This is a genomic window from Vibrio sp. C8 (assembly GCF_054051265.1).
In genome coordinates this window covers 1-115343 of the sequence record NZ_JBPAOE010000044.1, presented here as the reverse complement: position 1 = coordinate 115343, position 115343 = coordinate 1, and the positions used below count along the sequence as shown (strand labels likewise).

96 protein-coding genes, 1 tRNA gene, 3 rRNA genes, 1 other RNA gene and 1 pseudogene (1 of these 102 running past the window's edge) are annotated in these 115343 nt (G+C 44.3%); 41 read left to right on the top strand and 61 right to left on the bottom strand.

Translation table 11 applies throughout. The annotated features are described in order from the left end of the window. From ACRQQK_RS16045 to ACRQQK_RS16030, 4 genes are all read right to left on the bottom strand, one after another. A protein-coding gene (locus ACRQQK_RS16045; protein WP_457513017.1) for a Fe(3+) ABC transporter substrate-binding protein crosses the window boundary here: on the bottom strand, positions 1-412 show its start. It extends 602 nt beyond the left edge of the window; only the first 412 of its 1014 coding nucleotides appear in the window; it begins with the start codon at positions 410-412; its stop codon lies beyond the left edge, outside the window. Positions 413-554: 142 nt separating this feature from the next. Then, positions 555-1784 (bottom strand): ammonium transporter, encoded by a 1230-nt coding sequence (locus tag ACRQQK_RS16040; RefSeq protein ID WP_457513015.1) that lies wholly within the window; start codon positions 1782-1784, stop codon positions 555-557. Positions 1785-1809: 25 nt separating this feature from the next. Further along, complete coding sequence (locus ACRQQK_RS16035) at positions 1810-2148, bottom strand: P-II family nitrogen regulator (RefSeq protein WP_102954171.1); 339 nt, start codon at positions 2146-2148, stop codon at positions 1810-1812. Between the two features lie 215 nt (positions 2149-2363). Continuing rightward, positions 2364-2735 carry a YacL family protein gene (locus ACRQQK_RS16030; RefSeq protein WP_188234374.1) on the bottom strand — a complete coding sequence of 124 codons (372 nt, stop codon included), beginning with the start codon at positions 2733-2735 and terminating at the stop codon, positions 2364-2366. A 69-nt stretch (positions 2736-2804) separates the two neighbouring features. Here ACRQQK_RS16030 and ACRQQK_RS16025 point away from each other — a divergent pair. Both ACRQQK_RS16025 and ACRQQK_RS16020 read left to right on the top strand, forming a co-directional pair. Beyond that, positions 2805-2942 (top strand): annotated as a pseudogene (locus tag ACRQQK_RS16025) (sugar diacid recognition domain-containing protein); the annotation flags it as partial. 69 nt (positions 2943-3011) lie between these two features. Continuing rightward, positions 3012-4142, top strand: coding sequence for a glycerate kinase (locus ACRQQK_RS16020; RefSeq protein ID WP_457513013.1), 1131 nt, complete (start codon positions 3012-3014; stop codon positions 4140-4142). A 165-nt stretch (positions 4143-4307) separates the two neighbouring features. Here the strand turns inward: ACRQQK_RS16020 and acnB are convergent, their stop codons facing one another. The 4 genes from acnB to hrpB all read right to left on the bottom strand — a co-directional run bounded on the left by acnB (position 4308) and on the right by hrpB (position 14357). Continuing rightward, positions 4308-6905, bottom strand: coding sequence for a bifunctional aconitate hydratase 2/2-methylisocitrate dehydratase (acnB, locus tag ACRQQK_RS16015; RefSeq protein ID WP_457513011.1), 2598 nt, complete (start codon positions 6903-6905; stop codon positions 4308-4310). 244 nt (positions 6906-7149) lie between these two features. After that, on the bottom strand, positions 7150-9375 hold the full coding sequence (locus tag ACRQQK_RS16010; protein ID WP_457513212.1) for a patatin-like phospholipase family protein: 2226 nt from the start codon (positions 9373-9375) through the stop codon (positions 7150-7152). Positions 9376-9516: 141 nt separating this feature from the next. Further along, entirely contained in the window at positions 9517-11877 is a 2361-nt protein-coding gene (gene mrcB, locus ACRQQK_RS16005; RefSeq protein WP_457513009.1) for a penicillin-binding protein 1B, read from the bottom strand. Then, a complete protein-coding gene (gene hrpB, locus ACRQQK_RS16000; protein ID WP_457513007.1) occupies positions 11874-14357 on the bottom strand; it encodes an ATP-dependent helicase HrpB in 2484 nt (827 codons plus the stop codon). Before hrpB ends, mrcB begins: the two co-directional genes overlap by 4 nt. Before the next feature lie 74 nt (positions 14358-14431). On the opposite strand from hrpB, the gene sfsA reads away from it, so the two are divergent. The 7 genes from sfsA to panC all read left to right on the top strand — a co-directional run bounded on the left by sfsA (position 14432) and on the right by panC (position 20431). Beyond that, a complete protein-coding gene (sfsA, locus tag ACRQQK_RS15995; protein ID WP_457513005.1) occupies positions 14432-15187 on the top strand; it encodes a DNA/RNA nuclease SfsA in 756 nt (251 codons plus the stop codon). A 125-nt stretch (positions 15188-15312) separates the two neighbouring features. Then, positions 15313-15759, top strand: coding sequence for an RNA polymerase-binding protein DksA (gene dksA / locus ACRQQK_RS15990; RefSeq protein ID WP_042484487.1), 447 nt, complete (start codon positions 15313-15315; stop codon positions 15757-15759). A 143-nt stretch (positions 15760-15902) separates the two neighbouring features. After that, on the top strand, positions 15903-16793 hold the full coding sequence (gene gluQRS, locus ACRQQK_RS15985) for a tRNA glutamyl-Q(34) synthetase GluQRS (RefSeq protein ID WP_457513003.1): 891 nt from the start codon (positions 15903-15905) through the stop codon (positions 16791-16793). Between the two features lie 89 nt (positions 16794-16882). Next, on the top strand, positions 16883-18244 hold the full coding sequence (gene pcnB, locus ACRQQK_RS15980; RefSeq protein ID WP_102963307.1) for a polynucleotide adenylyltransferase PcnB: 1362 nt from the start codon (positions 16883-16885) through the stop codon (positions 18242-18244). Then, the gene (folK, locus tag ACRQQK_RS15975; protein ID WP_102963217.1) at positions 18241-18723 is read left to right on the top strand and encodes a 2-amino-4-hydroxy-6-hydroxymethyldihydropteridine diphosphokinase; all 483 of its coding nucleotides are present in this window, start codon (positions 18241-18243) and stop codon (positions 18721-18723) included. Before pcnB ends, folK begins: the two co-directional genes overlap by 4 nt. Positions 18724-18759: 36 nt before the next feature. Continuing rightward, complete coding sequence (gene panB / locus ACRQQK_RS15970) at positions 18760-19554, top strand: 3-methyl-2-oxobutanoate hydroxymethyltransferase (RefSeq protein ID WP_102963216.1); 795 nt, start codon at positions 18760-18762, stop codon at positions 19552-19554. A gap of 10 nt (positions 19555-19564) precedes the next feature. After that, entirely contained in the window at positions 19565-20431 is an 867-nt protein-coding gene (gene panC, locus ACRQQK_RS15965; RefSeq protein ID WP_457513000.1) for a pantoate--beta-alanine ligase, read from the top strand. A 114-nt stretch (positions 20432-20545) separates the two neighbouring features. Here the strand turns inward: panC and ACRQQK_RS15960 are convergent, their stop codons facing one another. Both ACRQQK_RS15960 and ACRQQK_RS15955 read right to left on the bottom strand, forming a co-directional pair. Continuing rightward, on the bottom strand, positions 20546-21316 hold the full coding sequence (locus tag ACRQQK_RS15960) for an ABC transporter permease (RefSeq protein ID WP_457512998.1): 771 nt from the start codon (positions 21314-21316) through the stop codon (positions 20546-20548). Positions 21317-21325: 9 nt separating this feature from the next. Beyond that, positions 21326-22237: an ABC transporter ATP-binding protein gene (locus tag ACRQQK_RS15955; RefSeq protein WP_457512996.1), complete on the bottom strand. Its 912-nt coding sequence runs from the start codon at positions 22235-22237 to the stop codon at positions 21326-21328. 283 nt (positions 22238-22520) lie between these two features. Here ACRQQK_RS15955 and can point away from each other — a divergent pair, with 283 nt between their 5' ends. Further along, positions 22521-23189, top strand: a complete 669-nt coding sequence (gene can, locus ACRQQK_RS15950) for a carbonate dehydratase (protein ID WP_457512995.1) — start codon at positions 22521-22523, stop codon at positions 23187-23189. Between the two features lie 71 nt (positions 23190-23260). On the opposite strand, the gene hpt is transcribed toward can, so the two are convergent. Next, positions 23261-23791 carry a hypoxanthine phosphoribosyltransferase gene (hpt, locus tag ACRQQK_RS15945; protein WP_457512993.1) on the bottom strand — a complete coding sequence of 177 codons (531 nt, stop codon included), beginning with the start codon at positions 23789-23791 and terminating at the stop codon, positions 23261-23263. Positions 23792-24101: 310 nt separating this feature from the next. Between hpt and ACRQQK_RS15940 the strand changes: the two genes are divergently transcribed. Next, a complete protein-coding gene (locus tag ACRQQK_RS15940) occupies positions 24102-24710 on the top strand; it encodes a LuxR/HapR/OpaR family quorum-sensing transcriptional regulator (RefSeq protein ID WP_457512991.1) in 609 nt (202 codons plus the stop codon). Between the two features lie 81 nt (positions 24711-24791). Here the strand turns inward: ACRQQK_RS15940 and lpdA are convergent, their stop codons facing one another. The 7 genes from lpdA to xerD all read right to left on the bottom strand — a co-directional run bounded on the left by lpdA (position 24792) and on the right by xerD (position 35721). Continuing rightward, positions 24792-26216, bottom strand: a complete 1425-nt coding sequence (gene lpdA / locus ACRQQK_RS15935; RefSeq protein WP_457512989.1) for a dihydrolipoyl dehydrogenase — start codon at positions 26214-26216, stop codon at positions 24792-24794. Between the two features lie 251 nt (positions 26217-26467). Further along, entirely contained in the window at positions 26468-28348 is a 1881-nt protein-coding gene (gene aceF, locus ACRQQK_RS15930) for a pyruvate dehydrogenase complex dihydrolipoyllysine-residue acetyltransferase (protein WP_457512988.1), read from the bottom strand. Between the two features lie 19 nt (positions 28349-28367). Further along, positions 28368-31028 carry a pyruvate dehydrogenase (acetyl-transferring), homodimeric type gene (gene aceE / locus ACRQQK_RS15925; RefSeq protein ID WP_457512986.1) on the bottom strand — a complete coding sequence of 887 codons (2661 nt, stop codon included), beginning with the start codon at positions 31026-31028 and terminating at the stop codon, positions 28368-28370. 52 nt (positions 31029-31080) lie between these two features. Next, positions 31081-31851 carry a pyruvate dehydrogenase complex transcriptional repressor PdhR gene (gene pdhR / locus ACRQQK_RS15920; RefSeq protein ID WP_457512984.1) on the bottom strand — a complete coding sequence of 257 codons (771 nt, stop codon included), beginning with the start codon at positions 31849-31851 and terminating at the stop codon, positions 31081-31083. 392 nt (positions 31852-32243) lie between these two features. Next, the gene (gene recJ / locus ACRQQK_RS15915; RefSeq protein WP_457513210.1) at positions 32244-33983 is read right to left on the bottom strand and encodes a single-stranded-DNA-specific exonuclease RecJ; all 1740 of its coding nucleotides are present in this window, start codon (positions 33981-33983) and stop codon (positions 32244-32246) included. A 65-nt stretch (positions 33984-34048) separates the two neighbouring features. Further along, the gene (dsbC, locus tag ACRQQK_RS15910; protein ID WP_457512982.1) at positions 34049-34801 is read right to left on the bottom strand and encodes a bifunctional protein-disulfide isomerase/oxidoreductase DsbC; all 753 of its coding nucleotides are present in this window, start codon (positions 34799-34801) and stop codon (positions 34049-34051) included. An 11-nt stretch (positions 34802-34812) separates the two neighbouring features. Further along, the gene (xerD, locus tag ACRQQK_RS15905; RefSeq protein WP_457512980.1) at positions 34813-35721 is read right to left on the bottom strand and encodes a site-specific tyrosine recombinase XerD; all 909 of its coding nucleotides are present in this window, start codon (positions 35719-35721) and stop codon (positions 34813-34815) included. A gap of 180 nt (positions 35722-35901) precedes the next feature. On the opposite strand from xerD, the gene fldB reads away from it, so the two are divergent. Beyond that, complete coding sequence (gene fldB / locus ACRQQK_RS15900) at positions 35902-36420, top strand: flavodoxin FldB (RefSeq protein ID WP_457512978.1); 519 nt, start codon at positions 35902-35904, stop codon at positions 36418-36420. 2 nt (positions 36421-36422) lie between these two features. Here fldB and ampD read toward each other — a convergent pair whose 3' ends face one another. Then, positions 36423-36965: a 1,6-anhydro-N-acetylmuramyl-L-alanine amidase AmpD gene (ampD, locus tag ACRQQK_RS15895; protein ID WP_457512976.1), complete on the bottom strand. Its 543-nt coding sequence runs from the start codon at positions 36963-36965 to the stop codon at positions 36423-36425. Between the two features lie 257 nt (positions 36966-37222). Here ampD and nadC point away from each other — a divergent pair, with 257 nt between their 5' ends. The 8 genes from nadC (at position 37223) to yacG (ending at position 44349) form a co-directional block, all read left to right on the top strand. Continuing rightward, positions 37223-38110 (top strand): carboxylating nicotinate-nucleotide diphosphorylase, encoded by an 888-nt coding sequence (gene nadC / locus ACRQQK_RS15890; RefSeq protein WP_457512974.1) that lies wholly within the window; start codon positions 37223-37225, stop codon positions 38108-38110. Between the two features lie 255 nt (positions 38111-38365). Beyond that, positions 38366-38818: a pilin gene (locus ACRQQK_RS15885; protein ID WP_457512972.1), complete on the top strand. Its 453-nt coding sequence runs from the start codon at positions 38366-38368 to the stop codon at positions 38816-38818. A 15-nt stretch (positions 38819-38833) separates the two neighbouring features. Beyond that, positions 38834-40522, top strand: a complete 1689-nt coding sequence (gene pilB, locus ACRQQK_RS15880; protein WP_457512970.1) for a type IV-A pilus assembly ATPase PilB — start codon at positions 38834-38836, stop codon at positions 40520-40522. Positions 40523-40540: 18 nt separating this feature from the next. Next, positions 40541-41767: a type II secretion system F family protein gene (locus ACRQQK_RS15875; protein ID WP_457512968.1), complete on the top strand. Its 1227-nt coding sequence runs from the start codon at positions 40541-40543 to the stop codon at positions 41765-41767. Between the two features lie 79 nt (positions 41768-41846). Next, positions 41847-42716, top strand: a complete 870-nt coding sequence (locus ACRQQK_RS15870; protein WP_457512966.1) for a prepilin peptidase — start codon at positions 41847-41849, stop codon at positions 42714-42716. A 3-nt stretch (positions 42717-42719) separates the two neighbouring features. Next, entirely contained in the window at positions 42720-43328 is a 609-nt protein-coding gene (gene coaE / locus ACRQQK_RS15865; RefSeq protein ID WP_457512964.1) for a dephospho-CoA kinase, read from the top strand. Positions 43329-43359: 31 nt separating this feature from the next. Further along, positions 43360-44100, top strand: coding sequence for a cell division protein ZapD (zapD, locus tag ACRQQK_RS15860; protein WP_457512962.1), 741 nt, complete (start codon positions 43360-43362; stop codon positions 44098-44100). A 45-nt stretch (positions 44101-44145) separates the two neighbouring features. Further along, the gene (gene yacG / locus ACRQQK_RS15855) at positions 44146-44349 is read left to right on the top strand and encodes a DNA gyrase inhibitor YacG (protein WP_167410414.1); all 204 of its coding nucleotides are present in this window, start codon (positions 44146-44148) and stop codon (positions 44347-44349) included. 74 nt (positions 44350-44423) lie between these two features. Here the strand turns inward: yacG and parC are convergent, their stop codons facing one another. From parC to nudF, 6 genes are all read right to left on the bottom strand, one after another. Then, positions 44424-46703 carry a DNA topoisomerase IV subunit A gene (gene parC / locus ACRQQK_RS15850; protein ID WP_457512959.1) on the bottom strand — a complete coding sequence of 760 codons (2280 nt, stop codon included), beginning with the start codon at positions 46701-46703 and terminating at the stop codon, positions 44424-44426. Positions 46704-46706: 3 nt separating this feature from the next. Then, positions 46707-48587, bottom strand: a complete 1881-nt coding sequence (parE, locus tag ACRQQK_RS15845; RefSeq protein ID WP_457512957.1) for a DNA topoisomerase IV subunit B — start codon at positions 48585-48587, stop codon at positions 46707-46709. 211 nt (positions 48588-48798) lie between these two features. Then, a complete protein-coding gene (gene yqiA, locus ACRQQK_RS15840) occupies positions 48799-49386 on the bottom strand; it encodes an esterase YqiA (protein WP_457512955.1) in 588 nt (195 codons plus the stop codon). A gap of 1 nt (position 49387) precedes the next feature. Then, positions 49388-50209 carry a 3',5'-cyclic-AMP phosphodiesterase gene (gene cpdA, locus ACRQQK_RS15835; protein WP_457512953.1) on the bottom strand — a complete coding sequence of 274 codons (822 nt, stop codon included), beginning with the start codon at positions 50207-50209 and terminating at the stop codon, positions 49388-49390. Positions 50210-50227: 18 nt separating this feature from the next. Beyond that, the gene (locus ACRQQK_RS15830) at positions 50228-50677 is read right to left on the bottom strand and encodes a DUF1249 family protein (RefSeq protein ID WP_042484558.1); all 450 of its coding nucleotides are present in this window, start codon (positions 50675-50677) and stop codon (positions 50228-50230) included. After that, entirely contained in the window at positions 50665-51294 is a 630-nt protein-coding gene (gene nudF, locus ACRQQK_RS15825; RefSeq protein WP_457512951.1) for an ADP-ribose diphosphatase, read from the bottom strand. Before nudF ends, ACRQQK_RS15830 begins: the two co-directional genes overlap by 13 nt. 252 nt (positions 51295-51546) lie before the next feature. On the opposite strand from nudF, the gene tolC reads away from it, so the two are divergent. Then, positions 51547-52881: an outer membrane channel protein TolC gene (gene tolC / locus ACRQQK_RS15820; protein WP_457512949.1), complete on the top strand. Its 1335-nt coding sequence runs from the start codon at positions 51547-51549 to the stop codon at positions 52879-52881. 80 nt (positions 52882-52961) lie between these two features. On the opposite strand, the gene hldE is transcribed toward tolC, so the two are convergent. The 3 genes from hldE to ACRQQK_RS15805 form a co-directional block, all read right to left on the bottom strand. Continuing rightward, complete coding sequence (gene hldE / locus ACRQQK_RS15815; protein WP_457512947.1) at positions 52962-54392, bottom strand: bifunctional D-glycero-beta-D-manno-heptose-7-phosphate kinase/D-glycero-beta-D-manno-heptose 1-phosphate adenylyltransferase HldE; 1431 nt, start codon at positions 54390-54392, stop codon at positions 52962-52964. A gap of 84 nt (positions 54393-54476) precedes the next feature. Then, positions 54477-57323, bottom strand: a complete 2847-nt coding sequence (glnE, locus tag ACRQQK_RS15810) for a bifunctional [glutamate--ammonia ligase]-adenylyl-L-tyrosine phosphorylase/[glutamate--ammonia-ligase] adenylyltransferase (RefSeq protein ID WP_457512945.1) — start codon at positions 57321-57323, stop codon at positions 54477-54479. A gap of 148 nt (positions 57324-57471) precedes the next feature. Continuing rightward, positions 57472-58728, bottom strand: coding sequence for a methyl-accepting chemotaxis protein (locus ACRQQK_RS15805; RefSeq protein WP_457512943.1), 1257 nt, complete (start codon positions 58726-58728; stop codon positions 57472-57474). 98 nt (positions 58729-58826) lie between these two features. Between ACRQQK_RS15805 and ACRQQK_RS15800 the strand changes: the two genes are divergently transcribed. Continuing rightward, on the top strand, positions 58827-59603 hold the full coding sequence (locus ACRQQK_RS15800; RefSeq protein WP_457512941.1) for a potassium channel family protein: 777 nt from the start codon (positions 58827-58829) through the stop codon (positions 59601-59603). A gap of 55 nt (positions 59604-59658) precedes the next feature. Here the strand turns inward: ACRQQK_RS15800 and ACRQQK_RS15795 are convergent, their stop codons facing one another. After that, a complete protein-coding gene (locus ACRQQK_RS15795) occupies positions 59659-61176 on the bottom strand; it encodes a CYTH and CHAD domain-containing protein (RefSeq protein WP_457513208.1) in 1518 nt (505 codons plus the stop codon). Positions 61177-61381: 205 nt separating this feature from the next. Between ACRQQK_RS15795 and ACRQQK_RS15790 the strand changes: the two genes are divergently transcribed. From ACRQQK_RS15790 to ACRQQK_RS15780, 3 genes are all read left to right on the top strand, one after another. Next, a complete protein-coding gene (locus ACRQQK_RS15790) occupies positions 61382-62062 on the top strand; it encodes a TIGR00153 family protein (RefSeq protein ID WP_457512939.1) in 681 nt (226 codons plus the stop codon). A 136-nt stretch (positions 62063-62198) separates the two neighbouring features. Next, positions 62199-63458 (top strand): inorganic phosphate transporter, encoded by a 1260-nt coding sequence (locus ACRQQK_RS15785; protein WP_457512937.1) that lies wholly within the window; start codon positions 62199-62201, stop codon positions 63456-63458. Positions 63459-63614: 156 nt separating this feature from the next. Then, the gene (locus ACRQQK_RS15780; protein WP_457512935.1) at positions 63615-64223 is read left to right on the top strand and encodes a TIGR04211 family SH3 domain-containing protein; all 609 of its coding nucleotides are present in this window, start codon (positions 63615-63617) and stop codon (positions 64221-64223) included. 81 nt (positions 64224-64304) lie between these two features. Here the strand turns inward: ACRQQK_RS15780 and ACRQQK_RS15775 are convergent, their stop codons facing one another. Together ACRQQK_RS15775 and ACRQQK_RS15770 are read right to left on the bottom strand one after the other, a co-directional pair. Next, the gene (locus ACRQQK_RS15775) at positions 64305-65090 is read right to left on the bottom strand and encodes a general secretion pathway protein GspB (protein ID WP_457512933.1); all 786 of its coding nucleotides are present in this window, start codon (positions 65088-65090) and stop codon (positions 64305-64307) included. Next, entirely contained in the window at positions 65090-66715 is a 1626-nt protein-coding gene (locus ACRQQK_RS15770) for an ExeA family protein (RefSeq protein WP_457512931.1), read from the bottom strand. Before ACRQQK_RS15770 ends, ACRQQK_RS15775 begins: the two co-directional genes overlap by 1 nt. A gap of 88 nt (positions 66716-66803) precedes the next feature. On the opposite strand from ACRQQK_RS15770, the gene ACRQQK_RS15765 reads away from it, so the two are divergent. Beyond that, positions 66804-68030: a multifunctional CCA addition/repair protein gene (locus tag ACRQQK_RS15765; protein WP_457512928.1), complete on the top strand. Its 1227-nt coding sequence runs from the start codon at positions 66804-66806 to the stop codon at positions 68028-68030. An 809-nt stretch (positions 68031-68839) separates the two neighbouring features. On the opposite strand, the gene eno is transcribed toward ACRQQK_RS15765, so the two are convergent. The 5 genes from eno to rlmD form a co-directional block, all read right to left on the bottom strand. Beyond that, the gene (eno, locus tag ACRQQK_RS15760) at positions 68840-70141 is read right to left on the bottom strand and encodes a phosphopyruvate hydratase (RefSeq protein WP_457512926.1); all 1302 of its coding nucleotides are present in this window, start codon (positions 70139-70141) and stop codon (positions 68840-68842) included. Positions 70142-70221: 80 nt separating this feature from the next. Continuing rightward, a complete protein-coding gene (locus ACRQQK_RS15755; protein ID WP_457512924.1) occupies positions 70222-71862 on the bottom strand; it encodes a CTP synthase in 1641 nt (546 codons plus the stop codon). Between the two features lie 204 nt (positions 71863-72066). After that, positions 72067-72870, bottom strand: coding sequence for a nucleoside triphosphate pyrophosphohydrolase (gene mazG / locus ACRQQK_RS15750; protein ID WP_457512922.1), 804 nt, complete (start codon positions 72868-72870; stop codon positions 72067-72069). A 104-nt stretch (positions 72871-72974) separates the two neighbouring features. Continuing rightward, entirely contained in the window at positions 72975-75197 is a 2223-nt protein-coding gene (gene relA, locus ACRQQK_RS15745) for a GTP diphosphokinase (protein ID WP_457512920.1), read from the bottom strand. Positions 75198-75308: 111 nt separating this feature from the next. Next, positions 75309-76628, bottom strand: a complete 1320-nt coding sequence (rlmD, locus tag ACRQQK_RS15740; RefSeq protein WP_457512918.1) for a 23S rRNA (uracil(1939)-C(5))-methyltransferase RlmD — start codon at positions 76626-76628, stop codon at positions 75309-75311. A gap of 162 nt (positions 76629-76790) precedes the next feature. On the opposite strand from rlmD, the gene barA reads away from it, so the two are divergent. Continuing rightward, complete coding sequence (gene barA, locus ACRQQK_RS15735) at positions 76791-79577, top strand: two-component sensor histidine kinase BarA (RefSeq protein WP_457512916.1); 2787 nt, start codon at positions 76791-76793, stop codon at positions 79575-79577. A 98-nt stretch (positions 79578-79675) separates the two neighbouring features. On the opposite strand, the gene acpS is transcribed toward barA, so the two are convergent. From acpS to rpoE, 11 genes are all read right to left on the bottom strand, one after another. Next, on the bottom strand, positions 79676-80053 hold the full coding sequence (gene acpS, locus ACRQQK_RS15730) for a holo-ACP synthase (RefSeq protein ID WP_457512914.1): 378 nt from the start codon (positions 80051-80053) through the stop codon (positions 79676-79678). Between the two features lie 5 nt (positions 80054-80058). Next, positions 80059-80790, bottom strand: coding sequence for a pyridoxine 5'-phosphate synthase (gene pdxJ, locus ACRQQK_RS15725; protein WP_457512912.1), 732 nt, complete (start codon positions 80788-80790; stop codon positions 80059-80061). 17 nt (positions 80791-80807) lie between these two features. Then, complete coding sequence (gene recO, locus ACRQQK_RS15720) at positions 80808-81539, bottom strand: DNA repair protein RecO (protein WP_042484621.1); 732 nt, start codon at positions 81537-81539, stop codon at positions 80808-80810. A gap of 79 nt (positions 81540-81618) precedes the next feature. Continuing rightward, positions 81619-82596, bottom strand: coding sequence for a GTPase Era (gene era, locus ACRQQK_RS15715; RefSeq protein WP_457512910.1), 978 nt, complete (start codon positions 82594-82596; stop codon positions 81619-81621). Then, positions 82589-83266, bottom strand: a complete 678-nt coding sequence (gene rnc / locus ACRQQK_RS15710; protein ID WP_457512907.1) for a ribonuclease III — start codon at positions 83264-83266, stop codon at positions 82589-82591. Before rnc ends, era begins: the two co-directional genes overlap by 8 nt. 37 nt (positions 83267-83303) lie before the next feature. Further along, positions 83304-84203, bottom strand: a complete 900-nt coding sequence (lepB, locus tag ACRQQK_RS15705) for a signal peptidase I (protein ID WP_457512905.1) — start codon at positions 84201-84203, stop codon at positions 83304-83306. A gap of 94 nt (positions 84204-84297) precedes the next feature. Further along, positions 84298-86091 (bottom strand): translation elongation factor 4, encoded by a 1794-nt coding sequence (gene lepA / locus ACRQQK_RS15700; protein ID WP_457512903.1) that lies wholly within the window; start codon positions 86089-86091, stop codon positions 84298-84300. 114 nt (positions 86092-86205) lie between these two features. Beyond that, positions 86206-86676 carry a SoxR reducing system RseC family protein gene (locus tag ACRQQK_RS15695; protein WP_457512901.1) on the bottom strand — a complete coding sequence of 157 codons (471 nt, stop codon included), beginning with the start codon at positions 86674-86676 and terminating at the stop codon, positions 86206-86208. Beyond that, positions 86673-87638, bottom strand: a complete 966-nt coding sequence (gene rseB, locus ACRQQK_RS15690) for a sigma-E factor regulatory protein RseB (protein ID WP_457512899.1) — start codon at positions 87636-87638, stop codon at positions 86673-86675. The genes ACRQQK_RS15695 and rseB overlap by 4 nt, the downstream gene beginning before the upstream one ends. Beyond that, positions 87635-88252 (bottom strand): RseA family anti-sigma factor, encoded by a 618-nt coding sequence (locus tag ACRQQK_RS15685; RefSeq protein ID WP_457512897.1) that lies wholly within the window; start codon positions 88250-88252, stop codon positions 87635-87637. The genes rseB and ACRQQK_RS15685 overlap by 4 nt, the downstream gene beginning before the upstream one ends. A gap of 48 nt (positions 88253-88300) precedes the next feature. Beyond that, positions 88301-88873, bottom strand: coding sequence for an RNA polymerase sigma factor RpoE (gene rpoE, locus ACRQQK_RS15680; RefSeq protein ID WP_042484645.1), 573 nt, complete (start codon positions 88871-88873; stop codon positions 88301-88303). A 425-nt stretch (positions 88874-89298) separates the two neighbouring features. On the opposite strand from rpoE, the gene nadB reads away from it, so the two are divergent. Then, positions 89299-90912 (top strand): L-aspartate oxidase, encoded by a 1614-nt coding sequence (gene nadB, locus ACRQQK_RS15675; RefSeq protein ID WP_457512895.1) that lies wholly within the window; start codon positions 89299-89301, stop codon positions 90910-90912. Positions 90913-91324: 412 nt separating this feature from the next. Here nadB and ACRQQK_RS15670 read toward each other — a convergent pair whose 3' ends face one another. Further along, the gene (locus ACRQQK_RS15670) at positions 91325-91585 is read right to left on the bottom strand and encodes an FAD assembly factor SdhE (protein WP_457512894.1); all 261 of its coding nucleotides are present in this window, start codon (positions 91583-91585) and stop codon (positions 91325-91327) included. 165 nt (positions 91586-91750) lie between these two features. On the opposite strand from ACRQQK_RS15670, the gene ygfZ reads away from it, so the two are divergent. The 3 genes from ygfZ to ACRQQK_RS15655 all read left to right on the top strand — a co-directional run bounded on the left by ygfZ (position 91751) and on the right by ACRQQK_RS15655 (position 93991). Next, positions 91751-92725 carry a tRNA-modifying protein YgfZ gene (gene ygfZ, locus ACRQQK_RS15665; protein ID WP_457512892.1) on the top strand — a complete coding sequence of 325 codons (975 nt, stop codon included), beginning with the start codon at positions 91751-91753 and terminating at the stop codon, positions 92723-92725. Then, positions 92715-93197 carry an aminoacyl-tRNA deacylase gene (locus ACRQQK_RS15660; protein ID WP_457512890.1) on the top strand — a complete coding sequence of 161 codons (483 nt, stop codon included), beginning with the start codon at positions 92715-92717 and terminating at the stop codon, positions 93195-93197. The genes ygfZ and ACRQQK_RS15660 overlap by 11 nt, the downstream gene beginning before the upstream one ends. Before the next feature lie 587 nt (positions 93198-93784). Then, positions 93785-93991, top strand: a complete 207-nt coding sequence (locus tag ACRQQK_RS15655; RefSeq protein ID WP_042484665.1) for a DUF1107 domain-containing protein — start codon at positions 93785-93787, stop codon at positions 93989-93991. Positions 93992-94078: 87 nt separating this feature from the next. Here the strand turns inward: ACRQQK_RS15655 and ACRQQK_RS15650 are convergent, their stop codons facing one another. Genes ACRQQK_RS15650 through ACRQQK_RS15640 form a run of 3 tightly spaced genes read right to left on the bottom strand, consistent with a single transcriptional unit; the run spans position 94079 to position 97091 of the window. After that, entirely contained in the window at positions 94079-95308 is a 1230-nt protein-coding gene (locus ACRQQK_RS15650) for an FAD-dependent 2-octaprenylphenol hydroxylase (RefSeq protein ID WP_457512888.1), read from the bottom strand. A gap of 11 nt (positions 95309-95319) precedes the next feature. Then, positions 95320-96459, bottom strand: a complete 1140-nt coding sequence (gene ubiH / locus ACRQQK_RS15645; protein WP_457513206.1) for a 2-octaprenyl-6-methoxyphenyl hydroxylase — start codon at positions 96457-96459, stop codon at positions 95320-95322. 56 nt (positions 96460-96515) lie between these two features. Continuing rightward, the gene (locus tag ACRQQK_RS15640) at positions 96516-97091 is read right to left on the bottom strand and encodes a YecA/YgfB family protein (protein WP_457512886.1); all 576 of its coding nucleotides are present in this window, start codon (positions 97089-97091) and stop codon (positions 96516-96518) included. Positions 97092-97332: 241 nt separating this feature from the next. Here ACRQQK_RS15640 and zapA point away from each other — a divergent pair, with 241 nt between their 5' ends. The 5 genes from zapA (at position 97333) to serA (ending at position 100754) form a co-directional block, all read left to right on the top strand. Further along, positions 97333-97641 carry a cell division protein ZapA gene (gene zapA, locus ACRQQK_RS15635; protein ID WP_042484675.1) on the top strand — a complete coding sequence of 103 codons (309 nt, stop codon included), beginning with the start codon at positions 97333-97335 and terminating at the stop codon, positions 97639-97641. Positions 97642-97660: 19 nt separating this feature from the next. Beyond that, a non-coding RNA gene (gene ssrS, locus ACRQQK_RS15630) (6S RNA) lies at positions 97661-97844 on the top strand. 2 nt (positions 97845-97846) lie between these two features. Then, a complete protein-coding gene (locus tag ACRQQK_RS15625; protein WP_457512884.1) occupies positions 97847-98431 on the top strand; it encodes a 5-formyltetrahydrofolate cyclo-ligase in 585 nt (194 codons plus the stop codon). A gap of 186 nt (positions 98432-98617) precedes the next feature. Further along, entirely contained in the window at positions 98618-99274 is a 657-nt protein-coding gene (gene rpiA / locus ACRQQK_RS15620) for a ribose-5-phosphate isomerase RpiA (protein ID WP_457512882.1), read from the top strand. A 250-nt stretch (positions 99275-99524) separates the two neighbouring features. Further along, on the top strand, positions 99525-100754 hold the full coding sequence (serA, locus tag ACRQQK_RS15615; RefSeq protein WP_457512880.1) for a phosphoglycerate dehydrogenase: 1230 nt from the start codon (positions 99525-99527) through the stop codon (positions 100752-100754). 103 nt (positions 100755-100857) lie between these two features. Here serA and ilvN read toward each other — a convergent pair whose 3' ends face one another. The 6 genes from ilvN to ACRQQK_RS15585 form a co-directional block, all read right to left on the bottom strand. Further along, the gene (ilvN, locus tag ACRQQK_RS15610; RefSeq protein WP_102964613.1) at positions 100858-101352 is read right to left on the bottom strand and encodes an acetolactate synthase small subunit; all 495 of its coding nucleotides are present in this window, start codon (positions 101350-101352) and stop codon (positions 100858-100860) included. A gap of 1 nt (position 101353) precedes the next feature. After that, positions 101354-103075 carry an acetolactate synthase 3 large subunit gene (locus ACRQQK_RS15605; protein ID WP_457512878.1) on the bottom strand — a complete coding sequence of 574 codons (1722 nt, stop codon included), beginning with the start codon at positions 103073-103075 and terminating at the stop codon, positions 101354-101356. A gap of 428 nt (positions 103076-103503) precedes the next feature. Beyond that, complete coding sequence (locus ACRQQK_RS15600; protein WP_457512876.1) at positions 103504-105306, bottom strand: AMP-dependent synthetase/ligase; 1803 nt, start codon at positions 105304-105306, stop codon at positions 103504-103506. Positions 105307-105503: 197 nt separating this feature from the next. Beyond that, on the bottom strand, positions 105504-106463 hold the full coding sequence (gene leuO, locus ACRQQK_RS15595) for a transcriptional regulator LeuO (RefSeq protein WP_457512874.1): 960 nt from the start codon (positions 106461-106463) through the stop codon (positions 105504-105506). 340 nt (positions 106464-106803) lie between these two features. Further along, positions 106804-107853 carry an MJ1255/VC2487 family glycosyltransferase gene (locus ACRQQK_RS15590; protein WP_457512872.1) on the bottom strand — a complete coding sequence of 350 codons (1050 nt, stop codon included), beginning with the start codon at positions 107851-107853 and terminating at the stop codon, positions 106804-106806. After that, positions 107850-108383, bottom strand: coding sequence for a phosphatase PAP2 family protein (locus ACRQQK_RS15585; RefSeq protein ID WP_457512870.1), 534 nt, complete (start codon positions 108381-108383; stop codon positions 107850-107852). Before ACRQQK_RS15585 ends, ACRQQK_RS15590 begins: the two co-directional genes overlap by 4 nt. Before the next feature lie 497 nt (positions 108384-108880). Between ACRQQK_RS15585 and leuA the strand changes: the two genes are divergently transcribed. From leuA to ACRQQK_RS15560, 5 genes are all read left to right on the top strand, one after another. Then, on the top strand, positions 108881-110434 hold the full coding sequence (gene leuA, locus ACRQQK_RS15580) for a 2-isopropylmalate synthase (protein ID WP_457512868.1): 1554 nt from the start codon (positions 108881-108883) through the stop codon (positions 110432-110434). 75 nt (positions 110435-110509) lie between these two features. Further along, complete coding sequence (gene leuB / locus ACRQQK_RS15575) at positions 110510-111601, top strand: 3-isopropylmalate dehydrogenase (protein ID WP_457512866.1); 1092 nt, start codon at positions 110510-110512, stop codon at positions 111599-111601. Positions 111602-111680: 79 nt separating this feature from the next. Beyond that, the gene (gene leuC, locus ACRQQK_RS15570) at positions 111681-113078 is read left to right on the top strand and encodes a 3-isopropylmalate dehydratase large subunit (protein WP_457512864.1); all 1398 of its coding nucleotides are present in this window, start codon (positions 111681-111683) and stop codon (positions 113076-113078) included. A 17-nt stretch (positions 113079-113095) separates the two neighbouring features. Next, complete coding sequence (leuD, locus tag ACRQQK_RS15565; RefSeq protein WP_457512862.1) at positions 113096-113698, top strand: 3-isopropylmalate dehydratase small subunit; 603 nt, start codon at positions 113096-113098, stop codon at positions 113696-113698. A gap of 106 nt (positions 113699-113804) precedes the next feature. Continuing rightward, on the top strand, positions 113805-114587 hold the full coding sequence (locus tag ACRQQK_RS15560; protein WP_457512860.1) for a DUF547 domain-containing protein: 783 nt from the start codon (positions 113805-113807) through the stop codon (positions 114585-114587). A gap of 62 nt (positions 114588-114649) precedes the next feature. Here the strand turns inward: ACRQQK_RS15560 and rrf (ACRQQK_RS15555) are convergent. The 4 genes from rrf (ACRQQK_RS15555) to ACRQQK_RS15540 form a co-directional block, all read right to left on the bottom strand. Continuing rightward, positions 114650-114765 (bottom strand): 5S ribosomal RNA (rrf, locus tag ACRQQK_RS15555). Between the two features lie 34 nt (positions 114766-114799). Then, positions 114800-114875, bottom strand: a tRNA-Thr gene (locus ACRQQK_RS15550). Between the two features lie 61 nt (positions 114876-114936). Further along, positions 114937-115052 (bottom strand): 5S ribosomal RNA (gene rrf, locus ACRQQK_RS15545). A 93-nt stretch (positions 115053-115145) separates the two neighbouring features. After that, positions 115146-115343 (bottom strand): 23S ribosomal RNA (locus ACRQQK_RS15540); the annotation flags it as partial.

Sequence of the window (115343 nt, the reverse complement as noted above, 5' to 3'; positions counted from 1 at the left end):
CACCCAATTTGCCAACGCGATCACGTGACGAGTAAACACTACGAGTACGGATAGTTAACGCAAACCACTCTTCGTTACTATCACGGTATTGAGCAGGAATATTTTCATCAATCACTGAACTGTTAACTGGCTGAGTTAACTTCTTATCTGACAGTTCAAATAGACGGCTAAATTCAGAAGTCAGTACGATATCAGCAGGACTGTATTCACCTTCTTGCGCCAACTTCTCAGCAATACCTTCTTTTGCAAACTTCACGTTTACCTTAATACCGGTCTCTTTGGTGAACTCATTAAACATTGGTTCAATAAGGAAAGGCTGGCGGTAAGAGTAAACATTCACTTCCTCAGCTGCCATTACAGAAGGGGCTAAAGTGCTTAATGCTAGTGCAGAAAGGGTAAGCATCTTTTTCATCGTTCAAACCTAATATGTAGTGATAATGATAACGTTTTTTATTTACATAAATTATATTGACCATTTTTGCCGAAAACAATCGTAAAAAATAAAAAAACCTGCCACATGAGCAGGTTTTTTTCGACGAAGTTCTAAATATTAATTATTTAATGACTGAGAACTCTGGGTAAGCTTCAACACCACAGTCATGCATATCCATGCCTTCTAGTTCTTCTTCTTCAGAAACTCGGATACCCATTGTTGCTTTTAGGATACTCCAAACCACTAGGCTTGCTACGAACACCCAACCGAAGATAACGACTGCACCTAGAAGCTGAGAACCAAATGATGCATCTGAGTTGCTTAGTGGAACAACCATTAGGCCGAAGAAACCACACACACCGTGCACAGAGATAGCACCCACTGGATCATCGATTTTCAGTTTATCTAGAGCAATGATACTGAACACTACGATTGCGCCAGCAACCACACCGATTGCCACAGAGTATAGTGGTGATGGTGACAGTGGATCAGCAGTGATGGCAACTAGACCAGCTAACGCACCGTTGAGAACCATTGTTAGGTCAGCTTTGCCCCACGTTGTTTTACACACTAGTAGTGCTGCAATTGCACCCGCTGCTGCTGCTGCGTTAGTGTTTAGGAAGATTTTACCAACCGCTGTTGCGTTCTCGAAATCAGAAACCATCAACTGAGAACCGCCGTTGAAACCAAACCAACCGAACCACAGGATAAGTGTACCTAGAGTCGCAAGTGGCATGTTTGAACCTGGAATTGGGTAAACTTCACCATTCTTACCGTATTTACCTTTACGAGCACCTAGTAGGATAACGCCAGCTAGAGCTGCTGCTGCACCTGCCATGTGTACGATACCTGAACCTGCAAAGTCACTAAAACCAGCTTCAGATAGGAAGCCACCGCCCCAAGTCCAGTAACCTTCCATTGGGTAGATAAATGCTGTTAGAACGATAGAGAAAATTAGGAATGCCCATAACTTCATACGTTCAGCAACAGCACCTGATACTACAGACATTGAAGTTGCTACGAATACTACTTGGAAGAAGAAATCTGACTCTAGAGAGTGGTCAGCGCCTTCAGCTTGAGAACCGATTAGTGTACCGAATGATGGTAACCAACCCGCTTCAGCGTTATCTACGTACATGATGTTGTAACCAACGATTAAGTACATAGTGCACGCGATAGCATAAAGCACAAAGTTTTTGGTCAGAATTTCAGTGGTGTTTTTTGAACGAACCAGACCCGCTTCCAGCATTGCAAAACCTGCAGCCATCCACATTACTAGTGCGCCTGAAATTAAGAAGAAGAAAGTATCCAGTGCGTAGCGTAACTCCGCTACAGTTACTGACAGTTCCATAATAGTTGTCTCCAATCCCTGATTCTTAAAGTGCTTCTACGTCCATTTCGCCAGTGCGAATACGAACAGCTTGACTTAAGTCATAAACAAATATTTTTCCGTCACCAATTTTGCCTGTATGAGCAGCTTTGATGATTGCTTCAACAACACGATCTACGTTGTCTGCTTGTGTAGCGATTTCGATTTTTACCTTAGGTAGGAAATCCACTTGGTATTCCGCACCACGGTAAAGCTCTGTGTGACCTTTCTGACGACCGAAGCCTTTTACTTCTGATACTGTCATCCCTTCGATGCCAACATCAGCCAAAGCTTCGCGTACATCGTCAAGTTTGAATGGTTTGATGATTGCGTTTATGAGTTTCATCGCGTCCTCTCTGAAGCTGTAGTCCATTAACTCTTAATCCCATTCTAGTAATCCAAGGTACGTGCCAACTTTTCAACTTATTGATATATATAGAATTAGAGTGATATCAGTCCAAAAAAAAGAAAGGGCTGCACAAATATTGTGCAACCCTTTCCCAAAAATAATGCGCTTAAGCCATTCTTCACCACTTAAGTGCATACGATAAAAGTCAGTCATTAATAGTTTTGAATGAACTCACTCCACTGTCTCATCATTGATTCAAAATCTTCCAAACCACATTCTGCGGTGCTTTCACTATCGTAAAGCTCAAATTCGCTTTCAAACTCAATATCATGGCTGTAACCAAGCGCGTTATCTTGCACAGTCACTTCACTCCCCAACACCGAAAGTGAGATCTCTTTTCCTGCCAATTTCCACTCTTTTGCTGGACTTTGGTGCACTTGGTCGAGTAACGAAAACACTTGCTCAATCTTTGTGCGATCTTTACCAATCTCTTCCTGCAGCCAACGAGCTACTATCTGGTGCTCCATGTTGCAGCTAACGTAATACTCACCCATTAAGGTGTTTTTCGTAAATTCAAATTCCATGGGTTTCTCTATTAATAGCGAGATCAGGTACTATTATCGGCAAATTCGCATTCTAACGCCATTCTCAGCATGAAACTAAACGAAACTATCGCTCGCCAAATCGTTGAACGCACCATGAAAATCATTCCTTATTCCGTCAATGTTATGGATGAACAAGGAAGAATCATTGGTTCAGGAGAAACCAAGGCACTACATCTGCAGCAACATTGATTCAAGGTGTTACAGCCATGGCACTGGTTTACCTATTAAGCCTGATTTTACTGTAAGAGAGAGTTCATGAAGATAGTTATTGCACCTGATTCTTTTAAAGAAAGTTTGTCCGCAATGGAAGTGGCGACTGTTATTGAACAAGGATTTAAACAAGTCTTTCCTCACGCAGACTACGTCAAAGTACCGATGGCAGACGGTGGCGAAGGCACGGTGCAATCCTTGGTGGATGCAACGGGTGGCCGCATTATCGCTTGCCAAGTAACCGATCCACTGGGGCAACCTGTTGAAGGTTTTTATGGACTATTGGGTGACGGTGATACTGCCGTCATCGAAATGGCTGCGGCTTCCGGTTTACATTTGGTTCCTCAAGCAAGCCGAAATCCACTGTTCACAACCTCATACGGTACAGGTGAGTTGATTCTGGCTGCTTTGAATCACAACGTAAAACGCATCATTGTTGGGCTCGGTGGCAGCGCCACTAACGATGCTGGTCTAGGCATGTTACAAGCTTTAGGAGTTAAGTGTTTGGATGCGCAGGGTTTAGCTTTGCCAGCTGGTGGTTCTTCGCTAAACAAGCTTGCCACTATTGACCTTTCAACCTTGGATACTCGTCTTCAACAAGTTGAATTACTGGTTGCTTGCGATGTGGATAATCCACTATGTGGTGATCATGGTGCTTCTGCCGTATTCGGCCCGCAAAAAGGAGCTACGTCAGAGATGGTGAAAACTCTTGATCAGGCTTTAAAGCACTTTGCTGACGTGGTTAAAAAAGATCTTAATAAAGATATTTTGCATCTTTCTGGTGGCGGAGCTGCCGGTGGAATGGGCGCCACTTTAGTTGGAGTGTTGAACGCGGAGCTACAACCGGGCGTTGATATCGTTATTGAAGCGATAAAGCTTGATAGCTTGGTACAAGATGCCGATCTAGTGATCACAGGTGAAGGGCGCATCGATAGTCAGACCATACATGGGAAAACACCTATTGGTGTTGCACGTACAGCCAAACGTTATGGTAGAAAAGTCATCGCGATTGCAGGATGTTTTACACCTGACTATGGTGTGGTTCATGATCATGGTTTGGACGCAGTCTTCGCGATTGTTAACCGCTCTGTTGATCTTGATACTGCATTACAGGAGGCTGAACTTAACCTGCTGCAAACGTCAAGCAACATAGCTAGGTTGATCAAGCTCGCTTAACAATAGTAAGATTTCTCCAACAGCTAAAAAGCCACTTATTCAAGTGGCTTTTTTTACACATCGATAGGTGACCAACTTTATCACTACCATCTGCTTTGAACTGATAATAAAAAACCGCTGATTTTCATCAGCGGTTTTTAACTATTAAAGCTTCACTAACTCAGCTTATGCTGGCTCTTGGAAAATCACAGTGTCAGCTTTCTTGGTATATTCCGCCATGCGGTGGAAGTTTAGGTAACGGTATGTATCCGCAGCAGTTGCGTTAATTTGCTCTGCATATTGTAGGTACTCTTCTTTAGTCGGAATACGACCTATAATTGCACCAACAGCCGCAAGTTCTGCTGAAGATAGATATACGTTTGCACCAGTACCCAGACGGTTCGGGAAGTTACGTGTTGACGTAGACATCACCGTTGATTTGTCCGCTACGCGAGCTTGGTTACCCATACATAGTGAACATCCCGGAGTTTCAATACGAACCCCAGCACGACCAAAGATACCGTAGTAACCTTCTTCAGTTAGTTGATCGCGGTCCATCTTAGTTGGCGGAGCAACCCATAGACGCGTTTCTAGCTGACCATTGAACTTCTCTAGCAGTTTACCTGCCGCACGGAAGTGACCAATGTTTGTCATACATGAACCAATGAACACTTCATCAATTTGAGTGCCTTGAACGTCAGATAGAAGACGAGCATCATCAGGATCGTTTGGCGCACAAAGGATTGGTTCTTTGATGTCAGCAAGATCGATTTCGATTACGTGAGCGTACTCAGCATCTTTATCTGCACTCATTAGCTCTGGGTTCGCTACCCACTCTTGCATCGCTTTAATACGACGTTCAATGGTACGAACATCACCGTAACCTTCAGCGATCATCCACTTAAGCATAGTGATGTTTGAGTTTAGATATTCTTCGATTGAAGCTTGAGACAGTTTCACTGTACAACCTGCTGCAGAACGTTCTGCAGAAGCATCTGAAAGTTCGAATGCCTGCTCAACCGTTAGGTGCTCAACACCTTCGATTTCTAGTACGCGACCAGAGAATTCATTGATCTTACCTGCTTTCTCTACAGTCAGTAGACCTTGCTTGATACCGTAGTAAGGGATCGCATGTACTAAGTCACGTAGTGTGATACCCGGCTGCATTTCGCCTTTGAAACGAACCAAGATAGATTCAGGCATATCAAGAGGCATAACACCCGTGGCTGCTGCAAACGCAACCAGACCAGAACCCGCAGGGAAAGAAATACCTAATGGGAAACGAGTATGTGAGTCACCACCCGTACCAACGGTATCTGGAAGCAACATACGGTTTAGCCATGAGTGGATAACGCCATCACCCGGACGTAGCGATACACCACCACGGTTCATGATGAAATCAGGCAGTGTGTGGTGAGTATTAACATCGACAGGTTTTGGATACGCTGAAGTGTGACAGAATGACTGCATCACTAAGTCAGCAGAGAAGCCTAGACACGCAAGGTCTTTCAACTCGTCACGAGTCATAGGGCCCGTAGTATCTTGAGAACCAACCGTTGTCATTTTCGGCTCACAGTAAGTTCCTGGGCGGATACCTTCTACGCCACACGCTTTACCGACCATTTTTTGAGCTAACGTAAATCCTTTACCGCTGTCAGCAACAGGAACTGGACGACGGAACACATCAGATGCACTCAAACCTAGAGATTGACGAGCTTTATCTGTTAAACCACGACCAACGATCAATGGGATACGACCGCCAGCACGCACTTCATCAATCAGTACGTCAGTTTTTAGTTTGAAGGTAGCCAGTACTTCACCGGTTTCATGGTTGCATACTTTGCCTTCGAATGGATAAACGTCAATTACGTCACCCATGTTCATTTTCGATACATCAACTTCGATTGGTAACGCGCCTGCATCTTCCATAGTGTTAAAGAAGATTGGAGCAATCTTGCCACCCAGAACATAACCGCCAGCGCGTTTGTTTGGAACGAATGGAATGTCGTCACCCATGAACCAAAGCACAGAGTTAGTCGCTGATTTACGAGATGAACCCGTACCTACAACATCACCAACATACACTAGCTGATGACCTTTCTCTTTAAGCGCTTCGATTTGCTTAATTGGACCAATACTGCCTGGTTGATCAGGATTAATGCCGTCACGTTCGTTTTTCAGCATCGCTAGAGCGTGTACAGGGATATCAGGACGAGACCATGCATCTGGAGCTGGTGACAAATCATCCGTGTTTGTCTCACCTGTCACTTTAAATACAGTCAGAGTGATTTTTTCTTGTAGCGCAGGTTTAGATAGGAACCATTCTGCGTCAGCCCAAGATTGAAGGACTTGTTTTGCGAATTCATTACCTGCTTTTGCTTTCTCTTCTACATCATAGAAAGCATCAAACATAAGCAGAGTATGAGATAGAGCTTCAGCAGCAATAGGCGCTAGTTCAGCGTCATCAAGAAGTGAAACCAGTGGCTCGATGTTGTAGCCACCTTGCATTGTGCCTAGTAGTTTTGCAGCTTTTGCACGACTGACTAGAGGAGAGGTTACATCCCCTTTCACGATAGCCGTTAGGAAACCTGCTTTAACATAAGCAGCTTCATCAACGCCTGGTGGAATACGGTTTTCAAGCAGATCAAGGATGAATTCTTCTTCACCTTGAAGGGGATTCTTTAACAGTTCAACAAGTCCAGCAACTTGCTCTGCATCTAGGGGTTTAGGTACAACTCCTTCAGCGGCACGCTCTTCGACGTGTTTACGGTAGGCTTCAAGCACGACTTTTTTCCTCTCATTGCGGTTCACCTAATAATTATAAAAATGTAAGTGAACATCCTTGGAAACTTGGCTCTCCGTTGCCCTTGTTTTCATTCAAATTTGACTGAGAAACAGCGCCCTAGAGGCCAAACTGTGGGCGACAGAATAGCAAATTTAACGATAAATTAAAATCTCATCATTTTGACCAACATAGCAACTTAAGACTAAAGTTTGACGATTCTCACTACGAAACTTTATCTCAGCATTACTTAAATGTTGTTCCCAGAATCAAATATAAAGAATCGAAATTATTCTCTGTACGTCCATAACCGAACATAATTGGTCCTATTGGTGAATCAACACCTGCAAACACAGACGCCGCACCATACAAAGGAGCCGTATGTAGACGTAAATCGGGGTCAGACCAAACGCCTCCGTACTCAATCGACGCCCCAAGATATACCGGTGACGTGAAGAGTCCGAAATCGTTGTCAAACCAGCGATAACGATAAATCAGGCTAGTAAACGCTTTATTTTGTCCAATCAGACTATTACGCGGTATACCTGACAAATTCAAAAATCCACCGATGGTTTTAGGATCAATCGGTGTGGAAGAGTTCTTACTTTTTACAATTCCGTATTCTGCATTTCCGACCAAAGTATGGCGTTTATAGCTCTCTGCCGCGACGAATTTAGACGACATTTCATACACAGTATCTTCGCCATCGTCTTCCACTACAGACGAATTGGAATAGGAATCATCATGAGAAATGAGAAATTCCAAGTCAAAATAGATACCTTGAGTCGGCAAACTGAAACTGTCTAAGGTGTCGACCCGATAACTGGTAAATAGACCTTGGCGTTTAAAAGAGACATCACCGATATCAGGTAAATTTGAGAGTTCCGCACTGCCATCTGTGTAACGAATACCAATTTTGGCTTCATTCCACAATGCAGTCTGATAGCCAACCGCAGCTTCTGCTACCCATTCCTGATAAGAGATAGGTACATAATTTTTGCTTGCTTCTAGATCGGTATTATCAAATCCACTCACCGGAACATTTCGTTTGTCGTTTGTATAACGACCAGACAAAGTGGTAAATGCTTTTTGAGTTGAGAATAAAGGCGAATAGAATTCTGCTTCGAGGAGCTTATCTGTCCCCCCATCCACATTGATCAATACACCTGCACCACTAGAGTTCAGATCAGTAAAGTTAGTCGAGATACCAATCGAGTATTGGCTATCAGTGGTAAAGTCGTCTTCTAAGAAAAAGCGGAAATTGGCATAGTTTGGCCCCCACGATTTTTCTCTCACATCGATGACTAACTCTTCATCACCCTCATTTTCTTGATATTTGTAACTGACCAGTTCAAATCTATCTAATGCATAAAGATTTTCGACGCGCGCTTCAATTTCTTCGGTCGTCAACGATTTACCTTCTTCAAGATCCAAAAGGTTTTGCAGTAACAGATCGCTGTAATGAGTATTGTTGTGAAGAATGACTTTGTCGACAACAACCTCATCACCATGTTTCAGTTCACGCCTGCGCTCTTCTTTTTCATCAATGTATTTCTGGTAATCCGCACTGCTCAGTGACAAATGAGATAACGCCTGATGATTTTCCATTGCTGCCTGATAGCCCTTCTCAAAAGCATCTGGCATACGCTCGAATTCAGTGGTCTCCATCTGCCCCACTTGAGGCTTTAGAAAAACATCGTCATCCGTCAACATATCGGCTTGGTCTTGAGTACTGCGGCGAACAAGATAGTTTGACAGTTGATCAGCCATGGTTAAGAAGTTGGTAAAGTCTTCCTGAGCTTTGTAATCGGTACTGATATCTACCGCAATGACAATGTCCGCGCCCATTTCTCTGGCAACATCAACAGGCATGTTATTGGTGACACCACCGTCCACCAGCAGATGTCCATCAACTTCATACGGAGGTAACGCGCCGGGAACAGACATGCTCGCCATCATGGCGTCAACCAGATAGCCTTTATCGAGCACCACAGGTTGAAGTTCAACAATATCCGTTGCGACCGCGCGATAAGGAATGGCAAGCTGATTGAAAGATTCAAACGGAGATAGGTTGCCAGTGGTCACACGCAGAATACGTAACATATTCTGGCCTTGAACCACGCCTTTAGGAGCGCGCACTTCCCACCAGTGGATACCTAAATCCGTTGTCAGTTGATAACGGTCTTCGTACTCTTTATCGCGCACAAGACGTTGACTACGACTTACGCGATCGCGATAACCACTGTTCCAGTCAACGCTATAAATCAGGCTTTCTATTTCAGAGGCGCTCATACCCGTGGCATACAAACCACCAACATAAGCCCCCATGCTAGTGCCAGTCACGATATCGACAGGAATGTGCATTTCTTGCAGCGCCTTTAGCACACCGATATGTGCCGCACCTTTAGCACCGCCGCCTGCGAGTACCAATGCAATTTTAGGGCGTTTGGGTTGGGGCTGCTCTATTTGAATAGACTTCGTTTGTGGATCCGCTGCGTTAGCGAAAACGCTAAACGGAGCCACCACATTCGCCAAGCAGATAAAACAGAGTAACTTATAAGTCACACTACGCCCTCAATCCCTTAAAATTCAAATTACTATAAACGTCGGTCTCTACCACTGGAAGAGTTTTTTTATCCATTCCACAGGGCGATTCTCACACTGCTTTTTCCAGTCGCCATTAGGATCCCAAACCGGTAGTTTAAAGTCGTTGCCACAGTCCAGAGCCAGAGCTCCACTGCTCTTGTTCGAAAAGCCCATCGTCGTCACGCCCTTCGGCCATGGCAGAACCAGTTTCTCTGGAATCCGATAATGCAGATATTGAGCATACACACGCAGGGCACCACTAGAGCCAGTTAAAGCGGTTGGCTTGTTGTCATCTCGTCCGAGCCAGATTGTCGTAACTTCTCGACCATCAACGCCCACGAACCAGCTATCTCGGCTGTCATTACTGGTCCCCGTTTTTCCAGCAAGCGCCGCCCAAGCAAACTGGTTTTGTAGATAACGCCCTGTTCCTTCTAACACCCCACGTTTCATGGCGTATGTGGTGAGCCAAGCCGCTTGTTGATCGACAGCTTGATACACTTTAGGAATCGACTGGTATAGAACATTGCCTTCTAAATCCAATACCGAACGTAGCGCAGACATCGGTGCTCTTTTGCCAGAGTTGGTTAACGTCTGATACATCTGTGCCACCTGATAAGGTGAGAGCGAGAATGAACCAAGTAACATTGAAGGCACAGGGCGAATTTCACTTTTATCTACCCCCAGTTGCTGCAAGGTATCTGAAACCTTATCGATACCCAGAGACATCCCCAATTGCACCGTTGGCACGTTCAAAGATTTAGCCAAAGCCATATACAAAGGCACATCACCTCGGTATTGGCGGTCAAAGTTTCTTGGACTCCAAACGCTGCCTTCACTGCCTTTTAATGAGATTGGTTTATCCACTAAGGTGGTCGCTAAGTTGTATTTTTCAGGCTGAGCCAATGCGGTGAGATAAACCGCTGGTTTCACTAAAGAGCCAATCGGTCTTCGCGCATTTAGTGCACGGTTAAATCCATCATAGCCCGCTCGTTTACCACCCACCATAGCGCGAATTTCACCACTATGACGGTCAACTGCAATCGCTGCGGCTTCCAAATCTTTGCCTGCTGTTTTTTCTAACTCTGGAACTTTATTGGCGATCGCTTGTTCCAGTTTGGCTTGCGATACAGGGTCAAGAGAAGTGAAAACACGCAATCCTGAATCTGATTTAAAATTACGTCCCAGTTTTTCATTCAGCTCTATAGAAAGCTGCTGGAAATAAGCTGGCTGACGGCTCGCAATGCGCGCCACTTTTTGCACATCCAACGGACGAGTCACCGCTTGCTCATACTGTTTAGCGGTTAGGATGTCTTGATCCATCATCAGACGCAGAACTAAGTCTCGACGCTCTTTTGCTCTTTCTGGATAGCGCATAGGGTTGTAGTAGGAAGGTCCTTTGACCATGCCCACCAGCATTGCTAGTTGATCAATGCGCAGCTCTTGTAACGGCTGACCAAAATAAAGGCGAGACGCCAGACCAAAACCATGCACACCTTCTTTACCATTCTGACCTAAATAAACTTCGTTCAGATACGCTTCAAGAATGCGGTCTTTGCTGTAACGGTAATCAATGATCAACGCCATATACGCTTCACGTAGCTTACGCCACAAGGTTCTGTCACTGGATAAGAAGATATTTTTGGCTAACTGCTGAGTCAGAGTACTGCCACCTTGTACTGTGCGACCCGCTTTGAGGTTCACTACCATAGCGCGCGCAATTGCCAGTGGAGAGACTCCATCGTGTTGATAGAAGTGTCGGTCTTCGGTGATCAACAGTGCATCAATCATTACTTCTGGGAACTGCTCGCGACGTAAAAACAGTCGTTGTTCTTGAACATTTTTCTCAAGCATTCCAAGCATCTTTGGCTCTAAGCGCAGATAGCCAAGATCGCCCTTTTGCTCCAATGACTGGATACGCTGTACACCATTTTCATCGAAGTTGATCATAACGTGGCGATCTGGTTCTGGGCCGTCAGAAAACTCAAACGGACGACGAATCATCTCAATACGTGTTGAAGACGCTGAATACTCGCCTGCATATCTTGGGTTAGCGACTTTTCTGTAGTTCAGTACATCCAGCTCATTACGAAGCTCTTTAATACTTAAGTTGTCTCCGGGTGCAATTTCCAGAATTCTGGCATAAACAACCGTAGGCAAATCAAATAGCTGCCCTTCGAAGCGGTGCTTAATCACACTGTCGAGATAAATACCGGCAAAGATCAGTAAAGCGATGACGGAAACACCTACTTTCCAACCAATCCCCCACAACCGCTTTAACCAAGACTTAGGGCGGTTCGGTTTGTTTGACTGAGTGCGAGATCTTGAAGACGGTTTAACCGCTGTTTTTCTTTTACTTTCCGATTTCGGGTTACTGCGTTTATTTGTCATGAATTCAATTGTCGTTTTGTTTTAGTAGTTGCAACGTGATTTGCAGGATCGTCTGGCCAAACATGTTTCGGGTATCGGCCTTTCATCTCTTTTTGCACTTCTTTATATGCACCAGCCCAAAAGCCTGCGAGATCGCGCGTCACCTGTAATGGTCTTTGCGCTGGTGACAGAAGTTCCATCACGATCGCTTGACGCCCTTTGGCAATAACGGGTGACGTTTTTTCGCCAAATACTTCCTGCATTCGAACCGATAACACCGGCTCTTTGCCACATTGATAACGTATTCTCTTATGTGTTCCGGTTGGTAATACATGGTCAACCGGCAACCATTCATCTATCTGCTGATTGAGCGGCCACCCCAGCCGAGCATTAAGTGCTTCAATAAGAGGTACTTTCTGCAAAGCTTTCACTGAGGTAATGCCAATCAAGTAAGGCTCTAACCACTCTCTTAGCTCGCTTAATAAGCTCGCGTCATCCATCGCAGGCCACTCTTCATCATTGAGCCATTCAATGCCACAGCGCACTCGTTCCAACCACTGTACGGTTTGTTCGCTCCAGTTTAAAACCGAAAGACCTTTACGCTCGACATAATTAAGCAAGGCTTGCGTCATTTTTTGTTTATCAGGTTCAGGTAAGAATCGACGTCGAATAACGACTTCACCCAAACAGCAACGTTCTTCGGCGACAAGCCGCCCGGCTTTTTCATCCCAATCCACCTGTTCACTGGTGGCAAACAAAAAACCAAATTGAGATTCCAACGCTTCTATATCCAGATCCAGTGCGCAAAAGATCCGGCTGGACTGGCTTATTTGGTTTGATGAACCCAGCGAACGCATAAGCTCAAGGGCGACCACATAATCACTTCCCGCCAGAGGTTGTGACTCATCGATAAAAGCACCATGCCCGTTTGCCAGCAAAAACTGACCATATCCCTGACCTCGCTTCTGAGCAATACGGTCTGGAAAAGCTAAACAGGCAACCAGAGGCAACAATGAACTCTTTACCTGACTAAGAGAAAAAACCACATCCAGCTTATTGGCTAAGGTGTTCGCTCTTTGCGTCATTTGTTTAGATTTAGGATGATTTCCCTGTTGCCAGCGATGCAAACTGTGTTGCAAATCGAGTATCTGTCTTTCAGGCTCTTCAAGCAGCGCGGCTAATGCTATTGCGCTATTGAAAAGTGTGGAATTCTCGTTTTCCACTTTTAGCAACATGGCTGCAATTCGGGGTTCAACACCCAAGCGATGCGCCTCTTTACCCATTGCTGTTAACTGATTTTGCTTATCCATCAGCCCTAAAGATTGCAACAGTGATGAAGCCTGATTCATCGCCGAAGCCGGCGGTAAATCTAACCATTGCAGCTCATTGGCGTTTTTGACACCCCATTGAGCCAGTTCCAGCATCAGCGGTGCAAGGTCACTTTGCAGAATTTCCGGCGCTGAAACTTTCGGCTGCTGATTAAACTGAGCTTCACTGTATAAACGGACGCAAATACCTGCTTCTAAACGACCAGCACGACCAGCGCGCTGCTCGGCGGACGATTGGGCAATCCTAACCTGTTCTAAGCGGGTGATTCCGGTTTTCAAATCAAAACGCGCCACGCGTTCCAAACCAGAATCCACCACCATGCGAATGCCTTCAATGGTCAGTGATGTCTCTGCAATATTGGTAGCCAGAACCACTTTACGCTTTCCTTGCGGCGCAGCTGAGATCGCCTTTTGTTGCTCAGCAAAACTCATCTGCCCGTAAATCGGGCACACATCAACTTCACTTGGAAGATCACCGAGCTGATCCGCTAATGCGGTGATGCTTGCAGCACCCGGTAAAAAAGCGAGTAGAGAACCTTGTTCGTTCAACATTAAGGTTCTGATTTGTTTTGCCATTGCAGGAACCAAAGGCTCGTTAACACCTATGGGCTGATAACGAACATCAATCGGATAACCTCGACCTTGTGACTCAACATATTCCGCTAAAGGCAATAACTGTTGCAGTGCAGCTTGATCTAATGTCGCAGACATCACGATGATTTTAAGATCGTCACGAAGTACCGATTGCACTTCTAAACTCAGCGCCAAAGCCGTATCAGCGTGAATGCTCCGCTCGTGGAATTCATCAAAGATCAATGCGCCGATGCCATCCAACTCAGGATCGTTTTGAATCATGCGCGTCATAATGCCTTCAGTCACCACTTCCAAGCGGGTATCACTACTGACTTTTGTTTCTCCTCTCACCCGATAACCCACAGTTTTCCCGACTGATTCACCCAGTTGCTGAGACAGGTAACGAGCAATGTTTCTCGTTGCCAATCGTCTGGGTTCAAGCATAATAATTTTCCCATCAACTAAACCCGATTTCAGTAACGCGAGCGGGAAATAGGTCGACTTACCCGCACCGGGAGCCGCTTTTAAAATCAGTTGGGGAGAATGCTCAACACCTGCAAGCAAATCAGGTATTACTGCGAGAATCGGCAGCTGTGACAAGAGAATGTCCTTATGTTTAAATATCCCAAATTAACAACCAAAGCATTGTACATAAAAACAGTACAGGGATCTCGATGCAATTTATACCAGCGCTTGAACGCGCCACATTAATTAAACGCTACAAACGATTTCTGGCAGATGTTGAGTTAAAAGATGGAAAGCAAATCACTATTCATTGTGCCAATACCGGTGCGATGACGGGGTGTGCTGAACCGGGAAACCAAGTTTGGTATTCAACCTCCGACAATCTTAAGCGCAAGTATCCTAATAGCTGGGAACTAACAGAAACAGCGCAAGGCCATCGAATTTGCATCAATACTGCGCGAGCAAACCAACTTGCGGTTGAAGCAATCCAAAACGGCACAATTACAGAACTGCAAGGTTATGAGCAGTTACGCACAGAAGTTAAGTATGGTACTGAAAATAGTCGCATTGATATCTTGCTCTGTAGCGAATCTAAACCAAACTGTTATGTAGAAGTGAAAAGCGTGACTCTTTTAGATGAGCGCAATATCGAGACTGGAGAAGAGAATCAACGTATAGGACAAGGCTATTTCCCCGATGCAGTCACCACTCGTGGGCAAAAACACTTAAGAGAACTGTCAGAAATGGCCCAAAGTGGGAGCAGAGCCATACTTTTGTTCACGGTTTTACATTCAGGGATTGAAAAAGTCTCTCCAGCTCGCCATATAGACGCGAACTATTCACAATTGTTAACAATGGCACAAGAAGCAGGCGTGGAAGTACTGTGCTACAAAGCAGAACTTTCAGACAATGAAATACAACTGGTATCGGCAATCGAATTTTCCCATCAATCGTCAAAAAATTGATGAAACCTCCACATTGACGATAACTTTGTAAAACAGTGTTTGCCTCAGTTACTTCTTTTTGCTATAGATACCCGCCTTAAATTGACTGCGATAGCAGTTGACTAGGTGTTAGTAGGAGATGCTGTATGCCAGAATCCAAAAAGAAAACGCTAGGCATCCTAGCCATTGCAGGTGTTGAGCCATACCAAGAAAAAGCCGGTGAAGAGTACATGTCACCTGAGCAAGTGGCTCATTTTACGAAAATTTTACAAGCTTGGCGCAACCAGCTCAGGGAAGAAGTTGATCGCACTGTTCACCATATGCAGGACGAAGCGGCAAACTTTCCAGACCCTGTTGACCGTGCTTCTCAAGAAGAAGAGTTTAGCCTAGAACTTCGCAATCGTGACCGTGAACGTCGTTTGATTAAGAAGATCGAAAAGACACTGGACAAGCTAAAAGAAGATGACTTCGGCTTCTGTGAGTCTTGTGGTGTTGAAATCGGCATTCGTCGCTTGGAAGCTCGCCCTACTGCTGATCTTTGTATCGACTGTAAAACGCTTGCAGAAATCAAAGAAAAACAGATGATGGGTTAACCCCAACAGATGTCACGAAGGGAGCAATTGCTCCCTTTTTGTTTTGCTGTTTTTTCACAAATGTCAGTAAAGATAGCTAATAACTGCATAAAGTTTGATACTTACACTTCTTCTATCCATCTTGTTAAGTAAATATAGGCATTATGAGTTACGTTGGTCGTTTCGCCCCTTCTCCTTCTGGGCCATTACATTTTGGTTCATTGGTCGCCGCTTTAGGCAGTTACTTCCAAGCCAAATCGCAACTTGGTCAATGGTTAGTAAGAATTGAAGACCTCGATCCACCAAGAGAAATGCCCGGCGCTGCCAGCCTTATATTAAAGGCATTAGAAGCATATGGATTAGAGTGGGATGGAGAGGTTGTTTATCAGAGCCAGCGACACCATTTATATCAACAGCAAATCGATCATTGGCTCGCATCTGGCCAAGCTTACTTTTGCCAATGCACGCGTAAACAAATTAAAGCAGCGGGTGACTTCTATCTTGGGACATGCCGAGATAAAGGATTAACAAACCGCTCTGAATGCTCAGTGCGACTACGGATGGATCATCCGGTCTCGTCATTCATCGACCTGAAACACGGCGAGATGACAATACCTGAAGCACTAAGCAGAGAAGATTTCATTATTAAGCGTCGAGATGGTTTGTACGCTTATAACTTAGCAGTAGTGATTGATGACATTGACCAAGGTGTCACAGAGGTTGTACGAGGCGCAGATCTGATTGAGCCAACAGGCCGTCAAATCAGCTTGTATAAAACGCTCAACCAAGCACCGGTAAGCTATCTGCATTTGCCGCTTGCAATGGACATCAACGGCAATAAGTTATCTAAACAAAACCATGCAACAGCGATTGATCCTAACACCCCTAAGCCAACGCTAATAAAAGCGATGCAGTTTTTAGGGTTTAACTTCCCCAAGGAAATCGCAGGTGGTCAAATTGATGAGATCATCGATTGGGGAACAAAGAATTGGCATATTGAGCAGCTTCCACAGCAGATCGAGATCACACCAAGATTCTCAAATGACGCCTTGTAAGCTATTATTAGCCGCAAATCCAGCCAGTTTGGGTTGTAATCGAATAGATGAACAACACAAAAGGCAACACCAATCATTGTAAAAAATACATGAATAACAACGACTTAAAAGAAAGCGAACATCACATATATCCAAGCTTAGCTTTGAATATCGTCACGCGCCAAGAACACAACATTTCGCGTAAGCAGATTAGCGATAACGCGTTAAAGGTGTTGTATCGTCTTCAGGGTGCGGGTTTTGACGCCTACCTAGTCGGTGGTGGTGTTCGAGATTTATTACTCGAAGAAATACCAAAAGATTTCGATATCGCAACCAACGCGACACCAGAAGAAATTCGTCAGTTGTTCCGCAACTGTCGTTTGATTGGTCGCCGTTTCCGCCTTGCACATATCATGTTTGGACGCGACATCATTGAAGTAGCGACGTTCCGTGGGCACCATCAGGAACCAAACAAACAGCTGGCTGCCCAGTCAGAAGCTGGCATGCTGCTGCGCGATAACGTCTACGGCACCATTGATGAAGATGCAGAGCGCCGTGACTTCACTATCAACGCTATGTACTACAACATCGCAGATTACTCTATCCACGACTACGCAGGTGGTATGGAAGATCTTGAAGACAGACTTGTTCGTCTTATCGGTGATCCGGAAACTCGTTACCGCGAAGATCCTGTACGTATGCTTCGCGCGGTTCGTTTTGCAGTAAAACTGGATTTCGATATCGAAGAAGATACCGCTGCGCCAATTGAAGATTTAGCGCCACTATTGCGCGATGTTCCTGCAGCTCGTCTCTATGAAGAGATGCTGAAAATGCTGCAATCAGGGCACGGTTTGGAAACGTACCACCTGATGCGCGAGTACAACCTGTTCCAACAAGTGTTCCCGACCATAGCGCGTCATTTCACCGAGGATTACTCATCACAGGCAGAGCACATGCTCGACTTAGTGCTTGATTCAACGGATCTGCGCATTGAAGAAGGTAAGCGTATCAATCCTGCCTTTATGTTTGCTGCAATTTTTTGGTATCCGATGGTTAAACTTGCTGAAGAGATGATGGAAACGCATAACTTCAATTATTACGATGCCATCATGGAAGCGAGCAACAAGATTCTCGATGAAGTGGTTAAATCGATTGCGATTCCTCGCCGTCACACCGCTACTATGCGCGAAATTTGGCAGCTACAGTTACGCCTACCTCGTCGTAACGGTAAACGTGCTTTCCGTTTGATGGAACTGAATAAATTCCGTGCTGGTTTCGATTTCCTAGAAATGCGCGGTGAAGTAGAAGACGGTGAAGTGAAGCAACTGGCAGACTGGTGGCAAACTTTCCAAACTGCGGGTCGTACTATGCGACAAGCAATGGTGGCCGATCTAGACAGCGTAGCTAAACCTTCTGGTACTCGTCGCCGTCGTCCATCGACACGCAAGAAAAAGAGCAAACCAGCATCATGACAATAGCGTATATCGCAGTAGGCAGTAATCTCAGCGACCCTGTGACTCAAGCCAACAATGCTATTGAAGCACTAACCAAGTTACCGAAGTCGCGTTTTATCGCGGCTTCATCACTGTACAGCAGCACACCTATGGGTCCACAAAATCAACCCGATTACATCAATGCTGTGGTGGCAGTTGAGACAGAATTAACACCTCTTGAGCTGCTTAATTGCACTCAGGCGATTGAACAGGAACAAGGGAGAGTCCGTAAAGATGAGCGTTGGGGACCAAGAACTCTCGACCTCGACATCGTGCTTTATGGCAATGAGAACATCGATTCTGAGCGATTAACCGTACCCCACTACGGCATGCGTGTCAGAGAATTTGTCCTTTATCCACTTGCAGAAATCGCACCTGAGCTGCAACTTCCTGATGGCACTTCGCTGCAAGAGTTACTTAAATCTGTTCCGCTCAATGGGCTGAGTATTTGGCAATAGCCAAGCTCTGACCAATTGACTTAGTAAGGACATACAATGAAAAAAATAACGATCAACGACCTAATGAAGTGGAAAAAAGAAGGTCGAAAATTTGCGACTTCTACTGCCTATGACGCAAGCTTCGCGCAACTATTTGAAAACCAAGAGATGCCTGTTCTTTTAGTAGGCGATTCACTGGGTATGGTTCTGCAAGGTGAGAGTGACACTCTACCTGTCAGCGTTGACGATATCGCTTACCACACGCGTTGTGTGCGTAAAGGTAGCCCTAACTGCTTGCTAATGGCGGACATGCCGTTCATGAGTTACGCAACGCCTGAACAAGCATGTGAAAATGCAGCAAAAATCATGCGCGCTGGCGCGAACATGGTGAAAATCGAAGGCGGTGACTGGTTAGTCGATACCGTTAAAATGCTTACTGAACGTGCTGTACCGGTTTGTGCACACCTAGGTTTGACGCCTCAATCAGTGAACATCTTTGGTGGTTACAAAGTTCAAGGCCGTGACCAAGAACAAGCAGACCGTATGGTGAAAGACGCTATTGCACTGCAAGAAGCTGGCGCACAAATCGTTCTTCTTGAATGCGTACCTGCTGGATTGGCAGAGCGCATTACTCAAATTTTGGATGTACCAGTTATCGGTATTGGTGCCGGTAACAGCACTGATGGCCAAATACTTGTGATGCACGATATGTTCGGAATTTCAGCCAATTACATGCCAAAATTCTCAAAGAATTTCCTTGCTGAAACAGGCGACATGCATAAAGCTGTTGCAGCTTACATTGCTGACGTAGAAGCCGGACGCTTCCCTGATGAAGCACATACTATTGCCTAAGGAGTAGTTCATGCAGACATATGCTGATATCTCAGCTCTTCGCGAGCAGATCCAACAGTATAAGCGTGATGGTCGAAAAGTGGCGTTTGTTCCAACTATGGGTAACTTACACGAAGGTCACCTGACTCTCGTGCGTAAAGCTCGCGAACTAGCAGATGTTGTTATCGTAAGTATTTTTGTTAACCCAATGCAGTTTGAACGCGCGGATGACCTCAATAGTTACCCTCGTACACTGGAAGATGACTACAACAAACTGACCAGTGAAAACGTAGAAATCGTATTCACACCGACCCCAGAAATCATGTACCCACATGGCCTTGATAAGCAGACTTCGGTTGAAGTCCCTGGGTTATCAACCATGCTTGAGGGCGCTTCGCGTCCGGGTCACTTCCGTGGCGTTGCAACAGTGGTAACAAAGTTATTTAACATCGTTAAACCTGATGTTGCCTGCTTTGGCGAAAAAGATTTCCAACAACTAGCTGTGATTCGCCAAATGGTTGCAGACCTATGCATGGATATCGAGATTGTCGGTGTGCCTACTGTGCGTGAGATGGATGGCCTTGCGATGAGTTCTCGCAACAACTTGCTATCACTAAACGAGCGTCAACGTGCACCAGTGCTTGCCCGTACTATGCACTGGATCAGCAGCGCTTTGCGTGGTGGTCGTCGTGATTACGATACTATCGTTGTCGATGCTCAAGACCAGTTGCGTGCGGCAGGACTAGAACCGGATCAAATCTTTATCCGTGATTCCCGCACTTTGCTACCCGCTTCTGAAGAAACCAAGCAAGTCGTGATTCTGATGTCTGCATTCTTGGGTAAAGTCAGACTGATCGACAATAAAGTTGTCGATTTCGTATCAGAACAACAAAGCTAAGCTGATATTTAAATTCCATAATACTTTGGTTTAAAAAGAAAAAGGTCAACTTACGTTGACCTTTTTTATTGAGCTAAAATGAGCATCTAAATAAGTTATTGCGAAGATAAATGATTAGCTGCGCAGCCCTTTACCTTTAGTGACCAAGTAGTGAGCGACGCAGTAAAGCGCAACGACAAACACACTGAGTACGCTAAAAGAAGTGACTATATCCACATCTGACACACCCAAGAAGCCATAGCGGAATGCGTTCACCATATAAAAAATTGGGTTAACCTTTGACACACCTTGCCAGAACTCTGGCAACAAGCTGATCGAATAAAATACACCGCCTAAATAGGTCAACGGCGTAAGAACGAAGGTCGGAACAATAGAAATATCGTCAAAGGTTTTGGCAAACACAGCATTGATTAAGCCGCCCAATGCAAAAACAACAGAGGTCATAAATACGGTCAGGAAGATCACACCCCAGTGTTCCACATTCAAATGTACAAAGAATAAAGATACAAAGGTTACCAGCGAACCAACCAACAAACCACGAGTGACACCGCCCATGACATAACCCGCAATGATGACGAAGTTAGGCACCGGCGCCACGAGCAACTCTTCAATATTCTTCTGCATCTTGGCACTAAAAAATGAAGATGCTACGTTTGAATAGGAGTTGGTAATCACTGACATCATAATCAAACCAGGAATGATGTACTCCATGTAGCTAAAGCCGTTCATCTGACCGATGCGAGAACCAATCAAGTTACCAAAAATGATGAAATAGAGGCACATGGTAATCACTGGTGGAACTAGGGTTTGCACCCAAATTCGTGTAAAGCGAGTGACTTCTTTACTTAACAAGCTAACAAAAGCTGTCCAATAAATTTGATACATAGTGGTTCCTTAACTCTGTTCGCGAACAATTCGAACAAACAGCTCTTCTAAACGGTTAGCTTTATTACGCATCGACAATACTCTTACACCTTGTTCTGTAAGCTGACTAAAGATGTGGTTTAGCCCTTCTGTCTTTTCGATTTCAATTTCCAGCGAACCGTCTTTCAGGGTTTGCGAAATGACACCATCAAGCTCTATTAGCTGGCTTTCGTTTTCGATATCCAACACAAAAGTTTCGACATGAAGCTTAGATAACAAGCCTTTCATGGTGGTATTTTCGATAACTTCACCACGGTTGATAATACCGATGTTACGGCACAGCATTTCTGCTTCTTCCAGATAGTGAGTCGTCAGGATAATCGTAATACCCTGAGCATTTATCTTCTTCAGAAACTCCCACATAGAGCGACGTAACTCGATATCAACCCCAGCCGTCGGTTCATCAAGAATCAGCAGTTGTGGCTCGTGCATTAGTGCACGAGCAATCATCAGACGACGCTTCATACCACCAGACAGGTTGCGAGCACGCTCTTTGCGCTTCTCCCACAAATCTAGCTGGGTGAGATACTTCTCTGCTCTCTCTTTGGCTAACGCTTTTGAAACACCGTAATAACCCGCTTGTTGAATGACAATCTGCTCTACCGTTTCAAACTGGTTGAAGTTAAATTCCTGAGGGACAAGACCCAGATGTTGTTTCGCTTCTTCAAGGTGAGTATCAATGTCATAACCAAACACCTTCACCTTACCCGATGTTTTATTAACCAGCGAAGAAATGATACCGATAGTCGTCGATTTACCAGCACCGTTAGGCCCAAGCAAGGCGTAAAAATCGCCCTTTTTGACAGACACACTGATACCTTTCAGCGCTTCAAAACCACCAGCGTAAGTTTTACGCAGTTGATCTATTTCTAATGCGTACATAATGGAGCTCTTTTTTTTGAGATACCGTATATGTGCCGATTTTAACGGCAGTTTTCAACCCCAAGCATTAAATAGTTTTTATAAACCTTAAACCACACTGCGTTTAAATAGCCTTACTAACTGGGTGTTGTTAGCCAATAGAATTCATGGATAATTTTCAACACTGCTCAGATGAGTAATCTCTAGGCGAAATAGTCAGAGATAGAAGGAATGACATTGTGTATAGTTGGTTTATACCTAAGTATCTTGAAGTTACTTAGGTATTGTTATTAAGGGAAGTAACATGCCAGAGATTAAACAACTATTCGAAAACAACTCAAAGTGGTCAGAGTCGATTAAAGCTGATCGCCCAGAGTACTTTACTCAGCTTGCTGAAGGACAGAATCCAGATTTTTTATGGATTGGTTGTTCAGACAGCCGCGTACCAGCAGAACGTTTAACTGGCCTATATTCAGGCGAATTGTTCGTTCATCGTAATGTTGCCAACCAAGTCGTTCACACTGACTTAAACTGCCTTTCTGTTGTTCAGTATGCGGTTGATGTACTTAAAGTGAAACACATTATTGTTTGTGGACACTACGGATGTGGTGGTGTGACAGCCTCAATCGACAACCCACAGCTGGGTTTGATCAACAACTGGTTACTGCACATTCGTGATTTGTACTATAAGCACCGCAAATATATTGAACAAATGCCAGAAGCGGATCGTTCTGACAAGTTGGCGGAAATAAATGTCGCAGAACAGGTTCATAATCTTGCAAACTCAACCATACTGCAAAACGCTTGGGAACGAGGCCAGGATGTAGAACTTCATGGTGTTGTTTATGGTATAGAAGACGGCAAGCTAGAGTACTTAGGTGTTCGCTGCAACTCTCCTAAAACTATCAATGATAGCTACAACAAAGCTATGGAAAAAATTCTCAATCCAGAACACCAACTGCTTTGTCGCTAATTGCTTACTAAAAGCTAAGAACACAAAAAGCCCACTGATGTGGGCTTTTTCATTTTTAACAACAAAGGCAATTATTCCTGAGGAACAACTTTACCGATATAAGGTAAATGGCGGTATTTTTGTGCGTAATCGATCCCCACACCCACAACGAATTCATCTGGGATTTCAAAGCCAACCCAAGACACCTCTACGTTCACTTCGCGACGAGAAGGCTTATCAAGCAGAGTACAAATTTGAATTGATTTAGGCTCACGTAGAGATAGGATTTCTTTCACTTTATTTAGAGTGTTGCCAGTATCAATGATGTCTTCAACAAGCAGAACATCTTTACCTTTGATGTCATCATCTAAATCTTTCAGGATGCGAACATCACGAGAACTCGTCATTGAGTTGCCGTAGCTAGATGCTGTCATAAAGTCTACTTGGTGAATCAGCTCAATCGAGCGAGCCAAGTCAGCCATGAAAACAAAAGAACCACGCAACAAACCAACCAGCACCAAATCTTCGCTGCCTTGGTAGTGTTGAGAAATTTGCTTACCTAGTTCACGGATACGTTCCTGAACGTCTTGCTCAGAAATCATTACTTCAACTGTATGCTTCATACCATTCTCGTTTGGTTGGGGCACATCTCAATAATAACGCGCCGCAGAATTTATTCGGCGCGTATAGTAACACTGCCGGACGACAGAGTTAACCTTTTCTCCCCCCTAGATGATGAGCCTATATCTATATAATTTGAACTTGTTGATAAAGCTCATTTTTAATAATGGGAGCGAATACTTAGTTCAAACATTGACCTTCAATATATGCACCAGTACACTCATAGAGCTTTAAGCAACTAACAAAATAATCATTAGAGTGGAAAACACTCAACTAACAACGTAACAACTAAAAATGGCAGGACTTACAACTATGGACGCATCTATTGAGAAACGCCCGAGAACACGGCTATCTCCCCAGAAACGTAAACTTCAACTTATGGAAATCGCGCTAGAGGTTTTCGCCAGACGTGGCATCGGCCGTGGCGGACATGCTGATATCGCTGAAATCGCTCAAGTCTCAGTAGCTACGGTATTCAACTACTTCCCTACTCGTGAAGACTTGGTGGATGAAGTTCTTACTTACGTGGTTCGTCAATTCTCTAACTTCTTAACCGATAATATTGATTTAGACTTACCAGCCAAAGAGAACCTAAGCAACATCACCCAAGAGTTAGTGGAAATCAGCTATCAGGATTGCTACTGGCTAAAAGTGTGGTTTGAATGGAGTGCTTCAACTCGTGATGAAGTATGGCCACTCTTTATGTCAACCAACCGAACCAATCATCTACTAGTTAAGAACATTTTCAGCAAAGCGATTGAACGTGGTGAAGTGTGCGATAAGCATGACCCAGAAGAGCTGACTATGCTATTCCACGGTCTTTGCTACTCATTGTTTGTTCAGGCAAATCGAGTGGAAGACAAAGAGAGCATCAACCAATTAGCGAATACCTACATGGATATGCTGTGTATCTATAAATAGCTAGCCGTTGATAGCAGACTTAACGTTTAGATATAAAAAAAACCGCTGAATATTCAGCGGTTTTTTATATCTCAAGAAGAATTATTTCTTCTTAGCTTTTGCGTTTGGCAGGTCAGTAATTGTACCTTCAAACACTTCCGCCGCTAGACCTACAGACTCATGTAGAGTTGGGTGAGCGTGGATAGTTAGAGCGATATCTTCAGCATCACAACCCATCTCGATAGCAAGACCGATTTCGCCTAGCAGTTCACCACCGTTAGTACCAACGATAGCGCCACCAATCACGCGGTGAGTCTCTTTATCAAAGATTAGCTTAGTCATACCATCTGCACAGTCAGACGCGATTGCACGGCCTGATGCTGCCCATGGGAATGTCGCCACTTCGTAGTTGATGCCTTCTGCCTTCGCTTCTTTCTCAGTCTTACCAACCCAGGCAACCTCTGGCTCAGTGTAAGCAATTGATGGGATAACTTTCGGGTCAAAGTAGTGTTTCTTACCAGAAATAACTTCTGCCGCTACGTGACCTTCATGCACACCTTTGTGAGCAAGCATTGGTTGACCAACGATGTCACCGATAGCAAAGATATGAGGAACGTTAGTACGCATTTGCTTATCAACGTTGATAAAGCCACGCTCGTCCACTTCAATGCCTGCTTTTTCAGCATCCATTAGCTTACCATTTGGCACACGACCGATAGCAACTAGCACAGCATCATAACGTTCAGCTTCCGCTGGCGCTTTTTTGCCTTCCATTGAAACGTAGATACCATCTTCTTTCGCTTCAACTGCTGTAACTTTAGTTTCCAGCATCAGGTTGAACTTGTCTTTGATGCGCTTAGTGTAAACCTTAACCATATCTTTATCCGCAGCAGGGATAAGTTGGTCAAACATTTCAACCACATCAATTTGAGAACCAAGTGAATGATAAACAGTCGCCATTTCTAAGCCGATGATACCGCCGCCCATGATCAACAGTTTTCCAGGGACTTCTTTCAGCTCTAGAGCGTCAGTTGAATCCCAAATACGTGGGTCTTCATGTGGAATAAATGGCAGTTTGATTGGGCGAGAACCCGCAGCCACAATAGCGTTGTCGAAGTTTACTGTTGTTTTACCGTCTTCACCTTCCACTTCGATAGTGTTAGGGCCAGTAAACTTACCAAAACCGTTAACAACAGTGACTTTACGCATCTTAGCCATTCCGCCAAGACCGCCAGTTAACTGGTTAATTACTTTTTCTTTCCATAGACGGATTTTATCGATATCCGTTTGAGGTTCGCCGAATACGATACCGTGTTCCGCAAGTGCTTTTGCTTCTTCGATAACTTTCGCTACGTGTAACAGTGCTTTTGATGGGATACAACCCACGTTCAAACATACACCGCCAAGAGTGCTGTAGCGTTCAACAAGTACAGTTTCCAGACCTAAGTCGGCACAACGGAATGCAGCGGAGTAACCAGCAGGACCTGCACCAAGTACAACAACTTGGGCTTTAATTTCTTTGCTCATTTCGACCTCTTGTAGTCAATATCCCTAACAGGCTGAGTGGGTATGATATCTTTTTGTATAATACGTTTATTTTTCAGACCGCAACAGTTTACAGAGATGTTAATGGTGTGAAAAGTAAATCCATTTAGCCTGTGAGCTAGCCAACAATTCAAATGCAGGAAATTTTTCTATTTTCAAGAAAAGCAGCCAATTTCAAATTAGTTGGATAAATACTGAATCAAGGCGGCTATTGCCGCCTTGTCTCTTTTTGATTACAGCACTAGACGACGGATGTCGCTTAGGCAGTTGTTCAAGTAAGTGATGAAGCGTGCACCTTCAGCACCATCGATCACACGGTGGTCGTATGATAGAGATAGTGGAAGTTGTAGACGAGCTTCGAACTCTTTACCGTTCCAAACAGGCTTCATTTCAGACTTAGATACACCAAGGATACCAACTTCTGGCGCATTCACGATTGGCGTAAATGCAGTACCACCAATGCCACCTAGGCTAGAGATAGTGAAACAGCCGCCTTGCATGTCTGCTGCTGTCAGTTTACCTGCACGAGCTTTCTTAGATACTACTGCTAGCTCTTCAGAAAGTTCGTAAATGCCTTTCTTGTTCACGTCTTTGAATACTGGAACAACTAGACCGTTTGGCGTATCAACCGCGATACCTACGTTCACGTATTTCTTCAGAATCAAGCTTTCGCCATCTTCAGAAAGAGAAGAGTTAAATGCAGGGAACGCTTCAAGCGCTTTAGCAACAGCTTTCATGATGAACACTAGTGGAGTGATCTTCATGCCAGTGTCTTTCTTCGCTTCAATCGCATTTTGCTCTTTACGGAAGTTTTCTAGTTCAGTGATGTCTGCGTTATCCCACTGTGTAACGTGAGGGATCATGACCCAGTTACGGTGTAGGTTCGCACCAGAAATCTTCTTAATACGAGATAGAGGTTGAACTTCAGTTTCACCAAACTTGCTGAAATCAACTTTCGGCCAAGGAAGTAGACCAAGAGCTGCTCCGTCACCTTTACCAGAAGCTGCAACACCAGATTCAAGACGCTTAAGAGCCTCTTTCACGTAGTTCTGTACGTCTTCTTTCAGGATACGGCTCTTACGGCCAGAACCTTTCACTTTCGCTAGGTTTACACCGAATTCGCGCGCTAGGCGACGAACAACAGGTGAAGCGTGAGCGTAGTCGTTGTTCTCTTCAAACTCAGTTGCTGCGGGAGCTGCTGCTGGTTTTGCAGCTTCAGCTTTAGGAGCTGGAGCTGCAGCAGGAGCCACAGCTTGAGCTGGTGCTGCTGGCGCAGGAGCTGCACCGGCTACTTCGAACACCATGATCAATGAGCCAGTTGATACTTTATCGCCAGCTGCAACTTTGATTTCTTTAACCGTACCAGCAAACGGTGCAGGTACTTCCATAGAAGCTTTGTCACCTTCAACAGTAATCAGAGATTGCTCTTCAGTTACTGTATCGCCAACCGCTACCATGATTTCAGTGACTTCAACTTCGTCGCCGCCGATATCTGGAACGTTAACTTCTTTAACGCTAGATGCTGCTGGTGCCGCTGCCGGAGCTGCCGCTGCAACTGGTGCAGGAGCGGCTGCACCTGAACCTGCAACTTCGAAGATCATCACTAGTGAGCCAGTTGATACTTTATCGCCAGCTGCAACTTTGATTTCTTTTAGCGTACCAGCAAATGGTGCAGGTACTTCCATTGAAGCTTTGTCACCTTCTACTGTCAGTAGAGATTGCTCTTCAGCGATTGAATCGCCAACAGCAACTAGGATTTCAGTGACTTCAACTTCGTCGCCACCGATATCCGGTACACAAACTTCTTTCAGTTCACTTGCTGCCGCAGCTGCAGGTGCAGCTACTGGAGCTGCTTCTGCCGCTGGAGCAGGCGCAGCTGCGCCCGCTTCTTCGAAGATCATAATCAGTGAACCTGTTGTTACTTTATCACCAGCAACAACTTTGATTTCTTTTACGATACCCGCTTGAGAAGCAGGTACTTCCATAGAAGCTTTATCGCCTTCTACCGTAATAAGAGATTGTTCTTCTTCAACCTTGTCGCCAACGCTTACAAGAATCTCAGTAACTTCAACCTCATCCGCACCGATATCAGGTACATTAATTTCGATTGCCATTATTCTTTCCTACCTTCAATTAAGCGTATAGCGGGTTTGTTTTTTCAGTGTCGATGTTGAATTTCTTGATTGCTTCAACAACCACAGATTTCTCAACTTCACCACGTTTCGCTAGTTCGCTTAGAGCTGCAACCACAACGTAACCTGCGTTCACTTCGAAGTGACGACGTAGGTTCTCACGGCTGTCAGAACGACCAAAGCCATCAGTACCCAGTACTTTGTATGATTCAGCAGGGATAAACGCACGTACTTGCTCAGCGTAGTTTTTCATGTAGTCAGTCGCAGCGATTGCTGGCTCAGTACCCATTACTGTTTGGATGTAAGGTACTTGCGCTTCCGCTTCTGGGTGAAGCATGTTGTAACGCTCACAAGCTTGACCATCACGAGTCACTTCGTTGAATGACGTTACAGAGTAAACGTCAGAAGCAATACCGTAGTCATCGCTTAGGATTTGAGCCGCTTTACGTACTTCATTCATGATAGTACCAGAGCTCATTAGCTGAACTTTCGCCTTGTTACCAGCGTAAGTTTCTAGCTTGTAGATACCCTTACGGATGCCTTCTTCAGCGCCTTCTGGCATTGCTGGCATTGCGTAGTTTTCGTTCATCAGAGTTAGGTAGTAGAACACATTCTCTTGATCACCATACATACGACGGATACCGTCTTGCATGATTACCGCAACTTCGTAAGCGAATGTTGGGTCGTAAGAGATACAGTTCGGTACAGTACCAGCCATGATGTGTGAGTGACCGTCTTCGTGTTGTAGACCTTCACCATTTAGCGTTGTACGACCTGCTGTTGCACCTAGTAGGAAACCACGAGCTTGTTGGTCACCTGCCATCCATGCCATGTCACCAACACGTTGGAAACCGAACATAGAGTAGTAGATGTAGAACGGGATCATTGGTAGATCGTTAGTGCTGTATGACGTTGCCGCTGCAACCCATGAAGACATAGCACCTAGCTCGTTGATACCTTCTTGCAGTACCTGACCAGAGGTTGCTTCTTTGTAGTAAGAAACAATGTCGCGGTCTTGTGGCGTGTAGTTCTGACCGTGCGGGTTGTAAATACCGATTTGACGGAACAGACCTTCCATACCAAATGTACGAGCTTCGTCAGCAATGATAGGAACGATGTTTTGACCGATGTTCTTATCTTTAAGCAGAACGTTTAGAGTACGCACGAACGCCATTGTTGTAGAGATATCACGCTTCTGCTCTTCAAGTAGAGGCTTGAACTCTTCAACAGCTGGAATAGTTAGTTCTTTCGTAAAGTTAGGCAGACGCTTAGGCGTGTAACCTTTCAGAGCTTTACGACGAGCGTGTAAGTATTCGTATTCTTTCGAACCTTCTTCCAACGTTAGGTATGGAAGTTCTTTCACTGCTTCGTCAGTTAGGATGTCTTGAAGACCTAGACGATCACGTAAGTGTAGGACGTGAGTCATATCCATCTTCTTAACTTGGTGCGCGATGTTCTTACCTTCTGCCGCTTCACCCATGCCGTAACCTTTAACTGTTTTCGCTAGGATTACAGTTGGACGACCTTTAGTGTCTTGTGCATTCTTGAATGCTGCGTACAGTTTAGAAGAATCGTGACCGCCACGTTTAAGTGCGAAGATTTCATCATCCGTCATGTCTGCAACAAGTGCTGCAGTTTCTGGATATTTACCAAAGAAGTGCTCACGTACGTACGCACCATCTTTAGATTTGAATGTTTGGTAGTCACCATCGATAGTTTCGTTCATCAGTTGAAGAAGCTTACCAGACGTGTCTTTCGCAAGTAGTGAATCCCAGTTGCTACCCCAGATAACTTTAACAACGTTCCAACCAGCGCCTTTAAATAAGCCCTCTAGTTCTTGGATGATGCTACCGTTACCCATTACAGGGCCATCTAGACGCTGTAGGTTACAGTTGATTAGGAAACATAGGTTGTCTAGTTTTTCACGTGCAGCGAAAGAAATAGCGCCACGTGATTCTGGCTCATCCATTTCACCGTCACCTAGGAATGCGTATACACGCTGCTCAGTCGTGTCTTTCATGCCACGGCCGTCTAGGTACTTAAGGAAACGAGCTTGATAGATCGCTGAAATCGGACCAAGACCCATAGATACTGTAGGGAATTGCCAGAACTCAGGCATCAATTTAGGGTGTGGGTATGAAGGAATACCTTTGCCATCCACTTCTTGACGGAAGTTGTCTAGTTGGTCAGCCGTTAGGCGACCTTCAACGAATGCACGCGCATAGATCCCTGGAGAAATGTGACCTTGGTAGTAAACCAAATCGCCGCCATCTTTCTCGTTTGGAGCACGGAAGAAATGGTTAAAACATGTCTCGTAGAATGCAGCCGAAGATTGGAAAGACGCCATGTGGCCGCCTAGCTCTAAATCTTTCTTAGATGCACGTAGAACGATCATGATTGCGTTCCAACGGATGATAGAGCGAATACGACGCTCTAGCGTTGTGTCACCCGGATATGCTGGCTCTTGTGCTGCTGGGATCGTGTTGATGTAATTTGTTGTAACGCCAGTAGGCATATCAACACCATCTAAACGAGCTTTCTCTAGCACTTCTTCAAGAATGAACTGCGCGCGCTCTACACCTTCTTCACGAACAACTGACTCAAGGGCAGCTAACCACTCCTGAGTTTCCAGTGCGTCTACGTCATGCTTCATGTCGGACATGGCGATCTATCCTTCTATTGGTTGGATTCTATTTATAATCGCAATAAACCGCTTACTGCGGCTCATTACCCTGTTGGATACGACGTAAAGAACGCTCGCGACGAGACTGTTCTCGAGTCAGTTCCAACAATGTTTCTTCAATATAAGCTAAATGAGAATGTGACATCTCGCGCGCCATATCAGGCTCACCAGAAACAATCGCATCCACGATGTTAGCTCGGTGCTTGTTTACTTTCTCAACCGCTTCAGGGCGGTGACGGAGTAATTTAAAATTCTGTAAAATATTTTGCTCTAGCAAAGGGGCAAGACTACGAACAATATGCAGAATGACCACATTATGGGTCGCTTCAGTAATGGCAATTAAAAACTCCATTACGGTTGAAGCTTCTGCTTCAAAGTCGTGTTTCTCTTGCGCTTCGCTGATTCTCAATACGCTTGATTGAATACGAGCAAAATCTTCTGCTGTACCACGTAAAGCAGCAAAATAGGCTGAAATACCTTCTAATGCATGTCGCGCTTCAAGTAAGTCCAACTGAGTTTCTGAATGATTTGACAATAAATTTAGCAGAGGATCAGAGAAACTTTTCCAAATATGCTCACTGACGAACGTACCACCGCCTTGGCGACGGGTAAGTAGACGTTTAGCTTCTAAGCGTTGAATAGCTTCACGAACCGATGGACGAGAGACTTCAAACTGTTTAGCTAACTCGCGTTCTGGTGGCAGTTGTTGTCCTGGGGACAAAGTTCCTTCAATAATCAGCCGTTCCAACTCTTGTTCAATAACATCAGAGAGTTTCGGCTGACGAATCCTTTGATAAGCCATAATTTATTATTCTTCTACTCTTTATGCCTTGCTGGCAATTGGTAATACCAATTTCAAATTGACGAAGAAATTAACATATCCAACGTGTTAGTGTCCAGCCAATTATTGACCTAAATCATAAAACCAGCCCCATACAAACAGCTTGTTAACAATAATAAACCACTTTTGACACATTATTGGTAAGACCAATTACAAAACGGATACAGAAGCCTGGTTATGAGCAAGAAGTGTTATCAATTCATTACGTGAATAGAGCCACAAGGTTTTTAAGGTTGGAATCACAAATAATTACCGAACAACAGCCTGTGAATAAGAGAGTTGTCACAAATACTTGATTAATTGAAAGCGGCTCTGAATCAAGCCGCCAAAGAAAAGTTATTGAAATGTTAAGTTTATTTTGCTTCTAAATGATCGATCATTAATTGTAAAGACTGATTTCCGCGGAACTCGTTGATGTCCAATTTGTAGGCTAATCGTACCGTTTTGACGGAAGCATCTGGCCAACGTCGCAAGTCAATATTGAAGGCTATTCCATCGATCATGATGTTGGTTGGATGACCTTTGTGTAGCGGTTCAAGCATCAATTTGAGATGTTTTTCTCCCACCAACTTTTGGTGTAACACTTTAAATTCACCGTCAAAGATCGGTTCAGGAAATGCTTGCCCCCATGGCCCTCCTGCACGCAGTGTTTCTGCGGTGTGCATAGAGAACTCTTCAGGCTTGAGTTCACCATCCGTCAGAATCACCCCTTTCAACATCGCATCATCAAGCTCTTGGCGAACAACTTCATCAAACAGCTTACAAAATTGTTCAAAATCTTTTTCCGCAATTGTCAAACCTGCGGCCATTGCATGTCCACCGAACTTCTTGATGATTCCCGGGTTCTGGGTATCAATTTTGTCCAACGCATCACGCATATGCAGTCCAGCAACAGATCGACAAGATCCTTTAATCAAACCATCTCCGCCATCAGCAAAAGCAATAACAGGGCGGTGATATTGCTCTTTGATACGAGAAGCCAGAATGCCGATAACACCTTGGTGCCAGTCACGCTGAAACAACACTAAGCCATAAGGCAGTTCACTGTCTTTACCAAACTCCAGACGTTCACAAAAGGCCATCGCCTCTTGCTTCATTCCCTCTTCGATATCTTTACGAGTCTGGTTTAAACCATCCAGTTCGCTCGCCATTCGGCGCGCAGCATGGATGTTATTACACAGTAGAAGTTCTACCCCAAAAGACATGTCATCCAAACGACCCGCTGCATTTATACGCGGGCCGAGCGCAAAACCAAAGTCTGATGCCACCAGTTTGCTCGCATCACGCTTAGCAACTTCAATCAATGCCTGAATACCCGGTCTTGCTAAACCAGCGCGAATTCTCTGTAAACCTTGGTGCACCAGAATACGGTTGTTCTCATCCAACGCGACTACGTCAGCTACCGTACCTAAAGCAACTAAATCAATCAGTTCCATCAATTTAGGTTCTTGCATGCCTTGTTCGGTAAAATAGCCGACTTTGCGCATGTGTACACACAACGCCATCATCAGGTAGAAAGCAACGCCCACACCCGCCAATGCTTTTGAAGGAAAAGCACACTGCTGAAGGTTTGGGTTCACCATTGCATCCACTTCCGGAAGTTCATTTCCCGGCAAGTGGTGGTCTGTTACCAACACCTGCAAACCTTTTTGCTTGGCATAACGGACACCTTCGATTGAAGAAACACCGTTGTCGACGGTCATGATCATCTCAGCACCTAGGCTGATCGCCTGATCAACCACTTCAGGGCTTAATCCATATCCATCTTCAAAACGGTTCGGAACCAGATAATCCACATTACGGCTGCCAAGCATTCGCAAAGCCAGTACCGAAAGTGCAGAACTGGTCGCGCCATCGGCATCAAAATCACCGACAATGATGATTCGCGTTTGATCTTTAATTGCTTGATATAAAAGTTCTACTGCCTGCTCGATACCGTGCAGATTTTGGTATGAATGCAAGGCTTTAGCAGCTTTATTCAATTGCTCTAAATCGGTAACACCACGATTTAAGTAAACACGTTTTAAAATGGGCGGAATAGAATCAGGAAGAAGAGATAAATCAGGTTCTGGTCTGCGTTGAATTTCGATCATGGCTAGATTTCTGTTATGCATAGAAACACAAACTTGGATTTCCCCAAGTTTGTGTTTTTGAATAATTATTGTTGTAGGCGTTGTTCAAGTTGTTCAGGAGGCAAGTAACCTCCCACCATATCGCCCGAAGGTAAGAATATTGCTGGTGTACCACTAATACCTAACTGACGGCCAAGCTGATAATGGTCAGTGACCGTTTGTTTACATTGGGCGAGATTTTTACCTTGCGCGACTTCGGCTGGTTCACGGGTCACTTTTGCATTGTGCATCGCTGATGCTGGATCTTCTGCACACCAGATTTTCGCCATATTGTCAGCGACTTGTCCACTTGGTCCCTGACGAGGAAACGCCAAATAGCGCACGGTAATACCGCGCTTATTGTATTCCTTCATCTCTTGATGCAAGCGAACACAGTAACCGCAGGTGATATCGGTAAACACAGTCACAGCGTATTTTTCATTATCCGCTTTGTACTCGATCATACTGTCTCTGAACTGAGCAATTTTTTCAGCATTAATTGGTGCTTGGCGTTTTGCCATCACATCAACATAAGAGCCGTCTTCACTCAGCTCATAAAGTGTTCCGGCAATCAGGTATTTGGCGTCAGGAGACGCAAATAACACACCGCCTTCGGTATTGACTTCAACCAAGCCGTCAATAGATGAAGGAACAACATCAATCACAGGCATTCCCAGTTTTTCAAATTTGCTGATGAAAGCTTCTTTATCAATATCAGTCGCCGCAGAAGAGCCTACTGAAAAACCGGCTAAAGCGAATAATGGTAAGAGAGATAAAGTCAGTCGGCGGAATACGCTCATTAAAATCACCTTTAAGCCCTTGGATGGTGCTCACTATGTATTTGTTTAAGTCGCTCTGTTGCAACATGAGTATAAATTTGGGTCGTCGATAAGTCACTATGCCCCAAAAGCATCTGTACCACACGTAAATCCGCACCATGATTTAGCAAATGAGTCGCAAAAGCATGACGCAAAACGTGAGGAGAAAGCTTCTCAACATCAATACCAGCAATCACCGCATAATGTTTGATTCGATGCCAGAACGTTTGTCTGGTCATCTGCTGCGACCGTTTACTCGGGAAGACCACGTCTGAGGTTTGTTGACCTAATAATTCAGACCGGCCTTGATGGAAAAAAGTTTCAATCCACTCAATCGCGTTTTCTCCCATCGGAACCAAACGCTCTTTACCGCCTTTACCGATTACGCGCACAACCCCTTGGCGCAGGCTGATATTTTCTGTGGTCAGAGACACCAGTTCTGTTACACGCAACCCAGTCGCATAAAGCAGCTCCAGCATTGCTTTATCTCGAAGTTCTACTGGGTCACTAAGATCTTGAGCATTGAGCAGAGCTTCGACCTGTTCTTCAGTCAAATCTTTTGGCAAGCGTTTAGGCAATTTGGGACTGACCATCAAAGCCGTTGGGTCATCACTGCGGATTTTTTCACGATGCAGATATTGAAAAAGACGGCGTATTGCAGAGAGCATTCGCGCACGCGAGGTCTGCTTGTAGTCTTGGTCAATTAACCATGTTTGGTACTCTTGCAGACCAGATAAACTGATGTAGTTCAAACGGTAGTTATTCTTATTCATCCAGCCCAAAAGCTTTGTTAAATCATTACGGTATGAAACTACCGTATTTTCTGACAAGCCTCTTTCCAGCCAAAGAGTATCTAAGAACTGCTCCATGATTCCTTGGTCAGGCAAAAATAATTCCGACACGTGTTCCTCTTTTTCTTATCATTATGCGAGATATCGACGATATGCCAAATAACCACTAAGGCTACGAGATATCGCATGGATATACCATAAAAATCGGGCATGCTCAGGATATTCGCTGCACTCTGGGTCATTTTATGTTTAGAATCTACCATCCCAGAGAAAGAAAGAACTAAATAACGTATGAAGATTGGTCTATTTTACGGCTCAACGACCTGCTATACCGAAATGGCCGCCGAAAAAATGCGCGCGATTATCGGTGATGAACTGCTCGACATTCACAATGTAAAAGAAACACCACTCAGCTTAATGAGTGACTATGATCTGCTAATATTAGGCATCTCGACGTGGGACTTTGGAGAGATCCAAGAGGACTGGAACGAATTATGGGATCAAATAGATGGCGTACCGCTAAACGGCAAGTCCGTCGCATTGTTCGGCTTAGGCGATCAAGAAGGTTATGGCGAATGGTATCTGGATGCGATGGGACTGCTACACGACGAGATCAAGAAGACGGGGGCTAACATCATCGGTTACTGGCCTGTTGAAGGCTATACCTTTGAAGCATCAAAGGCACTGACTGAAGATGGGACTCAGTTTGTCGGCTTAGCGTTGGATGAAGACTCTCAATACGAACTCAGCGATGAACGCATTGCCACTTGGATTGAACAAGTTCTGACAGAGTATCAAGAGTCTCTCTAAAATCACTCAAGTAAAGCGCGGTACTTTATCCAGTCAAAAACCAAACCTGGGTCTGTTTTACGCATCGGGGCAATGTATTGATGCCCCGTTATTCTTGGCACCGTGATTTGCGGATACGCAACCATCAACTCTTGGCTGAGCTTGGCTAGTGCCTGATATTGCTCCTCGGTATAAGCGACATAATCTGTACCTTCCAGCTCAATACCTATCGAATAATCATTACAATGCTCTCTGCCCGCAAAAGCAGACTGTCCTGCATGCCAGGCTCTGGCGGTAAATGGAACAAACTGCACCACTTCACCATCTCTTCGAATCAAGCAATGCGCAGACACCCCCATTTTATGGATCACTTTGAAAAATGGATGCTCATCCGGATTTAGTTTTCCGGTAAAAAACTGCTCAATATGATCACTGCCAAACTGGCCCGGTGGCAGGCTAATGTTATGCACCACCAGCAATGAGATATCGTTAACGTCGCTTCTCTCATCAAAATACGGTGACGGCACTTTGCGCGCAGTGTGATACCAACCTTGGTTATCAATCATAAGAAAGCCTTAATGCTCCAGATGAATAAAATTTAATTTAACTACTTATACTCAAACTAATTGGAGTTGCAGGTAGGCGGCAAGTAAGTGAATCCCCTGAGCATAGATAACTATGTGATTGGGGTGAACGAACGTAGCCAACACCGCTGCAGCTTCAAGTAGGAAGAGTATAACAACGAAATGCGAGATTAAGTGCTGAATTTAAATCTTACTCATCGTATTATGCCTGCCTCTGTTAATCCGGACTAAGATTTGCGATGAAAAATACTCACAATAGCCAAGAGCGCCTCGATTACCTAAAACAACAACTACCATTGGAAATTGCTCGCACCGTTGAAGCGACCCTAAAGGAAGATTTAGGTGGAACTCTCGACCCTGCGGCTGATCTGACAGCAAATCTTATCCCTGCGGATGTGCAAGGCACTGCCACCATTATCACGCGCGAACACGGCGTGTTCTGTGGTAAAGCTTGGGCGGATGAAGTCTTCAAACAACTGGGTGGTGAAGTCACCATTGATTGGCATTTAGAAGATGGGGACAAAGTCGAGCCAAACCAAACACTGTGTACGCTTTCAGGTCCTGCTCGAATCTTGCTTACAGGCGAGCGCAACGCAATGAACTTTATTCAGACACTCTCAGGTTGTGCAACGACAACCGCTGAATATGCGAAAGAGTTAGAAGGTACCAACTGCCGTTTACTGGATACGCGTAAAACTATTCCGGGTTTACGTAGTGCTCTGAAGTACGCAGTCGCTTGTGGTGGCGGTTATAACCATCGTATCGGTGTGTTTGATGCTTACCTAATTAAAGAAAACCATATCATCGCGAATGGCGGCATCACTCAAACGATTAAAACAGCGAAAGAACTTAATCCGGGTAAACCTGTTGAAGTTGAAACAGAGAGCCTAGAAGAACTGCGTGAAGCGATTGAAGCTGGTGCAGATATCATCATGCTCGACAACTTCACTATGGATATGATGCGTGAAGCGGTTGCGATTAATGCAGGCCGTGCGGCGTTAGAAAATTCAGGCAACGTCACCCTAGAAACACTGCGCGAATACGCGGACACAGGTGTTGATTACATTTCAGTGGGTGCGTTAACTAAGCACGTGAGAGCCATGGATCTCTCTATGCGTTTCAAATAAGCGCCGCAAATAATCATCAGCAAGTTTGAACCTAAATTTGTTTCAATTTTAAGACCCGCTTCGGCGGGTTTTTCGTTCCTTCTTGATACTCCAATCCAAACGAATGCGAAGCCGGTCGAAAGCTTTTGTTGAGGATATGAAAGTCGTTCAATAAATAAACCTCATCACTCGCGCAACTGAACTGCTGTCGTTCTCAATATCAAACCAAGCACATAATCTCTTGCTCCGAATAGCCCACACAAACGGAGAGAGGCAATGAAAACAAATCAGCTTAAAAAACAGAAAGGTTTTACCTTAATTGAATTGATGATTGTGGTTGGCATCATTGGTGTGCTTAGTGCAATCGCAGTTCCAGCCTACCAAAGCTATCTATTAAAAACTGAAGCGAACACAGCCGTCAGTATTCCTAGAACGCTATTAACCAATATCGACTTATTTATTCAAGAGAAAGGCGAATTTCCTTCAGATAGTAATTTTTCAGAAATTGGCGGTGCGAAAAACATGAGTGCTTTAGGCTCGCTCACACTTACCAAAACAGAAAAGACTAAAGGAACTCTTATTTTTAAAATCGAGAGTGATAGTGCACTCAAAGACAAAACCGTTACTTTTACTCGTAACGAGAATGGTTGGAAATGTACCCACACTACAGAACAAAAGTTAAAAGGCTGTGCTGGTCCTGCATCTGCCACTGCTAACCCTGCAACTTAATAACAACGAACTCTAATGATAACCAACCTAATCGCACTGTTGCGCCAAGCGGAGCTATTGAGCTTGGCGCATGAGCACAGCGTGGTGAATCATATTGAAGCTTCTGGCGCTAGTGTGCCAGAAGCTTTGGTCCAACTTGGAATAATAGAATCGTCCGATCTCGCGAACCATTTAAGTCAGCAGCTACGCATGCCTGTGACGGATCTTAGTGAGTTTGATTATGCTGATGTCTGCCAGCAACTTGGATTACGAGAACTAATCACTCGCTATAACGCCCTTCCTATACAAAACCAAAATAACCAACTGCTTCTGGCGGTATCAGATCCCACTCACCCGAGTGTAGAAGATGAGTTTCGCTTCACAACTGGCTTAAACGTTGAGCTGGTACTCGCTGATCATAAATCATTGCAAGCCGCTATTCGTCGCCTCTATGGCAAAACCATCAACGACGAAGCTAAGCAGAACAAAGAAATCAGCCAAGATGAATTGGCAAGCTTAGTTCAACTTTCTGATGATGAGCTGCAATCGATTGAGGATCTCAGTAAAGACGAATCACCGGTAAGCCGATTTATCAACCAAGTGTTGCTTGATGCTGTGCGCAAAGGGGCTTCCGATATTCACTTTGAACCCTATGAAGATGTATATCGTATTCGCCTGCGTTGTGACGGTATTTTAGTCGAAACTCACCGCCCTGCGAGCCATCTCAGCAGACGGCTTGCAGCGCGTATTAAAATACTTTCAAAGCTGGATATTGCCGAACGACGACTTCCACAGGACGGACGAATTAAACTTCGCTTAAATCGCGATACTGCGATTGATATGCGGGTTTCATCGCTACCAACTTTATGGGGAGAGAAGATTGTATTACGTCTGCTTGATAGCAGCGCTGCCAATCTCAACATCGACAAACTCGGCTATGACGAAGTGCAAAAGCAGCACTATTTAGATGCCCTTAAAAAGCCGCAAGGCATGATCTTGATGACAGGTCCAACAGGAAGCGGCAAAACCGTTTCTCTTTATACAGGGCTACGCATACTCAATACCTCCGAAATTAATATCTCCACCGCGGAAGATCCGATAGAAATCAACCTCTCTGGCGTTAATCAGGTGCAGGTACAACCTAAGATAGGTTTTGGCTTCTCTGATGCGCTACGTTCCTTTCTACGTCAAGACCCAGATGTGGTGATGGTGGGTGAGATTCGAGACCTCGAGACTGCGGAAATAGCGGTGAAAGCAGCTCAAACAGGACACTTAGTTTTATCAACACTCCATACCAACTCTGCCGCCGAAACCGTCATACGTTTAGCCAACATGGGTGTTGAACCCTTCAACCTCGCATCATCTCTGAGTTTAATCATCGCCCAGCGTTTAGCTCGTCGTTTATGCAGCCACTGCAAAATAGCCACTACGCCATCCGTCACCTTGCAAGCTCAGTTTAACTTGTCAGCGGACGAAACCATTTACCAAGCCAACCACTTAGGCTGTACCGAGTGCACCGGAGGATATTCAGGGCGCGTCGGAATCTACGAAGTGATGGCTTTCAATGAAGCTCTTGCTGAAGCCGTCATGAATAAGGCAAGTGTGGCGCAAATCGAAACCATCGCTAAAGCCAATGGCATGAGCACTTTGCTGGATTCAGGCGTACAGAAATTAAAGCAAGGTGTCACCAGTTTTGCCGAGTTACAACGTGTTTTGTATTTCTAATCATTAGTGAGTATTTATATGAAAAAGAACTCTAGCCCTCAACTCAGTAGCTTTCGTTGGAGCGGAATGAACAGCACAGGTAAAAAAGTGTCTGGTCAGCTTCTGGCGCTGACGGAAAGCGAAGTTCGTGACAAATTAAGTGAACAAAGTATTAAGGTCAAAAAACTCAAGAAAGGCAGTGCTCCACTTTTTACTCGTCTGTTTCACCGAGTTAAGGGAAACGACATCACTATACTCACTCGCCAACTTTCAACCATGCTGACAACGGGTGTTCCTATTGTTCAAGCACTGAAACTGGTTGGTGACAATCACCGTAAACCAGAAATGAAATCGATTCTGACGCAAATATCCAAAGGAGTTGAAGCCGGTACTCCCATTTCAAAAGCAATGCGTAACACCAGCAGTCACTTTGACTCCTTGTATGTTGACTTAATTCAGACGGGTGAACAGTCCGGAAACTTAGCCGAAGTTTTTGAACGTTTGGCCACGTACCGTGAAAAAAGCGAAGAACTAAAAGCAAAAGTAATCAAAGCATTGATTTACCCAGCGATGGTTGTGCTTGTTGCCCTTAGTGTCTCTTACTTGATGTTAACCATGGTGATACCTGAGTTTGAAGCCATGTTCAGTGGCTTTGGCGCTGAACTCCCTTGGTTTACGCAGCAGGTTTTAAAACTTTCGCACGGCGTTCAGGCTTATAGTTTGGTAACCCTTGTTGTTACTATTGCGTCTATTGTCGCCTTTCGTTCTGCAAGAAAAAAATCCTCGCTGTTTCGCCTGAAAACCAGCCGTCTAGGATTAAAATGTCCGGTTATCGGCAGCGTGTTAGCCAAAGCCGCTATCGCTAAATTCAGCCGCACACTAGCGACCAGTTTCAGCGCGGGTATTCCGATTCTCTCCAGTTTAAAAACGACCGCGAAAACCACTGGTAATGTCCACTTTGAATACGCCATTGATGAAGTTCATCGTGATACCGCATCGGGTATGCCAATGTATATCGCAATGAGAAATACGGAAGCTTTTCCTGAAATGGTTTTACAAATGGTAATGATTGGAGAGGAGTCAGGAAAACTCGACGACATGTTGAATAAAATTGCTTCGATCTACGAATTTGAGGTGGATAATACCGTCGATAATCTAGGGAAAATCCTCGAACCATTAATTATTGTGTTTCTTGGTGTGGTTGTCGGTGGGTTAGTAGTGTCTATGTACTTGCCAATCTTTAACTTAATGAGTGTGTTAGGGTAATATAACCATCACTAACGCATGAAACTGCTTAGTTTTTAAATCAACATACTCCCTTTTACTGCGGCAAATGAGCGAACAAATGGAAATTTTTGAATACTATCCTTGGCTTTTCGTAGCATCTGCCTCTCTACTCGGTTTAATTATCGGCAGCTTTCTAAATGTGGTTATTTATCGGTTACCGACAATGATGGAGCGAGAATGGCGTCAGGAATGTGCAGACTATTTTCCAGAATCCAATATTCAACCGCCAGAAGGTAAGCTTACACTTAGCACTCCACGATCAACTTGCCCGAATTGCCAAACACCATTGCGCATTATTGATAATGTACCCGTAATTAGTTGGCTGCTATTGCGTGGTAAATGCGCTCATTGCCAGGCTCCCATCAGTGCGCGTTATCCCTTGATTGAGCTGCTTACAGCAGCTATGAGTTTTCTTGTCGCACAACATTTTGGCTTTAGTTACTTCACTATTGCTCTGCTGTTTTTCAGCTATGTCCTTATCGCAGCAACTTTTATCGATTTAGACACTATGCTGCTACCGGATCAGTTAACACTACCTTTACTTTGGGCTGGATTATCACTGTCATTATTGGGTGTGAGTCCTGTTACGCTTCAAGATGCGGTGATAGGTGCTATCGCAGGTTACTTAGCTTTATGGTCTGTATATTGGCTATTTAAACTTGCTACTGGCAAAGAAGGCATGGGATACGGTGATTTCAAGCTACTCGCAGCGCTCGGAGCATGGTTGGGATGGCAACAGCTACCTTTGATTATTCTGCTTTCATCTCTTGTTGGGTTGGTGTTCGGTATTATTCAATTGCGATTAAAGAAACAAGGTATCGATAAAGCCTTCCCTTTTGGACCTTATATTGCCATTGCTGGATGGATAGCTCTGTTGTGGGGACACGAAATCATTGATAGCTACTACTCTTATTTATTGGGGTACTAAACTATGGCATTAGTGATTGGCTTAACCGGAGGCATCGCGAGCGGAAAGACCACTGTCGCCAATATGTTTCGAGACCAGTTTGGTATTGAAATCGTTGACGCTGACGTGATTGCTCGACGAGTGGTAGAAAAAGGCAGTATCGGCCTCGACGCCATACATCAGCATTTTGGTGATGAGATCTTAACGGTTGAGGGAGAACTCAATCGTGCCGAACTTCGAAAACGGATATTTGCCAATCAAGATGAAAAAACATGGGTCAATCAGTTACTCCACCCAATGATTCGTCAACAAATGGAGCAAGATCTGCAACGAGTTACATCGCCTTATGCGTTATTGGTCGTTCCATTACTCACGGAAAACAATCTACAGCATATGGCAGACAGAGTTTTAGTTGTTGATGTCGATGAAGAAACGCAAATTGAAAGGACAATGAGCCGAGACAAGGTGCCTATGGAACAGGCAAAATCGATCTTAGCTGCACAAGCCAGTCGTGAACAACGTTTAGCCATTGCCGACGATGTGATTAAAAATGACGCGAAAAACCAGAAACTTTTGCCTCAAATCACAGAATTACACAAAAAGTACCTAGCCATCAGCCGTAAAAATCTGTGAGAATAAGCCGAAAGGACGCAAGGCAAATCTGATGACGACACACAAGTTTGAACACCCTCTGAATGAAAAAACACGTATTTACTTACGAGTTGAAGCTTTGCTGCACCAGATGGAAAAAGCATCAGCCTTTGCTGACAGTATTCAGCACCAGTTATTTTTCCGTTCTCTATTCGATCTGCTCGAAATTTTTGAGCAGATACAATTAAAGAGTGAACTGGCAAAAGATATCGAAAAACAGCGCCTCACTTATCGCAGTTGGTTAAACGTGGACGGTGTAGATCAAGAGATGCTCTCAACACTGCTTGCTGAAGTAGATGAAGTACATCGCAATCTAATGAGCGCGGATCGTTTTGGTCAGTCACTCAAAGAAGATCGTTTCTTATCTGCCATCCGACAGCGTTTCAACCTACCCGGCGGATCATGTTGTTTTGACCTTCCTGCTTTGCATTATTGGCTTCATTTATCTCCAGAGAAAAAATATCAAGACGCCAATAAATGGATGAGTACCTTAAAACCACTGTTAGATGCATTAACTCTTTGGCTCAAACTGACTCGTGAAACAGGTAGCTTTAAACCTCGTGTAGCTCAATCAGGATTTTTCCAAAGCGATGCAGAAGACGCCAATATTTTACGTCTATCCATTCCGCTCGAATATGGTGTGTATCCAATGATCTCTGGGCATAAAAATCGTTTCGCGATTAAATTTATCGACTTTAAAACTGGGCAAGCCAGCTCTGAAGAGATACCCTTTGACCTTGCTGTGTGCTGCTGATTAAACGTTTCTTAGCAGCTGAACCATCATTAATAGGAAATCTAGATGTCGTCCCCAAAGCCTACTGTGGTGAAATGTCCCCAATGCAAGCAAGAAGTCGTATGGAATGAGCAAAGTCCTTACCGTCCTTTTTGTAGTAAAAAATGCCAAATGATTGATTTTGGTGAATGGGCTGATGAAGAAAATGCCATTGCTGGTGCGCCAGATATGTCTGACTCTGACGGATGGTCAGAAGAGTACAACTCTTAATCCGATATTGAATTTGAACCACAAAAAAGCCCCGATTCTTCGGGGCTTTTTACTTATACTCATCAGCGTTAGCGTTACTCTTCGGACTCTGAGCTAGCTTCTAAATTTGAAGTATCAATCTCGATCTCTGTTACACGCTGCAAGCCTCTTGGCAGAAGTCCACCACGACGACCTCGTTCACCTCGGAAGTTATCTAAATCACTCGGTTTTAGACCTAGCTTGCGCTTACCAGCATACAGAGTAACTGAAGCGCCACTCGGTAATGCAATCAGGTGAGACACTACTTCTTCTCGGGATTTAGCTTTAGCAGCAGGAATATTGATGATCTTATTGCCTTTACCTTTGCCTAACTGTGGCAAGTCTTTAATTGGGAATAACAGCATACGTCCCAAATTGGTAATGGTTAGGATCTCATCCGTTTCAAGGTTACTTACCGCTTGAGGTGCCATAATTTCTGAGTTATCAGGTAGATTCACCAGAGCTTTACCACTACGGTTTTTCGAAAGCAGATCGGTACCTTTACATACGAAACCATAACCAGCATCAGAGCCAACCAACCAAAGCTGATCTTCTTCACCCATAATAACCTGACGAATTGTCGTACCTTCAGCAACGTTCAATCGACCTGTAATCGGTTCACCCTGACCACGAGCCGATGGCAAGGTGTGTGATTCGAGCGAGTAACTGCGACCATCACTACCAAAGAACACGGCTTGCTGGTTACTCTTACCACTTGCTTGAGCTAAGTAAGCATCGCCTGATTTGTAGCTTAGGCTGTTACCATCAACGTCATGGCCTTTCGCATGACGAATCCAACCTTTTTCAGATAGCACGACAGTGATCAGTTCACTAGGCATTAAGTCACGTTCAGTCAACGCTTTCGCTTCTTCACGCTCTACTAATGGTGAGCGACGATCATCACCGTATTTTTCAGCATCCGCTTTGATCTCTTTTTTCAGCAAGGTATTCAGACGGCGTTCAGAACCTAGAAGATCTTCCAGTTTTTTACGCTCTTTCTCTAACTCATCTTGCTCACCGCGAATCTTCATCTCTTCCAGTTTCGCTAAATTACGAAGTCTGGTGTCTAAGATCGCATCAGCCTGAATGTCGGTGATACCAAAGCGAGCCATCAATACCGCTTTCGGATCGTCTTCAGTACGGATAATTTCGATCACTTCATCAAGGTTAAGGTATGCAACCAACAAACCTTCCAAGATGTGCAAACGAGCCATAACTTTATCAAGACGGAATTGAAGACGACGTCGAACACTAGTGCGACGGAATTCGATCCATTCATTAAGAATGTTAACTAGACCTTTCACCTGAGGACGGTTATCTAAACCAATCATATTCAGGTTTACACGGAAGCTTTTCTCTAAATCAGTAGAAGCGAACAGATGGCTCATCAGCAAATCGCAATCGACACGATTTGAACGCGGAACGATAACGATTCGAGTCGGGTTCTCATGATCCGATTCATCTCGTAGATCGTCAACCATAGGCAGTTTCTTCGCACGCATCTGGTTGGCAATTTGCTCGAGAAGTTTTGCACCTGATACCTGATGAGGCAGAGCCGAAATAACGATGTCAGAACCTTCTTTGTGCCAAATGGCACGAGCTTTAATACTGCCGCGACCAGTGCGATAGATTTTTTCCAACTCAGCTTGAGGAGAAATAATTTCCGCCTCGGTTGGATAATCCGGCCCTTTGACAAACTGCATCACATCTGACAATTCCGATTTCGGATTATCGATCAGATGGATAGTTGCTTCGGCAATTTCACGCACGTTGTGTGGCGGAATATCGGTCGCCATACCCACAGCAATACCAGTAACGCCGTTGAGTAGAATATGTGGCAGACGCGCTGGCAACATCTGTGGCTCTTTCATCGTGCCATCAAAGTTTGGTTGCCAATCCACGTTACCTTGGCCGAGTTCGCCTAATAGAACTTCAGCAAACTTAGACAGTTTAGCTTCTGTATAACGCATTGCCGCGAAAGATTTCGGATCATCAGGCGCACCCCAGTTACCTTGACCGTCCACCAGAGGGTATCGGTATGAAAAAGGTTGAGCCATTAATACCATTGCTTCGTAACACGCAGAGTCACCATGCGGGTGGTATTTACCCAACACGTCACCAACGGTACGTGCTGATTTTTTATATTTTGCCGCCGCTGAGAGCCCCAGCTCCGACATCGCATAAATAATGCGTCGTTGAACCGGCTTTAAACCATCACCAATGTATGGCAAGGCACGGTCCATGATTACGTACATCGAGTAGTTCAGGTAAGCATCTTCCGTAAACTTGCGCATCGGAAGTTGTTCAACACCCTCGAAGTTAATTTCAGTACTCATTCATTACACCTCAGCCAAATCGCCATTGCTTTGTAGCCAAGTACGACGGTCATCCGCACGTTTCTTGCCTAAAAGCATGTCCAACATCTCATCCGTTGCCGTTTCATCATCAATCGTGAGCTGAACTAAACGACGAGTGTTTGGATCCATGGTAGTTTCGCGCAATTGAAGTGGGTTCATCTCACCCAAACCTTTGAATCGCTGAACGTTAATTTTGGCTTTCTTCTGGCTTAGTCTTTCCAAAATGCCATCTTTCTCTGCATCATCTAGTGCATAGAACACTTCTTTACCACAGTCGATTCGGTAAAGCGGAGGCATAGCAACATAGATATGACCCGCTTTGGTAAGTGCTTGGAAGTGCTTGGTAAACAGAGCACAAAGCAGAGTTGCGATATGAAGACCATCCGAGTCCGCATCGGCAAGGATACAGATTTTGCCGTAACGCAATCCGCTTAAGTCATCACTGTCTGGGTCAATGCCCAGCGCAACCGAAATATCGTGTACTTCTTGAGACGCTAGCACCTGATCAGCAGACACTTCCCAAGTATTAAGAATTTTACCGCGCAGTGGCATAACCGCTTGGAATTCACGGTCACGAGCTTGCTTCGCACTACCGCCCGCAGAATCCCCTTCGACGAAGAAGATTTCAGTGCGGCTAAGATCTTGGACAGAACAGTCGGTGAGTTTGCCCGGTAATGCTGGCCCTGAAGCCACTTTCTTACGTACCACTTTCTTACTTGCACGCATACGGCTGTGAGCATTCGCAATACACACTTCTGCCAACTGTTCTGCCAGTTGCGGTTTTTCATTCAGCCACAGGCTAAACGAGTCTTTTACCACGCCAGAAACAAATGCGGCCGTTTGACGAGAAGAGAGACGCTCTTTGGTTTGTCCTGCAAATTGCGGATCTTGCATTTTTACCGAAAGAACATACGCACAACGGTCAAATACATCTTCACCCGTTAGCTTAACGCCACGTGGCAGCAAATTACGGAATTCACAGAACTCACGCATTGCTTCGAGTAACCCCTGACGTAAACCATTAACGTGAGTACCACCTTGCGCGGTCGGTATTAAGTTAACGTAACTCTCTGTGATTAACTCACCACCTTCAGGTAGCCAAATAAGCGCCCAAGTTGCCGCTTCAGTTTCAGCCTTAAATTCTCCAGTGAATGGTTCTTCAGGTAGAACTACCGAATCTTTAACACCTTCGACTAAATAGTCCTTTAAGCCATCTTCATACAGCCAGCGGTACTCTTTATCATTTACTTTATCGCTGAAAGTGATTTCTAAACCCGGACACAATACTGCTTTGGCACGCAAGTTATTAATTAAGCGTGACACCGAAAAGTTCGCGTAATCGAAATAAGAACTTTCAGGCCAGAAGTGAACGCTAGTACCACGATTACGACGACCACAGGTTCCAGTCACTGTAAGATCGGAGACTTTGTTGCCGTGTTCGAAAGCAATTTCGTAAATTTGACCATCGCGACGTACAGTAACTTCCACACGTTTAGAAAGTGCGTTTACGACCGAGATACCTACACCGTGCAGGCCACCTGAGAATTGATAGTTCTTGTTCGAAAATTTACCACCAGCGTGAAGCTTACAGAAGATAAGCTCGACACCAGAAATTTTTTCTTCTGGGTGGATATCGACAGGCATGCCTCGACCATCATCAATCACTTCTAATGATTGATCAGCGTGAAGGATTACCTGAACCTTTGTGGCATGTCCGGCCAACGCTTCATCGACGCTGTTGTCGATAACTTCTTGCCCAAGATGGTTCGGGCGCGTTGTATCCGTGTACATCCCAGGCCTGCGACGCACTGGTTCCAAGCCATTAAGGACTTCAATGGCTCCAGCATTATATTGTTCAGTCATAATATGTAATGCTTTTATCGATAAATAATTGGTAACTTTACATCTCGTTTATTAACGCTTTATTTTTATAACAATACGCTAAGAATTAACGTGTTTTTTAACACCTAAACGAGAAAAGTCTAAGGGGAACATAGTCTGGAAGAGAACGACTGATGTCAAGAGACATCAATCAGTGGCAAGCAAAATTATGACTCTAACCTCAATGAAAAGGCTATAAGTCTAAGAATTTGATGATTTGAGCAGGATAACGCTCAAAATCAATAAAACTGTGGTCGCCACCGACTTCCACCGTCTGTTTTGAATCTGCATACTTTTCCACAGCTTGACGATAATCGAGTACTTCATCTTCCGTTTGCTGCAGAAGCCAAAAATCTTGAGGCGATTGTAACTCTGGAATATCCAACTCTATGAGTTCTTGAATATGGGACTCATCCAAAACGTAACGTTCTTGGGTGTACGGGTTTTCTTGTTCACCAAGAAACTCAGCTAAAAGCTCATAAGGTTTCACCGCTGGATTGACTAATACCGCACGAAAGCCAAATTTTGCGTTTAACCAAGTGGAAAAGTAGCCACCTAATGAACTACCGACCAAGCCAATTTGGTAGTCATTTTTATACTGATTTACCACATCCAAAAGATGTTGTGCGGCCAGAGCAGGAAAACTCGGCAATTTGGGAACAACCACTTTGATGTCAGAACGATGCTTGTTGCAGTACTCACTCATGACCTGCGCCTTATGCGACAGAGGAGAACTGTTAAACCCATGAATATAAAGAAGTAAAGGTGGACGCTTTGACATATTAGTAACCGCTCGCATCAAAATCAGGTTGAAACACGCCATTTGCCAAGCGTTTTACTGCTGACTTCACTGTGCCATCGGAACACAACTCCAGTTCGCGCCAACCTGGTGAGGTTTTATCTAGTGCAAAATCATTGGAGTTAGGCTTGAACTGCACACAGGTCGAAGGTGTCGCCATGACTCTCACGCCCATATGTTCTTTGTCCATATTCTGGTGTACATGACCGCACAAGACCGCTTTCACATTGGAATGACGCTTTACCACATCCCAAAATGATTCGCTGTCTTTTAACGTGTGTTGATCAAGCCAAGCACTGCCTACCAGCAGAGGATGATGATGCAAAAGCACTAAAGTGAATCTATTCGAATACTGAGTCAACTTCTCATCCAACAGAGCCAACTGATGATCACTTAAACGGCCGTGAGGAACGCCAACAACCTGCGAATCTAGCAATACCATTTGCCAGTGCTCGCCAAGCAATACATGCTCCTCAGTGCGAATCTGTGGGGAAGGTAACACTGCACCCATGTTCGGTTTGTAGTCGTGATTGCCAGGTAGCCAAAAGCAGTCTTTCTCCAGCATTTGAATGCTCTCTGAAAAACGTTGATAAGATTCAGCACTATGATCTTGAGAAATATCACCCGTTGCGAGAACGGCATCATACTGAACTTGCTGAGTACAGATCTCTTTCACCACGGCGCGAAAGCTGTCAGCGGTATTTACACTAAGCAAACAACCGTCATCTGGCGCGAATAAGTGAGTATCCGTTATCTGTACAAGCTTTATGCTATCTGGGTTGTCTATACTGGGCGACACGTTCAAACTCGATAAACCTAACTATTATGGATGACTAAAATTAATCGGCTGACGGCTAATACCATGCTTCAAACAGAAGGTAAGCCAATCACCTAAAAAGCGATTAATTTGTGCCTTTTCGTCTTTTTGTACCATTTTCTCATTTGGATAATCATGGCGCGCTTTTATCCTGCTGAGATGATCGCTCGTGTGCACTTCTGCTACACGAGCATCGTGGTACAGCCTGACAGACATGGTTGGCAATGGAAACACTGAAATATCATCACTTTGACAAATCTCCACCAAAGTTGTGTACTTTGTGACTTCTAGCACTTGAAGTTGGTAAGTCATCTGAGCGGCTTGGTAGCAACGTAAATCATCGACACTTGGTTGCGTCGGCAACAAAGCGTTTAGCTTGGCGTAGTTTGTTTCATAAACCCGCATCAGTTCTTTTAGATCTACGTGATATGGTTTTTTCACCATTACTTCTGCCATTGAGTTCTCAAATTCTCGTAATTCAGTTCCAACCATTGTAGTGCAATGATTGATGCACCATTTTCAATAACGCCATCTTTTACCAACTGGTAAGCCTGTTCACGGCTCATCACATGTACTTTAATATCCTCTCCTTCACAGTCTAAACCATGAATACCTTTCGCTTGAGAGGAATCAACTTCTCCGACGTAAACATCTAATTTTTCAGAACATCCGCCAGCCGAAGGATAATATGAAGTTACAGATTCAATTCGGCCGATGTCTACACCCGCTTCTTCTACTGCTTCTCTACGAACAACTTCAACTGCGCTTTCATCACGGTCGATGATGCCAGCTACTATTTCCAGTTGCCAAGGCCGTTGTTGTTCAAGTGTTCCAACTCGAATTTGTTCAATGATAACGACTTGATCTCGAACTGCATCATAAGGCAACAAGGCTGCCGCATGCCCTCGTTCGAAAAGTTCACGTTCAATAGGTTCACTCCATCCGCCTTGAAAAAGCTTATGTTTGAAGCGATATTTCACCATTCGGAAAAAACCTTGAAATAGTGTCTCTTTTGAGACGATTTCAAGGTCTTGTGACGAAAACTGACCTAATGGTTTATCGTTTTTTGACATTCGAGAGCTCCCTACATGAATAATAAAGAACGGCTAAACAACGTAGTTTACTCGTGGTAACTGGTGACTTCCAAGGACATTGCTCAACTTTTTATACAAAATTTATATATATTTTTAAGTAAAGAAAAATTTATATTGCACACATGGATAGTTAAGTGTAAAAAAGTGCAAAGTTTCGAGTAAATTACGACCAAAATGGGGTAAACTCTTGAAACGCCCACCCTAACTTCATAATAGGCAGGAATAGGACCAATGAAAAAACTGCTTCCAGTATTTATTAGCGTAGCTCTTGGCAGCTTCAGTGCTGCAGTATCGGCTGACGATCTTGCTCAAATTTACGATCAAGCAAAAGAAAATGACCCTCAATTACTGAGCGCAGCGGCACAACGTGACGCGGCATTTGAAGCAGTAACTTCAAGTCGTAGTAGCTTACTACCACAGATCAACTTAACGGCGGGTTACAACGTTACTAGCAGTGACGAACCAAAAGATAGTGAATTGCTATCTGCAGGAATTTCCTTTTCTCAAGAACTTTACAATCGTTCAAGCTGGGTTTCATTAGATACTGCAGAGAAACAAGCTCGCCAAGCAGATGCACAATACGCGGTGGTTCAACAGTCATTAATCCTGCGTGTCGCTCAGGCTTATTTCTCAGTGCTCAGTGCTCAAGATAACCTAGAGTTTGTCCGCGCAGAAAAAGCAGCGGTTGGTCGCCAGTTAGAACAAACTAAGCAACGCTTTGAAGTCGGTCTTTCTGCAATTACTGACGTACATGATGCTCAAGCACAATACGACAGCGTTTTGGCAGATGAAGTGTTAGCTGAAAATACTCTGGTTAACAGCTATGAGTCACTGCGTGAAATCACTGGTCAAGATCACAAAGATCTAAGCATTCTCGATACTAATCGTTTCTCTGCTAGCCCGTCAGCAACTTCAATGGATGCACTGGTTGAAGAAGCTCAACAAAAGAACTTGTCTCTTTTGTCATCTCGCATTGCGCAAGATGTAGCGAAAGACAATATCTCTTTAGCGAGTTCAGGCCACCTACCATCATTAACTCTTGATGGTGGATACAGCTATGGCAAGCAAATGGATAGTAGCGGCAATGGTTATAATTTTGACGGTCACGATTACAACGATTTAAACATCGGCGTGAACTTATCTGTGCCTCTATACACAGGTGGTAACGTGACTTCGCAAACCAAACAAGCAGAATTTTCGTACGTTGCTGCAAGCCAAGATTTAGAAGCGTCTTACCGCAGTGTGATTAAAGCTGTTCGTGCAAACAACAACAACATCAACGCTTCAATCGGTGCGTTGCGTGCTTACGAACAGTCGGTAATTTCAGCTAAATCAGCGCTAGAAGCAACTGAAGCTGGTTTTGATGTTGGTACTCGTACAATCGTAGACGTACTTGATTCAACTCGTAGCCTGTACAACGCAAACAAAAACCTATCATCAGCTCGTTACAACTACATTCTTAGTGTGTTGCAACTTCGCCAAGCTGTAGGTTCTCTATCTGAACAAGATATCCTTGATATCAACAGCGGCCTAAAAGCAGCGAAATCAGCAAAGACTAAATCTTAAGATTGGTTTTTACGGACATAAAAAACGCCAGCATGCTGGCGTTTTTTCTTTCTCGACATATCTATACGCGACAAAGGCTATTAACCTCTGCCACCTTTAATCGCTTCGATAATTTCTGTTGTTGAACAGCCATCTTCAAAGTTCAGTACTTTAACCTGACCACCAGCCGCGATCACTTCTTTACCACCAGCAATATCTTCTGGTTTGTAATCACCACCTTTTACTAATAAATCAGGCAGCACTTCAGCGATCAAACGTTGTGGTGTATCTTCACCAAACGGTACAACCCAGTCAACAGCGCCTAGCGCTGCCAATACAGCCATACGACGATCTGTCGGGTTCACTGGACGACCTGGTCCTTTCAAACGTTTTACAGATTCATCCGTATTGACGGCAACAATCAGGCGATCGCCAAGCTCACCAGCATGATTCAGATAAGAAACATGACCTGCATGAAGAATATCGAAACAACCATTGGTCATCACAACTTTTTCGCCACGAGCTTGCGCTTTACGTACAGCTTCAATCAGTGCTTGTTCACCAATCACGCCGTAGTCAGTATCTTTACTGCCATGAACAGCTTCAGCCAGTTCAATTGTCGATACTGTAGAAGTGCCGAGCTTACCGACTACCACGCCTGCTGCTGCATTTGCTAGCGCACACGCTTCATCTAAAGGTTTACCCGCCGCAACCGAAGAAGCCAATACCGAAATCACAGTATCGCCTGCACCCGTTACGTCATACACTTCTTTTGCTTGAGTCGGCAAATGGAAAGGATCCATACCACGACGCAGTAGTGTCATACCATGTTCACTACGAGTCACCAGCAGAGCATCAAGGTCGAACTCGTCAATCAGACGTAAACCTTTTTCAACTAAGTCTTGATCAGATTTCACTTTGCCCACTACGTGTTCAAACTCAGAAAGGTTTGGAGTTAATAGCGTTGCACCACGGTAACGTTCAAAATCTGCGCCTTTAGGATCAATAAACACAGGTACATTCGCTGCTCGTGCTTTTTGAATGAACTGCTGTACATGTTCAAGCGCACCTTTCGCGTAATCCGATAAGATCACCGCTTGCACATTTGGCAATGCTGATTCCATACGCGATAGGATCAATTCTGGATCGGTGTTTTCAAACTTATCTTCAAAATCTAAACGGATAAGTTGCTGGCCACGGCTCAGTACGCGCAGTTTTGTGATTGTTGGATAGTCTGGTAACGCCACAAAATCACATGTCACTTTCAGTGAAGTTAACTTCTCACTCAGCACTTGAGCTGGCTCATCAATCCCTGTCAAACCAACAAGATGCGCATGACCACCTAATGAAGCGATGTTCATTGCTACGTTGGCAGCACCACCAGGACGCTCTTCATTCTTCTCTACTTTTACTACCGGCACTGGGGCTTCTGGCGAAATACGGCCAGTAGGGCCATGCCAGTATCTATCAAGCATGACATCGCCAATAATTAATACCCCTGCATCACTGTAGTCAGGTAGGATTGGTTTCATTATGGATCTCCAATAACTGTTTCTGGGCGAAGTTTATCACAGCCCTATGAGCGGCTAAAGTTATCTAATATCAGAACTCTGTTATTAACCTAGCCACTGATTCCAAACATGTTTTACAATTTCACGCTCGTGGACAAATTTGCTTTCATCCACATCAGCGTCTTGATTCACTAAATTGCGGTGATGGATTTGATCTCGCATCGCCGTATAAGCATGCGTTAATGCCATAGCTTGTTCTTCATCCAGCACACCCTGAATCAACAATGACTCAAAGATACGCACGTTATCAGACCATCGGGTCAACTTAGGCTGTTGATGACTAAAACGTAAGACCAAGTACTGAGCCAAAAATTCAATGTCCGTAATACCGCCTTCATCTTGTTTTATCATGAAACGGCCGGGCTTTTTACCGCCGAGGTGGTCGCGCATTTTTATACGCATATCAACCACTTCCTGCTTGAGTTTTGCTTCTTCCCTAGGCATAGACAAAATGTCATGTCGAATCTTGTCAAACGCTTGCTGCAAAGGAGCATCACCATAAATCATGCGAGCTCTCACTAGCGCCTGATGTTCCCAAGTCCACGCATCATTGCGCTGGTACTCTTCAAATGCTTCTGTTGGACTAACAAGCAACCCAGAAGCGCCAGACGGTCTTAAACGTGTGTCGACTTCATATAGTATTCCAGAAGCAGTACGCACAGAGAATATATGAACGATACGTTGAGCTAAACGCAGATAAAACTGACGACCATCTATCTCTTTAACACCATCAGTGTAGGCATTAACTGGGCAGTCGTGCATGAAAACAATGTCGAGATCAGAGTTATAACCAAGTTCCCAACCGCCGACTTTGCCATAACCAATAACCGCAAAGCCCTTTCCTTCACGATCTTTTAAGTGGGTAGGCTCACCGTATTTGGCTGTCACCTGCAACCAGGCTTGATTCACCACAGATTCAACAATCGCTTCAGCAAGATAAGTTAAATGATCACTCACTTTCATCACTGGCAAAACATCTGCGATATCAGCAGCAGCAATCTTCAAAATACATATTTGCTTAAATTGACGCAGCGCTTCCATCTGCTGTTCCATATCATCTTCTGGAATACGTGCGAGAAAATCTCTCAGCTCCGTTTTGTAACTTTCCAAAGGAATCGGATTGTAGAGATGCTGTGGATCAATCAATTCATCAAGAAGAATCGGGTAACGCGCAAGTTGTTCAGAGATCATCGAACTCGCGGTACACAAACGCACCAACTGCACTAGCGCTGCCGGGTGTTCATCAAGCAGTTCTAAGTAAGTAGTACGAGTAGCAATACTGTGAAGCAAAGATAGCACTCTTGATAAACCAAACTTTGCCTCAGGGTGATTGAAAATTGCTTGATACACTTTTGGCATCAAACGGTTGAGCACTTCTCTTCCGCGAGGACCGATAGTTCGTTTTGCTAAGTCCTCTTTGAAGCCGATGATGGTACCAACGATTTCGGCTCCATCTTGCATAGCGAGTTCATTCTCAACAATGCTTTCTATTAACTCGCGGTTATGGCTCATGTCCCACAATTCGTGGAAGTGGGCAGCAAGCGTATTTTCATCTTGCTCGTCCTCTTCACCAATCAGAGCAGCAAACACAGCATGCACATTCGCCATCTGATGTTTGACTTGAGCATTAAGTAATTCCCAAGATTCAAAACCCATAGCAAAAGCCAGTCTCAACTGGTCCTCCGCTTTATCAGGTAGGGTTTGAGTTTGTTTATCTGCTAATGCTTGAAGAAGATTTTCAAGACGACGCAAGAAGTAATACGCTTCGGTTAACTGTTCAACTTCCTTTTTTTCCAACAATTGCAGCTCATCAATGGCTTGCAATGTTTCAAGCAATCCGCGATGACGCAGACTCGGCTCTCTTCCACCTCGAATCAGTTGAAATACTTGGGCAATGAACTCGATCTCCCGAATACCACCCGCGCCTAATTTGATGTTGTTGCTTAATCCACGGCGGCGAACTTCACTGCTGATCATCGACTTCATTCGACGCAGTGATTGAATCGCGCTGAAATCGATATAACGGCGAAATACAAACGGACGCAGCATTTGGCGCAATTCTTGGTACTGAGAATACATCTCACGCCCCATAACGCGCGCTTTAACCATTGCATAACGTTCCCAGTCTCTTCCCTGCTCTTGATAGTAATCTTCAAGCGCAGCATAACTCATCACCAACGGGCCACTTTCACCAAATGGACGCAATCTCATATCTACCCGATAGCAAAAGCCGTCAAAGGTCTGCTGATCGAGCATCTTGATAATTCGTTGGCCTAAGCGAGTAAAAAACTGGGCATTAGCAATGCTGCGTCGCTGTCCTTGTGTCTCGCCATTTTCTGGATAAGTGAAAATTAAATCGATATCGGAGGAGAAATTGAGCTCGCCGCCACCGAGTTTACCCATACCCATGATCAACATCGGCTGATGCTCTCCTTGAGCGTTACAAGGAGTTCCCCACTCTTGGCAGCAGGCTTTGTATTGCCATTGGTATGTTTCGAATATCAGAGCTTCCGCCAATTGCGATAAATGCTCTAGGCTCTCATTCAATGTCCAGGTACTTAAAAAATCACGCCAAGCGATATAAACCATCTCTTGATTGCGGAACTGACGCAAAATGCGCAAACCACTGGTTTCATCTTCGCAGACGGAAAGCTGGGCAAAGAGACGCTCCCGATACAAATCACAACGAGAATCTTCGCTGAGTATCTCGGGCAGCGCACAGCATAACGCTTCATCACGCATCAAGGTTTCATGGACAAACTTGCTCAGCCCGATAATGGTTTTTAGCTGAGCTTGGAGAGCGCTATTCCATTGAGCAATCACTGGCTGCTGTTCTAGCAAATGGCAGTACTGTTGACTCGCATAATCTTCAAGAAGAGATGGCAATGGCATGATATGTCCTTGTTGATGCTGGTAGCCCGAAGAAAGATGATGTAACTATACCCAAACTCATTGAAGGGTATATCAAAATTAGTGTAATAAAAAACGCCCACAATCGAATTGTGGGCGCTTATGCATGACTTATCGATGTCAGAAGGAATTAAACTTTAAATTCAGTGATTTTGCTGTCCAATACTTGGGCATTTCCTTGCATGATTTCTGAGGTTTCAAGCAACTCAGTTACGACCGTAACCGAAGCTTCCACCAGCTCTCTCACATTGGTTAAGTTCTGGTTCATCTCTTCTGCAACACTACTTTGTTGGCCCGCAGCCGTTGCAATTTGGAAGTTCATATCGTTAATTTGCTGAACTTGAGCCACAATACCATCAAGCTCAGTTCCTGCATTAGTCACTAGTTCAACACCTTCAGCAACTTCAACCACACTCTTTTCCATCAGCTCTACCGCTGAGTTCGCACTGCTTTGAAGTTGAGAAATCATATCTTGAATTTCTACCGTTGCAGTTTGAGTGCGCTGCGCAAGATTACGAACTTCATCTGCAACAACCGCAAAACCACGGCCAGCTTCACCAGCACGAGCCGCTTCAATAGCCGCGTTAAGTGCCAATAGGTTTGTTTGTTCAGAGATGCTTTGGATAGTACCAACAACACTACTGATTGATTCAACACGCTCTTCAACTTGGTTTACAGCCTGAGCAGATTTAGAGATGTCTTTCGAAAGCTCACTCATTTTGCCGACCGTACTTTTCACAAATCGTTGGCCTGTCTGAGCTTGTTTAGATGCATCTTCGGTTAAGGAAGACGCGCTTTGCGCATGCCCTGCTACTGTTTGCACCGTTGAAGACATTTCGCTCATAGCAGTTGCTAGCTGGTCGATTTCATTGAACTCTTCTTGAGCTGACTCTTTGGTTTCAGACATGCTGAGCGTCATAATTTCAGTCATAGCCGTAAGCTCTTGGGAAGCATCGACCTGAGCAACAATCAATTCTTTTAATTGAAGACGTGTTTTTTCCAGCTCTTTCGCCAGTTCGCCGTATTCATCTTTACAATCCATCTCGATAGCCGCAGATAAGTCACGACGCGCCATCTGTTTGATTGAGTCACTAAGATAATGAGTTTGACGCAGCATGATACGCGCTGCAAAAAGAAGCAATACGACAAATACAGCTATCATCAAACCTGTTTGCCAAACTACTTGCACGATGTAGTCGTCGTAATGTTTCTGTGCGACTTCGACATTTTGGGTTGCCGCCAAAAGTGCATTATAAAAGGTATGAGCATCCCAAAGTTGCTTACCGATGATCAGGAAAGTACTGAACACCATCAGCATTACCATCTTAGGAACAAGGCGAACATTTGTTATTACTCGTTCCCATGGCTTAAATGCCATTGTTGTCATTGTCATGCCTCCACAATGTCTTATATATTGAAAATCGCTTATTTATCACTACTACAGTGAAAAAATCTTCACGCACGTTGAATTATTTCGAGCCTCGTATGAAAAAAGATAGTATCAAAGATGAAACGAAACCTATGGGATTGTTATCACTCATTTTGTCTTTCTTAGCTCTATTTGTGATCTCAGGCTTACTATTTTTTCCAATAGAGCCAGAAATGCGCCATTTGTTTATCGGCCTAGACTTCCTTATATGTAGTATTTTCATCCTACAACTTTGCGTAGATTTGATCCGGTCTACAGATCGAATGCAATTTATGAAACGGCACTGGATAGATTTCGTTGCGAGTATCCCGATGATCGAGCCTCTGCGCTACGCACGTATTTTCCACATCCTAAGAATTATTTTAGTCATTCGTTCAGGAAGAGTTATCGCTAAACAACTACTTTCAAACCGCAGAGAAACCACCATTGCGTCGATCTTATTACTGTTGGTTTTGATGATGACGTTGGGTTCAAGCTTGATGTTGTTTTTCGAAACCAAAGATCCTCATGCGAATATTCAATCCGGTGGAGATGCTTTGTGGTGGGCATTAGTGACCATTTCAACCGTAGGTTATGGTGATCATTATCCAGTCACTACGGCAGGACGTTTGATTGCGACCGCTATGATTCTGTGCGGCGTGGGGATCTTCGGTATGATTTCAGGTTTGATCACGTCACTGCTCACATCTCCCGACAAAAAGCAGCTGTTACATGCACAAAGAGAGCAGCAGATGCTGCAACAGATAGTTGTACAGCAAAACGAAATTTTGCGCCGGATAGGAGAGCTGGAAAACAAACCTGATCATCCGCAACAAAGTAAACCAGTGGAATAGAAAACAAAAAGGGATACTAACAAGTATCCCTGATTCAAAAAGCTCAATGTCTTAATTAGTCACGCCAGTAAGGATGAGCTTCTACACCTATAATTCGAGTCTGCTCCATGGCATGTAAAATCGAATTCTCTTGGCGGATCAACCAGCGTTGTAGCTGCTCTTTTTCCTCACCTTCGAGCTTCTCAACAAACGGTTCCAACGTTCTTAAGGTTAACAAATCGTCGATACCGTGCAACAGATCCGCCCAAGGCATGCGGAAAGAGTTACGTTCTTCTGAATCGTACAAACTTGCGAAACCAATTCCGGTATAAAGATTTCGCATCAAACGATACTGCTGATCAATATACTCTTGGCTGCTCAAATGATGCTCTGGCGGGAACGACTCGATCAATTCAGCCCAAGTTCGATCCAGCTGCTTGGCAGAGAATCGAAGGATGTTGGTCGCCATTTTTTCACGCGCTTTTTCATCGAGAAACGGCTGCCATCCGCGAGTCAGGATCCAGCGGCTTAAATCAAGCAACAAACCGGTATAACGAGCAGAGTTGAGCAAACGTAGGTTTTCTTCCCGTTGAGGTAAGTTATCTTGCTGCTCTTTCAGTTCAGCAATTAAAAACTTACGCGCATCCAATTTACGCAGTGCATAACCTTTATCTTCAAGAAGATCATCAAGATAATCGTAAGACTTTAACCAGCTCAACTCTTCTTCCAACCACTTCAGCTCCTGGCGCAAAATCGCACTTGCTCGACGAGGAACAACGCCGCCGTAGATGCTTAGAATCTGGCGAATAAATCGAATGCTGTTGCTGATTTCATGCAATGCAGGGATTGAATCACGCTCTGTATAGATTTGCTCATGGTAGTGCCAATGAGACAGCGCATGTTCCAGCGAGTTAATCAAACAATACTCAACCGTGTCTTGACTGCTGGTATTCACTAAACTTAGAGGCTTAACTTCATCGCCTTGATAATCGGCGGCCAGACGATAACCTCTTGCTGCTTTACTCAGGTTGCCTAGGCGCATTCCACCGTTATCGCAGAACTGACGAGCTAAGGTAAACAGCGCATCGGTTTGCCCAGATTTCAGTTCTAACTCCACTTCGCAAATTGGATACTCTTTATCACCCGCAACCACTAAACCTTGGTCAAAAGCGACTTCAACCTGACTACCGTCCGGCATGCCAATTAACCATTGTTCACGAGTAAAATTAGTAGAGAAGAGCGCGCTAAGCTCAGATTGCAGAACATCAACTTCTTTGCCTTGAGGCCAAATGTCAGCAGGGTGAAGCGAGAGTTCAGGTTCGTTGCTCTGATGTTCAGCGTTGAATTCCGGTCTTTGATGTAAACCAGCAACGACGCGTCCTGCAGTCTTTACCGTTTGAACATACACATCATCAAAACGTCGGATTCGTAGCCCTATATCATGTTGACGTAACCAGTTATCAGGAGTATCAAAATACGTATTACCTAGCTCTCGACAACTGTGCTGAAGTACTTTTGTATCAGAAATCTTTTGACATAAAATTTCTGAAAAATCTGGTGACACAAAAAACTTCAGTTCTATCTCGGTTTCCATATATAACCCTTTCAAAGCAGATACCGAAAGGATATTGCCTAAAACGCGGCTGAGCAAGAGTGAAATATAGACCGTTTGATGATCTAAAACAGTTTTCATGACACTGTTAATGGGTTAACATGCGCGCCTTTATAGCCATCGCTCAACATTTAGCCATACAATGGTGTATGTTTTTTTAAGGTTATAGTTATTAGGTTGAATGACCATGCCAGTAAATACAATTATGGGGTTATTTGCAAAGTCCCCTATAAAGCCTTTGCAACGACACGTAGTGTGTGTGAATGAATGCTGTTCTTATCTAGTGCCTTTCTTTGAGGTTTGTGCTACTGGAGACTGGGAAAAAGCATCTGAAATCCGCGCACAGATTTCTCATTTAGAGAAAGAAGCTGACGTGTTAAAGCGCGAAATTCGCCTTAAACTTCCTCGTGGTTTGTTTATGCCTGTAGACCGTACAGACATGCTCGAACTTCTCACACAGCAAGATAAACTTGCCAACCTAGCAAAGGACATTTCTGGTCGTGTTGTTGGTCGCGAGCTTATTATTCCTGAACCTCTCCAAGCTGACTTTATTATCTATGTGAAACGTTGCTTAGATGCAGCGGCTCAAGCACAGAAAGTTATCAACGAGCTAGACGAATTGTTAGAGACTGGCTTCAAAGGCCGTGAAGTAACACTCGTTGCTGAAATGATTAATCAATTGGATGAAATCGAAGACGATACTGATGTTATTCAGATACGTCTGCGTCAAAAGCTAAGAACCCTAGAATCTTCGCTTAATCCGATTGACGTTATGTTCTTATACAAGATTTTTGAATGGGTTGGCGGTATCGCTGATCAGGCGCAGCGCGTTGGTGCTCGTCTAGAAGTGATGCTTTCTCGCTCATAAATTTAAAGTTAACCAAATAACTAAGAGCTATTTTATAAAACTGAACTAAGCGTTAATTTTTTATCGCCAACGGTTTAAATTCGTGCCTAAAACACGAAAAAATAGTTCCGCTTGTTATAAACAACTAGGTATAAAGATGGATATCCTTGCTAACTACGGCACTGTCCTGATTATTGTTGCTGCCATTTTCGGTTTCTTAATGGCTATCGGTATTGGTGCGAACGACGTTGCGAACGCAATGGGAACATCAGTTGGTTCTAAAGCTCTAACCGTTAAACAAGCGATTCTTATCGCGATGGTGTTCGAATTCGCAGGTGCTTACTTAGCCGGTGGTGAAGTAACTGACACAATCCGCAAAGGCGTGATTGATACATCACTATTTGCTGAACATCCTGACGTTCTTATTTATGGCATGATGTCAGCTCTACTAGCAGCAGGTACTTGGTTACTGCTTGCTTCGTATATGGGCTGGCCAGTCTCAACTACTCACTCAATTATCGGTGCGATCATTGGTTTTGCATGTGTATCTTTCGGTACTGAAGCGGTGGATTGGGGCTCGGTAAAAGGTATCGTTGGTAGCTGGATTGTTACCCCTCTAATCTCCGGTATCTTTGCATATTTCATATTCATCAGTGCACAACGACTGATTTTCGATACAGAAAAGCCGCTTCTCAATGCTAAGCGCTTTGTTCCTGTGTACATGTTCATCACAACGATGGTGATTGCACTTGTAACCATCAAGAAAGGTCTTAAGCACGTTGGCTTACACCTTTCAAACACAGAAGCTTGGTTATGGTCTGCTGGCGTTTCTGCGCTAGTAATGGTTGGTGGCTATCTTTACATTCAGAAGAAATTTGCTAACCGTGAAGACGACCATAGTTTTTCTGGTGTAGAAAGTATCTTCAGTGTTTTGATGGTAATTACCGCTTGTGCCATGGCATTCGCTCACGGTTCAAACGACGTTGCAAACGCGATTGGCCCGCTGTCTGCAGTTGTGTCTACTATCGAACACATGGGCGAAATCACAGCGAAAAGCTCTATTGCTTGGTGGATTCTACCTCTCGGTGGTTTCGGTATCGTTGTTGGTCTAGCAACCATGGGTCACAAAGTGATGGCAACGGTTGGTACAGGTATTACAGAGCTAACGCCTAGCCGTGGCTTCGCAGCTCAGCTTGCTACCGCATCTACAGTAGTATTGGCGTCAGGTACTGGTCTACCGATTTCAACCACTCAGACACTTGTTGGTGCGGTTCTGGGTGTAGGTTTTGCGCGTGGTATCGCAGCATTGAACCTAGGAGTTGTACGTAACATCGTTGCTTCTTGGATTGTAACGCTTCCAGCTGGTGCTTTATTGGCTGTTGTGTTCTTCTATGCTATTCAAGGCGTTTTCTCTTAATTAATTAAGTCAATGCTTTGTTAAGGCGATGTCATTATTGACTCAAACGCACATAAAGGGAGGCTTTGCCTCCCTTCTTTGTTGCACGCGAATAAGAAACTTTTTACTATTTGCCACATGAGTGTAAAGCTACAATTTATAACTAAGGGATTTACCGTGAAAAAACTTATCTGCATGGTGTTATTTTCCATGTTAGCAAGCCCAGCGTTTGCACAAGACCGTTACATCGCCGATAAGCTGTTTACTTATATGCATTCTGGTCCAAGCAACCAATATCGTATTATCGGCAGCATTGACGCAGGTGAGAAAGTTCAGCTAGTTTCAACCAACAAAGAAAGCGACTACAGCGAAATTGTAGACTCTCGCGGCAGAAAAGGTTGGGTGGAAAGCCGTTTTGTGACTCGTGAAATAAGTATGGCAGTGCGTTTACCACAACTTGAAAAAGAGTTATCTCAGGTTAAATCGCAATTAGCGAATGCGCGTCAAAGTGCCGATTCCGAAAAAGCAGGTTTGGTTGAGTCTTTGGAAGTTCGCAACCAACAAATAGCGCAACTCGAACAAAATTACGGTGAAATCAGTAAGCAGCTAACAGCGTCTCAAACTGAGATTCGTGAATTGCGTGCGAAATTGGATACACAGAAAGAAGACTTACTACTGAAATACTTCACTTATGGTGGTGGTGTTGCTGGTATCGGTTTACTACTGGGTCTTATCCTTCCGCACATTATTCCACGACGTAAGCGCAATCCTGCTGGTTGGGCATAAACGTTATCAAATTGAAAAAGGTCACTCGCTAGTGACCTTTTTTGTTTATGCTGACCAGTGCTTTTTGAGAAGCAACAAAATCTATCCTTGCCAGTGGTAGAGCGCAGGAATTTCAATCAACTGCTGTTCGAACTGCACCAAGGTTGTTTGAGGATTAATTTCTACCAGCATCACACCGTCTGACAACATATCCCCTTCGTGATATTCCACACCATTCATTTTTATCCAACGCTTACTTTCAGAGCTAGCATAAACGTGGGTCTGAAAATCCATCGCGGGTAGATGACCTGAGTACTTATCAGCATTTTGCACCAAGGATATCGCTCTTGAATTACTGCGTTTAGAAGCGCTACCTGTGCTTTTCATCGCAGACTCTACTCTCATAGCAAGCGCAGGCGAAAGACCACTCAGATCCAGTTGTTCTAGATTTAAAGGTGTATCGTCCTTCTGCACGGAAGTTGAGAGATCTGATGTTTTAGCCACTGTCGTTTCATTGGTTTGCTTAATATCAAATGATGGTGCGTCTTCCGTTTCAGCTAAAACCTGTTCAGTTTGAGCAGTAATAAGATAGGTACTTTTTAGCTCATTAAACTCAGGGTAAGGCAGAAACTCAGCTGGTGCTGGAATTTGTTCCACTAGCGCAGGCTGGCTCATTACTTGAGTGATATTCTGTTGCTGAAGTTGATAACTTTGATAGCTCAGCAGCGAGACAGTCACAGCACTCGGCACAATCAACAATAAGCTGTGATACCAGCGGAAAAGCTGGGGCTTCTCGGCTGAGAGAGTCGCAGAGCTATACCCATGAGTCATAGTATTAGACTGGTAACCTTGGTGTGACGATTTCAGCGCATTCATTACTTGCGACATTATGCACCTCCTACCAAGTGTGACGCACCGAGTTTAGGAGCGTCCAGCTTAGGTGCATCTTGCTGTGTAAGCAGCTCTAGACGGCGCAGTGTTTGTTCTCCCGCAATGCCATCCACATACATATTCTGCCAACGCTGAAACAAGGAGACCTTACGCTTTACTTCTTCATCAAACACTTGTGTTTCCCGCTCCGGCTCGCCCAGAATTTGCGATAACTTTCGGTCAAGAAGAGCTATCTCCTGGCCTTTCATTCCGCTCTTTAAAGTCTGTTTAAAACTGGCTTGCCAAGTTAGATGAAATTCACCCTTCCACAACGGCGATATCCACTGCTTATCAATACGTATATGTTCACCATTCACCAGAAGCTCCAGCTCATCTCCATTTAAGCGATACAACACTGCGTAACTCGGCTTGTTATCAACCTCAAGCGTTAACACCACCGGCATATTGAGCTGAGAGAGAGTCTGCCAGTCACCTTGACTTGGCATACATTGCAAAAGCGATGAAGTATCGGACTGGCAAAAGGTATCTGTTACCGATGCCTGATACCCCCATACCGCATAAAGAGCACGCAGCGCACTGCTTAGGTCCTCAGCTTGAATGAGAACCTCTTCAACTTGTTTTGGAAATACTGTTTCTTGTAGCGCTGGTTTTGCTTCTGGCTGTGGCCAATGATGAGCCACCTGCTCGTTGATGATAGGTGGAAGCCAATACGCACTTGCGGCAGCTAAAGAAAGGCCGATTAAACTGCACGTTGCAGCAACGAAAGGGAAACGCGGAGAAGAAGGTTTTGCATCCGAGCGCTGGTAGACCGTTGATTGAAAGCTCATCACTTGCTGACAAGCCCATTTTACTCGCTCTAAACCGAGTTCTTTTTCACCAGCTTTAAATGCACCTTTCAAGCTGTTGTCACAGACCAAATTAATCAGCCGCGGAATTCCGTGGGTTTCACGAGCAATCCACTTAGCGCATTTGTTAGAGAACAAATTCCCATCACCACCCGCTTGTTGCAGGCGAAAACGGATGTAATGAGCCGTTTCGACTTCATCGAGAGGCAGCAGATGATATCGACCAGTAATTCGCTGTGCTAACTGGCGAAGCTGAGGCAATTGAAGTTTCTGTTGCAGTTCAGGCTGACCGATCAGTAACACCTTCAACAGCTTTCGGCTGTCTGTTTCTAGATTGGTCAGCAGTCTTAGTTGTTCTAAAACATCGGGCGCAAGGTGCTGTGCTTCATCGATAATCAGCAGGATCTGAATACCAGCAGCATGCTTATCCAAAAGAAATTGGTTAAGAGCCTGACTGAGTTTTTTGATCGTCGTTTTTTTCCCATAACTAACGGCAAACTCATCACAAATGGCTTCCAGCAGCTCTTGTTCTGAAAAGGTTGGATTAAGAATAAATCCAGCTTGAGTATTGTCAGGCAAATTATCCAGAATCGCTTTCGCTACGGTCGTTTTCCCTGTACCAACCTCGCCAGTCAACATGGCAAAACCACCACCGTCCCCCAATCCTTCTTGCAGATGGGAAATGGCCTCTTGGTGACGTTGACTTAAATACAAATAGCGAGAATTCGGCACAATTGAGAAAGGTAACTCAGCTAAACCGAAAAATTGTTGATACATACCCCTGCCTCTATCAAAGTGATTAAGCGCAAAGTATCATTGCCGCTGACGATTATCCAACGACATTAATGATTTTTGAGGCGGTTTAGTGCAAGTTTACCTAGTTGGCGGCGCCGTTCGCGACAAGCTACTCGACATCCCTGTTTACGATAAGGACTGGGTTGTGGTGGGAAGTAGCCCTGATGAAATGTTAAGCCAAGGCTTTACCACTGTTGGCAAAGACTTTCCTGTCTTCTTGCACCCTAAAACCAAGCAAGAATACGCACTTGCCCGTACCGAGAGAAAATCAGGTGCAGGCTACACTGGCTTCGAATGTCACTTTGCACCCGATGTTACGCTGGAAGAAGATCTGATCAGACGCGATCTCACCATAAATGCAATGGCACAAGCTGAAGATGGCACACTTATCGATCCGTATGGCGGACAGCGTGATCTTAATGATCGCATTCTACGCCATGTATCCGACGCCTTTATTGAAGATCCGCTTCGTGTTCTACGCTTAGCCCGCTTCGCAGCCAAGCTGACTCATCTTGGCTTTACCGTTGCAGAAGAAACCATGACTCTTATGGCTCAAATCGCGAATAGTGGCGAGCTTGAGCATTTGACCGCAGAACGTTTATGGCAGGAGTGGCATAAGTCCCTGTCAACTAAGAATCCTGAAGTATTTCTTTCTGTACTGAGAGATTGTGGCGCGTTGAAGGTTGTTCTTCCTGAACTCGATCGTTTGTTTGGTGTTCCTCAGCCGGAAAAGTGGCACCCTGAAATTGATACCGGTATTCACACTCTTATGGTGGCGAAACAAGCGGCTCAGCTCTCTTCGTCTCTGACCGTGCGATTTGCCGCGCAAGTGCATGATTTAGGCAAAGGCGTCACACCAGAATCAGAATGGCCAAGCCATAAAATGCATTGCCATACCGGTATGAAAATCATCAAGAAACTGTGCGAACGAGTTCGCGTGCCGAATGAATTTAAAGAGCTGGCGCTACTGGTTTGTGAGCAGCACTCAAACATCCATAGAGCGGCAGAACTGAAAGCCAGTACCAAACTCAAAATTCTCAATAAACTCGACGTATGGCGAAAGCCAGAGCGTTTAGAAGAGGTGCTACTCTGCTGTCAGGCAGATCACTCAGGTCGTTTAGGTTGTGAAGAGAACCCTTACCCGCAAAAAGCACTATTTGAGGCTGCTCATCAAGCCGCACTGAGTATCGAAGTGAAGGACATTATTGCCGATGGCTTTCAGGGCAAAGCGATTCGCGATGAACTAGAGAAAAGACGGATTGAGACGATTTCGTCTTTGATTATCGGGAAGGAATAGGAATACTTCCGCAAACCGTTCAAGACATCCATGTGCACTTAAACAAGGGCATCCATGCCCTTGTATGTTTGCTCCAGCATACCTATTCCCCCTTCAGCAAAATAATTCAGAACAGATAGTTTCTTAAAATGTATAAGGAAGGTCAGTGAGTATCGATAAACAAACCTTATTTGCCATGGATGGTAAATTGGAGCTTCATGGATGAATTAATGCGTGTTTGTGTTCGATACTTACTTACCTTATCACCCGAGCCCCAAGTAAAAATCCACCTGCATAGCAGGTGGCTTTGAATGGCCCCCTATAAGGGGGCTATAACACATCAAGTTATATAACTAGCGTCGGTGAGCGCTTTAGTATTCAACTTCTACGGCAGAGAACATCCATTACACCCCGTATTTTTGTCGAATCATAACTTTTAAGCCGTTATTGTATACCCTGTCCCTTAACCTTAATGCCTTTCGGGCATAGCCCAAAAGGACAATCACCACCTTCATAGAAGGTGGTTTAGGGTTAGAAAACAAAAAACGCCCCACCGAAGTGGAGCGTTTCTAAAAGCTTTAAAGCTAAACTTTATTCAATTAAGAATTAAGCTTGGCCTTTAACTTATTTAAGACCGCTTCTTGTAAAAAGAAAGGGGAGCACGACTAGCTAGCGCTTCTTTGATACGGATAAGTTGGTTGCTTTCTTTTAGGTATAGCAGCAACACAGTCAGAACAGCTCATCGCTCTTAATTACCCGTATTTAAACAAAAACCCCCGCCGAAGCGAGGGTTTCAAAGTTTATATAACCAATATTAACTCAACTAAGAATTAAGCTTGGCCTTTAACTTCTTTAAGACCGTTGAAAGGAGCACGACCAGCTAGTGCTTCTTCGATACGGATAAGTTGGTTGTACTTAGCAACACGGTCAGAACGGCTCATAGAACCAGTTTTGATTTGACCTGCAGCTGTACCTACCGCTAGGTCAGCGATAGTTGCATCTTCAGTTTCGCCAGAACGGTGAGAGATTACTGCTGTGTAACCTGCGTCTTTAGCCATCTTGATTGCAGCTAGAGTCTCAGTTAGAGAACCGATTTGGTTGAACTTGATAAGAATAGAGTTAGCAACGCCTTTCTCGATACCTTGAGCAAGAATCTTAGTGTTAGTAACGAATAGATCGTCACCTACTAGCTGGATCTTACCGCCAAGTAGTTCAGTTTGGTGCTTGAAGCCATCCCAATCTGACTCGTCTAGACCATCTTCGATAGAAACGATAGGGAATTTTTCAACTAGACCAGCTAGGTAGTGGTTGAACTCTTCAGAAGAGAAAGTTTTACCTTCGCCTTTCATGTTGTAGATGCCAGCGTCTTTGTCGTAGAACTCAGATGCTGCACAGTCCATAGCTAGAGTAACGTCTTTACCTAGAACGTAACCAGCCGCTGCAACTGCTTCTGCGATAACTTCTAGCGCTTCAGCGTTAGATTTTAGGTTAGGAGCGAAACCACCTTCGTCACCAACAGCAGTGTTGTAACCTTTAGACTTAAGAACTTTAGCTAGGTTGTGGAATACTTCCGCACCCATACGTACAGCTTCTTTAAGAGTTGCAGCGCCAACTGGTTGAATCATGAATTCTTGGATATCAACGTTGTTATCTGCGTGCTCACCACCGTTGATGATGTTCATCATTGGTAGAGGCATAGAGAATTGACCTGCAGTGCCGTTTAGCTCAGCGATGTGCTCGTATAGAGGCATGCCTTTAGCAGCAGCTGCTGCTTTAGCGTTTGCTAGAGAAACAGCTAGGATTGCGTTAGCACCAAAGTTAGATTTGTTTTCAGTACCGTCTAGGTCGATCATCACTTGGTCAACAGCAGCTTGGTCTTTAGCATCTTTACCAACTAGAGCGTCAGCGATTGGACCATTTACAGCAGCGATTGCTTTAAGAACACCTTTACCTAGGAAACGTGATTTGTCGCCATCGCGTAGCTCAAGAGCTTCACGAGAACCAGTAGATGCGCCAGATGGAGCTGCCGCCATACCAACGAAACCGCCTTCTAGGTGTACTTCAGCTTCTACAGTTGGGTTACCACGTGAGTCGATGATTTCACGACCTAGAACTTTAACGATCTTAGACATTAATGTTTCCTCTCGTTGAATTTAAATGTCAAAACTATAAAGGACAGCTGCACAACTTAAAGCAACTGCCCGTATCCTTGTTACTTCTCAGATTCACCGCGTTGGAACTCACCCGCTGCTTTTACGAAACCAGCAAATAATGGGTGGCCATCACGAGGGGTTGATGTGAATTCTGGGTGGAACTGCGCTGCTACAAACCATGGGTGAGCAGGGTTCTCAATCACTTCAACCAATTTCTTGTCAGCAGATAAGCCTGAAACTTTTAGGCCAGCTTTTTCAATCTGCGGACGAAGATTATTGTTTACTTCATAACGGTGACGGTGACGTTCATGGATCGTCGCACTACCGTATAGTTGGTAAGCTTTAGTACCTTTTTCTAGGTGGCATAGCTGAGAACCTAGGCGCATTGTTCCGCCAAGATCAGAAGTCTCTGTACGCTCTTCAACTTTACCTTCACTATCTACCCATTCAGTAATCAAACCTACCACAGGGAACTTAGTGTTTTTGTTAAATTCTGTTGAATGTGCACCTTCCATACCAGCAACGTTACGAGCGTACTCGATAAGCGCTACTTGCATACCTAGACAGATACCTAGGTAAGGAACCTTGTTTTCACGTGCGTATTGAGCAGCCATAATCTTGCCTTCAATACCACGGTCACCAAAGCCACCAGGAACCAAAATTGCATCAAGACCTTGCAGAACTTCGAAACCACGAGTTTCTACGTCTTGAGAATCTACATATTTAATCGTTACATTCAAACGATTTTTTAGGCCAGCATGTTTTAGTGCTTCGTTTACTGATTTGTAAGCGTCTGGTAGTTCAATGTACTTACCAACCATACCGATAACAACGTCACCCGTTGGGTTCGCTTCTTCGTAAATAACTTGTTCCCATTCAGATAGATCAGCTTCAGGAGCATTGATACCAAAACGAGTACAAACTAAATCATCCAAGCCTTGCGACTTGATCAATTGAGGGATCTTGTAGATTGAATCTACGTCCTTCATTGAAATTACTGCTTTCTCAGAAACGTTACAGAAAAGTGCAATCTTCTTACGCTCGTTTGCTGGGATCATACGGTCGCTACGACATACTAGGATGTCAGGCTGAATACCGATAGATAGCAGTTCTTTTACAGAGTGTTGAGTTGGCTTAGTTTTCACTTCACCTGCCGCAGCAAGGTAAGGAACTAGAGTCAAATGCATGAACATTGCGTGTTCACGGCCGACTTCGATTGCCAACTGACGAATCGCTTCCATGAATGGTAGAGATTCGATATCACCAACAGTGCCACCAACCTCAACGATAGCCACATCGTGACCTTCGGAGCCCGCGATTACACGGTCTTTGATAGCGTTAGTGATATGCGGGATAACCTGAATGGTTGCACCTAGGTAATCGCCACGACGCTCTTTACGTAAAACATCAGCATAAACACGACCAGCAGTAAAGTTATTGCGCTTGGTCATCTTAGTACGAATGAAACGTTCGTAGTGACCAAGGTCAAGGTCTGTTTCAGCGCCATCTTCCGTGACAAACACTTCACCGTGTTGAGTAGGGCTCATTGTGCCTGGATCAACGTTGATGTAAGGGTCAAGCTTCATCATAGTCACTTTAAGACCACGAGCTTCTAAAATAGCCGCAAGCGATGCTGCTGCAATACCTTTACCTAGTGAGGATACAACCCCGCCAGTAACAAAAATATAATTTGTCGTCATGTTTAACCTGAAATTGGTTGAATGAGGGAAATGGATTTCTTCTGGACGGGACGAAACTATACCAGAACCCAATTACCGCCACAACGTGAAATCTATCACACTCAGTTTTTAATTTTTTGCTTCAAATCAAATAGCCTTATCGCAGAATGCAAACAAAGTAATTTAATTGAGTTAATTTTGTCTCAAAAGGTCGTATTCAGACCTTTATTCAAGACCTTTTTCCCTTCTTTTCACTCGCTCCCACATGCCATCTAGCTCTTGCAATGAAAAGTCCGTCAAGGTTTTATCCTGCTCTCTCACTTGAGTTTCAACACCTTGAAAGCGCCTTACAAATTTACGATTAGCTTTGGCTAGAGCAACTTCAGGATCTTTTTTCAGGTGACGGACTAAATTCACCGTGGCAAACAGCAAATCACCCAGTTCCTCTTCAACTCTCGCTTCATCAACATCGACATTGATGGCTTCGGCAACCACTTCTTCAATTTCTTCATGCACTTTGTCTACAACTGGACCTAAAGTCTCCCAGTCGAAACCGTATTTTGCGCATTTTTTTTGAATCTTATTCGCTCTCGATAACGCTGGCAGCGATTGTGGTATAGAGTCTAGAATACTTTGCTCGCTTTTGCCTACTTGGGCTTTTTCAAGGGATTTTTCCTTTTCCCAATTGGCATTCAGTTCCGCTTCATCAGCAAATTGTGCATCCGAAAAAACATGAGGATGGCGGCGAGTCAGCTTTTCATTCACCGTCTCGACCACTTCACGAAAGTCGAACAAACCTTGTTCCCGAGCCATCTGACTATAGAAAATCACCTGAAACAGTAAGTCACCGAGCTCTTCTTTTAAATTGAGCCAATCTTGATTGTGAATGGCATCCACCACTTCATAGGTTTCTTCAATGGTGTATGGAACAACGCTTTCAAAAGTCTGCTTCTTATCCCAAGGACACCCTGTTTCCGGGTCACGCAATTTCGCCATAATGTCGACTAACTGCTCGATTGGATGACTCATATCTATTTCCTTAAAAATATCCACCAGCAAGCGGTGATTAGGGATAGAAAAGAAAAAGGTAAGTGGCGAACCACTTACCTTCAATTTCAATCTGATATATAGAATTAACCAAGACGTTTAACAAGCATGACGTCTTTAACTTGTTCTACTCGCTTAGACACGCGAGCCAGAATTTCGATGTTGTTAACCTCTAGTTCGAAATCCATGGTCACAATTTGGCGTTTGTAGTCACTACGACTCTTCATCGTAAGCACTTTTACCTTCTCGTTTGCCAGCAGACTAGTGATGTCTTTCAGCAAGCCTACACGCTCCATCGCTTCCACTCGTAAGGTCAGGATATAAGAACCCATAAATCCAGCGCCCCAAACGGTATCAATGATACGTTCAGGTGCGTGGTGACTCAGTTCTTCTAACTGTTCACAATCGCTTCTGTGTACCGAAATCCCCCGACCTTGAGTGATATAACCTTTGATTTCATCACCCGGAATCGGCTGACAACAACGCGCAAGGTGCGTCATCAGGTTATCGACTCCTTCAACCACTACCGCATCTTTTTGCGGACGATGAGGAGCTGACGATTTCGACTCGTCTCCCTTGAGTTTTTCAAGAACGAGTTTGTCTTCTTCTTCCGCGGTCGGCTTATTCACTAGCGCATTGATGTGGTTGACGATTTGGTTAATACGTAAGTCGCCACTACCAACACCAACATAGAGTTCATCAGCACTGTTAACGTTAAAGCGTTTCAGAGCATATTGCTCTGCATCTTTCAGCGTCGCACCGATTTTCGCTAACTCTGTTTCTAGAATTTCACGCCCTGCTTCGAGATTCTTCTCACGGCTCTGTTTGCGGAACCAAGCATTGATCTTCGCGCGAGCACGCCCGGAGTGAACAAAGCCCGTTGCTGGATTTAGCCAATCTCGAGACGGATTCGGTTCTTTCGCTGTAATAATTTCAACTTGGTCACCCATATGAAGTTTATGGGTGAATGGCACAATACGCCCACCAACTTTGGCACCGATACAGCGATGTCCAACTTCAGAGTGAATGTGGTATGCAAAATCCAGTGGCGTTGCCCCCATTGGTAGGTCGACTACATCCCCACGCGGCGTAAAGGCATACACACGGTCGTCAAACACTTGGCTACGAAGCTCATCCAACATCTCACCAGAGTCAGACATCTCTTCTTGCCAATCAATCAGTTTACGCAGCCAGGTAATTTTCTCGTCGTAACCACTGCGACCACTGCTCGCACCTTCTTTATATTTCCAGTGCGCAGCGACCCCAAGTTCAGATTCTTCATGCATCTGCTTAGTTCGGATCTGAATCTCAATGGTTTTACCTTCAGGACCAAGAATCACAGTATGAATCGACTGATAACCGTTAGGCTTCGGGTTCGCAACATAGTCGTCGAACTCACTCGGCAGGTGCTTAAACTGGGTATGAACAACACCTAACGCGGCATAACAGTCTTGCAACTTATCCGCGATGATGCGCACTGCTCGCACATCAAACAGTTCATCAAATGCCAGATTTTTCTTCTGCATTTTGCGCCAGATACTGTAAATGTGCTTCGGACGACCGCTGACTTCAGCATTGATGTTCGATGCTTTCATTTCCGCGCTCAAGTTATCAACGAAGTCACGGATGTACTGTTCGCGAACGATACGACGCTCAGAAAGCTGTTTAGCAATCTGCTTATAAGTGTCTGGTTGTTGGTAACGGAATGCGTAATCTTCGATTTCCCACTTAAGCTGACCGATACCTAATCGGTTCGCCAGTGGTGCATAGATGTTGGCACACTCTTTTGCCGCTGAACGACGAACCTCATCCGGTTGATCTTTCACCTCACGAAGGTTACAGATTCGCTCTGCAAGCTTGATGACCACGCAACGGAAGTCATCCACCATTGCCAGCAGCATGCGACGTACGTTATCGACTTGTGCTGACGCTTCACTACCCTGCATGGTGATATTTAACTGACCAATCGCGGCCATCTCTTCGACACCAGCGATTAATTTAATGATTTCTTTACCGTAGTGTTCTTCAACTTCTTCGCGATCCACTAAGCCACTGGTCGCAATTGGGAACAACAACGCTGCCACCAGCGTTGGACGATCCATCGATAAAGTGATCAAAATTTCGATCATTTCTCGACCGCGCCATAACAACAACGGGCCTTTGGCGTTGCCTACCAAGAAGTGCTCACATTGGTGATACACATCTGTAAGCTTTGCCGCTGTTTTTGGGTCTTGCCGTAAACTAGAAATCCACTTTTCTAGCTCAAACTGTTCGTCTGGGTTTAAGTGTGCGCTACGTACCGCGACCATCTTTTTATCCTAATTCTTATAATTTGCGAGCTATTCTACTCTGGTTAGACAACAGAAGTCCGTTACCTAACCAAGTTTTACACTTTTGCTTTTTTTACTTTTTACAAATAGCTATATTTTTACAAATAAAGCCATTGATTCTAAATGGCTGGTATGCGGGAACATATCCAACATACCGAGTTTTTTCAGCTGATATCCCTGCTCAAGTAAGCTTTGGCTATCACGAGCAAGCGTAGCAGGATTACACGAAACATACACAACTCGCTCAGCACCTAAACTGGCAAGTTGGTCAACAATACCTACAGCGCCTGCACGTGCAGGATCAAGCAGAACCTTGTTAAACTGCTGTTGTGCCCAGATTTCCCCTGCGAACTCTTGTTCAAGATTTGCCTGATAAAATTCAACATTCGCAATCTTGTTGTGCAGAGCATTGCTTTTCGCAATCTCTACCATTTCATCCACACCTTCAATACCGACAACTTTATCGGCTAACTTTGCTAACGGTAGGCTGAAGTTACCTAAACCACAGAACAAATCTAACACACGATCGTCTTTATTAACGTCCAACCACTCAAGCGCCTGCTCAACCATTTCTTGGTTAACCTGCTGGTTTACCTGAATAAAGTTGCTTGGCAGAAACGGGATAGTGACGCCCACTTCTTGATAGTAAGCCTGTTCACCCAGCACTTTATCCAATTGATTAGCATTCGGCATAACATAGAGGGTTAACTGATGCTGCTGCGCGAATTCTTTTAGCGCAGAAAGGTCTTTATCCGCTAAAGGTGATAAATGACGCAGCACCAATACCGACGTATTGTCGCCTTTCACCAGTTCAACGTGGCCAAGCTGGTCAGGCTTTTTAAAGCCACTGAGCAGAGTTTTCAGTTCCGGTAACAACGCATTTAAGCTGGGTTCGAGCACAGCACAATCCGTCACGGTGACAATCTCTTTACTCTGCTTACGGCGAAAACCGAACTGAAGTTGCTGGCTTTTCTTATCCCACATCATGCTGATACGAGCACGGCGACGGTAGCCTTTATCGACACCAGAAACCGGAGCGGAAAGCGCAAGTTCTTGGCCTGCGAATTTAGTCATCAACTGACTCAGGGTTTTCTGCTTATGTTCAATCTGAGCGTCACGCGACAGATGCTGCAAATCACAACCACCGCACTGAGCATAATGAGGACAGAAAGGTACAGTGCGCTGCTGACTTGGCTTAAGCACTTTAATCAGCTTTGCGCGTGCAAACTTACTTTTACTTTCCGTCAGCTGAATCAGTACTTCTTCATCCGCTAATGCGCCATCGATAAAGACGGGTTTCTTATCCAAATAGGCAATACCTGCGCCTAAATGATCGAGCTTCTGAACGCTCACTGCTTGATGTTTAGTATCTAAAGCGCTGCGCTTTTTCGGTTGGAAGAAACGTGCCATGTTCTGTGCCTAATGTATTAGTTTTTGCCCCAGCGTCACTATTCTGCTTGGGGAGCATTGTCGAAGCTAAGGTTATTGAATTAAGCTAACCATAATTTGAGTAGTTGGCTAACTGCAAAGTTGGCTATTTTCCCATATCCACACCATGATGTTTAGACAATAATGACCAGATACGGCTTACGCGCACGTGTAATTACACTCACTTTGGCTCCAACCTTGATTATAGGGCTACTTTTGAGTGCGTTATTCTCATTCAACCGATATCACGATTTAGAGACACAAGTACTCAACTCGGGTGCAAGTATTATCGAACCGTTGGCAATTGCCAGTGAAGAATCGTTAAAAAACCAAAGCCGTGAATCGGTAAGACGCATCATCAGCTACGCACATCGTAAAAATTCGACCATAGTGCGCAGTATTGCGGTGTTTGATGCCAACCACGAACTATTTGTAACTTCGAACTTCCACCCGAACTTCGAATCTTTGATGTATCCGAAAGATAAACCTATCCCGGTACTCAGTAGTTCTCAGCTCGATGAAAATACACTCATTCTGCGCACTCCAATTCTGGCAGAAACTCTATTCAGTGACAGCGCGGCAAAAACATCATCTGCTCCGGTTTTAGGCTATATCGCTATTGAGCTAGACCTGTCATCACTGCGTTTACAACAATATCAGGAAATTTTCTCAGCCTGTTTGGTGTTGATTCTTGGTCTGGTGTTGTCTGGCGTGTTTGCATTCCGCTTAATGCACGATGTTACCCGTCCAATTATTCATATGAAAAACGTGGTTGACCGTATCCGTCGCGGGCATTTGGATGTGCGAATTGAAGGACGAATGCACGGTGAGTTAGATGACCTGAAAAAAGGTATCAACGCCATGGCTGTCTCATTGTCGGAATACCACGTTGAGATGCAACACAGTATAGACCAAGCAACTTCTGACTTACGTGAAACTCTGGAACAGTTAGAAATTCAAAACGTTGAGTTGGATATTGCAAAAAAACGCGCGCAAGAAGCCGCGCGCGTGAAGTCTGAATTCCTGGCTAACATGTCACACGAGCTGCGTACTCCACTGAACGGTGTTATCGGCTTTACACGTCAAATGCTGAAAACTCAGCTAACCAACAGCCAAGCGGATTATCTGCAAACCATCGAGAAATCAGCCAATAACCTGCTGACTATCATCAATGATATTCTCGACTTCTCGAAACTGGAAGCGGGCAAACTAGCACTGGAAAATATCCCGTTTGAATTCCAAGACTCGTTGGAAGAAGTAGTCAACTTACAGGCGGCAAGTGCACACGAGAAAGGCCTTGAAATAACACTCAAAGTGGACCCTAAAATTCCAGCAGGCTTGGTGGGCGATCCGCTGCGTATTCAGCAAGTACTCACTAACTTGGTCGGCAACTCCATCAAGTTCACCGAACGTGGCAACATTGATATTAGTGTTGAATTGCGTTCTCAGCGCGATGATTTCGTTGAACTGCAATTCATGGTTCGTGATACCGGCATTGGTATTTCAGAGCGTCAACAAGCTCAGCTTTTCCAAGCTTTCAGTCAAGCCGATGCCAGTATTTCTCGTCGTTATGGCGGTACGGGGTTAGGTTTGGTTATTACTCAGAAGCTGGTCAGCCAGATGGGCGGAGAAATCAGTTTAACCAGTCGTCTTCACCAAGGCTCTACCTTCTGGTTTAACTTACGTCTGATGACCACAGATTTACCAATGCACGACTGGCTTGATCCGCAAGCTCTGCGCAATAAACAGATACTGCTTGTAGAGCCTAACATGCAAGCTGCTTCTATTGTTCAGCACACCTTAGTTCAAGCAGGATTAAATGTGGTTTATCGCTCAGCAATTCCCACAGAATCCGAGCATTACGATTATGTTCTGCTTAACCTTGCGCCAAGTAAGGAAACGGATCAATCACTAGTTGAGCAATCGGTGGAGAAAGCGCTGTCTATTGCAGCAAACGTGGTTATCGGAACACCGAGTACCGAATTGGCTTTGGCGGATCTGTTAATGCAGAAATATCCCGTGCAATGCATTACCAAGCCACTGTCTCGTAAAAAGCTACTACAGACACTGATCGCCAATCAGCCAACTCGAACTGAAAAAGCCGTTGAGCTCATACCTCATATTGAAAAATTGCCACTCACAGTTATGGCGGTTGACGATAACCCCGCCAACCTAAAACTGATCACCGCACTGCTGCAAGAACGTGTGGAAACGGTGGTCTCATGCAATAGTGGCGAAGATGCCATTGAACGAGCAAAAGAGTGCCACTTCGACATCATCCTAATGGATATTCAAATGCCGAAGATGGATGGTGTCACAGCTTGCCACGAAATCAAAAAACTTAAGCTCAACACCAATACACCAATTATAGCCGTGACTGCACATGCGATGGTTGGGGAGCGTGAGAGATTACTGAAGGCCGGTATGGATGATTACCTCACTAAACCAATTGAAGAGCATATCTTACAGCAGGTGTTACTGCACTGGAGTCCGAAACCAGAATCGGATGAAACCATCACGCTAGAACCTCAAGAACCTATCGAACTGGAAGGGATTCAAGTTGAAAAACCAACACCAGTCAATGCGACAGTTGCTATCGACTGGTCGCTAGCATTAAGGCAGGCGGCAAACAAAGAAGATTTGGCTAAAGATATGCTGAAGATGTTGCTTGCCTCTTTCAAAGAGATCAATCAAGTGATTGAGATAGCTCTCAACGATGATGAATATCCTGCGACAGATTTGCTACATCATATTCACAAGCTCCACGGTAGCTGCTCATACAGCGGCGTACCTCGCCTGAAGAAAATATGTGAGACCTTAGAGCACACCCTGCGTTCAGGAGCGCAAGTGCAAGATGTCGAGCCCGAACTGTTTGAACTTCAGGATGAGATTGAGAAAGTCGTCGCTAGTGCCGCCCCATATTTGGTTTAGGTAATATCGATTACTGATGTGCGGCTAACGACTTTGCATATAGAAAAAGAGGTGCTTTAAGCACCTCTTTTTTATTGAGTTTGAAATTCCCATCCAGATTAAGACTCAAGAATCACAGTTGCTACTGCATAGTGCCGTTCATCTGAAATAGTAAGGTGAACTGAACGAACCGAAGAGGCTTGGGCAATTTGCTGAGCTTTCCCAGATAACGTAAGAACCGGTTTACCATTCTCATCATTGCTGATTTCAAAATCTTGAAAACTCACACCATGAGCGATACCCGTTCCTAGAGCTTTTGATGCCGCCTCTTTAGCCGCAAAACGTTTAGCTAAATAGCGCCCTTTCTGCTTTAGGTGAGTAAATACTTCGATCTCATTCTCAGTCAGAATTCGCTGCGCAAAAGCATCGCCACTTCGATTGAGCGCTTTTTCTATACGCTCAATTTCTGCGATGTCAGTTCCCAATCCAACAATCATACAAATTAACGACGTGCGTCCAGCATGATTGCTTTCATGTCTGCCACTGCTTTTGGCAGCCCATCAAACAGTGCACGACCAATAATTGAGTGACCTATGTTCAACTCGTAAATTTCTGGAATTTCTGCAATCGCTGCAACGTTGTGGTAAGTCAATCCATGACCTGCGTTTACTGTAATGCCTTGATCTGCCGCATAGCTTGCTGCCGCTGCAATCTTCTTCAGTTCGTCTTGTTGATCCGCTTCTGTTTTTGCATCTGCGTAATGACCTGTGTGCAACTCAATAAACGGTGCACCACATTTCTTAGCTGCATCGATTTGCTCACGGTCTGCATCAATAAATAGAGATACTTTGATGCCAGCTTCTGTCAGTTTTTGCGTTGCCGCTTTTACTTTCTCAAACTGACCAATTACATCCAAGCCGCCTTCAGTGGTTAGCTCTTCACGTTTTTCAGGAACAAGACAAACAAACTCAGGCGCTGTTTCTAAAGCAATTTCAACCATCTCGTCTGTTACCGCCATTTCCAGATTCATGCGAGTCTGGATGGTTTCTTTCAGAATACGTACGTCACGGTCTTTGATGTGACGACGGTCTTCGCGAAGGTGAATGGTAATACCGTCAGCACCCGCACGCTCAGCGATTTCCGCTGCATGAACTGGATCTGGGTATTGAGTACCACGTGCATTACGCACTGTCGCGACATGGTCAATATTAACGCCTAAGTAAATTGAGCTCATTTTCCTACACTCCATGCTCAAGAGAGAGTTCCTCTTGAATTTAATTTTAGGGGAGTTGCTTGTCTAAACAACTCTCTGCTTTTTAATGGTTTGCCGCCAAGATACGGCTTTAAAGCGATACGTGTAAAGCGTTTTGCCGCCTGAAGTTGCTCTTTCGTGCTAAAGCGCCGCTCACTGATCGCGATTAATTCGTTACCGAGGAATGTTAGATTATCGCGCCTCACCGATGCAATAAACCCTTTCTGCTCTCGATATCGATAAGTCATATTGGGGTCAACCGGTTCTCCGGTTCCTGCACAATGCATGAAATCAACGCCATAGCCCATGGCTGACAGCAAAGCCAGCTCAAAACGGCGCAATGCCGGTTCAGGGTTATCACTCTGCGCTAGCTCGGTCAGCGCGGTAAGATAGTCATGAAATAATCCGGGAGAAGGGACTTCAGGCATCAAAACTCGGCCAATCAGTTCATTCACATACATGGCTGAATACAGACATATGCCTGTTAAAGGTAATCCAAGGCTGATGGCCTCGGCCTGGCGTAAGGTTTTCATTGAGCCATTACCCGACCATTTCAATAGTAGTGGCGTGAATGCCTGCAATGCGCCTTTGGTTGTAGATCGCTTACTTCTCGCCCCTTTTGCCATGATGCTTAAACGGCCATATTCTTCACTGAATACATCCAGAATTAAGCTCGTCTCGCTGTATGGGCGGCGGTGTAATACAAAGCAGCGCTGTAAACCGTCAGACATAGTTTGGAAATCCGTAAGCGGAAATATACCAAAGGGGAAATAGTAATCTGGCCCCAATACATGGAGCCAGATTACAGGATTATAGGTCGTCGATATAGCCTAATGAGCGAAGTGCTCGTTCATCATCAGCCCAACCTGATTTCACTTTGACCCAAGTTTCTAGGTAAACTTTGCGGCCAAACAGTTCTTCCATGTCCAAACGAGCTTCGCGACCAATAGTTTTGATCTTTTCGCCGTTCTTACCAATCACCATTTTCTTCTGACCAATACGTTCAACCAGAATCAAGGCGTTAATATGGAAGCCATCGGTATCGGGGTTGTAGTCGAAACGTTCAATTTCAACCGTTACCGAATACGGCAACTCTTCACCGGTAAAACGCATCAGCTTTTCACGGATGATTTCCGAAGCCATAAAGCGTTGCGAACGGTCTGTCACATACTCTTCAGGGAAATGGTGAACAGCTTTTGGTAAATGGTCGCGAACATGCTTGCGCAGTACGTCAACGTTTTTACCCAGTTTCGCCGAAATGGGTACCACATCGACAAACTTCATTCGCTCTGACATTGCTTGCATGTGCAGCATGACTTCATTGCGGTCTTTCACGTTATCTACTTTGTTAACACAAAGAATCACAGGGAAATTCGCTTTCTGAAGTTTAGTCAGAACCATTTCATCGTCTTCAGTCCAATGCGTACCGTCAACGAGGAACAAAACTAAGTTAACATCACTCAGAGAGCTGTTTGCCGCACGGTTCATCAAACGGTTAATCGCACGCTTCTCTTCAATATGTAACCCCGGTGTATCAACATAAATTGCCTGATAATCACCTTGTGTGTCGACACCCATAATGCGGTGACGAGTGGTTTGCGGCTTGCGCGAAGTAATCGAAATCTTCTGACCGAGGATATTGTTCAGTAACGTAGATTTGCCCACGTTCGGGCGACCTACGATAGCAACAAAACCACAGTGCTGGTTCTCTGGTATTGACGCTTCAACTTTGGCGTCGTCACCTTCTGATGCAAAAAATGCATCAATATCAAATTCTTTATCAGCCATTGCTTAATTGCTCTAGTGCAGTCTCAGCAGCCGCTTGTTCTGCCTTGCGGCGGCTGGTACCTTTACCAATCACAGGCATTCCAATACCTGCTACATCACACGATACAGTGAATTCCTGATTGTGTGCTTCACCTTTAATATTAGTCACTGTGTAAACAGGTAAAGGTTTTCTTCTGCCTTGCAAAAATTCTTGCAGGCGAGTTTTGGGATCTTTCTGCGACACTCCAGGTTTGATCGCGTCAAGGCGAGTTTGATACCAGCTTAAAATAATGCCGCGAACCGCTTCAGTACCACTATCTAAATAAATAGCACCTATAATCGCTTCCACAGCATCAGCTAGGATCGAATCACGGCGGAAACCACCGCTTTTCAACTCGCCTGGACCTAATTTTAAGTAATCTCCTAGCTCGAATTCACGACCTAGTTCCGCCAATGTGTGACCACGAACTAACGTAGCACGCATACGACTCATATCGCCCTCGTTGATTTTAGGAAAGCGATGATACAAGTCGTCAGCAATGACAAAACTTAAAATTGAATCGCCCAGAAATTCAAGACGTTCATTATGTTTACCATTGGCACTGCGGTGAGTCAGTGCCAATTCAAGAAGCTCAGGATCGTTAAATTGATAACTGAGCTTTTTTTCTAATCTACTTACTGGAGAAGTCATACTCTCTCGATGTGTTGCGGGGCTGATCTAATCAGCCCTAGTTAATGCCACCGATGCGGCTTAAGCGCACACCAGTTGGAATCCAAGCAGGGATGATACTGTTAGCATCTCGGTCAAACTCAAAGCTCACCCAGATAGCAACAGCTCTACCTACTAAATTGGCTTCTGGAACAAAGCCCCAAAAACGGCTGTCAGCACTATTGTCACGGTTATCACCCATCACAAAATAGTGCCCTTGTGGAACAACCCACTCGTTTACACCACTACGTGGTTCATAGCGACGTACATCATCAAGACGTAGAGGGTTGATCAAAATATTGTGTTTTACTTCACCCAGTTGCTCATCAAGTTGCATCATTGGAATGCTGTTCTGTGTGAACTCACTTTCCTGCACGTTTGATAGCTTGATAGGTTTACAGGTTGCTTCACCAGCACTTTGCACACAGATCTGTTTATCGCGGCTATAACGCACAATATCACCCGGCATACCAACCACACGCTTAATATAGTCAATGCTTGGGTTTTGCGGGAACTTGAACACCACAATGTCACCGCGCTCAGGCTTGCCCGTTTCTACTAACTGCGTACGCCACACCGGATCTTTCAATCCGTATGCATATTTTTCAACAAGAATGAAATCGCCCACCAGCAATGTCGGCATCATAGAGCCAGATGGAATTTGGAACGGTTCAAATACAAACGAACGCAGAACTAACACGAATGCGATCACTGGGAAAATTGAAACGGAATTCTCAATCCACCACGGTTGTGGCGCGACTTTGGTTGTCAAACTGCTATCAATACTATCGGGTTCGGCTTTTAACTGACGTGCCACATTTTCATGGCGCTTCTTCGCCCAAACCCATTTTTCCAACGCCCACACAATTCCGGTAACCAAAGTTACAAGAACTAAGATGAGTGAGAATGTATTAGCCATTGACTTCCCTTATCTAAAAAATACGAAAGTGAAAGAGCCGAGACTCTTTCACTTGCGAGTTAATACTTAAAACCTTGCAGATAAGACAAAACGATTAGTCTTTACCTACGTGAAGAATTGCAAGGAACGCTTCTTGTGGAAGCTCAACGTTACCGATTTGCTTCATACGTTTCTTACCTTCTTTCTGTTTCTTCAATAGTTTCTTCTTACGACTCACGTCACCGCCGTAACACTTAGCGATTACGTTCTTACGTAGCTGTTTCACTGTTGAACGCGCGATGATGTGGTTACCGATAGCTGCCTGAATGGCAATATCAAACATTTGGCGAGGAATGAATTCTTTCATCTTCTCAACCAACTGGCGACCACGAGTCTGAGCATTGTCATGGTGAGTAATGATTGCTAATGCATCCACTTTGTCACCGTTCAATAGTACGTCTACACGAACCATTTTCGACGCTTCGAAACGTTGGAAACCGTAATCTAGTGACGCATAACCACGAGACGTTGATTTCAATCGGTCAAAGAAGTCCAGTACCACTTCTGCCATTGGAATATCGTAAGTCAGTGCAACTTGGTTACCGTGGTAAACCATATCCACTTGCATACCGCGCTTTTCAATACATAAGGTAATAACGTTACCTAGGTATTCAGACGGTACCAGGATATTACAACGTGCGATTGGCTCACGAATCTCTTCAATGTCGTTGATCGCTGGCAGCTTCGCTGGGCTATCAACGTACATGACTTGTTTGTTGGTCATTTCCACTTCATACACTACCGTCGGTGCGGTGGTGATCAAGTCGAGATCATATTCGCGCTCTAGACGCTCCTGAATGATCTCCATGTGTAGCATACCTAAGAAGCCACAACGGAAACCAAAACCTAGTGCTGCAGATGTTTCTGGCTCATAGAACAGAGACGCATCATTCAGGCTTAGTTTACCTAACGCATCACGGAAGTTTTCATAGTCATCAGATGATACAGGGAAAAGACCCGCATAAACCTGAGGCTTCACTTTCTTAAAGCCCGGTAGCGGTTTCTCACTGCCGTTTTTTGCCCAAGTCAGCGTATCACCAACAGGCGCGCCTAGGATGTCTTTAATACCACAAACAACCCAGCCCACTTCACCAGTGTTTAGTTCGGTCGTATCGATCTGCTTAGGCGTAAAAATACCTAGACGGTCAACGTTCCAAACCTGACCGGTACTCATTACTTTGATCTTGTCATTCTTCTTCAGGCTACCGTGTTTAATACGAACCAAAGAAACAACACCTAAGTAGTTATCAAACCATGAGTCAATAATCAGCGCTTGCAGTGGTGCATCCGGATCACCTTCTGGCGCTGGAATTTTTGCAACGATTTCTTCAAGAACAAGGTCAACACCAAGACCGGTTTTCGCTGAACAGCGTACCGCTTCGATTGCATCGATACCGACAATATCTTCAATTTCTTCAGCTACACGTTCAGGTTCTGCTGCTGGCAGGTCAATCTTGTTTAAGATTGGCACAACTTCCAGATCCATTTCGATAGCCGTATAGCAGTTAGCTAGGGTTTGTGCTTCTACACCTTGGCCAGCATCAACAACAAGTAATGCACCTTCACACGCAGCTAGAGAGCGAGATACTTCGTAGGAGAAGTCAACGTGTCCAGGTGTGTCGATGAAGTTAAGTTGGTAGGTTTCGCCATCATTTGCTTTGTAATCGAGTGTCACACTCTGTGCTTTGATGGTGATACCACGCTCACGCTCTAGATCCATTGAATCAAGAACTTGCTCTGCCATTTCACGATCACTTAATCCACCACATACTTGGATTAAACGGTCAGACAAAGTCGATTTACCATGGTCAATGTGGGCGATAATCGAAAAGTTACGAATGTGCTTCATAGGTTTGGGATGACTAAACTCTTTGCAAATTAGGACATATGAAAGGCGATTTGTAGTGCCCTTTCATTCAAGTTGGGCGATTCTACCCAATTTCCTTTGGGATCGCATCATAATTTAGGCAATTGGCTCTCCAAGCACTCTTAGCAGAACCACTTCTTGCTCTGTACGCTTTTCCAGCGAGCCAGACCAAGTTTTAGCAAGGCGTATACCCAAACCGATAAAGACAAGTGAAGTTAAAATAATGATCCCCTCTCCCATACCGAACATAGGGGCAAGCCAACTGTCAGCAAGCCAGGCTCCAAGGATCATCATTAAAAGAGGAACTAAATAAACCAACGCAGCGGACTGCAACAGACTTTTTTCTGGAAAACCAATTTCAACCACTTGACCTTGAGATACGCTCTTATCCGTATCTAAATGCCAGCGTAATGACTTACCACCAATGGCTTTAGACACAATGCCTGTACCACAGCTTTTCGCCGACGAGCAGCTGCTGCAACTGGTTTTCTGTTCGCAACTTAGCTCAACATGAAAACCTTGTTCTTTTGTATGTACAGTCATCACTGTGGCAAGTGCTGTCATCATTGTGGTGTAGCCTTGGTATTATCAAATACAACCGATTGGGCAATACGTTTAGCCGTTTCTGGTGGAATATCACCTACGACGGAAACCTCACGATCACCCTTAATAAACGTTTGTAAAGTACGACGCCCCTGTCTTACCAACTGTCCTTGCAGAGAGTGTTCATCACTGGAAGATACATAGACAGAGAAGCTGAATAAACCGTCTGAGAACATTTGATTCTCGACCACTCGTTCAGTATTGATCATTCGGTAGCGATTGAGATTTACAGATTGGAAGCCATCTGGCTTCCACCCTACTGACCAGAATGTCTCGTTTACCTTACTTTTAGGTAAGGATAACACTTCCGGCAGTTGAACATCATCAAAACCTGCCATCAACTCTGCCAGTTTGTCACTGACTGAGTATGAGATCGAACGATACTGCTCTAATACTTCACCGTAACGATCAACAAGATCTGCCCGCAATGGCAAGTGTGTTTTCTCGTCGACCCAAAGCATGTAGGAATATCTTAAACCGTCTTTAGGAACAATACGCACAACTTGACAAGGAGTTCCAGCTTCACGCGCTCGTCCCATTTTAACGAAGTCGTAAAACTGGCTAAGCTCAGTAACATTGCTATTGAGCATCGGGATAGTTGGTGCAACCATGTTGCCAGATTCGATGGTGAAAGGTTCTACTCCAGGTTCAATGTAGCTCACTTCATTGTCACGCTGAAAAACTTCACGTATAGGCCCACTCAAATAAACTAGATGAGCGTATTCCTTCTGTTCGTGTCGAGCATGGCGATACAGCAAAGGTTCAATACTGTTTTTCTTAATCAGGATATAAGAGAGTTCATAATTGAGATGTTGACTAGCCTCGTTCATTTGATGCAACAAAGCCTCTGCAGATTCGTCCTCTGCAAAGGCTGTAGTAGAGCTCAAACTGAACAGCGCCAACACACTGATCAGAATTTTTTTCATTCAATTACCGGTTTGATTGGGTCTTGGTGCTGACTCAAGCCTTCACTGTTTAATCTCAGTTGCAGTTCATAATCCTGAAGCATAGCGTTTACACGACGACGCTGCTCCTGAGCACTTGATTCTACACTTGGTCTTACTGATTCACGAGTTAGACTCACAGGTTCTACACTGCCAGATAAAGGAACTGTTTGCAGCACGGGAAAAGGTTGATCTACAGCTGAAGAACCACTTGCTCCATATTGTTGAACACCGATGATAGCAATCAAAGAAACACAAGCAGCAACAGCCACTTGACCAAATGGCGATAACCATTTTGGTAGTTGTCGGCGCGCTTTATGCGGAACAGGCTGTTCCTCTGCCACTCGCATGCTATCTAAATCGGTAACATTGGTATTGTATGGGGTATGAGCTGGTTCATTTTCCAACGCTAGTGCCACACTTTCAGCGATATTCCATTCAGGTCTTTCGGGTGTATCGCCACGCATTACATCACCAATCAGGTGGTAATTCTTCCACGTTTCGATACTTTCACGATCGTTGGCTAATTCTTGAATTAGCAACTTGTCGACCATCTCTCCATCCATGAGAGCTGAAAGTTGTTGTTTGTCCGCCATTATTTTCACCATTATTTTCCAATTACTGGGGTCTTACTGGTTCCAACGCTACAAAAGAGATTTGATTCTCTTTTCTACCGCCTCACGAGCACGGAATATACGAGAACGTACCGTACCAACAGGGCAATCCATAATTTCAGCAATGTCTTCATAACTTAAGCCTTCCAGCTCGCGTAAAGTCATTGCCGTTTTTAAATCCTCAGGCAATGCGTCTATCGCACTAAACACTGCCTTCTTCAGTTCTTTCGACAGCGTAATGTTCTCAGGGTTCGATATTTCTTTTAACGCATTGTTTGTTTCGTAAAATTCAGCTTCTTCAGCATCAACATCGGTGGCTGGAGGCCTGCGCCCTTGCGCTACGATGTGATTCTTCGCGGTATTGACAGCAATACGATATAGCCAAGTGTAGAACGCACTTTCACCTCTGAAAGTTGGTATAGCGCGATAAGCTTTAATAAAAGCCTCTTGTGCTACATCAGCAACATCTCCTGAATTGCTCACGTACCTAGAAATAAGATTGCAGACTTTATTTTGATATTTCAAAACTAAAAGATTAAATGCTTGCTTATCTCCATTCTGAACTCGCTCAATCAATACTTGATCGGTTAGCTGCTCGTTCATTCGAGCGGTTACTCCTATTGTTATCTCCCTTACCTTCTCAGATATGGGCTTTAATTATCCAGAATGTAGTATTGACACCACTGTTTACATGAGCACTATTGTGACTCAGTAAAAAAGATAAAGTTCAATTATGTGTTAATTTAATTGCCAAACATAATGCACAATGTGATGTAATCGAGGTTTGTAACCCCTAAGCGATTTTGCGGATACAAATCTATAAAAACAATAGCTTTTAAAAACTATTATTTTTTAAACACATTATAAATACGGGACTCACGTAGCTCGGTTTCCTAATTGCTTGATTCATTTTATAGTTTAGTCATTGGTATGACGCTCTTTTTCAATCAGGCTCATCAAATCAGCAAGTGAAACATTTCAATATAGAGTAGGACGATTCTACTATAGTTCGGGAATTTAAAAGTTTTATGAACGAAAACCGAGAGCATCAATGTGATGTATTAGTGATAGGGAGCGGTGCAGCAGGCTTGTCGTTAGCTTTGCGTATCGCAAAACATTGCAAAGTCATCGTACTGAGTAAAGGACCTCGTAGTGAAGGTGCAACTTTCTACGCTCAAGGTGGCATTGCCGCTGTATTTGATGAATCTGACAGTATTGATTCTCATGTTCAGGATACGCTCATCGCTGGCGATGGTATCTGTGAAGAAAAAACCGTTCGCTTTATCGCTGAACATGCAAAAGAGTGTGTGCAGTGGCTGATAGACGGTGGTGTACCATTCGATAAAGAAGAAGACAGTGATGATGACGATGATAACCCTCGTTATCACTTAACCCGTGAAGGCGGCCATAGCCATCGTCGAATCCTTCATGCTGCCGATGCAACCGGTATGGCAATGCAAACTTCATTGCAGGACAATGCACACCAACATCCAAACATCTCTATTTTTGAACGCTACAACGCGTTAGATCTGATTACCGAAGATAAAGTCGGTGGCGATAAAAACAAAGTGATTGGTGCTTATGTTTGGAACCGCAATGAAGAACACGTTGAAGCTGTTCGTGCCAAGTACGTCGTTCTTGCAACTGGTGGCTCTTCGAAAGTTTATCAATATACATCAAACCCTGATGTTTCTTCCGGAGATGGTATTGCTATCGCTTGGCGTGCAGGCTGCCGCGTGGCGAACTTGGAATTTAACCAGTTCCACCCAACCTGTTTGTACCATCCTGAAGCTCGTAACTTCCTACTGACAGAAGCGCTTCGTGGCGAAGGGGCTTATCTTCGTCGTCCTGATGGTTCTCGCTTTATGTTGGATTTCGATAAGCGTGCAGAGCTGGCACCACGTGATGTGGTAGCTCGAGCTATCGACTTTGAAATGAAACGCTTAGGTGCAGACTGTATGTATCTCGACATCAGCCATAAACCTGCGGATTTTATTGAGAAACACTTCCCGACTATCTATCGTCGTCTGATCGATTTGGGTATTGATATCACCAAAGAACCGATTCCAATTGTCCCTGCTGCACACTATACCTGTGGTGGTGTCATAGTGAACCAACAAGGTCAAACTGACCTCAAAAACCTCTATGCAATTGGTGAAGTTAGCTATACCGGTCTGCATGGTGCAAACCGCATGGCTTCAAACTCACTGCTGGAATGCGTGGTGTATGCTTGGTCTGCAGCAAAAGATATCGTTAATAACATTAAAGATATCGACATGCCACCATCTGTTCCTGTTTGGGATGAGAGCCAAGTAACCAGCTCTGACGAGGAAGTCGTGATCCAACATAACTGGCACGAACTTCGACTGTTTATGTGGGATTACATGGGTATTGTGCGCACAGATAAACGTTTAGAGCGAGCACTACGCCGCATTCAGTTGTTACAACAAGAAACGCAGGAGTACTACAGCAATTTCCGCGTTTCCAACAATTTGCTTGAACTGCGTAACCTGCTGCAAGTAGCTGAACTGATGGTTCGCTGTGCAATGCAACGTAAAGAAAGCCGCGGCTTGCACTACACCTTGGATTACCCAGACCAGTTGGAAAACAGTGGCCCGACAATTCTTTCGCCAAAAGAGTAACCATTCTTTAAGCAAAAGTACCAAGTCTAAAATTGTAAACAGGAGCTAAGGCTCCTGTTTTCTTTTCAATCTCACTAATAACTGACGATAAGTTGCGTCTTCGCAACTGTCTCTCCACAGCAACCAATGTTTTCCTCTGGCGTGAAAAGATAAGAAAGCGAAAGAATACAAATCGCTGACTGATAAGAAAGACTGCTTTTGATCGTTCATTTTTAAATAACCATCAAAACCAATCTCAACAGAACCGTATAAAGAGTCCGGCAGAAAAATACTTAACGGGCGAGATATGAAAAGAGATAACAACCACGCAGAGGCGGTAAGAGGAATGGGAGAAACAATGACTGCCCATATCAACACCATGAAAAAAATGGCAGCGAATACTTGGGCAGTATAGGAGTAGCAGAGTTCTAGCTTAACGGACTTTGCTGAGGTTATGTGCGACAATTTGATCAACGATTGCTGCATGCCCTAAGTTTTCAGAACGGCCATGTCCCATAATCCAAGTAAACAAATCTGGGTCATCACATTCCAGCAAAGAGACAAAATCCTTCTGCTCAGATTCAGTTAAGGCATCAAAGCACTCTTCAAAAAATGGCATAATAACGACGTCCAGTTCCAACATACCACGACGACATGCCCATTTAATTCGAGCTTTTTCTTCAGCGTTATACATCTACCTTTCTCACTTTATAGTTATTAGGGCTAACAAACGGTAATTTTGCTAAGTCTACCAATAGACAGAAAAATCAACTAGGGTCTCAATCACAGTCCCAATCAAGCTGACAAAAAAACTTATCCGGATTACCATAGATCAATATCGTTCACTATGGTGAGTATCATGGACTGGAAAAACAATTTCTCTCCCCTATCTGTTAATGCTGATGACGCTTTGCCTGAGCTTATGCTCACACATCTAGCATCTTGGGGCGCTATTCAAATTGTAGGTACAGATGCTAAATCTTACTTGCAAGGACAAGTTACCTGTAACGTGGTTTCTCTGGAAGCTGAGCAAATGACTTTTGGCGCACATTGCGACGCAAAAGGAAAAGTCTGGTCTGTCTTTCGCATTTTTCACCATAACGGTGGTTATGCGATGTTTCAGCCGCTTTCAGCTATCGATGTAGAACTGCGCGAACTCAAGAAATATGCAATTTTCTCTAAAGCAGAGATAACTCACAGCGGCGAAATCGCTCTGGGTTTAATGGGTACACAAGCCCAAGCTTGGATTGATTCTCATAGCGAAACTCGTGGCGATGTTCGCTCTATCGAAGGCGGAAGTGCTGTAAAAATTGATTCGCAACGATGGCTACTATTGGTGGATAGTGAACAAGCAGAAAAGATCATCAATTGTATTGAAACAGCTAAAGTTAATGAAGCGCTCTGGACACGATTTGAAATAGAGCAAGCTTACCCAGTGGTCACACAAGCTGAGCAAAATGAACACATCCCTCAAGCGCTCAATCTTCAAGCGCTACATGGCATCAGCTTTAACAAAGGTTGCTATACAGGCCAAGAAACTGTGGCTCGTGCCAAGTATCGTGGTATTAACAAGCGTGCAATGTATATCGTCAAAGGCAACATAGAATCGCCATTGAACAGTGATGACGTCGTTCAGTTGGAACGTTCTGTCGGTGAAAATTGGCGTTCAGCAGGCCAACTTATGATTCATTACACTTTTGCTAATAACACAGCGATTGGTTTAGTCGTACTGCCAAACAATTTAGATGAAGACACAGAATTCAGATTGTCTTCACAACCGGAAACTCGCTGGACTATAGAAGCACTGCCTTATTCACTAGATGATGACGAATAAAGTTCTCAAGACAAAACTCACTCAATTCCTTGAGCAGCAGCAAGTGGCTTTCCGCTTGCTGCATCATCAAACACCCGCAACCACCATTGAAGATGCAGCAAATCAGCGTGGTATCACGCCAAATCAAATGGTTAAGTGCATCCTGCTTAGAGATATGGGCGGTCAACTTGCTCTAGCTTGTACTCCAGGAGACAAGAGTGTTGATCCGAAAAAAGTGAGAGCTTTTCTGCAATGGCGACGCATGACGTGCGTAAATATGAAAGATGTCGAATCCATCACCGGATACCAACTTGGAACGGTGACGCCTCTTTTGCTTAAAACATCAATGCCCATTATTTTTGACCATCAAATTCTCGAACAATCTATGGTCACCATTAGCAGCGGCTCTTCAATGGCGGGTATAGCGCTTCAAACCCAAGACCTGATTCAGCTTTGCCGCCCCACATTTGCACACATTCAGCGCGAAGAATGAACTAAATTGATGCAATGCATTACAATTTATAGCGATCAATATCACACAAACAAAAAACACCAACTGAATTTTTACTCATTTAAGATCAATAAATAGTCATTTATAAAATTTTAAAGTAATCTCCAACCGTTGGTTAAAGCTAATTCAGAATGTGTGATTCTGGCTCTTTATAAACGAAGAGATTGGTCCTTCACCAACAAAAAAGTGAATCCACTGATTGTTTCAGGACATCCACTTTTTGTGTAATGCATCTGTGACTTTTGCCCGCACATCTTTGCGGGCACTTTTTTACCTAAAGCTGGCACGCATTTCGCATTTGTATTGAACAAGGGAATGTAAATTGGATTATTCTTTTTAGTGTCACATTCATCTGGCTCAATAAGCACGCCAGAAAACCTTGGGTTCAATTGATAATTTTCATTTGAGGTCCTGGTCACACAAATAAGGATATTTATCCAAAATTTTGCATAGAACCACACATTAATATAAATACGTCAGCAAAAACTGCATAAAGCACCATTGGAGTCACACTTACTTTATGCTGGTTTTAATATACTTAAGGTGCTGAACAACGTAAGGATCGAAGTATGAGACTGTTTAAGCGCTACATGCCTGGAATGATAGCTAAACATGTTAGTCGTCTTTTTAAGGGAAGAATTTATATCTACGGAATTGGAACATTCGAATTTGATAACGGTAAGTTGATTTTGCCAGAACGCGCTGAGCATCGACATTTTCAGACCGTGAAAGAAGTGAATCTAGAAATCAAAAAATTGCGCTGTGCGTACGCTTAAGTCGAATGAGTTTCTGATCAAATTTAAAGAAGGGTTGGCAATTGCCAACCCTTTAACGTTTCTGATGCATCTCTCTTACAGAGAGTTTTAAATCATCGGTTGTGCGTTATTCACCTTGGCTAAGTCAGGCAGGTTGCCTTTTAATCCAAGTGCTCGCTTCATGATTTCATCTTTAGCGCCCGGCAGTTGCCCCGCTAAACGCATGCCAATACCACGGATCAATTTCTTGGCTGGATTGTTACCTTCAAATAAGTCCTTAAATCCTTGCATGGCTGCAATCATTTTTGCTGCTTCAGCCTTACGCCAGCGCTCATAACTGCGTAAATTGCGCTTGCTACCAATATCTTCACCGCGATTCCAAAGCTCAATGACCTCTTGCGCTAAACTGGCTGCATCGAGGAAACCTAAATTCACTCCTTGGCCTGCAAGCGGATGAATGGTGTGCGCCGCATCACCAACTAAAGCCACTCTTTCTGCAACGAAATCTCGCGCATAACGCATCTTCAAAGGAAAAGCACTTCGTTCACTGACAACTTTACACAGCCCGAGTCTCGAATCAAACTCTGCGGTCAGCGTTTTATTAAACTCACTATCGCCCATAGCGACCAACTGTTCAGCTCGGTTTGGATCGGTCGACCAAACAATAGAACTCATATTCGGATCGCCAAGAGGCAGAAAAGCCAGTGGACCTAACGGCGTGAATACCTGACGAGCTACTTGCTGATGCGGATTATGAGTGTGAACATTTGCCACGACAGCGCTGTGTCCGTAGTCCCAATGAGTTAATGGAATGTCTTGTTGCTTGCGAACCCAAGAGTTTGCGCCATCAGCGCCAACGACTAGCTTGGCCGTAAGTGTCTGACCATTATTCAAGGTAAGCCACGCTTCGCTTTCACCGATCGCCATTTTTTCACAACTTGCAGGCATAAATAGAGAAACGTTGTCTTGCAGCTTCACTTGGTCAAGTAATGCCAGTTGAATGACACGGTTTTCGACGATATGACCTAAATCTGGTTGAGTGAGGCTGTTCGCATCAAACTCTATGCGAGCAAAACTGTCTTGCTCCCACACCTCCATTGCTTGATATGGAGAAGCTCGTCGCATGGTAATACCTTGCCACGCACCTAAATTTCTTAAAATTACTTCACTTGAACGGCTTAAAGCAGACACTCGGGTATCAGGTTGTTCACCCAATCCTTCATGAGGAAGATTTCCTTCAATCACTGCAATTCTTAAATCGGTATGCTTAAAGGCCGCAGCTAAAGCTAGGCCAACCATTCCGCCACCGACAATTGCAATATCTACACTTCGCATCATTTTCGAGTACCTTATCGATTAACCACACCCAAGGTGCGGCGTAACAGCGGAGTTTTTAGCACCGGAATGTTATCCATCACTGCTAATCCTATATTTCTTCCAATACGCAGAGTTAACCAGTCATTTGAAAACAGATGAACCAGACTGGAAGTTAGCGTAATCGTTGCCGTTCTGTCGTTGTCACGTCTGCGCTTAAATTTTGTCAGAAGTGCGTAACTTCCCACATCATCAGCATGAACGATCTCTTCAGCCAAACTAGCAACATCACGTATACCAAGATTAAAACCTTGCCCAGCAATAGGATGAAGTGATTGAGCGGCGTTCCCCACAATGGCAAAACGATGTGAAATGTTTTGTTCTCGATATCTCAATAACAACGGATACGCGCTTCTTGCACCAGTTTTTTCAAGTTTACCTAAACGCCAACCAAACTCAGCTTGTAATTGATTAAGAAACACATCGTCATCATAAGCCATAGCGGCTTGTGCTTTATCTGGCGGTAAACACCAAACTAACGACATTCGATTATCACTCATAGGCAATAATGCTATCGGGCCATGAGAGGTGAATCTCTCAAACGCACGGCCTTTATGAGCTTCGCTCGCAACCACATTGGCAATGATAGCGACCTGTTCAAAATTGTGTTCTTGCAGTGGTAAGCCAACTTGTTCACAACAAGTGGACACAGCACCATCAGCCGCTACTAGTAGCTTAGCTTCTATTTGTTCACCGTTAGACAAAATCGCTGTGACTTTACTGATGTTGCGCTCTATGCTTTGAATACTTTGCGGGCAATACAGAGTAATGCTGGATGTTTTCTCGATTTTCTCTGCATAGATTCGTCCGACATCAGCCAACTCAACCACATAGCCTAATGCGTTAACGCCTACTTCTTCTTTCGTGATATCCGTCATTCCAGCATGAGAACGATCAGAGACATGAATATGCTCAATAGGTGTGGCAACATGCTTAAGCGATTCCCAAAGTCCAAAGCGTTGCAAGATTTGGACGGTTCCATAAGACAGAGCTATTGAGCGAGCATCAAAACCTGGATGTTGCTGATGATCGGTTTGATACGGCTCAACCACCGCAACAGATAGACGTCCTTGACTTAATTGATGTAATGCCAGAGCCAACGTCGCTCCAGCCATAGCACCACCAGCAATAATCACATCAAACGATTTTACTTGGCTCACAGTCCTTGCCCTTAGTGAATAGTCGGTGTTTTGTCTTGCTCTGGTTTAATCCCTAGCTCTGCGTGCAGAAACAGAACACAAGCTTTGACGTGTTCCAGTACCTGTTCTAATAGCTGTGCTTGCTCTTCTAGATCATCGTCTTCGTCAATGCCTAGCTTCGTTATTTCTTCAAGATCTTCTAACGCCTCTTTTGCATCAGATGACGCTTTGTTCAGAGAAGCACCTGCTAAACCTAAACCTGAAATAAAGTGGTTTACCCAATCTGCAACTCCATCAGCAAAATCAAACAGTGCTTCAGGGCCTTCGCCAACTGGGAGAACAAGGCTCAACTCTAAAGTGGTGTCCGTCAACTCAGCATTAGTTGCCAATAAAAGCTGTTTTGCCATTTCAAGCGCTTTAACAGGCCAGCCCATGCCATCGTTTGTGTAGTCGAAAATCAAAGGCTGCCAACTATCATCTTTCAAACTTAATCCACCAGCCAACATGCCAGTCAATAAACCGTGCAGCTCAGCAGGATTTATCCCCAACGAAGCTGATTTCAGTTCGCCAGATAAAATGTCGTAAGTCGGAAATTTAATGTCGCTCATAACGGGCTCATAATCAGAAAAATAAGCACAATCCTACCACTTCAACACTCATGCGAAAACGCTCAAGTTACCAATTGTGGCTAGCTTTTACGCAAATTGACTAAGAACTGAGTTTTCGTTACTCATTTTTGATAGATAATCGGGAAAAGCTTGAATCTTGAGAGCGCTTTACCTATAGTTTCCCCCACGATGGTCACTTGAGAAGTATCATCTTTGGCGATATGAATAGAGTTCATTTATCATGAGTAATCAAGCGGTTGACGTTGAAATTTTAGGTAAAATGACACGGGTAAATTGCCCAGCGGGTCAGGAAGACTCTCTGATTAGTGCAGCCCAAGATCTAGACCGACGATTAAAAGAAATGGCTGACCGCACAAAAGTAACCAATGAAGTGAAGCTCTTAACTATTGCGGCGTTGAACATTTGCTATGAGTTGCAAACTTACCAGCAGCAAAACAATGGTCAACAGCAAGAAATCAGTGAACGCATGGAAAAGCTCACCGTTTCTCTAGAAGAAGCTCTCAATAAGGTGACTCTGGAACGAATCTAGACGTCCGCCATCAAAAGTATTTACCCTGGGGTGTTTGTCAGTGGATTTAAGTCCCCGAGCCGATAAGCAATACCCAAGGATTAGTACTTAGTAGCTATTGAGCAAGCTTGGCTCGTACCGAGAAGCCTACGGTTACCATTGCTGATCCGCCTTGAACTAGCTGGTTCAAGGGCCACAATCTACAACGGCACTCTGGGGTTCCCTAATGTTGTATTCACGACAAGAACTAAGAACACTTATCCGCGAAAAACGTAATCAACTTGCCAGTGACGTTCAGTTTCAGGCAAGCCAAGATCTTATTGAACGTTTTTCCACTTTGCCAGAAATGCAAACATGCCAGAAGATTGCCCTCTATCTTTCAACCGATGGCGAACTAGACACGCAACCGTTAATTGAATGGCTTTGGTTACAAGGTAAAAGTATTTACCTACCTGTCTTGCACCCTTTTTCTGCTGGTCACTTACTGTTTCTGCATTATCAGCCAGAGACACCGATGACATACAACAAATTTGGCATACTTGAGCCTAAGCTCAATCAAACCCTAATTTGTCCGGTAAAAGAACTGGATCTTATCTGCACACCACTGGTTGCTTTTGACTCTCATGGTCATCGACTAGGAATGGGCGGAGGTTATTATGACCGAACTCTCGAACCTTGGTTTACTACAGGTAAAGGAGCATCTCCATTAGGTTTGGCCCATGATTGCCAACATGTAGAGCAACTGCCTACAGAAGAATGGGATGTTCCCCTGCCAAAAATTGTTACTCCTAGCCAAATTTGGCAGTGGTAAGCGCCTAAATTTCAGCTTACAACTCCAAGCGTCACTGAAGTGGTGCTAACTTCAATTATTCAGTAGCCGCAGTACATCTCTTAAACTTTTGCGTATATAATCCCGCCCACGCTAACGTTTATATAAAACACACAGCTTTCACTTAGAAATCAAGTTTTCGCAAAAAAATCGTCTCAGGAGATGGGCATGACTCAAGATGAAATGAAAAAAGCTGCCGGTTGGGCTGCACTTAAATACGTAGAAAAAGGCAGCATTGTCGGCGTTGGTACTGGTTCAACAGTGAATCACTTCATCGATGCTTTGGGTTCAATCAAAGATGATATTAAAGGTGCCGTATCAAGCTCTATCGCTTCAACTGAGAAGCTTAAAGGTTTAGGTATTGAAGTCTTCGATTGTAACGATGTTATGAGCCTAGATATCTATGTTGATGGTGCTGATGAAATCAATTCTCAACGTGAGATGATTAAAGGTGGTGGCGCAGCACTGACTCGTGAAAAAATTGTTGCCGCTATTGCTGATAAATTCGTTTGTATCGTTGATGGTACCAAAGCCGTTGACGTATTAGGTACATTCCCACTTCCAGTTGAAGTAATCCCGATGGCTCGTTCATACGTTGCTCGCGAACTGGTTAAACTTGGCGGCGATCCGGTTTACCGTCAAGGGGTTGTGACCGATAACGGCAACGTTATTCTTGACGTTCACGGCTTAAACATTACTCATGCTAAAGACCTAGAAGCAAAAATTAACGGTATCGCAGGTGTTGTAACCAACGGTCTGTTCGCTATTAGCGGAGCCGATGTGGTGATCACAGGTACTCCTGAAGGCGCAAAAATCGAAGAATAATTCTAAAAATCGAACAATTTTCGTTATTTGATTACAAACGGCACCTCTGGTGCCGTTTTTGTTGCTTTTCTATTAAGAAAATTATTCCTTATTCCGTAATTTTCTTACCCAATCACAAAAAAATTTGATAACTTAATGGTCAGAACAAACGCAACGAAAACGTTTGCTTTTTTAGTTTAGATTAATAATTGTGTAGTTCGCTTGATGTTTCACGCATCAGCCCTCCCTTTCCATTTTAAGGACGAGAATAATGGCCAAAGTTTCACTGGAAAAAGAAAAAATTAAGATACTACTCCTTGAAGGACTTCACCCGTCGTCGGTAGAAGTTCTACAAGCTGCTGGCTACACCAATATTGAATACCACAAAGGTTCGCTTGACGAAGAACAACTGATTGAAGCAATCAAAGATGTTCATTTTATCGGTATTCGCTCCCGTACTAACCTGACAGAAAAAGTGATTAACGCTGCAGATAAACTGGTAGCGATTGGCTGTTTCTGTATTGGTACAAACCAAGTAGATCTTGATGCCGCCGCAGTACGCGGTGTTCCAGTGTTCAACGCACCATTCTCAAACACGCGTAGTGTTGCAGAACTTGTTCTGGGTGAAATCCTACTTTTATTGCGTGGCATCCCTGAAAAAAATGCACTTGCACACCGTGGCATTTGGAAGAAGAGCGCAGACAACTCATACGAAGCTCGTGGTAAAGCTCTGGGTATCATCGGCTACGGTCACATCGGTACTCAGCTAGGTATCATCGCTGAAAACTTAGGTATGCGCGTTTACTTCTACGACATCGAAAATAAGCTATCACTGGGCAATGCAACTCAAATTCATACCATGAGCGAACTGCTGAATAAATGTGATGTCATTTCTCTTCATGTTCCTGAAACACCAGAAACAAAGAATATGATGGGTAAAGACGAATTTGATCGCATGAAACCAGGTTCAATCTTCATTAACGCAGCTCGTGGTACTGTTGTTGATATACCAGCGCTTTGTGATGCTATGGAGTCCGGTCACCTAGCAGGTGCTGCCATCGACGTATTCCCAACTGAGCCAGGTTCAAACAAAGAAGCCTTTGAATCTCCGCTAATGAAATTTGATAACGTTATTTTGACTCCTCATGTGGGTGGTTCAACTCAGGAAGCACAAGAGAATATCGGTATTGAAGTTGCAGGTAAGCTAGCAAAATACTCAGACAACGGTTCTACGCTTTCAAGTGTTAACTTCCCTGAAGTTTCTCTACCAGAGCATCGCCAATGTTCACGTCTGCTGCACATTCACGAAAACCGCCCTGGTATTTTGACGCAAATTAACACCATTTTTGCATCAGAAGGCATCAACATCGCTGCTCAGTATCTACAAACAACCGCAAGTATCGGTTATGTGGTTATTGACGTTGAAGCGGATCGCTCGTTAGAAGCACTGGATAAACTAAAAGGTATCGAAGGCACTATTCGCGCACGTATTCTTCACTAATCTTTTAGTCTCTAAAACTGACCACCAGCTGATGCCAGTGGTTAAGTGATGGAAAATAAAAAACCAGCCAATCGGCTGGTTTTTTCGTCTACAACACAAGGTATTAGCTACGTAGCGCTCGCTCACCACGTGCGATACCAACCACACCACTACGAGCCACTTCAACCACCTCTGTCACTTCAGCCATCGCCTGAATAAAGGCATCGAGCTTTTCGCTGGTTCCCGCAAGCTGAACCGTATACTGAGAAGCCGTAACGTCCACGATTTGACCACGGAAAATATCCGTTGTGCGGTTAACTTCGGTACGAGCGAAACCTGTCGCTTTCACTTTAATTAACATAAGTTCACGTTCAATGTGGTCACCTTCTGTCACTTCCTGAACTTTAAGCACATCAATCAACTTATGCAGTTGTTTCTGAATCTGCTCAAGCTGCATTTCAGTTGAGGTGGTGGTTAAGTTCAAACGAGATAAAGTGCCATCATCAGTCGGGGATACGTTTAAGCTCTCAATGTTGTAGCCACGTTGAGAGAACAGACCAACAACGCGAGATAAAGCACCAGGTTGGTTTTCCATCAATATTGAAATAATGTGTCTCATCTTAGGTTCTCTCCGTTTTGCTCAACCACATTTTATCCATACCCTCGCCTTTGATTTGCATTGGGTACACGTGTTCAGTTTCATCTACATTGATATCAACAAAAACCAATCGGTCTTTCATATCCAATGCTTTTTGCAGGCCAGCTTCTAGCTCATCAGGCGTGTTGATACGAATACCAACGTGACCATAAGCTTCCGCAATTGCTGCAAAATCCGGTACTGAACTCATGTAGGAGTTGGAGTGTCGCCCTTGATAAATAATGTCTTGCCACTGTTTTACCATACCTAGGAAACGGTTATTCAGGTTAATAATTTTCACCGGAATATCGTATTGCAACGCGGTAGATAGTTCCTGAATATTCATCTGGATACTGCCGTCACCAGTTACCACCACCACCTCTTCTTGTGGCATGGCAAACTTAACACCCATACCTGCTGGTAGACCAAACCCCATGGTGCCTAAGCCACCTGAGTTGATCCAACGACGTGGTTTATTAAACGGATAGTAAAGCGCTGCGAACATCTGATGTTGACCAACGTCTGATGCCACATACGCATCACCATTGGTCAGTTTAAATAAGGTTTCAATGACTTGCTGCGGTTTAATGCGTTCGCTTGATGTTTCGTAAGACAAACATTTACGATCGCGCCACACTTGAATTTCGCTCCACCATTGATCAATGGCTTCCACATCGTTGCCACCTTCTTGTTCACCAAGAAGCTGCAACATAGTTTCCAAAACTTGATCTGCAGAACCTACGATTGGCAGATCTACTTTAACGTTTTTGGAAATGGAAGATGGATCGATATCGATATGCATGATCTTCGCATTCGGGCAATATTTCTCAAGATTGTTGGTGGTTCGATCGTCAAAACGAACACCGATACCGAAGATCAAATCTGAATTGTGCATCGCCATATTAGCTTCATACACACCGTGCATTCCCAGCATACCCAAGGCGTTTTTATGTGTTCCCGGGAACACACCTAACCCCATAAGTGTGCTGACAACTGGCAAATTCAGTTTCTCAGCTAATTGTTGTACTTGTTCGTGAGCACCAGCGATAGACGCACCGCCACCCACGTAAAGCACAGGTTTTTTCGCTTCTAGCAGTGCTTTTAATGCTTTCTTGATTTGACCTTTATGACCTGAAGTCGTCGGGTTGTAAGAACGCATCTTGATTGATTCTGGGTAATGGTATGGAAGCTTAATCTGCGGATTCATAACATCTTTAGGTAGATCGATCACCACTGGACCTGGGCGACCAGTCGATGCAATGTAAAAGGCTTTCTTGATCGTTTCTGGAATATCTTCTGCTTTCTTTACTAGGAAACTGTGCTTAACGATCGGACGAGAAACACCAACGATGTCACACTCTTGGAAAGCATCATTACCGATCAAATTGGTTGCTACGTTACCTGAGATTACGATCATCGGGATCGAATCCATGTATGCCGTTGCGATACCAGTAACAGTATTTGTTGCACCCGGGCCAGAGCACACTAACACCACACCCGGTTTACCCGTAGCACGTGCATAGCCGTCAGCCATGTGAGTTGCAGCTTGTTCATGACGAACAAGAACATGCTTTATTTTTTCGGTTTTTTCGTGGAGGGCGTCGTAGATATCAAGAACGGAACCACCTGGGTAGCCAAAAATTTGTTCTACGCCTTCTTCGATCAGAGACTGAACGACCATCTCTGCGCCGGATAACATTGCCATATTTTCTCCTTACCAGAATCCTATTAACGCGGTCGGTCAATTGGTCTGGTTTTACATAGTCTAGGGCTTATTCGTAGCCTAATTCGAAAACTTTCCGCTTTCAGCTATGTCCCGCTTTTGTCATAACAAAAGCTAAGGTAACGCAACAACTTTAACCCTTTCTTAGCATTAGGTCTAACCACTAATTTGATGCAATCTAGGCGATATATTGCAGAAGCTTATTCAACAAGTATCAAAGATTACCTCATAGCATCGATACAGAGGATAGTTTTAGAACAACAATGAAAAACGGTACAAAATATTAACACCTATCGCGTAGTGAGCAGCGAAATGCGCCTCTTTCTGCCACATATAAAAAATCCCCAATAAGAGATAATCTCACTGGGGATCAATGTTTATTGTCAGTGTTTAGAAATCGGTAGCGAGAACTACTTTTTCTTCTCCTGATACATCTCTTCAATCTCATCTTGATAGCGAGTATTGATCACCTTACGGCGCAGCTTTTGCGTTGGAGTTAACTCACCTTCATCCATAGAGAAAGCTTTCGGTAGCAGCTTGAATTTTTTCACCTGTTCAAACTTCGCTAAACCATGTTGAAGTTCATTAATGCGTTTTTCGAACATCTCTAACACTTCACTATTTTTTAGTAGCTCTAAACGGTCGTGATATTTGATATTCAGCTCTTTAGCATGTTCTTCTAACGCATCAAAACAAGGAACAATCAGCGCCGACACAAATTTACGTGTATCAGCAATAACAGCAATTTGTTCGATGAAGTGATCTTTACCGATCGCGCCTTCAATAACCTGAGGAGCAATGTACTTACCACCTGAAGTTTTCATTAGCTCTTTGATGCGATCGGTAATAAACAGGTTGCCATGCTCATCGATATGACCAGCATCGCCAGTTTTTAAGAAACCGTGTTCATCAAATGTCTTCGCTGTCTCTTCTGGCATTTTATAGTAGCCGCGCATCACCATGGGACCACGAACTAAAATTTCGTTGTTTTCACCAATCTTAACCTGAGCACCCGGCATAGACAGACCAATAGAATCTGGATTGAAACATTTGTCATCCCAGCAAGAAACCGTAGCGGTTGTCTCTGTCATACCGTAGCCAAGTTTCACATTAATTCCGATGGCATGGAAGAATCGGCCAATGGTTTCATCTAACTTCGCTCCACCACACGGCATAAAGTTGATGCGACCGCCTAATAATCCTCTCAATTTAGACAGAACCGCTTTGTCCGCAATGCCGTAGCATTGAGTGAGTAACCAAGACGGTTTTCGGTGTTCTTGATGACATACCGCCATCTTCGCGCCCATGTTCACAGACCAAGTAAACATAACTTTGCGAATAAAGGACGCTCTCGCGACTTTCTCGTGGATAGCTGAAAAGATCTTTTCATAGAAGCGCGGAACCGCACACATCACTGTAGGACGAACTTCACTCAATGCTTCACGAACATGAGAAACATCATGTAGGTAACAATTGGTTGCACCTTTATAAAGAACGTAGAAAGTCCAAGCTCGCTCAAACACGTGAGACAGCGGAAGGAAACACAAGGAAACATCGTCTTGAGTTAAGTTAAGACGCTGATCGTGTCCTTCTAATTGTGCACCGATATTACGGTAATCCAGCATCACACCTTTCGGCTGACCTGTGGTGCCAGAGGTATAGATTAGAGTAATCAGATCTTCAAAGTTAGCCTGAGCAATACGAGCTTCTAGCTCTTCACGATCAGACTCTTGCCCCATTGATATAAATTGTGACCAATGAATAGCACTGTCAAAACCCTTCAGGTCAATGTTGTCGTCCATAGCGACGACAAGCTGAAGTTGTTCGCATTGTTCGAATATGTCTAAAGCAATGTCGTATTGTGGTTGCTCGCCAACAAAGAGAATTTTGACATCCGCATCTTGCAAGATGTAGGCAGACTGATCTGCTGTATTGGTCGGATAGATAGGGACAGTCACCGCTCTCAATTGCAATGCTGCAAAATCCGCAATGGTCCATTGAGGAATATTGTTGGAGAAAATACCAACCTTATCCTGAACGCCAATATGTTGAGAAAGAAGCGCTAATGATAACGCGTCCATCTGCTGCCCAAATTGCGTCCAACTAATGCTTTTCCATGCATCCCCTAGTTTGTGTTTCAGGGCACTACGATCACCGTTGTGAGAGACTTGCTCACGAACACGTTTAACGATATGAAAATCTAAATTAGTCATCTATCTACCTATAGCTTACACCTGTAAGCTTAATCGAGCGCACAAGTGTACCGATTGAACTACAAAAGGCAACTGACAAACATCAAACTTATGGATAATTTTAGACGTAGCGAACAATAAAAAAACCTTGAGTTGGTCTCCCTTCCCAAGGCTTTTTCTTAACGTCCTGTTTTAAATAGTTAACGTGGCATCACGTCTTATTTGCGGGCAATCACTTCGCGGCAAATCATCATCAATTGGTCTCGTAACCAAATGTGACCACGGTCTTTTTCACTCGATTCATGCCAGCTTAAGTAACCGCTGATTTTCGCGTTATCAAACGGGAAATCTAGGATTTGTAACATGTCTGCATTCGCAACGTTTTCTACCATCCAGCGTGGCGCAACGGTAACAAGCTCAGATTGTCCAACCACGTACAATACGTTGCTTAAACTCGTGCCTTCGTAACTTGAAGAGCAATATAGCTCTTGATAGGCCTGCTCTGAAAAACTACGTTGACCGTGAATTTTCGATAGCTTAGCGTGCTTCTCTTGCGTCAACTCTTCGCGAGTCACTCTGCCTTGAATGCGTGGGTGAGATTTTGCCGCGACAACCACCAACTCATCTTGGAAAAGCTCTGTGCTTGAGAATCCCTGTCCATCGAAATGTGCATAGTCGATAACAAAATCAGTATCTTGATAACGCATACGCTCAGCCAACATACGATCAAATTCTGCATCTAAGTGCAATTGAATACTTGGCGCGATTTCATGAATGGTTTCCATGATCTTCGGTGCAAAACGAATATCACACGGGCTGCAAATAGCCAGCTTGAATAAGCGACTTGATGTTTCTGGCGCAAATACAGAACTAGGTAACTCATTACGGATTAGTTGAAGAGCTTGGCGAATTGGACCAAACAACTGACGAGCACGCTGAGTAGGCTGAATACCACGACCTTGGCGCATAAACAACTCGTCATTAAACATCACTTTAAGACGGGCAACCGCATTACTTACTGCAGGTTGAGACATACCAAGATTATGAGCTGCACGAGTAATATTTTGCTCTTGCATTACAGCATCAAAAACCGTCAGTAGGTTTAAATCGACACCACGTAAAACGCTTTCCATACGATAACTAGAAATGGCTCCCATGCCGCCGTTTTTATCTAACATTCGCTATACCTCTAAATTAATCTATCCAATCAAATACCAAACATTCGTTAGCGAATAGATAACCTGTACTTTTATTATTGGTTGCTTGGATATTTTTAAGCTGCCCCAACTATGATTCATTCGTTTGCCGAATGGCAATAGCATTAAGGAAAAGTCAGTTTTTTTGACAACTTAAAAAGGATAAAACTTACAAAAACTAGGAAACTAAAAAATTGCCATTGGATATAAAAAATATTTATCAAACACAAACGCTAAATATAAATACAGCCAATTATTCACTTGGCTGTATTTATTAAATTTAATTATCTTGAAAAAACTGCGTTCTGGGGGAGTTTAGAGGTTATAAATTTACTGATGCATAACTAGGAAAATCAACTTGTTGCCATAAACCATCACATAAATCTTGTTGATTAGTCCAATTTCCTTGCAAAACCCATTCAACAATTGCTTGGGCAACATTGGGATAAATAACTCTTTCAGCCTGTTTTTCATCAAGCCATTTACTCACCGCGGATACGTCTAGAAAGTCCATCGCCGATGCCAGACCAAGCGTTTCCAAAGTCGCAACATTACTTTGCTGTTCAAACTGTCCAATCAAAGGTTTCAACAACAGTTTTTTGCCTAATGAAAGAGCTTCAGAAGGCAGCTCAAAACCGCCATTGGCAATCACGCCATCACAGCGATGGAGATGGTATTGGAAACTGCTGTGGCACAGAGGTCTTAACTCAACGTTTTCCACCGTCTCCGACTCTATAACCTGAGGGTGATAACAGATGAAAGATTTGTTCACGAAGCGGAATAACAGTTCACACACCTGGTCGACATCTTCAAAAGGCAGATAAACCAAAACAAAGTCTTGATTCAGCATGTCTTGTGCTGTGGTATGAACAATTGGAGGCAATATTGGCTGATCAAAATGGTACCAATGCAGTCCTAAGTTATAGTTTGCTGGCGCAAAACGCTGCATAATTTGCTTATCTAGCCAGCTTGCACCTTTTAACGGTACTGGGTAGCGAAATGCATTTTGGTGGCTGATACCAATCACATCCTTCTTTTGACGCTTCGCCGCCCAAGCAGAAACTGGTTCAAAATCATTCAGAATCAGATCATAACCCGATAGATCCAATTGACGGATTTCATTCATTAATTGCATAGGGCTATTGTTGAGCGCGGTTTGGAGATAGTTTACTCGTCCTTGTTCAAACACAAAGGTTAAACCACGACGAATTTGGTAGTCGCCGAAACTCTCCATAGAGAAAAATTTTTGCGCTTCGCGACCGGAAAACAAGAAATCCACTTTCGCATCAGTATGTTGGAAAGCTTCACTCATTGCCCGAGCGCGGGCAATGTGCCCATTTCCGGTACCTTGAACACCATACAGAATCTTCAAAAACTCATCTCCAACAACTGCATTGAAACCGTTGCACAGCTAGCACCAAGAATGGCACCAATAATCACATCCGTTAAAAAATGAACGCCAAGCAGAATTCTCGCACTGCCAATGAGAGCCGCCCACATAAAGGCAATTTCATAACCATCTGGATAGAACTGACCAATCAAAGTCGCCATCACAAATGCCGCGGCGGTATGACCAGAAGGCAGGCTATAACGATCAGACGGAGTAATAAAAGCGGTTAATACAGGTGAGAGTTCTTGAGGGCGTCGGCGTTGAAAGCCATTTTTTAGCAACCAGTACAGAGGTAGTTCGAGAGCAAATGCCACTAAACCTGCAGCTAAAAAATTTGAGCCATGGCTACCACCAATCGCCCAAGCTAAAACACCAAATAGAGCATATAAATGTCCATCTCCAGTATGGGAGACAGCTTTACTGATCCGCGCGACTGGTTGGTTAAACCTGTGCTGTAGGCAAAGCATCGAAAAAGCTAAATCAAGCTTTGCGATGGGCTTGATGGTTTTCATGGCATCCCCTTATTTTCAATTGAAAATGCTTCAAATAGAAATGTTGCTATCTCCAAGCTAAAAGCAATAGATTGCAAATCCGTGACTGTTTGTTTGTAAATGGATGACAGTTAGTCGTAGTACCGCAATAAATTTGTTTACCTTAGTCTTACACTCTGGCTCCAATGGGTTACATTGACGACAGGCTTTCAACAACTAACTGCTGATTTTTGCCTTGTTGACGAAGTAACTGCTCCGATATGAACAAAAAAACAACTTTAGGGTTGACGCGCTCGGTTGAGTACGGTACTAATTTGTTAATTCAAATTTGTGGATGTTAATAATGACAATTCGTTCTTCTCTACTCCTGAACCTGCTCCTTATCGTGAATCAATCGCGCGGGTAATGAGTGGACGGAAGACACCACAACAGATTTACAAGAACCCGCACACGATGCGGGTTTTTTTATAACTAAATTCAGGAAGTAAACGATTAACTCTTCGAGTAAGGAAGCAAACATGAACGATCAGGTCATCATATTCGATACAACTTTGCGCGACGGTGAACAGGCGTTGTCAGCAAGCCTAACGGTAAAAGAGAAGCTGCAAATCGCTTACGCATTAGAACGCTTAGGTGTTGACGTGATCGAAGCGGGCTTCCCTGTTTCCTCACCGGGTGATTTCGAATCGGTACAAACTATTGCAAAAAATATCAAAAACAGCCGAATCTGTGCTCTTTCACGTGCCGTTGCGAAAGATATAGATGCGGCCGCTGAAGCATTAAAAGTGGCAGAGCAATTCCGAATCCACACTTTCTTGGCAACATCGACCATTCACGTTCAAGACAAGCTTCGTCGTAGTTATGACGATGTCGTAGAGATGGCGGTGAACGCGGTGAAACATGCTCGCCAATATACTGATGATGTGGAATTTTCTTGTGAAGATGCAGGTCGAACACCAATAGACAACCTATGCCGTATGGTTGAAGCAGCAATCAATGCAGGCGCTCGCACTATCAACATTCCAGACACTGTAGGTTACACAGTGCCAAGTGAATTTGGTGGCATCATCCAAACCCTATTTAACCGAGTGCCAAACATTGATAAAGCGATTATCTCTGTGCACTGTCACGATGACTTGGGCATGTCTGTGGCGAACTCCATTGCAGCAGTTCAAGCCGGTGCTCGCCAGATCGAAGGTACGATTAATGGTATCGGTGAACGCGCAGGTAACTGTGCTTTAGAAGAGATCGCCATGATCATCAAAACTCGTCAGGAGTTTTTGGGTGTTCACACTGGTATCAAGCATGAAGAAATTCACCGTACCAGCAAATTGGTTAGCCAACTTTGCAACATGCCAATTCAGAGCAACAAAGCGATTGTTGGTGCAAACGCATTCAGCCACTCTTCAGGCATTCACCAAGATGGAATGTTGAAAAACAAGAATACCTACGAAATCATGACGCCGGAGTCTATTGGCTTGAAAAACCAAGCGCTTAACTTGACTAGCCGTAGTGGCCGTGCAGCGGTGAAGAGTCATATGGACTCCATGGGTTACAACGAAAACGAATACAACCTAAACGCGCTATACGAAGACTTCTTGAAGCTTGCTGACCGCAAAGGCCAAGTGTTCGACTATGATTTGGAAGCATTGATGCACTTCTCAAATCTTCGCGATGAAGATGATTACTACAAGTTGAACTATTTGAGTGTTCAATCTGGTAGTGTTATGGCGACAACCAGCGTCAAAATGCTTTGTGGTGACGAAGAGAAATGTGAAGCCGCTGTCGGTAATGGTCCGGTAGATGCTTTATATCAATGTATCTACCGTGTAACTGGCTATGACATCGTGTTAGACAAATTCGACTTAACCGCAAAAGGAGAAGGCGAAGATGGTTTAGGTCAGGCAGACATCATTGCCAACTACAAAGGACGCAAGTACCACGGCACAGGCATATCTACGGATATCGTTGAAGCCTCTGGTCAAGCGCTATTGCATGTTATCAACAGCATTCATCGCGCGAACCAAATTGAAGAAATCAAACAGAAGAAGAAAGTCATTGCAGGCGTGTAATTCCAGCAGAAATTATAAGCAATGACAGCTAACACAACATTGAACGAATATTATCAAAATTAGTGAAGGACTCGCATGACAGACAAAACGTATAAGATTGCCGTACTATCAGGTGACGGCATCGGCCCAGAAGTAATGCAACAAGCACACAAAGTACTTGATGCAATCGAACAAAAACACAAGTTAACTTTCGTGCGTGATGAACATGACGTCGGCGGTATTGCGATTGATAACCACGGCTGTCCTCTACCTGACAGCACACTTCGCGCATGTGAAGAATCCGATGCAGTTTTGTTCGGTTCTGTTGGCGGTCCTAAATGGGAACATCTTCCACCCAATGAGCAACCTGAACGTGGCGCGCTTCTACCACTACGTAAACATTTCCAATTGTTCTGTAACTTGCGTCCAGCACAGATCCACAAAGGGCTAGAAGCGTTCTCTCCTCTTCGTGCGGATATTTCTGATCGTGGTTTTGATATTGTTGTTGTCCGTGAGCTAACGGGCGGTATTTACTTTGGTCAGCCTAAAGGCCGTGAAGGTGAAGGCGCTAACGAGAAAGCGTTTGATACTGAGGTTTACCATCGTTTTGAAATCGAGCGTATCGCTAAGATTGCTTTTGAATCAGCGCGTCTACGCCGTAAGAAAGTCTGTTCTATCGATAAAGCAAACGTACTTCAAAGCTCTATTCTATGGCGCGAAGTCGTCACTGAAATTGCAAAAGATTACCCAGATGTTGAGTTATCACATATGTATATTGATAACGCGACTATGCAGTTGATCAAAGACCCTTCTCAGTTTGACGTCATGCTATGTTCAAACATCTTCGGCGACATTCTTTCTGATGAATGTGCAATGATCACTGGCTCAATGGGTATGCTTCCTTCTGCAAGTATGAATGAAAGTAAGTTTGGTCTGTATGAACCAGCGGGCGGCAGTGCTCCTGATATTGCAGGTAAAAACATTGCTAACCCTGTCGCGCAAATCCTTTCTGCAGCACTTATGCTTCGCTACAGCTTAGGTGAAGAAGCAGCTGCACAAGATATCGAAGCCGCAGTAGGCAAAGCACTATCAGCAGGCGAATTAACGGCGGATCTATCAGGTAGCAAGCCTGCGCTGACCACCTCGCAAATGGGCGACAAAATCGCTGAATACATTCTTAATTCATAATAATTAGTACTCTCGCCAGCCAATGACCGATTTACCTGTCATTGGCTACTCAAGGAGAGCGAGACAAGGAAGCAAACACATGGGCAAAACATTATATGAAAAAGTCTACGACGCCCACGTCGTAGTTGCCGCGGAAGGCGAAAACCCAATTCTATACATCGACCGTCACTTGGTTCATGAGGTAACTTCACCTCAAGCGTTTGATGGCTTACGCGAGAAAGGACGCAAACTGCGCCAAGTAAGCAAAACTTTCGCAACTATGGATCACAACGTTTCAACCACAACGAAAGACATCAATGCATCGGGTGAAATGGCTCGAATCCAAATGCAAACACTAGCAAAAAACTGCGAAGAGTTTGGTGTAACCCTTTACGACATTAACCACAAATACCAAGGTATCGTTCACGTAATGGGCCCTGAACTAGGCATTACGCTTCCTAGTATGACGATTGTTTGTGGTGACTCTCACACAGCTACGCATGGCGCATTTGGTTCTTTGGCATTCGGCATCGGTACTTCTGAAGTTGAGCACGTAATGGCAACTCAAACGCTAAAACAAGCTCGTGCTAAAACGATGAAAATCGAAGTTAAAGGCAAAGTCGCTCCGGGTATCACAGCAAAAGATATTGTTCTAGCGATTATCGGCAAAACGACGGCAGCGGGCGGTACAGGTTACGTAGTAGAGTTCTGCGGTGAAGCGATTCGCGATCTTTCTATGGAAGGTCGTATGACGGTATGTAACATGGCTATCGAACTAGGTGCTAAAGCCGGTTTGATTGCTCCTGACCAAACAACGTTTGATTACATCAAAGGCCGTAAGTTTGCTCCAACAGGCGCAGATTGGGATGCAGCTGTTGAGTACTGGCAAACACTGAAAACAGACGATGATGCGAAATTCGACGCGGTTGTAACTCTAGATGCTGCAAGTATTCGTCCTCAAGTCACTTGGGGAACCAACCCAGGCCAAGTTATTGCGGTTGATACACCAATTCCTTCACCAGAATCGTTTAGCGATCCTGTAGAACGTGTATCTGCTGAAAAAGCTTTGGCATACATGGGCCTAGAAGCTGGCAAAATGCTATCAGATTACAAAGTAGATAAAGTCTTTGTCGGTTCTTGTACTAACTCTCGAATTGAAGATATGCGTGCAGCAGCTGCAGTTGCGAAAGGTAAGAAAGTCGCATCACATGTACAGGCACTAATCGTTCCAGGATCGGAACAGGTAAAAGCTCAAGCAGAAGCTGAAGGCTTAGACAAGATCTTCATCGAAGCTGGTTTTGAGTGGCGTTTACCAGGTTGTTCTATGTGTCTGGCTATGAACAATGACCGTTTAGGTGCTGGTGAACGTTGTGCATCAACCTCAAACCGTAACTTTGAAGGACGTCAGGGTCGTGATGGTAGAACCCATCTAGTTAGCCCTGCGATGGCTGCAGCAGCAGCGATTGCTGGTCACTTTGTCGATATTCGTAACCACTAAGGATAGAGGAAATATAAATGGCAGGTTTTCAACAACACACAGGCTTAGTTGTTCCTCTTGATTCGGCGAACATCGACACTGATGCAATCATCCCAAAGCAATTTCTACAGAAAGTAAACCGCACTGGCTTTGGTAAACACCTTTTCCATGACTGGCGCTTCCTTGATGATGCTGGTGAGCAACCAAATCCAGATTTCGTCATGAATCAAGCTCGTTACAAAGGTGCGAGTATTCTGTTAGCGCGTGAGAACTTCGGCTGTGGTTCTTCTCGTGAACACGCACCATGGGCGCTTGCTGACTATGGTATTCAGGTGATGATTGCTCCAAGTTTTGCAGACATTTTCTATGGCAACTCTATCAACAACCAAATGGTTCCTGTTCGTTTAACAGAGCAAGAAGTTGACGAGATTTTCCAATATGTTCAAGCAAACGAAGGTGCGCAGGTTACCGTTGATCTGGAAAAAATGATCGTGACAGCAAACGGTAAAGAATATGGATTCGAAATCGATGAATTCCGTCGTCACTGTTTGCTAAATGGCCTAGACAACATTGGTCTGACTCTGCAACACGAAGCTAAAATTGCAGAGTATGAAGCGAAAATTCCTTCATTCTTAAGATAGCGAAAATGAATATAGGGTTGCAGACAAGCAACCCTTTTTTATCGCTGAAATAAAAGCGTAGTAACCTTGGTCTTATTGTCTACATACCCTTTAACTGACACTGTTTATGAAAAGACTTCTTGCGTATGCACTTTTGCTGTTCTCACCACTTTCGTTTTCGGCACCTAAATCCGATTTATGGCCTTATTGGAATGTCAGCAATCAACAAAGCACTACTTCACTATCACACCACAAATGGCAAGCCATTCTAGACATTTATCTTATCTCTCAGGGTGAATACACTTTGTTTAAATACGCCCAAGTCACGCCATCCGATAAAGAGAAGCTCACGCAATATTTATCTGATTTATCGAATACTGACCCAAGAGAAATGAACAAAAAAGAACAGTATGCATATTGGGTAAACCTCTATAACGCACTCACAGTACAACTCATATTGGATAATTACCCTGTTGCCTCAATCACCAAAATCGGTAGTTGGTTTGGTTTTGGTCCATGGGATGATGAAATCGCAAATGTGGCAGGAAAGCCTTTAACGCTCAATGATATAGAGCATCGAATTTTAAGACCTATTTGGGGTGACCCGAGAACACATTATGCAATCAATTGTGCCAGCCTAGGATGCCCTAACCTGCAACCAAAAGCATTCACCGCAGAAAACACTGAGTTTCTGTTAGAAAAGGCGGCTCATGATTTCATCAATAGTCACAAAGGTGTTTCGTATCGAGATGGTCATCTGACCCTTTCTTCTATTTATGATTGGTTTGCGGAAGATTTTAGTAGCAGAACTCAATTGTTTGACCATCTGAGCAAATACCGAACGGGAGTAACTCATTATGAAGGGAAAATAAAATATGAGTACGACTGGAAACTGAATGAGAAGAAATAACGAACGTTTAGAATAACGGATATGAAAAAGCCCCTGTATCTCTACAGGGGCTCGGAAATAAAGCCTAGCGATGTCCTACTCTCACATGGGGAGACCCCACACTACCATCGGCGCTATTGTGTTTCACTTCTGAGTTCGGCATGGAATCAGGTGGGTCCACAATGCTATGGTCGCTAAGCAAATTTTTTGACGGCATAAGCGCGTCTAATACATGGTGCTGATACCCAGAATCGAACTGGGGACCTCATCCTTACCAAGGATGCGCTCTACCGACTGAGCCATATCAGCAAAAACGGTGTCTTCTAAGACTAAAAAAGCCCGTCGTTAGACGGGCTCTTTTTAAATATGAGCCTGGCGATGTCCTACTCTCACATGGGGAGACCCCACACTACCATCGGCGCTAATTCGTTTCACTTCTGAGTTCGGCAAGGAATCAGGTGGGTCCAAATCGCTATGGTCGCCAAGCAAAATTTTAAAATTCGGAAAGCTGTTGTCAGTTCTTATACACAATCAAGTTTATGTTCTTATTTGAGTCCATCAAAACCCCTTGGGTGTTGTATGGTTAAGCCTCACGGGCAATTAGTACAGGTTAGCTCAATGCCTCACAGCACTTACACACCCTGCCTATCAACGTTCTAGTCTCGAACAACCCTTTAGGACGCTTAAAGCGCCAGGGAGAACTCATCTCAGGGCTTGCTTCCCGCTTAGATGCTTTCAGCGGTTATCAATTCCGAACTTAGCTACCGGGCAATGCTA

Coding starts and splice junctions, on each gene's coding strand:
- ACRQQK_RS15605 (WP_457512878.1), bottom strand. CDS start 103,075: ATGGCAATGTTATCCGGCGCAGAGATGGTCGTTCAGTCTCTGATCGAA.
- ACRQQK_RS16035 (WP_102954171.1), bottom strand. CDS start 2,148: ATGAAACTCATAAACGCAATCATCAAACCATTCAAACTTGACGATGTA.
- ACRQQK_RS15600 (WP_457512876.1), bottom strand. CDS start 105,306: ATGACTAATTTAGATTTTCATATCGTTAAACGTGTTCGTGAGCAAGTC.
- rnc (WP_457512907.1), bottom strand. CDS start 83,266: ATGACTTCTCCAGTAAGTAGATTAGAAAAAAAGCTCAGTTATCAATTT.
- aceF (WP_457512988.1), bottom strand. CDS start 28,348: ATGGCAATCGAAATTAATGTACCTGATATCGGTGCGGATGAGGTTGAA.
- ACRQQK_RS15875 (WP_457512968.1), top strand. CDS start 40,541: ATGAAAAAGAACTCTAGCCCTCAACTCAGTAGCTTTCGTTGGAGCGGA.
- leuO (WP_457512874.1), bottom strand. CDS start 106,463: ATGTTAGATAAAAACGGCGGCATGGGAGCCATTTCTAGTTATCGTATG.
- ubiH (WP_457513206.1), bottom strand. CDS start 96,459: ATGGCTGGAGCGACGTTGGCTCTGGCATTACATCAATTAAGTCAAGGA.
- ACRQQK_RS15805 (WP_457512943.1), bottom strand. CDS start 58,728: ATGACAACAATGGCATTTAAGCCATGGGAACGAGTAATAACAAATGTT.
- barA (WP_457512916.1), top strand. CDS start 76,791: ATGACCAGATACGGCTTACGCGCACGTGTAATTACACTCACTTTGGCT.
- ACRQQK_RS15660 (WP_457512890.1), top strand. CDS start 92,715: ATGACGAATAAAGTTCTCAAGACAAAACTCACTCAATTCCTTGAGCAG.
- ACRQQK_RS15885 (WP_457512972.1), top strand. CDS start 38,366: ATGAAAACAAATCAGCTTAAAAAACAGAAAGGTTTTACCTTAATTGAA.
- relA (WP_457512920.1), bottom strand. CDS start 75,197: ATGGTCGCGGTACGTAGCGCACACTTAAACCCAGACGAACAGTTTGAG.
- pdhR (WP_457512984.1), bottom strand. CDS start 31,851: ATGGCTTATCAAAGGATTCGTCAGCCGAAACTCTCTGATGTTATTGAA.
- rpoE (WP_042484645.1), bottom strand. CDS start 88,873: ATGAACGAGCAGCTAACCGATCAAGTATTGATTGAGCGAGTTCAGAAT.
- nadC (WP_457512974.1), top strand. CDS start 37,223: ATGAAAAATACTCACAATAGCCAAGAGCGCCTCGATTACCTAAAACAA.
- ampD (WP_457512976.1), bottom strand. CDS start 36,965: ATGATTGATAACCAAGGTTGGTATCACACTGCGCGCAAAGTGCCGTCA.
- sfsA (WP_457513005.1), top strand. CDS start 14,432: ATGCAATTTATACCAGCGCTTGAACGCGCCACATTAATTAAACGCTAC.
- ACRQQK_RS15695 (WP_457512901.1), bottom strand. CDS start 86,676: ATGATGACAGCACTTGCCACAGTGATGACTGTACATACAAAAGAACAA.
- rseB (WP_457512899.1), bottom strand. CDS start 87,638: ATGAAAAAAATTCTGATCAGTGTGTTGGCGCTGTTCAGTTTGAGCTCT.
- hpt (WP_457512993.1), bottom strand. CDS start 23,791: ATGAAGCATACAGTTGAAGTAATGATTTCTGAGCAAGACGTTCAGGAA.
- ilvN (WP_102964613.1), bottom strand. CDS start 101,352: ATGAGACACATTATTTCAATATTGATGGAAAACCAACCTGGTGCTTTA.
- nudF (WP_457512951.1), bottom strand. CDS start 51,294: ATGTCAAAAAACGATAAACCATTAGGTCAGTTTTCGTCACAAGACCTT.
- glnE (WP_457512945.1), bottom strand. CDS start 57,323: ATGCCATTGCCATCTCTTCTTGAAGATTATGCGAGTCAACAGTACTGC.
- fldB (WP_457512978.1), top strand. CDS start 35,902: ATGAAGATTGGTCTATTTTACGGCTCAACGACCTGCTATACCGAAATG.
- ACRQQK_RS16020 (WP_457513013.1), top strand. CDS start 3,012: ATGAAGATAGTTATTGCACCTGATTCTTTTAAAGAAAGTTTGTCCGCA.
- folK (WP_102963217.1), top strand. CDS start 18,241: ATGACAATAGCGTATATCGCAGTAGGCAGTAATCTCAGCGACCCTGTG.
- aceE (WP_457512986.1), bottom strand. CDS start 31,028: ATGTCCGACATGAAGCATGACGTAGACGCACTGGAAACTCAGGAGTGG.
- eno (WP_457512926.1), bottom strand. CDS start 70,141: ATGTCTAAGATCGTTAAAGTTCTAGGTCGTGAAATCATCGACTCACGT.
- ACRQQK_RS15640 (WP_457512886.1), bottom strand. CDS start 97,091: ATGAGCGACATTAAATTTCCGACTTACGACATTTTATCTGGCGAACTG.
- coaE (WP_457512964.1), top strand. CDS start 42,720: ATGGCATTAGTGATTGGCTTAACCGGAGGCATCGCGAGCGGAAAGACC.
- panB (WP_102963216.1), top strand. CDS start 18,760: ATGAAAAAAATAACGATCAACGACCTAATGAAGTGGAAAAAAGAAGGT.
- leuA (WP_457512868.1), top strand. CDS start 108,881: ATGAACGATCAGGTCATCATATTCGATACAACTTTGCGCGACGGTGAA.
- ACRQQK_RS15785 (WP_457512937.1), top strand. CDS start 62,199: ATGGATATCCTTGCTAACTACGGCACTGTCCTGATTATTGTTGCTGCC.
- era (WP_457512910.1), bottom strand. CDS start 82,596: ATGGCTGATAAAGAATTTGATATTGATGCATTTTTTGCATCAGAAGGT.
- ACRQQK_RS15940 (WP_457512991.1), top strand. CDS start 24,102: ATGGACGCATCTATTGAGAAACGCCCGAGAACACGGCTATCTCCCCAG.
- parC (WP_457512959.1), bottom strand. CDS start 46,703: ATGAGTACTGAAATTAACTTCGAGGGTGTTGAACAACTTCCGATGCGC.
- dksA (WP_042484487.1), top strand. CDS start 15,313: ATGCCAGAATCCAAAAAGAAAACGCTAGGCATCCTAGCCATTGCAGGT.
- ACRQQK_RS15655 (WP_042484665.1), top strand. CDS start 93,785: ATGAGACTGTTTAAGCGCTACATGCCTGGAATGATAGCTAAACATGTT.
- pdxJ (WP_457512912.1), bottom strand. CDS start 80,790: ATGAGCTCAATTTACTTAGGCGTTAATATTGACCATGTCGCGACAGTG.
- ACRQQK_RS15560 (WP_457512860.1), top strand. CDS start 113,805: ATGAAAAGACTTCTTGCGTATGCACTTTTGCTGTTCTCACCACTTTCG.
- lpdA (WP_457512989.1), bottom strand. CDS start 26,216: ATGAGCAAAGAAATTAAAGCCCAAGTTGTTGTACTTGGTGCAGGTCCT.
- ACRQQK_RS15625 (WP_457512884.1), top strand. CDS start 97,847: ATGTTGTATTCACGACAAGAACTAAGAACACTTATCCGCGAAAAACGT.
- ACRQQK_RS16030 (WP_188234374.1), bottom strand. CDS start 2,735: ATGGAATTTGAATTTACGAAAAACACCTTAATGGGTGAGTATTACGTT.
- nadB (WP_457512895.1), top strand. CDS start 89,299: ATGAACGAAAACCGAGAGCATCAATGTGATGTATTAGTGATAGGGAGC.
- leuC (WP_457512864.1), top strand. CDS start 111,681: ATGGGCAAAACATTATATGAAAAAGTCTACGACGCCCACGTCGTAGTT.
- ACRQQK_RS15670 (WP_457512894.1), bottom strand. CDS start 91,585: ATGTATAACGCTGAAGAAAAAGCTCGAATTAAATGGGCATGTCGTCGT.
- mazG (WP_457512922.1), bottom strand. CDS start 72,870: ATGAGTCATCCAATCGAGCAGTTAGTCGACATTATGGCGAAATTGCGT.
- yqiA (WP_457512955.1), bottom strand. CDS start 49,386: ATGTCAAAGCGTCCACCTTTACTTCTTTATATTCATGGGTTTAACAGT.
- ACRQQK_RS15650 (WP_457512888.1), bottom strand. CDS start 95,308: ATGATGCGAAGTGTAGATATTGCAATTGTCGGTGGCGGAATGGTTGGC.
- gluQRS (WP_457513003.1), top strand. CDS start 15,903: ATGAGTTACGTTGGTCGTTTCGCCCCTTCTCCTTCTGGGCCATTACAT.
- panC (WP_457513000.1), top strand. CDS start 19,565: ATGCAGACATATGCTGATATCTCAGCTCTTCGCGAGCAGATCCAACAG.
- ACRQQK_RS15775 (WP_457512933.1), bottom strand. CDS start 65,090: ATGTCGCAAGTAATGAATGCGCTGAAATCGTCACACCAAGGTTACCAG.
- acpS (WP_457512914.1), bottom strand. CDS start 80,053: ATGATTGTTGGATTGGGAACTGACATCGCAGAAATTGAGCGTATAGAA.
- leuD (WP_457512862.1), top strand. CDS start 113,096: ATGGCAGGTTTTCAACAACACACAGGCTTAGTTGTTCCTCTTGATTCG.
- can (WP_457512995.1), top strand. CDS start 22,521: ATGCCAGAGATTAAACAACTATTCGAAAACAACTCAAAGTGGTCAGAG.
- hldE (WP_457512947.1), bottom strand. CDS start 54,392: ATGAAACCAATCCTACCTGACTACAGTGATGCAGGGGTATTAATTATT.
- serA (WP_457512880.1), top strand. CDS start 99,525: ATGGCCAAAGTTTCACTGGAAAAAGAAAAAATTAAGATACTACTCCTT.
- lepB (WP_457512905.1), bottom strand. CDS start 84,203: ATGGCTAATACATTCTCACTCATCTTAGTTCTTGTAACTTTGGTTACC.
- yacG (WP_167410414.1), top strand. CDS start 44,146: ATGTCGTCCCCAAAGCCTACTGTGGTGAAATGTCCCCAATGCAAGCAA.
- zapD (WP_457512962.1), top strand. CDS start 43,360: ATGACGACACACAAGTTTGAACACCCTCTGAATGAAAAAACACGTATT.
- parE (WP_457512957.1), bottom strand. CDS start 48,587: ATGACTGAACAATATAATGCTGGAGCCATTGAAGTCCTTAATGGCTTG.
- ACRQQK_RS15960 (WP_457512998.1), bottom strand. CDS start 21,316: ATGTATCAAATTTATTGGACAGCTTTTGTTAGCTTGTTAAGTAAAGAA.
- recJ (WP_457513210.1), bottom strand. CDS start 33,983: ATGATCGAAATTCAACGCAGACCAGAACCTGATTTATCTCTTCTTCCT.
- zapA (WP_042484675.1), top strand. CDS start 97,333: ATGAGTAATCAAGCGGTTGACGTTGAAATTTTAGGTAAAATGACACGG.
- rpiA (WP_457512882.1), top strand. CDS start 98,618: ATGACTCAAGATGAAATGAAAAAAGCTGCCGGTTGGGCTGCACTTAAA.
- recO (WP_042484621.1), bottom strand. CDS start 81,539: ATGTCTGACGGTTTACAGCGCTGCTTTGTATTACACCGCCGCCCATAC.
- ACRQQK_RS15830 (WP_042484558.1), bottom strand. CDS start 50,677: ATGGCAGAAGTAATGGTGAAAAAACCATATCACGTAGATCTAAAAGAA.
- ACRQQK_RS15800 (WP_457512941.1), top strand. CDS start 58,827: ATGAAAAAAGATAGTATCAAAGATGAAACGAAACCTATGGGATTGTTA.
- ACRQQK_RS15685 (WP_457512897.1), bottom strand. CDS start 88,252: ATGGCGGACAAACAACAACTTTCAGCTCTCATGGATGGAGAGATGGTC.
- ACRQQK_RS15795 (WP_457513208.1), bottom strand. CDS start 61,176: ATGGAAACCGAGATAGAACTGAAGTTTTTTGTGTCACCAGATTTTTCA.
- ACRQQK_RS15585 (WP_457512870.1), bottom strand. CDS start 108,383: ATGAAAACCATCAAGCCCATCGCAAAGCTTGATTTAGCTTTTTCGATG.
- ACRQQK_RS15955 (WP_457512996.1), bottom strand. CDS start 22,237: ATGTACGCATTAGAAATAGATCAACTGCGTAAAACTTACGCTGGTGGT.
- pcnB (WP_102963307.1), top strand. CDS start 16,883: ATGAATAACAACGACTTAAAAGAAAGCGAACATCACATATATCCAAGC.
- ACRQQK_RS16040 (WP_457513015.1), bottom strand. CDS start 1,784: ATGGAACTGTCAGTAACTGTAGCGGAGTTACGCTACGCACTGGATACT.
- leuB (WP_457512866.1), top strand. CDS start 110,510: ATGACAGACAAAACGTATAAGATTGCCGTACTATCAGGTGACGGCATC.
- dsbC (WP_457512982.1), bottom strand. CDS start 34,801: ATGAGCGTATTCCGCCGACTGACTTTATCTCTCTTACCATTATTCGCT.
- pilB (WP_457512970.1), top strand. CDS start 38,834: ATGATAACCAACCTAATCGCACTGTTGCGCCAAGCGGAGCTATTGAGC.
- tolC (WP_457512949.1), top strand. CDS start 51,547: ATGAAAAAACTGCTTCCAGTATTTATTAGCGTAGCTCTTGGCAGCTTC.
- ACRQQK_RS15755 (WP_457512924.1), bottom strand. CDS start 71,862: ATGACGACAAATTATATTTTTGTTACTGGCGGGGTTGTATCCTCACTA.
- ACRQQK_RS15770 (WP_457512931.1), bottom strand. CDS start 66,715: ATGTATCAACAATTTTTCGGTTTAGCTGAGTTACCTTTCTCAATTGTG.
- ygfZ (WP_457512892.1), top strand. CDS start 91,751: ATGGACTGGAAAAACAATTTCTCTCCCCTATCTGTTAATGCTGATGAC.
- ACRQQK_RS15870 (WP_457512966.1), top strand. CDS start 41,847: ATGGAAATTTTTGAATACTATCCTTGGCTTTTCGTAGCATCTGCCTCT.
- ACRQQK_RS15790 (WP_457512939.1), top strand. CDS start 61,382: ATGCCAGTAAATACAATTATGGGGTTATTTGCAAAGTCCCCTATAAAG.
- rlmD (WP_457512918.1), bottom strand. CDS start 76,628: ATGGCACGTTTCTTCCAACCGAAAAAGCGCAGCGCTTTAGATACTAAA.
- lepA (WP_457512903.1), bottom strand. CDS start 86,091: ATGAAGCACATTCGTAACTTTTCGATTATCGCCCACATTGACCATGGT.
- mrcB (WP_457513009.1), bottom strand. CDS start 11,877: ATGACAAATAAACGCAGTAACCCGAAATCGGAAAGTAAAAGAAAAACA.